Genomic DNA, 115,343 nt, shown 5'->3' with positions numbered 1-115,343 from the left:
TGGCTGACCCAAGCATAATCATTAAACATCAAAATATTTGGACGGGATAATGTTCCACAATGTGGACATAGTGGAAGTTGTCCTAACCATTGACAATTTTGATGATTAATCTCAGGCGTTAATTCATTTGCTGACCATGTTGTGAGTTGGCAAGGTTCTGAGCATTGAAGATGGTGGATCGAGCCATGACACTCATAAATTTGGTTTGGATTAAAACCTGCTTTTTGAAACTGCCCATCAACATTTGAAGTAAATACAAAATAGGGAAGCTTTAATGTTTCAGCCAGTTGTTTGAGTAAATTAAAACCTTGATGCGGCATGGTTTGACGATATAGTGCCAAACGATGTCCATAAAAACCCCATGCTAAATGTGGCTGACATTTAAATGCTGCTGGATTGGCAATTTCAGTAAAGTCGATACGTTGTTTACCCAATTCTGGATAAGCTCGCCACATGCCTTGATTGCCTCGAAAGTCGGGCAGACCTGAGTCAACGCCCATGCCTGCACCCGCACTGATGATCAGACAATCTGCTTTTGAGAATAAACTTTTGATTCTTTCAATTTCGATTGAGCTGAGCTGCTGCATGATCCGTATTCTTATCCTCTGTCATCGTGGTGTATTGAGATTATCTCAGCATAATTTACCCTAAAAATTGAGAAATTTTGAGCAAATCATGACTTGCCGATGATGATTGATTTAACGGTGATTGATGACTTCTTGAGTTCTATAGATGAGATGATCTTGATTTAGAAAAAGATCACGTTTACGTATTTAAATGAAAGTGGGTTGAATTACATCATTCATTAAAAAAAGAGTGACGTCTCTGATTTAACTGTCTCAGCCTTCCCATATTTTTATTAAAATAGTTGTTTATAAAATAATAATTATAAATTTCATTTACTTATGTTTATTTTAATGTAAGGTAAATAAATTTAATAAAACCTTAATTTTTTTATGGATTTAAGGTTGTAAAAATTGTAAGATCTAATTCCATATTTTTTTTATGGTTTTAATCTAAGTAATAAAATCATAAGAAATATGCCAATAAGTACAAGTGATTTAACAGGAAAATTCACAGGGGAAATAAAATGGAATGGCAAGAAAGCTTTAATATCGGTATTGATGTGATTGATCATCAGCATCGTCAAATATTGGATTATATCAATAGATTAGAAGAAATTCGGGTGAGTGGTCATCGCTCTAAAATCCAAGAAGTATTGGAAGATCTGATTGATTACACGCAATCACATTTTAGCTTTGAAGAAAATTTATTAATGCAGGTCAATTATCAATATTTACCTTCGCATAAAGGTATACATGATTTATTTGTCAAAAGACTAAATGAGTATCGTCAGCGCTTTGAAAAAGGCGAGGCAGTTGAAAATGACCTATATCGACTTCTGTCCAAGTGGTTGATTAATCATATACAGCACGATGATCAGGATTATGTCGATGCTGTGCGTGACAATATGATTCGATATTTACGCACCCAAGAAGAAACCAAAGGAAAGAGCTGGTTCTCTCGTATATTTAGCTAACTCATTGATGCTTAAGGTCAGTTATTCTTAATTGCTTATGAATATTTAAAGTCGATATTAAAAAATGGGGGAGAAATTCTACTCCCCCATTTTTTACAAAATTATAAAAACACTTATAAAAATCATTAGTTTATTTAATTTTAAAAATCAAAATTTTATTTTTCTCAATAGAAGTAAGCAGAATAAACAACATATAGCTTTAGAACTAAAAAGAAATTTGAATATTGACTTTACTTTTATCAACATTGGCAGCTTTCGCAATTTTGTTACGGGCTTCGTTGATAATATCAGCAAGAGAGAGATTTATTTCTTCTTCGGCTGGTTGCATTTTTTGCCATTTAAATTCAGGGTTATCTAGATTCAGCTTAATTTTCTCTAGCACTTCACTAGAGTTTTTATAGGTAATAGGATTGCGTTGTCCTGATGTTAATTTCGTCCAGGCATTTTTAAATGATTCTTGATGTGGAAGTTGGATAAATTCTGAAATTTGAATAATTTTCCGATCTGATGTTGCTTTAGGTTTAATCGCCTGAAACTTACCTAGAATAAATGCTTGACCATGTTCATATCCATCTGACTTATCAGCAAGTTCATTTTTTAAATTACGAATAATCAATACATATTCGACATTTATAAAATTATTAGTATTTAAAATCCAATCACCCGTGCCACCTTGTTGTCTAATCGTTTCTAAGTTTTCTCCTGAAAATATGATAACAATATTTTTAGGTAACGATGAGCTGGTTGACATTGATCTTCTCTAAAGGATATCGGCATGAATGATATGGTAACTTATTCTACGCTTAAAATTGTTAAATGTTTCTTTAATTTTAATGTGACTTGATTTTATGTTAAAAGTATTTGTGTTTAAATTAAAAACTATATTTAAAGTATTTAATTTTAATATTGAAACTATTTTGACATTTAAGTATGATAGCTTCATAAGGCAAATTTACTCCTGCATTAAAGGTCTGATGTAACTTTGCTATTAATAAGCAGGAATGAGCCACTGGAGAAAAACTATGTTAAATCAATTTATAAAAACGAGTTTTGTGTATGCCTTTAGTAGTTGCTTATTGATTACTTGTGCTTATGCAGAAACAGCTGAAGAAAAAATGATGCGTAATGGTAAGGCATTATTTGAAGGTTTGGAAAATGTGAGAGTGGAAAGGAGTAAAGCTTTTACTCAAAGTGGCGGTGACGCGCAGGGTGCAAGCCGTGCTGTGAATAATGAAATCAAGAAATATAACATCATGCGAAATAATGGTGCATCTCTGGTGGACTTATGTTTGCAATCGTCAATGATCAGTGAAATGTTCCTGAATGAAGGACATGAGCAAGGATATAGATCATGGAATAGAGCAGCAGTAATGAATTGTCAAACTGCAAAAAATCCTCCACGCTTATAGAGTCGCGGTTACTAATGTTTTTAATTTATTAAATTTTGGAGATTTATACATGAACAATGAACGTACTTGGAAAATTGTCAAAGATATTGAAGATGGAAAATATGATCACAAAGCACTTGAAGTATTATATAAGAATGCTGAAACAGAAATGAAAAAACGGGATATTAGTGAGGAACGTATGCAGAATTGTAAAGTTATACAGTTATCGGCTAAAGATGGTTTGCGTACTTTGGGAAATAAGGCATATAAAATACGTTTTATAAAACCTATTCGTGAAAAAGTCGAAGAACTTATGCACCAAATTACTATTGAAAATAACTGGATGAGATTTGAGAATAATCATGTTAAAAATGGGGTGAAAATAGGTGGTGATATGATACGAGGTGATGTTGTTGCTCAATATTATATTTCATACCGTAAATTAGGTTGGAAAAGATCGATTTATTTATCAGCAACTCAAGAGAGTGAAAATGAGAGTTCAGGGGTTTATTACAGAATCGCTTTCCCTGATTTGGATGAAGAAGTCAGAACGTTTAATAAAGATGAAGCCGTACAATTGTTCAAAGACTATGTGGAACAATAGCGATGAAAATGCTAATTGAAAAAACTCGACTTGAATTATTATCTTTAGCTCAAAATCCTAACTTAACCATAGCTGAGCAATTTCAATTAGCAACTTATCAAGACGGTTGGCGAAATCGGGCGGTACGTGAACCAAGTATTGCCATGATTTTGGCAAAAAATCCAAATTTAGATGAACAAGTTCAACAATTGTTATTAAAGCAGAATATGGTTGTACGTCGAAATTTAGCGGAGAATTTAGGTGTTATTGAAAATATCCAACTGCAATTAATTGATTATGCTATCGAACACGGTGGTATAGAAATTATGGTGATTTGGGCATTAGTTAAAAATCCTAGTATCTCAGAAATCGTACAACGGAAGTTATTAACATACCCAATTCAAGATACATTTGATGAAACGTATTTGTATAAAATGTTAGCTAAAAATCCAAGTACCTCATCAGATATTTTTAGCGAAATAGAAAATTATTTACCGCGTAATTTTCTGCGGCACAGAACAACAATAGATAATATCGAGGAAGAAGAGTGTGGCGTTGAATCAGCTACTCTATTTGATTCCGATGTTCTATTGAGCGAGGAAGAACAATGGCAGCTCTTTCTATCTCAGACTTTGAGTTCTCATATTAAATTAGCAAGACAGCCTAATTTACAAGAAGAAATACAATATGCATTACTTGATCAGGATGATAAATTAATTATCTCTTTTTTGGCAGATAATCCTTATTTATGTGATGATGTAAAAGATAGAGTTTTTCAGTTGCGTTTGATTTATTTATAATTTTAAAGATTCTGGAATTAGTTTATGCCACACTTGATTAAACATATAGATAAAATTGCAAGAGAAAAACAAAGAGATGTTTTATATGTGCAGTTTGATAGTAAATTTTACTCCAGTGATAATTATGAAAAATGGAAAGCAAGAACGAGATTTATTCATTGGCTTCAGCAAAATAGTATTTTCTATGAAGAATGTGGGGGTTTTGCAAGTGAGAATTCAATAGAATCCTATCGAGGTCAGCTTTATATTGATATTGCTTATGATGAATCCTTAACCGAATATCAAAAATTAAGTGAATATTTAGAATATGCAGATGGTCGTATGAAAATTAAAGGTTTACTTTTTTGTTATGTGCCTTTAGAAAAAGCTATGAAGAATAAACATCATGATGGAGATGGGTTTTGGGAGAAATGGGCAGAGAACTTTTAAGTTAAGAATAATCTTTTCCCGCATAATTCTCCGACCGCCTGTAGCATAAGATGCTCTGAGTTTTCTTTAGACATCCCTTTAATTGCAGCATCTATGCGTAACAATAGCTCAGGCCAAAGCAAGAATTGTCTTGGATTTAGGCGACGTAAGGCTTGTTGATATTGTGAAACTTTGGTTTTCCAAATACCAATTTGTATCGCATTGTGTGGCTGCTCAAATAACTGCATGAGGAGACGCATTTCTTTATTCAGTGTCCACAAAATTAGACTGTCAGGTTCACCTGCGGCAATCAAGTATTGATAAATCTTAATGGATTGCGCCAAGTTACCCGTGAGTAGGGCATCGCTGAGATCATAAGTCGTGTAACGAGATTGATCTTGTAAGCAGGCATAGAGTTGTTCGATCTGGATTTGTTGAATGTCAGGAAAGGTATCTGCTACACGCATCAAACTATTTTTAGCTGCGAGTAAATTATGTTCATGATGCTGCATGAGCCATTGCCAAGCATCATGATTTAGCTGAATTCCCAATTTTTCTGCTTCGATTGCCAAAATGCGTTGACGGTCTTGTGGATACGCTGCTGCAAGTTGCACAACCACACCATTTGCTTCGACGACTTGAAAAAAGGCAGATTTTAAACTACTGCTGTCTTGTTTCGGTAAAACGATCAGCAATAAGTTATGTTCATTATGTTGAATATAACTTTTAAGCAGTTTTAAGCCGTTGGCATCGGGCTTGATATTTCCATGTACTTCAATGGCGAGTTGTTGTGAAAATAGCGATAAACTATTCAGCGCATTAAAGACATTCTTCCAGTCATTAACACTGCTAATGTCATGACGCTGACGTTCAACTTCTTGTTGTTGCCAACTTTTACGGAATGCATCAAGTAGATTTTGCTCAAGCAAAGGTTCTTGCCCATGAATGATCCATGCACCACGGGCTTCATTGATACGTTTTAATGCTTGAACATAATCTAACTTCATAAAAGGTAATTATGGTTGAGCTTTGGGTAAACGATTAGCTGCAATTTGACGCGTAATTTGCTGAGCAATATCATCAATCACGATGCGATTCAAATAAGCTTCTTGTTGGTTGTCGGTGTTTACTGTTGCTACATCATATTGGTAAGTACGTGATGCGGTGAGTGTACGTGGTTCAGTAATTTTATTACCTTGGCGATCTTCGATTTGGAAAGTCACAGTTAAACGCAATAGCACTTCAGTCAATTTACCATTGAGTAACTGGCGGCGAGGAGTGTAATCTAAAATACGAAGTACATAGGCATCATTGGCATTACTGAGTTGTACGCCTGTAGCACTGAGATAGATACTTAAACGATTTTCGAGTTCATCCGTATTGTCAGGTAAAACCAAAGTGAGTTTGTTATAAACCAATGGTGTTGCCGTTGGATAGCTTCCCTTTAAATGAAAGCCACAGCCAACTAAGCCTGCACTTAGACCTAAAGTTAAAACGATAGCAGCTAAACGTTGTGCTAAGTGCATATTTATTCCTCTAATCAAATCTATTCTAATTCCTCTTTGGTAGAGGATTAAAACCTCTCTTATGTTTAAGAGAGGTTAGAAAGAATTATTAAACAACTAAATTAACAAGTTTATTTGGCACTACAATTTCTTTCTTGGTTGGACCAGTCAAGAATTGCTGAACTTCTGGTAATGCTTTTGCCAAAGCCAATAACTCATCTTTAGAGATATCGACTGCGACGTCTAACTTACCACGAAGCTTACCATTCACTTGTACAACAATCGTTTGCGTATTACGGGTTAACGCTGACTCATCCACTTGTGGGAACAGCGTCGTATTAATATCAATACTAAACTGTGCTAAAAGTGTTTGACTTAAATGTGGTGCAAATGGTGCAAGTAAAGTCAATAACGTCGTAATTGCTTCACGCGCAACAGCCGCATCATTGTCATCTTTTGCTTCGAATTTGTTGGTCGCATTCAATAATTCCATCAATGCCGCAATAGAGGTATTAAATGCATGACGACGTTCGATGTCATCACCGACTTTTTGGATGGTTTCATGGGTTTTACGACGTAAATCTTGCGCGTCTTTCGATAGGTTTGCTGTATCAATTGTCGTTGCTTGATTGCCTTTTTCTAAGAAACCAGTCGCCAAACGCCATACACGTTTCAAGAAACGGTTTGCGCCTTCAACACCTGCATCTGACCATTCTAATGATTGATCCGGTGGAGCAGCAAACATCATGAAGACACGAGCCGTATCTGCGCCGTATTGATCAATAATTGCTTGTGGGTCAATGCCGTTGTTTTTCGACTTGGACATTTTTTCTTGTCCGCCGATTACAACTTCCTGACCATCCCCTGAATATTTCGCTGAAAGGATACGACCTTTCTCATCTCGCTCTAATTCGATGTCAGCAGGGTTGAACCAAGTTTTCTTGCCATTCTCTGCTTCACGGTAGAAGGTGTCTGCCAACACCATGCCTTGAGTTAACAAGTTAGTAAATGGTTCGTTACCTTGTACCACGCCTTCATCACGCATCAATTTATGGAAGAAACGTGCATAAAGTAAGTGCAGAATTGCGTGTTCTACACCACCGATATATTGGTTCACAGGAAGCCAGCTTTGCGCCGCTTCAGGTTTCACCATACCGCCAGTAAAGTCTGGAGATGCATAACGTGCATAGTACCAAGATGATTCTACGAACGTATCCAAAGTATCGGTTTCACGACGTGCATCGCCGCCACAGCTTGGGCACTTGGTTTCATAGAATTCAGGCATCTTGTTCAATGGATTACCTGAACCATCTGGTACGACGTCAGTTGGTAATACCACTGGCAATTGATCTTCTGGAACGGTGACTTGACCACAGCTATTACAGTTGATCATTGGAATTGGACAACCCCAGTAACGTTGACGAGATACACCCCAGTCACGTAAACGGAATTGAACCTTAGCATTCGCTAAAGTTTGTGGTTCTAATTTTGCAAGGAAAGCATCAAATGCAGCTTGGAATGCCAAGCCGTCAAATTCGCCTGAATTAACCAATTTGCCTTCTTTAGAACCATACCATTCTTGCCATTCAGTTGCTGAGTATTCAGCATCATCAGCACCTTTGGCATCAATCACTTGTTTGATTGCTAAATTGAATTTATTGGCAAATTCAAAATCACGTTCGTCATGTGCAGGAACTGCCATCACAGCACCTGAACCGTATGACATCAATACATAGTTCGCAATCCAAACAGGTAAGTCTTCACCTGTGACGGGATGCTTCACGAATAAGCCTGTTGCCATGCCTTTCTTTTCAGCAGTGGCTAAATCAGCTTCAGCGACCGAACCCATGCGACATTCTTCAATGAATGCAGCAAGTTCAGGATTATTTTCAGACGCTTTGAGTGCCATAGGGTGTTCTGCTGCAACAGCAACATAAGTCACACCCATCAAAGTATCAGCACGCGTGGTATAAACGGTTAAACCATCTGCATAGATTTCAGTATTGGCAGAAGGGAAGGTAATTTCCATCCCTGTAGAACGACCAATCCAGTTACGTTGCATGGTCAAGACCTGTTGTGGCCAACCATCTTTTAATGTGTCTAAATCGTCTAATAATTCTTGTGCATAGTCAGTGATGCGGAAGTAGTACATTGGAATATCGCGTTTTTCTACCAATGCACCTGAACGCCAGCCACGACCATTTTCAACCTGTTCATTCGCAAGTACAGTCTGGTCTACAGGATCCCAGTTCACGGTTGAAAGCTTACGATAGATTAAGCCTTTCTTATAAAGTTGTACGAATAACCACTGTTCCCAGTGATAGTACTCTGGTGTACAGGTCGCAAACTCGCGATCCCAATCGACAGACAAGCCCAATTTTTTTAATTGGTCACGCATATATGCAATGTTTTCAAAAGTCCATTTTGCTGGTGCAACTTGGTGTGCAATCGCTGCATTTTCAGCAGGCAAACCAAATGCATCCCAACCCATTGGTTGTAATACGGTTTCACCTTTTAAACGATAAAAACGGCTGATCACGTCACCAATGGTGTAGTTACGCACATGCCCCATATGCAGTTTGCCACTTGGGTAGGGGAACATCGACAGGATATAGCGATGTTTGCCCTCTACAGTGTCTGCAACTTTAAAAACTTTGCGATTGTCCCAGTCTTGTTGAACTTGAGGCTCAATGGCACTTGCTTGATATTCGGAGTCAATGTGAGAAGTCGTCATAGGGATATGCGATACAACAAAAATTAAAGTTAAGATTGCCGCACAGCATAGCGCAAAATAGGGGTTAATGTCAGTTTTTAGAGCAAGATTTTATCTTCTGGTTTCGAGTATCAATAGTTATAAATTAGATACTTTTATCGATTTGATACTCTTGAATTTGCTAACTTCTCTTTTTTCTGGAGATATTCTGATTCTAAAGAGGATCTAAGATCTTGTTCCGTCAGTGAACCGAACATATCTATATAAGGATTGGTGCGTTTCTTCTTAGAGTAATCTTACATTCCTTTTCGTACTTTTGCTTCAATTTCAGCCCGTTCTTTTGCTGTAAGTTCATCTTTTGGAGCTACTGGAAATGAGGATTGAGAAGGATTTTGATGAGTTTGCTGTCGTTTAGATATTTGGCTGGGTTGACCATTTGAATTCTGATAAGTCGATATTGAACCCAGTTTTTTTACATGATTCGGAGGTGGATTGACCGTGTAATGTGTTGAGCCATTTGCATCTGTCCATTTATAGAAATCTTGCGTATGGCTTGTAGCTGGGTAAATAGATAATATTAATATGATTACAGAATAAAGCTTTGGATTTGAAATTTTCATATACATTTTATCACTTGGATATTAGATAGAAAATTGTAGCTTTCTATCGATTATTTATTGAAGGTTATCGATTCGCCATCCTTTAATGGGGGTATTTCTAAAAATCCATTTGTGGTGACGATTGTAAAAGTATCTCCAATTGTTTTTGGTTCATCTGTATTTCGAGATTGGAGATTGTTTTTTCTAGATTTCTGAGGAATATTTTCAGAATTTATTTTTTCACCATAAGTTGTAACTGTATCAATTTTTTTAGCTGAGGTGGGTGGTTGAGTGACCGTATAATGAGTTGTTCCATTTTTATCAATCCATTTATAGAAATCTTGAGCATGACTAAGGGTAATACCAAACAATAAGAAGCCACAAATAGTCAGGTAATATTGCTATAATTTTTTATTTATCATAAGAATTTTTAGGTAGTTAGTGAATAAAAGGTGACAAATCTAAAATAGTCACCTTGTTTGAACCGACTAAAACAGCTTAAAGATTTGGTTTTACTCTCACTGGCGCTGCGACAGGTGTTTGAATAGGTGGTGCAGCAGCAGGAGCTAGAGGTGTGGCATTGACAGGTGCTGGATTGGTATTTTGTGTCTGCTGAGCTACTGGTTGCTGAATTTCATTCTGCGCTTGTGGGGCTGTTGGCGGAGCTACATTTGGATGACTACTGCCATAAGTAGAAATTTTATTTAAACTTTTTGCCCCTTTAGGTGGTGGTGTGGTGGTGTAATGGGTCGAGCCATTTGCATCCATCCACTTGTAATATTGCTGTGCGTAGTTTTGGCTAGAACAAAAGAGTAGCGCTACAGTTGCGATGGTATATAAACTTGCTTTTAAATATGATGGTTTCATGATTTGATCTCCCCAAGAGAATGCTGTCTATATTCGATCAAAGTGCTTAAATCAGCAAATCACAATGCCTAGTTTTGTGTAAAAAGAAAATAGTTTTTTGATAAATGGGCATTTGATTCGACCAAATTGCTTTGGTATATGAGCTTAAAAAAACAACAGCTAAAAATTATTCTTAAAAAACCTTTTCTTTATTCTTGACTTTGTGTATGAAAGCAACAAAAATGCTTGCTTTAGTTTTATATGCGCTTATTTGATCACCCTTCGAATAAATGTCATGGCTTGCAATGGACATTCTTTCTAGCCGAGAGAATGATTTTTTGGAATATGTTTATCCCAACATGTTTTGATTCGAGATGTAATAACAGCTTATACGGCTGATGAGTCAGAAAATTTTTCCTATTGCAGCAAAAACGAGTAGAATACGCACACTTAAAAAAGTGCATAAGTTAATGAATGAAAATACAATTTATGTCTCCCATAAATTGTACTAACACTAGGGTGAATCACGTTGGAACTTTTATCTGGTGGTGAAATGCTCGTTCGTGCCCTCGCGGACGAAGGCGTAGAGCATGTTTTTGGTTATCCAGGCGGCGCAGTTTTACATATCTATGACGCGCTTTTTCAACAAGACAAAATCAATCATTACCTCGTACGTCATGAGCAAGCTGCTGGTCATATGGCAGATGCGTACTCGCGCGTAACAGGGAAAACGGGTGTTGTTCTTGTGACTTCTGGTCCAGGTGCAACAAATACTGTGACTCCAATTGCAACAGCTTATATGGACTCAATCCCAATGGTGATTTTGTCTGGTCAAGTTGCGAGTCATTTAATTGGTGAAGATGCATTCCAAGAAACGGATATGGTTGGTATTTCTCGTCCAATCGTAAAACACAGTTTCCAAGTGCGTCATGCCAGCGAAATTCCTGCAATTATTAAGAAAGCATTCTATATCGCATCTTCTGGCCGTCCAGGCCCAGTTGTAATTGATATTCCAAAGGATGCAACCAATCCAGCAGAAAAATTTGCCTACGAATATCCTGAAAAAGTGAAGATGCGTTCTTATCAACCGCCTTCACGTGGACATTCAGGTCAAATTCGCAAAGCAATTGATGAGCTGATCACTGCTAAACGCCCAATTATCTATACGGGTGGTGGTGTTGTTCAAGGTAATGCGTCTGCATTACTGACAGAACTTGCACATCTATTGGGTTATCCAGTAACCAATACATTGATGGGCTTAGGTGCTTTCCCTGGTAATGATCCACAATTTGTGGGTATGTTAGGGATGCATGGTACTTATGAAGCCAATATGACGATGCACAATGCAGACGTGATTTTGGCCATTGGTGCGCGTTTCGATGACCGTGTAACCAATAACCCTGCGAAATTCTGTTTGAATGCGAAAGTTATTCATATTGATGTAGATCCAGCGACCATTTCTAAAACGATCATGGCACACATTCCTATCGTTGGTGCGGTTGAGCCAGTTCTTCAAGAAATGTTAGCTCAGCTTAAACAGATGAATGTGTCTAAGCCAAATCCTGAAGCAATTGCTGAATGGTGGTCTCAGATTAATGAGTGGCGTAAAGTTCATGGCTTACGCTATGAAGCAGCTCAAAATGGTGAAATGAAACCACAGCAAGTGGTTGAAGCACTTGATCGTGTGACCAATGGTGAAGCGATCATTACGTCTGACGTAGGTCAGCACCAAATGTTTGGCGCAAACTACTACAAATACAAACGTCCACGCCAATGGATTAACTCGGGTGGTCTAGGCACGATGGGTGTTGGTTTGCCGTATGCAATGGCAGCGAAGCTTGCATTCCCAGATCAACAAGTGGTGTGTATTACAGGTGAAGCATCAATTCAGATGTGTATCCAAGAATTATCAACATGTAAGCAATATGGCTTAAATGTGAAAATTCTTTGCTTGAATAACCAAGCTTTAGGCATGGTGAAGCAGTGGCAAGACATGAACTATGAAGGGCGTCATTCAAGCTCTTATGTCGATTCTTTACCTGATTTTGCAAAATTGATGGAAGCTTATGGTCACGTAGGTATTCAAATCAATCATGCAGATGAATTGGAATCTAAACTTGCTGAAGCGATGGCAATTAATGATAAATGTGTGTTCATTAATGTCATGGTTGACCGTACAGAACATGTTTATCCAATGTTGATTGCAGGTCAATCAATGCAAGATATGTGGTTAGGTAAAGGGGAGCGTACATAATGAGACATATTATTTCTGTACTCGTTGAAAATGAAGCTGGTGCGCTTTCTCGTCTTGTTGGTTTATTTAGCCAACGTAATTACAACATTGAGACATTGAATGTTGCGCCAACTGAAGATGAAACCTTATCTCGTTTAACACTAACGACTTATGGTGATGATCATAAAATTGAGCAAATCACTAAACAACTCAATAAATTAGTTGAAGTTGTTAAAGTGGTTGACCTATCAGAAGGTTCACATATTGAACGTGAATTGATGTTGATTAAAGTCAAAGCGCTCGGTGCTGCTCGTGCTGAAATTAAACGTACAGCAGACATCTTCCGTGCTCAAATCGTTGATGTAACACCAACCACTTATACGATTCAGATTGCTGGTACAACAGATAAAATTGATGGTTTTATTGATGCGCTTGCTGAAAATACCATCCTAGAAGTTGTACGTTCTGGTGTATCTGGTATCGCACGTGGTGAAAAAGTTTTAAGTATTTAATCGCTTCCCCAATTCTTCATATAGAAATGTAAGAATTGGGAAGTTCCAAAGAATCTATCCTTGTATAACAAGGGAAATGACAAAAATTTTAGCGGAGAAAACAGATGCAAATTTTTTACGATAAAGACTGTGACTTATCAATCATCCAAGGCAAGAAAGTTGCAATCATTGGTTATGGTTCACAAGGTCATGCTCACGCACTTAACTTGAAAGATTCTGGCGTTGACGTAACTGTTGGTTTACGTGCAGGTTCTACTTCTTGGAAAAAAGCTGAAAATTCTGGTCTTAAAGTATCTGAAGTTCCAGCGGCTGTTGCTCAAGCTGACTTAGTGATGATTTTGACTCCAGATGAGTTCCAATCTCAACTTTATCGTGATGTGATTGAGCCGAATATTAAAGAAGGCGCGACTTTAGCATTTGCTCATGGTTTCTCAATTCTTTATAACCAAGTTGTTCCACGTAAAGACTTAGACGTAATCATGGTTGCTCCAAAAGCACCAGGTCACACTGTACGTTCTGAATATCAACGTGGTTCAGGTGTTCCTGACTTAATCGCAATTCACCAAGATGCTTCTGGTAATGCACGTAACGTTGCGCTTTCTTACGCTTCTGGTGTAGGTGGTGGTCGTACAGGTATCATCGAAACTTCTTTCCGTGAAGAAACTGAAACTGACTTATTCGGTGAGCAAGCAGTTCTTTGTGGTGGTGCGGTTGAATTGGTTAAAATGGGCTTCGAAACTTTGGTTGAAGCTGGTTATGCACCAGAAATGGCTTACTTCGAATGCTTACATGAACTTAAGTTAATCGTTGACTTAATGTTCGAAGGCGGTATCGCTGACATGAACTACTCAGTTTCTAACAACGCTGAGTACGGTGAATATGTGACTGGTACTGAAGTAATCAACGAACAGTCTCGTGAAGCAATGCGTAATGCGTTGAAACGTATCCAATCTGGTGAATATGCGAAAATGTTCATCCAAGAAGGTGCGTTAAACTACCCATCTATGACTGCTCGTCGTCGTCAAAACGCTGCTCATGGTATCGAAGTAACGGGTAACAAGTTACGTTCAATGATGCCTTGGATTCAAGCGAACAAGATCGTTGATAAAGAGAAAAACTAAGTTTTATCTCTGAATTAAAAAAACCCTTGTCATAATGACAAGGGTTTTTTTAATTCAGTTGATAACAGAGTTATAACAGTACTACATTAAGAAAAGGCTTAACATAATCATCTAATGAACACTTAATAGAGTGTTTTAATGCATGAAAAAAACAAAAAAGTTGCTGCGTACTTTAGATTGCAGTTACATTTAAAACAAACAAAAGTACACTCTTAAACACTAAAAATATCTAGGGAAAGTAAGTTGGTCTTTTGATAAAAAGATGCAATAAAAAAACAAATCTTTTCATTGGTTTGAAATGATTATATGTTTTTATTCTATTGATTTATAAAATGAAAAAGACTTGACCTTATGCTAGATGATGTTATTGTTAAGGAAAGTTTATGAATATACAATTTGTATCTTTTTTAAGTGTGAAGGATCGTTCGGGTTTTGGGCAATTCGCTCAGCAAATAAAAAAAAGTACTGAATAATCATGGAAGTCCTTTATGGTTCACGTTGATTACGATAGCACATGGGTCATCGTTTCCATTTTGGTTGCAGTAGCGACTTGTTATGCTGCAGTTTCAATGGAAGAACTCGTGTTTAAAGTTGCTTATAAAAAGTTTGAAAAAAGCATCTTAGTAACGAGTGGGTTGATCTTAGGTTTGGCGATATGGGCAATGCATTTTGTTGGAATGCTAGCGAGCCATTTACCTCAAGGTTATCATTTTGATATTAGTTTGACTGTACTGTCATATTTGATAGGTGCAGTTGCTTCTATTTTTGCTGTTTGGTTAACGACTAGGCCAACTTTACCACTTGCTCGTTTGATTCTAGGGGCTTTGTTTCTGGGATTAGGCATTTCTGGTATGCATTATACAGGGATGTTGGCACTTTCGATTGAACATCATCAGATGCGTTATGATCCATTGCTCGTGCTTTGTTCTATCCTGATTGCAGTTAGTGGTTCTGGTTTAAGTTGTTTATTTGTTTTTAAATACAAAACTGCAGTAAAACATAAAACGGCATTAAAAGCGGTTGTTGCGGTATTGATGGCTTTTAGTATTGTTGGTATGCATTATACTGGCATGGCAGTGACTTCTTTTGATGAAGGTATTGCAAAGGTTGTTGGTTCAAGTCAGACAGAACAAAGTGTTTTATTATTTACTATTATTTTTATTACTAGCTTAGTTTTTGTTGCTGGTTTTGCAGTCGCAGTATTAGAAGCACGATTAGAAGAACGTAACCAACAGTTAATCAAAATCAATAAAGAGTTGGCAACTCAATCCTTGCATGATTCTTTGACGAAGTTGCCGAATCGCTTGTATTTAACTGACTATGCTGAAGTTGTTTTTAGTCATCACCGTTTAAAAGAGGAAAAAGCTGCATTTTTATATGTCGATTTAGACCGTTTTAAATCAGTGAATGATGCTTTTGGACATCATGTTGGTGATCAGCTCTTAATCCAGATGGCAAATCGCTTGCATGATAAGTTAAGCCTAGATCATAAGTTATTTCGTATTGGTGGTGATGAGTTTGTACTGGTCTCTGAAAATACTGATCTTAATGAAGCGATGTTCCTTGCGGAACAAGTTCTGCATTTTATTCAGGAAACTTATTTGATCGCAACCAAGGAAATTAATATCTCCGCAAGTTTGGGAATTGCGATGTATCCTGAGCATGGAAGCAATGTACAGGATTTATTGATTAATGCAGATGTGGCAATGCTGGCATCTAAAGAACAGGGGCGAAATACGTTTACGGTTTTCCATTCCGTTACAGATCAGCAAGATGTCCGTAGTCAATCCAAATTGATTAATGATTTATATAAAGCGGTAGATGAGCAGCAATTTGTGTTGTTCTATCAACCTAAGTTTACTTCGAGTTATCAAGTTTGTGGCGTGGAAGCCTTGATTCGTTGGAAACATCCAACGCTAGGCTTATTAACCCCTCAAATGTTTATTGAAGGTGCTGAAAAAACAGGGTTAATTATTCCAATGGGCTATTGGGCATTAGAGAAAGCCTGTCAGCAAATCCAGAAATGGGAACGAAGTAGTAGTCCTTTTTATCCAATTGCCGTCAACTTATCTGCACTACAATTTGAAAATAAAAAGTTATTTAGTGTGTTGGAACAATTATTAAAACAATATCAAATTCAACCGCATAATCTTATTTTAGAAATCACAGAATCAACCGCAATGCATCATATCGATTCAAGTATTCGTACTTTAGAACGTTTGCGTAAGTTAGGGATTCGTATTGCGATTGATGATTTTGGTACAGGTTATTCGAGTTTCTTATATTTAAAAGATCTACCGATAGATGAACTTAAAATTGATCGTGGTTTCTTGATTGATTTACAACCTAATTCTAAAGAAGAAGCAATTTTGGAAAGTATCATTCATCTTGCCGCTAAATTGCAGCTTATTGTGACTGCTGAAGGTGTAGAAACACAACAGCAAGCAGATATTTTAACCAATTTAGGTTGTAATCAATTGCAGGGCTATCTGCTGGGTATGCCTGTCAATGTTGAGAGTTTGGTTTTAAATCGTCATCACTTTGCTTAATACATTTTGATGCAATACTTGTTTGCATCGTTTACTCAATAAAAAGGCTGTTCATATCCGTAAGTTCGAGATATGTCACAGCCAATATTGCAGTTTGAAAAATACAGTGAATTAATTTGAGCGTTGACTGAGCCATGCTGTAATCACAGGCCATACGGCTTGTGGTGCTTGGCTACCAGAGACTAAGCCCATGTGTCCACCTGATAGAATTTTAAAGGTTTTATCGGGGCTACTAATCAAATCCATCAATGGTCGTACGGCTTCAGCAGTTACAATGATGTCAGTATCTCCGCCAATCGCGAGTACTGAGCATTCAATATCTTTTAAATGCGCTGTTTGATCACCAAATTTAACGATGCCTGTTGATAGTTCATTATCAATCCAGAAGCGTAGAATAATGTCACGCATCACGCCACCAGGATAAGCAAGCATGTTGTCAACAAATGAACTTGATGTTGCGTGATTAATAACAAACTGTCGATCGTTCAAATTTTTCAGTAATTGCCAATAATTTTTAAAATTACCCACTGGATCTGTGAGCTTAAACCCAAGCGTATTTTGCCAACCGTGAATATGGAAATAGCGGCTCGGAATTTGACGGATTCGGAAATTAGTATTGGTCCGCACCCATTGTGCTGGTGTGTTTAACTTTTGATAAAGCTTGCCGATATAACCTGATTGATGAGTGTTAATTGGTGATGCCAAAATCATTAAATTCTTAATATTTTTATCTTTAAATAATGAGGTATAGCAAAGTGAGATAGCCCCACCGAGACTCCAGCCATACAGTGATAGTTGTTGTTCTCCGCTATGTTCACGAATTTTGCTGATAAAGTCGGGCATAAAGATTTTGATATATGTACCGAAATTATATTTGGCTTGTTTACGGCTTGGTGTGCCCCAGTCAATCATATACACATCAAAACCTTGACTTTGAAAGTAACGAATTAGACTACGATCAGGAAACAAATCGAACACTAAGGTATTCGCTGCTAATGGTGGAATAATGACGAGTGGTACACGGTGTTTATTTTCACCTGTTTCTACATCTGCCTTGTAAAACCGTAAGCTAATAATTTCACGTTCATAAACGACTTCAAAAGGTGTCTTTCCTGACAATGCCAGTTGATGTCCTCTCAAGAAACGATCTGCCGCATTTGAAAATACTTGTGCAGCTTGTTTACCCGCACGCGTTTTTAAGATTGATTGGGCTGTTTTAGCGTTAACAAAGGTGTCTTTAACTTTAGGCAATTGAGTCATCGAACATAAAACTCTAAGGTTGCTATTCTGTAGCGGCATATTAGAAGAAAAAGTCCCTAAGCTCAGTGACTCATTTGCTTAACTTATATTCCAAAATGATCAACTTAAGACAATAACACCTGATATCGGGGGTTAAACCCTGTTGAAAAGCTGAGAAAAATGAGTTTATCGGCTCATCTCATTTCTTTCAGTTTATTCATATATGGAATTGCATATATATGTTAATTCATATATAAAGAACCGAAAGATAGCAATAAGGACTTAATTCGATGACAACTTCATCAGATGTGACGATTTATCACAATCCAGCATGTGGAACTTCACGTAACACATTGGCTTTGATTCGTAATGCAGGCATTGAGCCAAATGTTGTTGAATACTTGATTACACCGCCTACGCGTAGTGAGTTGATTCAACTGATTCAAGATGCCAATTTAATGGTTAGAGCAGCGATTCGTAAAAATGTAGATCCTTATCGTGATCTAGAACTGGATCGTGAAGATTGGACGGATGAGCAACTAATCAGTTTTATGCTTGAGCATCCTATTTTGATTAATCGACCATTTGTGGTGACGGCGTTAGGAACTCGCTTGAGTCGTCCATCCGAAGCTGTCTTGGATATTTTGCCATTGGCACAGCAGGGTGCTTTTACTAAAGAGGATGGTGAGCAGGTGATTGATGAAAATGGAAAAAGAGTAAATTAAAAATTTAGGTTTTATATATGATGATCTGCATATTCAAATAAGCAGATGGGAAGTGAAGATGGATCGAGTTAATTTTTTTAAATGCTTATCAGATGAAACACGGCTCAATATCGTCACTTTAGTTGCCGAGCATAAAGAGTTATGCGTTTGTGATTTGACTGAGAAGTTACAACTCAGTCAACCCAAGATTTCTAGACATTTAGCTTTATTACGTTCATCAGGTTTATTGCAAGATAGGCGACAAAGCCAGTGGGTCTACTACAGTATTCATCCGCAATTGCCTGCTTGGTGTCATGAACTACTCAATATCTTGGTACGTGAACAAAGCTTCGCAAGTAACCAATCCCAGCCTCTCCAAATTAAAAGTTATTGTGAGTAATACCGCATGAAATTTATTTTCCTATGTACTGGAAATAGTTGTCGCAGCATTTTGTCCGAAGTACTTTTTAACAGTCGTGCGCCTGAAAATTGGAAAGCATATAGCGCAGGCAGTAAGCCTTCTGGACAGGTTCACCCACTGACGATTGAAACGCTGGAAAAATTAAGCCTTTCAACCGATGGTTTGTGGAGTAAAACCATTGATGATTGTGAACAATACCAAGCGGATGTGGTGATTACGGTCTGTGATTCTGCGGCTCAGGAAGCTTGCCCACTGTATTTAGGTGGTGCAATTAAAGCACATTGGGGCTTGGCTGATCCTTCACATTTAGATTTACCTAAACCAGAAAAATTACAAGCATTCCAAGTGACTGTAGATCATATCAACCGCCGTTTAGATGCTCTATTTGCATTGGATACCGCCAATATGTCTCGTCCTGAATTGATTGCTGCAATCAATCACATTTCAGATATTGAATGAGAACATCATGGCTCAGCAAAGATTGTCATTTCTAGATCGTAACTTAACCCTATGGATTTTTATTGCCATGGGATTAGGAATTGTGATCGGTGTGTTTTTACCTCAAGCTTCTGTTGCTTTAGACAAAATGAGTGTGGATTCAGTCAATATTCCAATTGCGATTGGTTTGATTTTAATGATGTATCCACCTTTGGCAAAAGTTGACTATGCGGCGTTGCCACAGGTATTTAAAGATAAAAAAACCTTAACTTTATCTTTGGTTCAGAACTGGATTATTGCGCCTGTTTTGATGTTTGCATTAGCGATTATTTTTCTACACAGCTATCCAGAATACATGACAGGTTTAATTCTGATTGGCTTAGCACGCTGTATTGCGATGGTTTTGGTGTGGAATGGCTTAGCCTGTGGTGATAACCAATATGTTGCGGCATTGGTTGCATTTAACAGTATTTTCCAGATTTTATTCTTTAGTAGTTATGCTTGGCTATTTCTCACTTTCTTGCCACCTTATTTTGGTATTGCAGGACAAGTCATTCATGTAGATTTTTGGACCATTACCCATGCGGTGCTGGTTTACTTGGGCATTCCTTTTTTTCTTGGTTTTATGACGCGATTGATTCTAGTGAAAGCCAAAGGTCTCGCGTGGTATCAAGATGTCTTTTTGCCGAAGATCAGTCCTTTAAGTTTGTTGGCATTACTGTTTACGATCGTTGCGATGTTTAGCCTAAAAGGTGCTGATGTCGTGAGCTTGCCTTTCGATGTGATTCGTATTGCGATTCCCTTGACCATCTACTTTATTGTGATGTTCTTCATCAGCTTTTTTATGAGTAAATGGATGGGCAATGATTACCCTAAAACCACCGCAATCTCTTTTACTGCCGCAGGTAATAACTTTGAATTGGCATTGGCTGTCGCTATTGCAACCTTTGGTTTAGCTTCACCTGTGGCATTTACCACAGTGATTGGTCCATTGGTTGAAGTGCCTGTGCTGATTGCTTTGGTCAGTGTGTCTTTATGGCTCAGAAAAAAGTATTTTAAGTCGGTGTAATTGTGATGACTCTTCCAAATGTAGATATGAATTTGCTTGATCAACCCACTTTAGAAAAAGTGCAAGCACAAGCCTTGAATCATGCACCACGTATTTTATTGCTGTACGGCTCTAACCGTGAGCGTTCGTATAGTCGTTTAGCCGTGATGGAAGCAGGGCGCATCTTGGAGCATTTTGGGGCGGAAGTAAAAATCTTTCACCCTAAAGGTTTACCCTTACCAGAAGATGCGGATATGGAACACCCAAAAGCCAAAGAATTACATGAGTTGTTAGCGTGGTCAGAGGGCATGGTGTGGTGTTCGCCTGAACGTCATGGTTCGATGAGTTCCATCTTCAAATCGCAAATTGATTGGATTCCACTGGCAGGTGGTGCAATTCGCGCAACGCAAGGTAAGACTTTGGCATTGATGCAAGTCAGTGGTGGCTCGCAGTCTTTTAATAGTGTCAATCAAATGCGTATTTTAGGACGTTGGATGCGCATGATTACCATCCCGAATCAGTCTTCAATTCCAAAAGCATTTTTAGAATTTGAAGAAGATGGTCGTATGAAAGCATCGTCTTACTATGATCGTATCGTGGATGTGATGGAAGAACTGTATAAATTCACGCTATTGACGCGAGGGCAGAGTCAGTATTTCACAGACCGTTATTCTGAACGAAAAGAATCGGCTGAAGCGTTATCGAAACGTGTCAATCAACGCAATTTATAATGTCTAGTATACTTTAAGTCAGAAAAAAATAGCCTCATCATGAGGCTATTTTTTCATTAAAGTCCATCGTTAAACGATGGACTTTTTAGGTTTTAGTATTTGAAGTTAATTGATAATACTGCACTACGTCCTTCTGCTTCAGTTGCATAGTGTGATGAATATGCTTTAGTGAAATAACGTTTATCAGATAAATTATTTACATTTAGCTGTAAATCAACATTTTTGTCTACGTTATAACGTGCCATAGCATCATAGCGCACATAACCTGGCACCCACTTAGTGTTGGTTGCATTACCATAGACTTTGTCCATTGCAACAGCACCAGCACCTAAGGTTAAAGCAGGTAGAACTTGATATGTTGTCCAAAGCGTCGCGCTATTTTTTGCTACGTTTTGTACTTGGTTGCCATTACTTGGATTTGCTTGATAGATTGGAGCTGCAGTAGAGCCTATATTGGTATAACCACCATCAACAAGTTCGCTATCTAAGTAAGTATAGCCAGCAGCAACTGCCCATTTTTCCGTAATGTTTCCGTTGACACCAAGCTCAATACCATCAACGCGTGTTTCGCCGATATTCTGAGTGGTACCATCTTCAGCCGTTGCGCGTGTGTTGGTTTTTTCTGTACGGAAAATTGCAGCTGTTAGGTTTAATTTTTCGTTAAGAACATTCCATTTAGTCCCTAACTCATAGGTTTTCACTTCTTCTGGTTTGAGGTTTTGAATTGCAGCAGTAATGCCTTCAGAACCATCACCACCATCGACACCTACTGGGTTTGCTGAAGTGGCATAGCTGACATAGATAGAACCATTTTCCACTGGTTTAAAGGTTAAACCAGCTTGGTAGTTGAAGAAATCTTTATTGTTCTCAACCGTAACTTGATCACCAGCTTTAGCCGTTGGTTTTGCTGCAGTAACACTGCTGTTACGTGCACCATAAGTCATGGTTTGCTGGGTTTCATATTTATCCCAACGCACGCCTAAATCTAAAAGCCATTGTGGGTTTAATTCAATATTGTCAAGGAAGTAAACAGATTGGTTTTTACTCTGAATGTTGTAACGGTCAGCCCCATTGGTACTGATCTTTCCTGTCCACGGCACATTACTTGGGTTCTGAACCGATGTACACCACCCTGAAGCGATTGCAGCAGCAGAGCAGGTATTGTTTGCACTTCCTGTTGAATCTAAACCATTCATAATATATTGCGTACGATCAGTTTTTTGATCGCTATATTCTGCACCAGCATTAAAGCGATGTTGTACCGCACCTGTATTAAACTTACCCGTTAAAGCAAGTTGATCGGTAAAGCCATCTGTATCTGCTACGCGAGAGTTGGTACGTCTCCATACAGAACCATCTAAAGCACCTGTGGTTTTGTTATAAAAGTTGCCTTTAGAGTCATCTGGGTTAGTCCACAGATAGTCATTCTTAGATTGTGTGTAAACAGCAGTATTACTTAAGGTCAAGTTTTCTGTTAAGTCATGTTCTAATTTAAATGTACCTACTTGGTTTTCTTGTTTTTGGAAATCACGATCTTTCCAACCATAGTAACTGCCTTGTTGGACATCAATTGGTTTGCCATTGCCATTGAATTTAGCACTTGCATTTGTTGTAGCGAATGGATTGTTATATGGAATACCAGAATCTGGAATATCATCCGTTTTGAGGTAGTAATAACCTAATGTTCCACGAGTTGCAGTGTCTAGACCAAAGGTAATGCTTGGTGCAATACCTGCACGTTTATATTCAGCACCGTCTTGTTGACCTGCTTTTTCGTTTTGATGACCCATCACAACGACACGTGCTGCAACACCATTACCGAAATCTTTGTTTCCGTCTAAAGTGATACGCGCATAATTATCTGTACCCCCTGAGATCGAACCTTCTAAAGCATCGCCTTTTTTAGCAACCTTAGAAATCATGTTGATACTACCGCCTGAAGTACCTGCACCACCTAGAGCAGAAGCAGAACCTTTGGTGACTTCAACTTGTTCAACAGCAAACATTTCGCGGTTTTGAGAAGTTGCGTTGCGGACACCGTCTACATACATTGAACTTTCTGAGTTATAGCCACGAATGAATGGACGGTCACCATTTGGGTTACCACCTTCACCAGCACCTAAAGTGATCCCAGGAACGGTACGAAGCGCATCGCTTAAAGTCGTGACTTGAGTATCCGCAATCAATTGTTTTGAAATAACTGAAACTGATTTTGGAGTATCTAAAAGAGGAGCAACGAATTTACTATTGGATGATTGGTCTACTTTTAAACCTTGTTCTTGTTGTGCTTGCGTATGAATCGTTGGGAGTTGTACTGGCTGATCTTGGGCGATGGCTGGTACTGCAATCACGGAGAGTGAAGATGCAATTGCGGAAGATACTAATTTCTTACGTGATTTGATAAAAGACATAATCGTTCACTCAGATATGAGAAAAATTTTGAGAATAATAATGATTCTTAATCATCAATTCAATTCATAAGTTAACTATTTTGTCGGATTAATCCAAGTTCATAGACAAATGTTTAGGTTTGTTTTAGAAAGGTGTATAGCAATAAACTTGTTTTTAAAAATCAGTTAATACTTTCAGCTTTAGTCAGATATTTGATTCCTTTGGAGAAAAGATTCTCAGCATACAAACTCGTGTAGGTCTAGATTATTCAACTAAGTTTTTTGTATTGCGTTGATTAGGATGAAAATCTTTGGGGTATACAATTTAAGATCAGGTTATCGACATTGATTAAAACAAAACGACCCCTGATAGAGGAGCGATTGCTCACCGATGGTAAATAGAATACCAATCAGTTTTCTCATTCATTTCATGACTTAAATTAGAAAAAATAAATGCTATAAAATTGAGTGAGGTGAACTTATTTATAATTATTTGAGGGTGAGCACTTTCTTGCTATCGTTTAATCTTTGTATTTTTTATTGTGATAATAGGTCTCAGCATATGAAGACTGATCTATTCCTCAGGCATCGAAATTCCAACGCTTCTATCTAAAAAATTGTACGTCATTGAAGTATGGTACATTTTTTATTAGCTATTTTACGGTCAGTGAGAGCAACACCTATTTTGTGGATAACTTAGGACATATCAACAATCCATAAAACACAACTTATAAATCTGCTACAATTGCGCCAATTTTGAATTCTCACTTTTTCAGTTAAGGTACATATTAAGAAATGTGTACATAACTGCGTACATATTGAAGATTGTTTCTCATGTTTAAAGATGAATTAGCGGCACAAGTTGCCCAACGACGTACCTTTGCGATCATTTCCCACCCAAATATTTGATACTATTTTAAGCCCATTCAACCTGTTTCAAATATAATAATAAAATCAATGTAAGTGCTGTAAAAATATAAAAATATTGTTATTCTTTATCTGTTATGTCTTTCAACCCCGTTCAATAGATTTCAAGTCTAGTCAGTATGTTTGTGTACATATGTGTGTACATATTTTCTAGAATTTTCTATTTGAAAAAAATATGTACACAGGTGGAGTAAAATGCCTTTAACAGATACGTGGCTTAAGAAGAATCTAGATCGTGAACGTTCAGCAATACATACGGAGCCTGATCAAGATGGATTGAGCGTTCGTGTATCTCAAAAAGGAAAGCTCACTTTCCAGATGCGTTTTCGATATAACGATAAGCAAGCTCGTTTAGACTTGGGAACTTATCCAAATATGAGCCTTAAAGAAGCTCGTATTGAATTGCAGAAAATGAAAGCAATTTTAGAAAAGGGACATGACCCACGTATTCATAAAAAAGTAGAGCTTCACAAGATCACAGAGGCTATAACTTTTGAAGCGTTATTTCGTGAGTGGCATGCGAAATATACTATTCCTAATAAAAAGAATGCAGATCAATATTTGAGATCATTTGAACTTTATGTTTTCCCAAAGTTAGGTAGCATACCTGCTGAGCAAATCACATTACATATGTGGTTAGATTTACTAGAAGAGCAATTTAAACAGTCACCATCGATAACTGATCGCATTCTTACGAATACAAAGCAGTGTTTGGATTGGGGGATCAATCGAAAATTAATTGAGCAAAACCCCATAAGACATATCACTGGAAAACGTGACTTGAATATTAAGAAAAATAAAACTGTTCGAGTATTACAAGATGATGAGTTATCTTTAATTTTTAAAATTTGTGATGAGTCTAGAACATCATTAAGGAATGTTTTATTTCTCAAGTTATGTTTGTTTTATGGTAATCGATATAGTGAGTTGAGGCTTGCACGGAAATCAGATTTTGATTTTAGTAAAAATACATGGACAGTACCGTATGAAAATCATAAGACAGGAGAAAGTAAAGGGGACATTGTTCGACCTATTATTGATGAGATCAAACCGTGGCTTCAGTCGGCAATTGATTTGAGTAATTCTGAATACATTTTCCCACATGAAAATGGCAAAGAGCCAATGGGGCGTAGTGGGCCAATAGATACCCCTTATAACTTCATGCAATTTGCAAGGAAGAATTATAAAATTGAAATGGATCATTGGTCTATGCATGATTTACGGCGTACAGCTAGGACAAATTTCAGTGCATTTACGAGTAGGGATGTTGCGGAATTGATGGTTGGTCATGTAATGCCTGGGGAACAGGGGACATATGACTATTATGATTATCAAAAAGAGATGTCGAAAGCTTATAAAAAATGGTGGAAAAAGTTAAGCAATCTGTCTAGCTAGACAGATTGCTCATTTTGTTGTTATTGAAATATTTGAGTAGCCATTCATTAAACATTTCTTCATCCCAAAGACTTGAAGATCCAGCACATTTCTTAATAGGTTGCGGCATGGGTTGTTCGAACATTTTTTGATTAGGTTGTTGGTAACGCCATAATGTAGATGCAGAGCAATCTTTTAATATATGTCTTATCTCCTTTGATGTTAAATAGCTCATTGATTCACCTCATTAATAAAATTACCTACGACAAGTTTTGAATCTTCATGTAATAGATTTACTAAATTAAATTTAACTGCAATTTTAAGCTTTGCCATAAGCCCCTCTATTTTAAAAATTGATTAGATGTTGTCAGCTTAGGTATAACTTGAATGTAAATGAATACTTCTATTGAAGTTAATGAAAAAGTTGCTAGAATTTATTTATCTAATTGAAATTTATAAATATGAAAAAGATAAGTACAGAAGACTTACATATCCTGAATAATGAGCTATACCTATTAGCAATAGAGAATTTACATTTGATTGAATGGAAAGAATACATTCAACAAGCAGAGGCGACTTTAACTAATGGAGCAAAAGAGCAAATTTTAAAAAAGTTAGTGAGTCTTGGTGATAAAAGCTTTAATGATTCTTATCGGGAAAATAGTTTGTGGGATTTAAGTAACTTTAATGAGTCGGTAACAGCAAGTCGAGTTGTTGAGCAAATCGGTTTGGTTGATCAGTTGATAGGAAATTCTAATGAGCTAGCCAATTACATCGTCCAAAAAGAATATAAGAGGATTCTTGAGGGATTGATTGAAATGATAACAACTAAATCAGGCCAAACAGTACAATATGCGTTGATTAGGCAATCTGTATTAAGAAAAAAAATAGAAGGTTATGTAAAGATTAAAGCTCGATATGAAAATAAACTTTATGATAAACATAAGATTTTTTTTAATATTCTTAAGGAGCGTGCTGAAAAACAGGGTAAGTGGAAAAACCCGAATAGAGCTGTGAATGATGTATATGACGAAGTTATTGCAAAGTTTGAAGAAATGGATCGGAACTTTATAGCAGAAAGATTAATAGAGCTTGAAAATAAAAAGAAAATTCTTATTGAGAAAATAGAGGTGCAAAAGCACATTGTAGAGAATGGTAAACCTCAAAAGAGTAAAAGAGTGCAAGATCCAGAAGATGATCTTGATCGTTTCTATGCAAAGAGAAGACAAAAGAAATTAGCCAAAGAACTAAATTCCATCAATGCAAACATCTCAAAATACGCTCAGGCTTTAAAAGGAAAATACCCATTTATAAGCTTGGGACGGGAAATTTTATTTAATAGTGATATCGAGCTATCGCTAATTAATTGTCTACGAAATGAAAGGGAACTTGTAAAGCAGATCATTCTCCCAAAATCAGAGATTTAAAGAGCGTGTAAAAAATCTGATGTTAGTGAAAGTAAGTTCTAGAGTAAGCATTCAGTGAGCCCCTACTCTAGCTAAAGATTTAATGCATAAATAGGAATCCACTTATTTGTTAGTGGATTCCTATTTATGCATTTTCAGAAAGTTATAGACGACATTCCTAAATTTATTACATAGCAAAATATATTGAGATTTTTGTATTTTTTTCTGCTTGGTTATTGATGGTTAGAAGAAGTTCTGACGGTAAATTCTGAGCTAAGTTTGATGATCGCTGTAAAAGCTAAATTGGCTCTCAACCTAAGTGGATATGCCATCCCAAAGCTATATTTTAACTCAAACCTAAAATGGAATTTATGTTCAAATAACTAGGAATTTGAATAAAAAACTATGGGAATTAATGATTTACCAAGTTGGAATTAACATGATAAATTAAGTTGCTACAAGTCATTTATTATAAGGAATAAGGACAGTGGGTGAAGGACAAATAACATCTAGCAGAGCCGATGAAATTTTGAATCTTAATGATGATCTAACAAATATAGATAATCAAGCAAGCGAAGGTCTTGCTGATTCTATTATCGATAAGCTATTTGATGATGAAAGATTTAAAGCACTACTTACGGAAATCAAAGCTTCGAAAACGGAAAATAATCTCGGACTGAGCAATAGCGGAAAGAGAGAGAAGCGTATGGAACGATCATATAAACCCTTAAGAAATTTGATTGTTGAGAATAACAAGAAATTAAAGTCCAGTATCAATATGCATCAGCCATTAAGAGAATACTTAGAAATCATTGAAACCCTATATAAAGAATTTGAGGTTGAATATGATGATTTCCCTTCGACTCGGTTAAGCCGTCGACCGCGTTTTAAGAATATTGCAGATTTGTATAAGAAATATGATCCTCATGAAACTTTAATGAGGCTAGAAGTTTTTATGTTGGCTTTGTTGTTCAAGCCAGTTCCTGTTTTTATGAATGCTTCAAGTCAATCTAAGCAGCAGGCCCAAGAAACATTAAAACAATGCGAGAATCGAATAACTCAATTAGGCCGAGAGCTACTCTTTGTATTAGATAATGTTGATGATATCAAGCAATTTACTGGAAATTATTTCAGTCGGAACATCCAAATCCTTGCCGAATTTTTCAAATTTGAAGTTGAACAAAAAAGAGGTAAAAATGCACTATATGATCTGAATTATGATCTGACTGAAGATGCTTTATGTAATTTAAATAGACTTCTATGTAGGCTTAAAGCATTTGCTGAAAGTGGTAATCTTCGAACAGATAAGAATCTTTTTAGACTTAGAGATGGTGACACGGAATCCAGAATTATTAAACCAAGTCATATTGAGGTAACAAAAAAGTGGGCACAAAACTCGGAGAGATTAAAAAAAGCTGTTCAGTATTTCCATGGATACAAGAAACAAGACATAGCTCTCTATCGATTTAGATTAGAAATTGCCTATAAGAATTGTAAAGATAGGGTTCCCTATGAGCAATTTCAGAAATTCTTTACTTCTCTTAATAAGAAAGCAGCAAAGCCAGAAGGTTTTTCAGGATATCTGAACTATTTATATTTCTGGAGAGAGAACTTTGTTACAGGGCAATTAGTACAAGACATCATTATTGTCTTTAATGCAAATAGCTTGATGGAAACTAAAATTCAAGAGAGTGATGCGGAGGTACGTTTTAGAGATATCCCGACTGAGTTTCATGCTTATACTTGTGATTTGCTTAAAGCCTCTTCAGAAAGTTTTAACGGTATGGAGGTCAAGCTGAACTTCGAATCTGTGCCTATCTTGCAAAATTCAGAATGGAAGATGCCAGCAGAGCTCATCATTGAAGCAGGGGATAAAGAAAAATGGTCATTCTTTGAAAAGCGTGTTCTACCATATTTCATTTTTCTGGAAACATTTGATGTTGTTTATACCGATGATATTAAGTCAAGGTTTGGTCGTGGGCAAAAAGAGATTTAAATGGTTGAGTCTAGCTTTACTTAACTTTAGCTTGTCATTTCACTACATAGCATTACAGAAATTTGTATAGTTTTCCATTTTGCTATAGAAGAAGGGTTTTCTCCTTAGAGGAGAGGTTTGTAGACCGAATTCAAGGTATGAGTGACTAGGATATATATTTAATATCATTCAATACCCATACCTAAACAATCTTGATCATCTACTTTGATCAAAGATCAATACGAATAAATCAAAACAGATCTATTCTAATTTATAAAAATACCAAACAGACACTCCTATGGAACAAAGACCTTGGAGTGTCTCGAATGAATCAATCTCAAGCTTTACTTAGAATCGAAAACTTAATGCATGTTGTATCGAACAAAATGTATGATTGGAAATCCTTTAAAACAGAACATCAGCAAATTCTTGGATTAGCTAGCTCCGTGTATGACGGTAATTATGAATACAGTCCATTGGTCCAGACCTATTTTGACCTTATGCCTCAGAATATATATCTTGATAATTACGCTGTCTTTGATAAAGAGCAGGCATTTAAATCTTTTCAGAATCAATTACGAGAAGAGCATAAAAACTTTATTAGTAAACTTCATGTTAAGAACCAACGTAACCGACAAGTGCTATTTAAATATTTTGAAGGTTTGCTAGGGCAACATAGAAAATTATTATTAGTTCGGGTTGATTTGTCTTATCAATATGAGCGTAATGCAACGATTAGTCAATTTGATAAAGATATTAAGAAGTTAATAAATCGCATTCAAAACAAGGATACGATTTTTAGAGATCAGGTAGGTTATGCCTATCGTTTAGAGCAAGGGGGGAAAAGTAAAGGTTTCCATTGCCATTTGTTAGTGATCTATAATGGCTCTATACGGTGTCGAGATAGTTACTTAGGGCAGAATATCGGAGAGCTTTGGCACAAGCAAATTACCAAAGGTGATGGTTTATTTTTTAACTGTAATCAGCAAGATCATAAGCAGCGATATTGCGAGTTGAAGAAATTAGGTCTAGGGTTGATTGAACGTAAGGATAAACTTGCAGTCACCAATGCTTTTGAGGTAATAGGTTATCTTGCTTTGCCTGAAAAGGATGACCAATACTTGCGTGCTAGATTGAAAGGTATGAGAGTATTTAGTAAAGGACAATTCATCCAAAGCTTTGAAAAGTTTCAATCCCAAAAAATCATAGATATACATCATTAACATGAAGATTGAATGTTTTCTTTTTCCCTTACATTCAAAAACATAGGCTTGCCGATTGGTAAGCCTTTTTTCATTTAATGAGGATTATCCTATGAATATTACATGCCCATATTGTTATTCTGAAAATGTTAGCCGCTCAACATCAGCATCTAGAAGTTCTAATACTTATGGTTCTATGGCTGGTGCAGGAGTTGGTACGATGATTTCTAAAAGCTTGCCTATACCGATGTCACCATTATTGGGCGGATTAATGGGAGCAGTTGTAGGAGGGCTAATTGATAGTTTGACACAGCCCTCACAGCCACAGCAGCCTACTGCTTATTTCCACTGCAACAATTGCCAGTGCAATTTCAACTAGGGACAGGAGAAATCATCATGGCACATCAACTTGAACAAATGGCGTATGTCGGTGAAACCCCGTGGCATGGTCTGGGTGATCAACTCAGTCCACATCAACCGATTGAAGTCTGGGCACAGCAGGCAGGCATGGATTGGCGTATTGAATCTTCTAATGTCAGTTATATGGCACAGAATGAACGTGGGCAAAGTATCATCTTGCCTTATGAAGAACAGCGTGTCTTGTATCGTTCTGATACCCATGCACCTTTATCGGTGGTCAGCCAACGCTTTCAGGAAGTCCAGCCCAAAGAAATCCTTGAGTTTTATCGTGATCTGACCGAGCAATCAGGCTTTGAACTGGAAACCGCAGGCGTATTGAAAGGTGGCAAGAAATTCTGGGCATTGGCACGTACAGGACAGAGTACAGCACTCAAGGGCAAGGATGTCAGCAATGGCTATATTCTTCTCGCTACAGCCTGTGATGGTACGCTTGCCACAACGGCACAATTTACTTCAATCCGTGTGGTGTGTAATAACACTTTGGCAATCGCCTTACGCAATGGCAGTACCAGTGCAGGTGTGGTGAAAGTTCCGCACAGTACCCGATTTGATGCTGAAAAAGTGAAGCAACAACTCGGTATTTCCGTTCGTGCATGGGATGAACACATGTATGAAATGAAACAACTGAGTCAGCGTAAAGTCACCCAACAGGAAGCGGCAGCCTATTTTGATGCGGTATTTAACAATACCAGTCTCAGCATTGCTGAACAGGATGACAGCATTATCCAGTTCTACCGCAATGTGGCAAATGAAGCCAATGCAACCAATAAAACTGAACCGAATGGACGAGCCATGTCGAAAGTCATGGATATGTTTAATGGTCAGGGACGAGGTGCAGAACTCAGTTCAGCCCAAGGGACAGCCTATGGTTTGCTGTGTAGCATCACCGAGTTTGTCGATCACGAACGTCGAGCCATGAGTACTGATCACCGACTGGATTCTGCATGGTTTGGTACAGGTGCAGCCATGAAACAGCGAGGACTGGAACAGGCACTCAGAATGGTGGTCTAACTTGAATTGGATTTGAGCTAATCAAATTAGCCTAAGGAATATACCCATTGCTTAAATCCTCTATTTCCCTCTACCCAAAACTCCCTTTTGCCACATCGCCCTGATGTGGCTTTTTTTATGCCGCAATTTTAATTTTTACAGACATGGAGTATCTCATGAACCATATCGTTGAACCACAAACCAGTAAATCCATACCACATTTACCGTTAGCTAAACCTAATCCCAGTCGTGCCAAACGGCTTGCTAAAACCAAAGGCATGAGCCGTGAACAATGGCTACAAGTCAGAAAACAGGGTATTGGCAGTAGTGATGCAGCCGCAGCTTGTGGGCTTAATCCCCACATGTCGATGCTGGAACTATGGATGATTAAAACAGGTCGGATGCAGACACAGCCTGATCAACCCACCCAAAACAGTTATTCACCCTTATATTGGGGCAATCAGCTTGAACCTCTGATTGCCAATTACTACCAGCACAAGACAGGTCATAAAGTGCGTAAGGTCAATGCAGTGTTACAGCATCCTGATCCTGACAAACACTTTATGCTGGCGAATCTGGACTATGCCGTTGTAGGCTGTGATGAAGTACAGATATTGGAGTGTAAATCAGTGGGGGAATGGGGAACCAAACTGTGGCGTGATGGTGTGCCTTTATACGTGATTATTCAGGTACAGCACCAACTGGCAGTGACAGGCAAACAGGCAGCGCATATTTGTGCCTTGATCTGTGGACATGAAGCCAAGATTTTTAAGGTTGAACGCAATGAAATTGTGATAGACCAAATCATGACTTCTGAACGGATATTCTGGAGCTGTGTGGAAAATGACATACCACCGAGTGTTGATGCCAGTGAATCAGCCGCCAAAGCCCTGCAATTACTTTACCCTCAACATATCCCTTTACAGTCCGTTGATTTCTCCACATTGGAGGGTGTTGATCAACTGTTTACAGATCTGTTGCATGAGGAAAAACAACTCACCGACCATCAAACCAAGTATGACTATCTCAAGCATCGGATTCAGGCACTCATGAAAGATGCAGAGAAAGCCATCTTTTCCAATGGTACTGTGACATGGAAAAAATCAAAGGACAGTGTGGTACTGGATCAAAAGGCATTATTACAGGCACAGCCTGAACTACTGCAACAGTATCCACAATCCCGACAAGGGAGCAGACGCTTTAATATTTATTCTGCAACAACCTAAATCATCTGACTAAACAAGTTTTAGACCTATTTCCATCACACACCACATCAAACGATTTTATTTCCCTAAATTTAAAATTTGTGCAAAGCCACCCCGTTTGCCCTTTCCCTAATACTAAGGAAAGGACGGTGGAGCAGCTTTGCATTTTTTTATGTTCGCACAATGTTTTCTCCCATGACCTGTGATTGGAAGTCGTTTCTTTCAGGAGGGTTAGCAATATGGTGTAGGAGACAGTGCCTTCAATGAATTTGGGGAATCCGTAAATAAATGCAATAAAAGGATCATCACCATGATTAAAGGTTTAGCAATTACTCCACCTGTATTGGGGCGTATCAGTATCGGCAAGATCGTTGAAAAGAATGGTAAGCGACTGCCTGAAAAGGATGACCAATTTACCATTACCAGTCAGATTCAAACTAAGGATGGCTGGGTTAAACATCCACTGGATGAGCAGCTTAGAGCTAAAGCCCAAAATGGAAAACTCCGAACCATTCCAGTACGGATGATCTTTAATGAACCTGAACTGAACTTACGAGCTGAATATACCTTGTTTGACCGACAGACTGGACGACCAGTGTGTACAGGCAATGGCGAAACCTGTCAGCGACTTGGACAAAATGGGATTGAGCAACATCCATGTCCGTCGCCTGATTTATGCCCACTCGCACAGGGTGGGCTATGCAAACCCTATGGCAGACTCTACGTGAATTTAGATGAATCGGATGAGTTTGGCACATTCATTTTTAGAACCACGGGTTTTAACAGTATTCGGACACTGGCAGCACGGCTTAGTTATTATCATGCAGCATCAGGTAATTTATTATCATGTTTGCCTTTGCAACTGACCTTGCGAGGGAAAAGCACCACACAAAGCTATCGTACTCCGATCTATTACGTGGACTTAACTTTACGTGACGGTGTGAATTTACAGGATGCGATTGTTTCAGCCAAGCAGATTGATGAAGTGAGTAAGGCAGCAGGGTTTTATCAGGAAGCTCTGGATCATGTGGCACGGCAAGGCTATGGCAATGCCAGCTTTGAGGTGGGTGGTGATGAGGGGCTGGATATAGTGGAAGAGTTTTATAATGACCAGCAAAATGCTGTTGAGGTACAAGCTGATTCTATATCCTCAACTACTGATGTTACCAGTATTAAACAACGACTTAGGCAGAGTGTTAAGGCAATAAGTTGATTCAACTTATTGAAATATAAAAATAAGGGAGGCTAACTCCCTTATTTTTTGTTTAATGTTAGTAATTACAGCCTTCACTTTTATCAGGTTCATTTGAATTAAATTTAAAGCCGAAGATGGGTTTATTTGCAGATGTGGATTTTGTGCCAGTATATTCAGCATCCATCACCACATTCATTTCACCCTCTTCTCCAGCAGCAATGCTAAATGAATAATTACTATTAAATTTAGTATCAAGAATATCAAAACAACCGTATTTAAATTTCTTTACTGCCGAGTTGATTGTATCTTTACCTAACGTGATAGTTTGTCCATTCACTTTTAACTGAACATTTGATGGAACTGACTTTAATTGAGCTATGCCAAACTCTTTTACACCATATTGATCATAGCTAGCAGACATGGAGAAATTGGGTTTGTCCCAATGACTATATGTGTTATCACCTGAAGCTGGTTTTCCAAATTTTTTAATTAAAGATGTACGAGTATCTGTAGGCTCAATTGTCTTTCCTTCAAAAATAATTTTAGGAAAGTCTGCAAAAACAGAAGTTGTACAAACAGTGACTAAAGCAGCGATAATAAACTTTTTCATTTAATATTCCTTTAAAATTTGAATGCTTGCGAATGTACTATTGTGCCCAAGCACAGATTTTGTACCAATCATTAACCCAGCAGGCTTTCTGTTTTTGTGAGCGTACAAATTTTCCCCATTCAATCGCACCACCACTTACTTTTGCTACATTGACAGTAGCATGATCTTTATAATCAATCCAAACTGCGATGCTTTCAAGATCTAGTTCTTTTTCAATATTAGGATGACTAAGCCAGAAAGAGCCACCTTTCTCAGCATTAAAATTACATTTACCTTTATATAGCGTTTTGCCATCCTCTTCGAGTAAACAGGTTGCTGGTTTGGCTTGTGCCATTGCTGGAACTGCAATACTTTTAAGTATTGCCATGATTAATTTTTTCATAAGTCTTTCCTTTGAAATATATCAATGTAATTTCAGATAAGTTGATATAAGTAAAATGGAACTATTCTGGTTGTACGTTATATCCAAATTTCTTAATGCCATCTGATATATCTCCATTAAAAGAATGACAATATGCGAAATATAGATTGGCACTACTTTCCAGCACTCGGGGAACTCCGAAGCTATTTAAAGGCAACACATCTAGCTGACCGCCTATACTTATTGAGGGATGTTGATATGAGCAGGTAAGAGTGATTTTGTGAGGTTTCTTCGCCCATGAAATCTTTTTCGCTGCATTGGAAACATCTGGTGAATTACCACCTAAAATTTTCACATCTAAAATTGCCTGATTAGGGGTGTTTTGAATAATTGTGGTTGATACCGATTTTGCCCATGAGCATGACTCCATGTGACAGCTACCATAGGTAATAAAACCAGTTTTCTGGTTGATTTTAAAAGGTGTTGGAGCACCATAGGTTGTTGGGGTAAGGGCAATACTTAAAAGCATTGCTGTGATTAATTTTTTCATGAGTCTTTCCTTGAATATAAGAATTTAACAATTTGATGAAATATCAGAGCATTAGTAATTGTGAAAGTTATCCACCACATACCGATTTTTTGAAGCCTTTATAATCAGGGATAGGTTGTTTACTACATGCCTGATAGCAAGCTTCCGCTACGGATTGTTCATTGAAATTAGGATTGAGCCTGATTTGCCCCAAACCTCTTGTGATCGCCATAGACATAGAAGATTCAGGAATCACATTTTTATTGCAGTCTTCGGGATGCTGTTGTTCACAATTAGGCAATAGTTCATCATGCAACCATTTACAGTTGCTATCAGAAAGTCCTCCTTTGGCTGTCTCCAACAAGTTGGTTAATAGCTGCCCATTTTCTAAAATGATGCTTTTATTTAAGCCCTTATCGTTAATTCCCAAACCAATCGTAACGACATCACCTTTTTGTGCATAAGTAATATCGCCATTCTCGCTATAAAAATCATCCTTATTCAGCCATTTAGGTGCTTGACCTTTGAGTAGCAACAAGATTGAGTAGGATGGCAAAGTGCCTGAACCACCTGCATCTGTACTCACCAAGATTGCTTCTCCCTGAGTGAGCTTAAAGCGACGGACTAAACTGATACGATCATCATTAACATCTTTGGAAGCGAGTATAATTTTATCGCCTAGATATAAGTCAGGTCGCTCAAAATCCTCCTTGCCAATTTTCTTTAATGATAAAAGTCCCTGTGATGTTGGTAACTGGTCATTGAATTTTTCCAAATCCTCCCCTTGACCTACAGTGACGATAGGAACTTCTACTTATTTATTGCTTTCATTCTTATCAGTAGTTGATGATTTTTGATTACAACCTGCATTTAAGCTCAAGACAACAGATAACGCCCCAATACAAAATAATTTTATATTTGTCATTAAAATAGCCCCCTAATTAAAATATCAATTATTGATAAGTTATTATCAAATATGAAATGGACAGGTTGTGTCCCTTTAAAAAAAATTCTTATTAAAAGCCATAATGTGGACTGCATTTTTTATCTGCTTTATCCATTGCTTTTGAAAACTGTGGATAACGAGCTAAGTCAGGTTTAAATACCCATGTTTGTCCAATTGAACCTGTGAGTTCGTCATCTAATACATCAAAAGTACATTCACAAACTTGTTGATCATATTCATTTCGTGGTTGGCATAAATCTGACATAAAGTGGCTTTCTCTTACCTTGCTACAACCTGAAATAGTAAGTACAACAAAAGTGATGATTAAAAATCTGTTCATAAATCCCCCATAAATTAAAAATAGGTTATGCAATAAAAACTGCTTTTGTACACGATAAAAAAAGATAACTCATTGAAATAATGGCATAATACTTGTTTCCTGACGACGAATATGATGACACATTTCAATGAGTTACATCTCATCTTAAACAAATATCTAAAGTGGAACAAGTCACATGTAAAATGTTTAAACTGATTATGCTGGCATTAATTGTAAAACAGACATGTAATCTTTCTTCTGCATCTAAAGCCTTACCCATCAAGTGCTTACCACAATCATTTTATCGACGTATACAACGCTTCTTTGCAGATCAGTATTTCGATTATCGTCAAATTTCTCAGTTAATTTTCAATATATTTTCATTCGATAAAGTCCAATTAACTTTGGATAGAACCAACTGGAAATGGGGAAAACGAGATATCAATATCTTGATGTTAGCCATCGTCTATCGTGGAATAGCGATACCTATTGTTTGGACATTGCTCAATAAACGTGGAAATTCAGATACAAAAGAGCTTATTGCTTTGATTCAACGCTTTATCTCCATTTTTGGTAAAGATCGTATTGTGAATGTGTTCGCAGACAGAGAATTTATCGGTGAGAAATGGTTTACATGGTTAATTGAAAATGACATTAACTTCTGTATACGTGTTAAAAAAACTTTATTGTGACCAATCACTTAGCCAAGAATCATAAAATTAGCGATTTATTTCGTCATCTTCAAGTTGGTCAAACTGAATGTCGTAAACGACGTATTTGGGTTGGTCGAGTGAAACTGTATATTAGTGCGCTACGATTAGAAGATGGAGAACTTTTACTTGTTGTTTCTCCTATGTTTAATGCTTCTGCTATTCGTGATTATGCATTACGCTGGGAAATCGAAACCTTATTTAGTTGTCTCAAAGGACGTGGATTCAATCTTGAAAATACTCGTTTAACAGCCCCTAGACGAGTCAAGAAATTGATAGCAGTGCTAGCGATCGGTTTCTGTTGGTGCTATTTAACAGGTGAATGGCAACATGATCGAAAAAAAGCGATAAAACTAAAGAAGCATGGACGACTTTCAGTAAGTTTATTTCGCTACGGTTTGGACTATGTTCAAATGGCTATTCTACGTTTGATTGGTTTTGGAAAAAAAGAAGAATTTAAGAGAGTGCTCGCAATTTTAAGGAAGAAAAAGCCTGATAGGACAAGGGCCCTATGAAATTTGTCGTGTACAGAGGAATAAAAATTTAGATACCAATCAATTGCAAAGCTTCGGACAATTATCAGGTCAAACAGCTTTAGTCCTTGATACTCAAAAACAGTTCAATCTTTCAGATGATCAAGCAAGAAGTGTTATTACAAAATATATTCAGACCAAAGAAATTAATCCAGAAGTTATACCTGCTTTAGCAACGTTAACGCATCAGCTTGGTGAACATGTTGGGCAATATGGTTATGTAAAAGACATCCCTGAAAATGAAGTTTCAGTGATTCGTAATGACATGTACTTGAGTACGAGCGCATTTAAGCGTTTAGAAAAAGCAAAGCAATTACCAGCAATGTCAGAGAGTCAAACTAAAACGGTAAAAGAATACCGTAAAAGTTTAGATGCTTTCCTACAGTATATTCCAACATGGGTTAAAGTTGCAGTTGCACTTGCTTTAGGTCTAGGGACAATGGTGGGGTGGAAGCGTATTGTGGTCACAGTTGGTGAACGCATTGGAAAAAATCACATGACTTATGGACAAGGTATGTCTGCTGAGTTGGTTGCAATGACCACGATTGCGGCAGCAGATGGTCTTGGTATGCCAGTTTCAACGACACATGTATTAAATAGTGCAGTCGCTGGAACAATGGTCGCAAATAAGTCAGGATTAAACTTCAATACCGTTAAAATGATTCTTTCAGCTTGGATTTTTACACTACCTGCAACGATTATGTTATCAGGTTGTTTGTACTGGCTATTCTTACAGTTTGTTGCGAAATAAATGGGTATGAGTTGAATCTGTCGTGATTTTCACGATCAAAAAAGCAGAGTGAAACACGAAATGTGTTGGCTCTGCTTTTTGCTATCATTGTCATGTATAATGAGAAAATGATTATAAAATCTAATCAGTAAATATTTTCAATGAAACTGGCAAATCTATCCAATTTGAATACCATCTAGACCAATAACTTAATGCTAATCAGTCTGACTATAAACGTGTTTTTAAGACCATGGGTCATGAGTTTGTCATATACTTTATAGAAAATATAAGCTAGAAAATTTGTTTCTAATAAAGAGCAAATATAATTTTTATATACAAATAAGAGTAACCAATGACTTCATTGCATGCATTACAAAATGGTATGGAACATAGTTTAGAAACTTATATTAATCGAGAATTATCTTTACTAGAGTTTCATAAACGTGTGCTTGCACAGGCAAAAGATGTTGAACATCCTCTACTTGAACGATTGAATTTCCTAATTATTTTTTCGCGCAATTTGGATGAATTTTTTGAAATTCGAGTTGCTAGCCTAATTCAGCAAATGAATATTTCTGGAAATATGGCGACTACAGGGCCAGAAGGAATGCCTTTAGGCGAAGTGCTAGAGCAAATATCTAAGGTTGTACATGAGGCGATAGAAGAACAATATAAAATACTAAATCATTCTATTCTTCCTCAATTACAGGGTCATGGGGTTCACTACATCCAACATGCAGATATTCTTGAAAAGCATAAGGAGTGGATTAAGAACTACTTTTTTAATGAGGTGCAACCCGTCGTCACACCGATCAGTTTAGATCCAGCGCATCCATTTCCAAGACTGGCGAACAAAAGTTTGAATTTCATTGTGACTTTGGAAGGGAAAGATGCATTTGGCCGAGAAATTGATTTAGCCATTGTACCTGCGCCAAGATCTTTACCACGACTGGTAAAACTCCCAAAAGAAATTTCAGGGAATGCAGAACACTACATTTTACTATCAGCCATTATGCAAGAGCATATTTCAGATCTATTTCCTGGCATGCAAGCAACAGGATGTCATCAATTTCGAGTAACTCGAAATGCGGACTTGACGGTTTCAGAAGATGTTGAGGATTTAGCGATCGCATTAAAAGGTGAACTTTCTGCAAGACGTTTTGGACGTGCAGTCAGACTTGAAGTCAATAAAAACTGTCCTAGCCATATTGCTGATTATTTATTAGAACAATTTGAATTGGAAAAAGATAGTCTCTATTTTGTAGATGGTCCTGTTAATCTAGCTCGTTTTATTTCTAATTTTGATTTGCCAGAATTACGTTTTCAACCATACCAACAAAAAATTCCAAAAGCTTTATATAGTAAAAAACCCATCTTTGAAGTGTTAAAAGCGGGGGATGTGTTGCTACATCATCCATTTGATAGTTTTAAGCCTGTGACCAAATTGCTGAGGGATGCAGCACATGATCCTAATGTACTCGCAATTAAACAAACGCTCTATCGTAGTGGTGCAGATTCTGAGATTGTAAAGATTCTTGCTGAAGCAGCGAGAAATGGTAAGGAAGTCACGGCGGTGATTGAATTACGCGCTCGTTTTGATGAAGAGTCAAATATAGAAGTGGCGAACGTATTACAGGAAGCAGGAGCGGTCGTTGTATACGGTATAGTCGGCTATAAAACACATGCCAAAATGATCTTAGTGGTACGCCGAGAACAAGATAAAATTAAACGTTATGTGCATTTAGGAACGGGCAATTATCACGCAACCAATGCCAAAATTTATACGGATTATGGTTTACTTACCAGTGATGAGGAAATTTGTGAAGATGTGCATAAAATCTTCCAAGAATTAACAGGTATGGGAAAAATGGCGAAGTTAAAGAAACTTTTCCATGCTCCCTTTACTTTGCATTCCCAACTCATGGAACTGATACAACAGGAAATTGCACATAGTAAAGCGGGTAAAAAAGCGCATATCATGATTAAGGTCAATGCATTGACCGAACCACAATTAATAAATGCATTATATAAAGCATCACAAGCTGGTGTTCAAATTGATCTGATTATTCGTTCAATTTGTTGTCTGAGACCGCAGGTCAAAGGACTTTCAGAAAACATTCGAGTGCGTTCAATTGTAGGTCGTTATTTAGAACATACACGTGTGTATTATTTCCATAATGATGGTGACACCAAACTCTATTGTGCAAGTGCAGACTGGATGGGGCGTAATCTATTTTCTCGTATAGAAACATGTTTTCCAATTGAGGATAAGAAATTAAGAAAGCTAATTGTAGAGGATGGCTTGAATAATTATCTGAAAGACAATCGCCGAGCATGGGAACTTCAAGCTGATGGTACATGGGTGCAATGCCAGCCTAAGCAGGATCAACCTGTTCATATTGCTCAAAGATACTTAATGAATCGAGAAGCTTAACTGTGAGCATCATGTGGTCATTAAACTGTCACAAGGAATGAATAAGCTAAGATTAGAAAAACTAGAAAGTAAACATTGAAGCATAAAAATAATAACTTCATATTTTCTAGATAAAAATCAAAATGATAAACCCACGATAGTGGGTTTTTCTTTTATACACCTGAGGAGAAAGTAGTGGACGGTCGAGTTGAACAGCAAGGTAGCTTAAAAAGAAATACACGGAGCAGTTATCGATTATTAGTAGACTATAAATTGTTTCTTAAAGAAAAAAACCGTCATAATGATTACAACAGTCGGCTGATTTTTATTACAAATTACCTTGATGCAATAAATTTTGAGCTATATGGCGTAGAAGGGCGAGAGCAACTGATTGCCGCATTAGAAAAGTCTTTTGATGACAAAGCAAATGATTGAAAAGCAGCTTGATTAGGCTCACTGCTTTTCTCTATAACAATTGTTAATCTAGTTCAAGTTGATAGTCATCTTTAGTAATTTTGATTTTAATTTTTTGGTATTTCCTTTTATTGGGATCTAATGCCGAGTTTGTAACTTCCTCTGCAAAACTCGTGTTTCCCATCAAATCATAATAAGCTTTGTAACCAATAAGGATTTTTTGTGGGCTTTCTTTATGTTCTTGGATGTATGATTCGATGAGTTGGGTCAATGTATCGAAGATAGGAGAATTTGTCATAGCCATAACCAAATTTATAGTGTAAATGGATAGTAAATTTAAATTACTTGATGTATGTTAAAAATTAAAGACAATTGTTTTTAAAATTTGAATATTTAAAAGAATTTAACAATATTCACAAGTCCAATTACTTGAATGATAGTGACTTTTTCCTTAACTACTTGAGCTTCATTTCGGCAGCAGGGTTTTATCAGGAAGCTCTGGATCATGTGGCACGGCAGGGCTACGGCAATGCCAGCTTTGAGGTGGGTGGTGAGGAGGGGCTGGATATTGTTGAGGAGTTTTATAGTGATCAGCAAAATGCTGTTGAGGTGAGGTCTGATGTCGTATCAGCAGCATCGATTGCTCAAGCGGTCAATGATGCCACGGAGATAAAACAGAGTCTGAGACAAAGTGTAAGGGCTGTAAATTAGCCCAAACCAATTGGCAGAAAAATACAGAACTCGGTTTTGTAATGAGTATCAAGCTAATAATATCAATGAGATAAAATAAGAGAATTATAGTTCTCTTATTTTTTTGATTAATTACAAGTTATTATACTTGCCAGCGACATATATAGTCGTACCTATCCAAGGGTGCCTAGCTTTGTACTTTGGTAGGGGATTAAAATATAAAATAGTATATATCTTTATTTTTTTGTGTAGTACATGACTTTTCATTCGTCTTAGATGTGCTAACGTAATAAACTATTGAACATTAAGTATAAAACCACAGCGGTTGACCATTGATCGAGGATAAAGAATGAACTCATTGGAACAAAAGTTTCTAAATGACTTAGATGATAAGCTTTGGAAAGCCGCTGATAAATTACGTAGTAGCTTAGATGCTGCCAACTACAAGCATATTGTGCTTGGATTAATTTTCCTAAAATATGTATCAGATGCTTTTGATGAACGTCAGTCTGAACTCAAGGATTTATTTGCACAAGCGGATGATCACAACATCTATTACATGCCTCGTGATCAATACGACACAGAAGAAGAATATCAACAAGCAATCGCTGATGAATTAGAAATTATTGATTATTATCAAGAAAAAAATGTGTTTTGGGTGCCTAAAGCAGCACGTTGGACGACGTTACAAAATATAGCCGCTTTAGCCATTGGTTCGATTATTTGGCAAGATGAACATGGGCAAGATGTCAAACTGCGTTCTATCTCTTGGTTAGTTGATAATGCTTTTGATGAAATTGAGAAAGCCAACCCTAAATTAAAAGGTATTCTGAATCGAATCGGGCAGTATCAGCTAGATAACGACAAGCTGTTGGATTTGATCAATACATTTTCAGATACAAGTTTTACCAAGCCTGAATACAATGGTGAAAAACTCAGTCTGCACAGTAAGGATATTCTCGGGCATGTCTACGAATACTTTTTAGGGCAGTTTGCGTTAGCTGAGGGAAAACAAGGTGGGCAATATTACACACCTAAAAGTATCGTGACCTTGATTGTAGAAATGCTGCAACCTTATAAAGGTCGAGTCTATGACCCTGCAATGGGTTCAGGTGGTTTCTTTGTGTCGAGTGAAAAGTTCATTGAACAACACGCACAGGAAAAGCATTACAAAGCATCTGAACAGAAAAAGCATATTTCGATTTACGGACAAGAAAGCAATCCAACTACTTGGAAACTTGCTGCCATGAATATGGCAATTCGTGGCATTGATTTTAATTTTGGTAAAAAGAATGCCGATACATTTTTAGATGATCAGCATCCAGATTTACGTGCTGATTTCGTCATGGCAAATCCACCGTTTAATATCAAAGATTGGTGGCACGCTTCACTGGAAAGCGATGTACGTTGGAAATATGGCACACCGCCACAAGGCAATGCCAACTTTGCTTGGATGCAGCACATGCTGCACCATCTATCACCAACGGGCAGTATGGCACTTTTGCTTGCCAATGGTTCGATGAGTTCCAATACCAATAATGAGGGTGAAATCCGTAAAAACCTGATTGAAGCAGATTTGGTGGAATGTATCGTTGCATTGCCAGGGCAACTGTTTACCAATACGCAAATCCCTGCCTGTATTTGGTTTTTGACGAAAGACAAAAAGAATGGTTTATCCTTAGATAAAAAGAAAGCCAATCGTGAAGGCAAGACTTTGTTTATTGATGCTCGTAACTTGGGCTATATGAAAGATCGTGTACTGCGTGACTTTACTGATGCAGATATTGCCAAAATTACCGATGCTTTACATGCTTGGCAGCAAGGTGAAAATTTTGAGGGCGAAGCTTATCAGGATGAAAAAGGCTTTTGTTTCTCGGCTGAATTAAAAGATATTCAAAAGCATGACTATGTACTGACCCCAGGGCGTTATGTGGGCGCAGTCGAGCAGGAAGAGGATGGAGAACCTTTTGCCGAGAAGATGGCACGCTTAACAGGACAATTGAAACAGCAATTTGCTGAAAGTGCTGTACTGGAAAGTGAAATCAAAAAGAATTTAAAAGGCTTAGGTTATGAGTTCTGATCAACCGTTGCTGCTTGAAATACAAAAAGGTGAAAGTAAAACCTTAGAATTTAAACAGCAGTTACCGAAAGGACAGCAGATTGCCAAAACATTAATTGCTTTTGCAAATGGTAGTGGCGGTAAGTTGATTGTTGGTGTCACTGATGATCGGCAGTTGGTTGGGATTCAAGATGATATTTTTGAGTTGCAAGATAAAATCACCTCCATGATTTATGAGTTGTGTGCCCCACAACTTGCAGCACAAATCTATATTGAGAATATAGATGGCGTTGAGCTATTGGTTGTGGAAGTCGCACGAGGTAGTTTATTTCCGTATTACCTTAAATCTGTAGGACGTGAGCAAGGCACATATATCCGCCTAGGTGCGAGTAACCGTGTAGCATCGCCTGAGCATATTCAACAACTGGAATTGCAACGGCTGAATATCAGTTTTGATGCCTTAGCCAATTATCAATATCCTTTAGAAAAGCTCGATTTAACGGTCTTGGAAGCAGCGTTCAAAGCTGCTGATAAAACACTGACTTTAGAAAAAATGTTGAATCTGAAACTGGTGATTGAAGAGCAAGGGCAGCGTTATGCCAGTCATGGTTTATTGATCTTACTCGGTCAATATGAGCATGTGATGACCCAATGCGCCCGATTTAAAGGCACAAATATGAGTGTGTTTTTAGACCGTAAAGAATACACAGGTGACTTGTTTTCTCAAATTGAACAAACCGAAATTTTTATTAAAAATCATTTGTCTTTACGTGCTGAAATTCGTGGCTTAAAGCGTTATGACTATTTGGAAATTCCAGAAAATGCCATCCGTGAAGCCTTAGTCAATGCCTATGTACATCGGGATTACAGTAACTTTGGACGCAATATCAAAGTGGCTGTATATGATGATTTGGTCAATATTGTCTCCCCAGGTGGGTTACCAAATGGTTTAACCGAAGCGGACTTGTTACAGGGACGCTCGGAAATTCGTAATCGGGTATTGGCTCGTGTGTTTCGAGAGCTTGGTTATATTGAGCATTGGGGCAGTGGTCTGCAACGGATTAAGCAGATGTGTGAAGCGGAAAATTTACCAACGCCTGAATTTTTAGAAACCAATGATTTTTTTGATGTGAAGTTATATCGTCCTGTGATTGAGTTGGAAAGTGGTGCAATAGGTGGTGCAATTGATGATTCAAGTGGTGTAATCGAAGACTTAGGTGGTGCAATCGAAGCAAGCCAACTCACCGAACGCCAACAGGAAATTTTAGTTTTAATTCGGCGTAATCCGAAAGTTTCTTATCGCTCTTTGGCAGAACAACTTGGGATTAATCAATCTGCCTTACAAAAGCATCTGAATCATTTAAAAGATGTTGGCTGGCTTGAGCGTGTGGGTGGAACACGTGGCTATTGGGCGATTAAGAAAGAATTTGGAGGTGAGGTGTGAGTTTTGAATTAACAACTCTAGGTGAATATATTTCAATACAAGGTGGTTATGCTTATAAAAGCCAGCAGTTTATTGAAAACTCCACTTATCCTGTATTAAAAATAAAAAATATTCGGACAGGTTATGTAGATATTAATGATTGTGCTTACATTGATAAAAATTCAGCTGATGAGACAGAACGTTATATAGTCAGTGAGGGAGATGTATTAATATCATTGACTGGTTCTGGACCAAATGCACCACAATCACTTGTTGGTAGGGTTGCCCGATTTTGGGATAAGGGAAAAAGAGCTTGGATAAACCAACGAGTCGGAAGAGTTGTTCTAAAAAAAGACAAAACTGTACATAAAGATTTTATTTTTTATTTTTTAGGTACTAAAGAATCTCAAAATTATTTAGTTGCTAATTCTAGTGGCAGCGCTAATCAAGCTAATATCAATGGTGCGATTATTGAAGCACTTCCGTTTCCTCGAATAGATTATTCTACTAGTAAGAAAATTTCTAAAGTGTTACGAACTCTCGATGAAAAAATTAATCTTAATAACCAAATCAATCAAACCCTAGAATCTATTGCTCAAGCCATATTTAAAAGTTGGTTTATCGACTTTGAACCTGTGCGTGCCAAGATTGCAGCAAAACAAACAGGACAAGACCCTGAACGTGCTGCGATGTGTGCGATTAGTGGAAAAAGTGAAGCTGAGCTTAAGCAAATGGAAAAAGAAGATTTTGCAGAATTACAAGCAATGGCGGCATTGTTTCCTGATGAGTTGGTAGAAAGTGAGTTGGGAGAGGTGCCGAGGGGGTGGGAATATAAAAAATTAAAAGATATATGTAAGGTTCTAAATGGTAGAGCATATAAAAATACTGAGTTTAAAGAAGAAGGTATCCCAATTGTAAGAATTCAAAATTTAACGGGTGGTGGAAAAACAGTATTTTCGGACTTGGATCTTCCTCAGGATAAGTTAATCGAAAAGGAAGATTTTATTTATGCATGGTCTGCAACATTTGGTCCGTATATTTGGAGAGGACCGAAAAGTATCTATCATTATCATATTTGGAAAATGGATGTTGATGAAACAATTATCAGTAGATATTTTCTCTACCTAACAATGTTTAGAAAAACTGAATCCATGAAAAGTGCTGGGACAGGCTCTATTTTTACTCACCTTACTAAAGTGATTATGGAATCTCAAGATGTTTTGATTGCTGATAATGCTATCAATATGCTTTTCAAAGATAGAATTGACAAGATATTTAAATTAATTTCTTTAAAGAGTGATGAGATTAAAAATTTAGAAAATATTAGAGATACTTTATTGCCTAAATTATTATCGGGGGAAGTAGATGTAACCACGCTGGCAGACACAAAAAATAGTTCTGATAAGGAACAGATAGCGTGAATAAACCCCTAAAAATATGGAAATCCTATGCAGACCAACTGTCCTTACTCGAACAGCGTGGTCTGTATGTCGGTGACCGCAGCAAAGCAATAGATTATCTAGGACGGATTGGCTATTACAGATTGAGTGGCTACTGGTATCCGTTTCGGCAGGTAGAGTCATCTACTCAGAAAAAACTGGATCAGTTTATACAGGACTGTAGTTTTGAACAGGCTGTAAAACTTTATATTTTTGACAAAAAATTAAGACTTTTGGCGCTAGATGCTATAGAGCGTATAGAAATGGCAGTACGGGTGGATATTGCTTATTGCTTGGGCAAGTTAAACCCACTCGCTCATCTACAGGCGAAGCACTTTCATGGTAACTTTTCAATACGGTTAGCACGAGGAAAAAACCAAACTGCTCACCAGATATGGCTGGGTAAATATCAAGAATGTATCCGCCGTAATGCAAAAACCGCATTTGTTGAACATCACAGCAATGAATATGGTGGTCAGTTGCCAGTTTGGGTGGCGATCGAGTTATGGGATTTTGGCATGATGTCTACTTTATATGCTGGCATGAAAACTATCCATCAGGATGCCATCGCAAAAAAATATGGTGCAGTGAATGGTAAAACTTTTGCCAAATGGCTACGTAGCCTAAACCATATCCGCAACATTGCAGCGCATCACAGCCGTCTGTGGAATGCTAATATTGTAGACCGCTCAAATGTTCCACCTCACCTTGCAGGGTTTCAACTAGACAATGCCAAGCCATTTTTATATTTATGCTTAATGAAACAGGTACTAGATACCATTTGCCCAAATTCGGAATGGGGCAACCGCATCAAAAAATTATTTGCAGAGTTTGCATTACAGAAGCACCCTGCGGTGGGCATAAGAGATACAGGATGTGTAACAGGCTGGGAAAACTGGGAGCTATGGATGAATAAAACACAGGCAAATAAAAGCCAGCACGTACATTATTAAAACTACAATAATGAAGAGGTGCTGGGCGTATTACCCGATATTATCAGGTAAATGCCTTACCATGTCAAAGCATTTTTACACCTATATAACAAAGGTAAATTCAACATGAACGAAACACAACTCGAAAACCTTTGCCTCGATTGGTTCTTAGAAAATGGCTGGGAAGTCGTTCATGGTATTGATATTGCACCCGATAGCAGTAATCCTCTACGCAAAGACTATAAACAGATTTTAATCGAAGCTGATTTACAGGCGGGTTTTGAACGCTTAAATCCACATTTGCCTGTGAGTTGTTTTGAGCAAGTTTTACAAAAGCTGAATCAACCTGAAAGTTTAGACCTCGTCACCAACAACCGTGCTTTCCACCGTATGTTATTGGAAGGTGTACCTGTCACCTATAAGAAACAGGACGATTGGGTACATGACCATGCTTTTTTGCTCGACTTCAACCAAGTTACTAATAATCGTTTTGTGGCGATTAACCAATTTACGATTTTAGGGACAAAGCAGCCACGACGACCTGACATTATTTGTTTTATTAATGGCATACCCTTTGCTGTACTCGAACTAAAAAGCCCAACCGATGAAAATGCCGATATTTGGGATGCGTTTAATCAACTACAAACCTACAAAGAAGAAATCTCCGATCTATTTGTTTTTAATGAAGCTTTGGTGGTAAGTGATGGCATTACAGCTCGGGTGGGTTCATTAACAGCAAGCCAAGAACGTTTCTTGCCGTGGCGTACCATTAAAAATGAAAATGATAAGCCTCAGTTAGAATGGGAACTTGAAACGCTTATTCGAGGCTTTTTTGATCGTGAGTTATTCCTCGATTACATCCGTTTCTTTGTGCTATTTGAAACTGATGGTGAGCGGGTCATTAAAAAAATTGCAGGCTATCACCAGTTCCATGCAGTGCGTGAAGCTGTTCAAGCCACCATTGCCGCCGCTAATCCTACAGGCAGTAAGAAAGCAGGCGTGGTTTGGCATACCCAAGGTTCAGGTAAAAGTATCTCGATGTGTTGCTATGCAGGCAAGCTACTTCAACAACCCGCTATGCATAACCCGACATTATTGATTGTCACTGATCGTAATGACTTGGATGGACAACTATTTGAAACCTTTAGTCAAGCACAAGAATTATTAAAGCAAACGCCAGTACAAGCCAATAATCGTGATGAGCTGAGACAACTCCTTGCTGAACGTGAGTCGGGCGGAATTATTTTCACCACGGTACAAAAGTTTGCTTTGCTTGATGAAGAAACTGAGCATCCATTGCTGAATGGTCGGCACAATATTGTGGTGATGTCTGATGAAGCCCACCGTAGCCAATATGGACTCAAAGCCAAACTGTCTAATGATGGGACGTATAAATTTGGCTATGCCAAGCACATGCGTGATGCCTTAAAAAATGCGGCATTTATTGGTTTTACAGGTACGCCTATTTCCAGTGAAGACAAAGACACTCGAGCTGTCTTTGGTGATTATGTTTCGATTTATGATATTCAAGATGCGGTCGAGGACGGCGCAACTGTACCAATCTATTATGAATCCCGCTTGGCAAAATTGGATATTAATAAGGCTGAAATCGAAGAACTATCTGATCAAGTTGATGAGGTGGTGGAAGATGAGGAAGATGTCGGTAGTCGTGAAAAGACCAAAGGGGAATGGAGTCGCTTAGAAAAATTAGTGGGTGCGACCCCACGCCTGAAACAGATTGCTGCGGATTTGGTGACGCACTTTGAAGACCGTACTGAAGCCACGGCAGGCAAAGGTATGATTGTGACCATGAGCCGTGAAATCTGCGTGCATTTGTATAATGAAATTATTGCTCTGCGCCCAGATTGGCATGATGATGACCCGAAAAAAGGAAAAATCAAAATTGTGATGACGGGTTCAGCATCGGATAAGCCATTGCTACAGCCTCATATTTACAATAAGCAAGTGAAGAAAAGCTTAGAGAAACGTTTTAAAGATGTGAATGACCCTTTGCAGTTAGTGATTGTGCGTGATATGTGGCTGACAGGTTTTGATGCACCGTGTACCCATACCATGTATATCGACAAACCAATGAAAGGGCATAACCTGATGCAGGCGATTGCTCGTGTGAACCGTGTCTTTAAAGACAAGCAAGGTGGTTTGGTTGTTGATTATATTGGGATTGCCAATGAGTTAAAGCAGGCATTAAAAACCTATACAGATGCCAAAGGAAAAGGCGAGCCAACTTTACGTGCGGAAGAAGCTTATGCTGTGCTTGCTGAAAAAATGGATGCCATTCGTGGGATGTTTGCCAAGACCAATGACCAAACTGGATTAGACTTAAGTGGTTATGAAACGCAAGCACATCGTTTGATAATTCCAGCAGCCAACTATGTGCTGAGTCTAAAAGATGGCAAAAAACGCTTCTTGGATTTAGTACTTGCAGTCAATAAAGCCTTTTCATTGTGTGGTACGTTGGATGAAGCCAAAACATTGCATAAGGAAATTGCGTTTTATTCAGCCATTAAAGCAGTCATTAGTAAGCATACTTCTGTGGATCGTAAATTATCACAAGCAGAAAAGGATAGTACGCTTAAACAAATTCTGGATAATGCTGTTGTTGCTGATGGTGTGGCAGATGTATTTGCGCTATGTGGTTTAGATAAACCAAATATTGGTTTACTGTCAGATGAATTTTTAGAAGATGTTCGACAAATGCCATATCGTAACTTGGCGGTCGAATTATTAGAAAAATTATTGAATGATGGTATCAAGGCAAAAACACGGAATAATCTCGTACAGGAAAAACGTTTTTCAGATCGTTTGCAGGAAACCCTAAGAAAATATAATAACCGTGCGATTGAGACCTCTCAGGTGATTGAGGAGTTGATCCATATGGCGAAAGAGTTTCAAGCCGAAATGGAACGTGAAGCTTCGCTAGGTTTGAACCCTGATGAAATTGCTTTCTATGATGCCTTGGCAAATAATGAAAGTGCGGTGCGTGAATTAGGTGATGATACGTTGAAACAAATTGCTCGTGAAATCACTGAGAAATTGCGTAAATCGACAACTGTGGATTGGCAAGTTCGAGATAGTGTACGTGCTCAGCTTAAAATCTTGGTACGACGTACTTTACAGCGTTGGAAGTATCCACCTGACAAAGCGGCAGAGGCTATTGAGTTAGTTATGAAGCAGGCTGAAATGTTATCGAATGCTTGGACAAGTTGATATAAGGTTAAGGAGCAGGTTGTTCTGTTCCTTATTAAGGGCTTGGATTGAAAAATGATTTTTGATGTCATTTTTAGAATTCATCAGCAACTGATCAAGTCACCGTACATGATACCGATCAAGCTATCGTACAATATGGCGATCATGTTCAACGTCTTGTTTCGGCCATGGGGAAAAAAGAATATAGTTTGACAGAACTGATGTCTTTACTTGGATTGTCTCACCGTCCAACATTCCAGCAAAATTATCTTAATCCAGCGATAGAAGTGGGGCTGATTGAACGTACCATTCCAAACAAGCTAAAAAGTCCAAAGCAAAGATATAGATTGAGTGTATAAAACTAGATGGCTCAAACCCATATGAGCGACTGGATGACCCACTATGCCTATACAACGCTAAATCTGCTACAATTGCGCCAATTTTGAATTCCCACTTTTTCGGTTATGTACACATTTGGAATTGTGTACATAATTGTGTACATAATGTAGATTTTTCTCATGTTTAAAGACGAATTAACTAGACAGGTAAAGGCTCGTAGGACTTTTGCTATCATTTCCCACCCCGATGCGGGTAAAACCACCATGACAGAAAAACTATTGTTATGGGGTAAAGCGATTCAGGTTGCGGGGATGGTAAAAAGCCGTAAGTCTGATCGTGCGGCAACATCTGACTGGATGGAAATGGAAAAAGAACGTGGTATTTCGATTACAACGTCAGTGATGCAGTTTCCTTATAAAAAGCACACCATTAACCTTCTCGATACACCGGGACATGAAGATTTCTCGGAAGATACTTATCGTACTTTAACGGCGGTCGATTCTGCATTAATGGTGATTGATGGTGCAAAAGGTGTTGAAGAACGTACCATTAAATTGATGGAAGTGTGTCGTATGCGCGATACACCGATCATTTCATTCGTCAACAAAATGGACCGCGAAATTCGTGAGCCATTAGAGTTACTCGATGAAATTGAAAATGTTTTGAAGATTCGTTGTGTCCCACTGACATGGCCTCTAGGTATGGGTCGTGACTTTGCAGGCGTATATCATTTACTTGAAAATAAACTTTATGTTTATAAAGCGGGCTTCGGTTCAACCATTACCGATATTGAAGTACGTGATGGTTATGATCATGCTGATATTCGTGAAAAAGTGGGTGAATTAGCTTGGGCATCTTTTGAGGAATCACTTGAACTCGTACAAATGGCAAATGAGCCACTTGACCGTGAGTTGTTCTTACAAGGTAAACAAACGCCTGTACTGTTTGGTACGGCATTGGGTAACTTCGCCGTTGATCACGTGCTTGATGCATTTATCAACTGGGCACCAGAACCTAAAGCGCATCCAACTCAAGAACGTATCGTAGATGCCAATGAAGAAGGTTTCACAGGTTTTGTATTTAAGATTCAAGCCAATATGGATCCTAAACACCGTGACCGTATTGCCTTTATGCGTATTTGCTCAGGTAAATATGAAAAAGGTTTGAAAATGAATCATGTGCGTATTGGTAAAGATGTGCGTATTAGTGATGCATTGACTTTCCTTGCTGGCGAGCGTGAGCATCTCGAAGAAGCGTGGCCAGGCGACATCATTGGTTTGCATAACCACGGTACCATCCAGATCGGAGATACGTTCACCAGTGGTGAGAAATTACATTTCACGGGGATTCCACACTTTGCTCCTGAAATGTTCCGTCGTGTGCGTTTACGTGATCCTTTGAAATCTAAGCAATTACAAAAAGGTTTGAAAGAGTTATCTGAAGAAGGTGCAACTCAGGTATTCATGCCACAAATGAGTAACGATCTCATTGTTGGTGCGGTGGGGGTGCTACAGTTTGATGTGGTCGCTTATCGTTTGAAAGAAGAATACAAAGTCGACTGTATTTATGAGCCAGTGAGTGTGCATACTGTACGTTGGGTGCATTGTGATGATGAAAAGATTTTCAATGAATTCAAGAAAAAAGCACATGATCAATTGTCTGTTGATGGTGGTGGTCACTTAACTTATTTAGCACCAAGCCGTGTAAACTTGCAGTTGATGCAAGAACGCTGGCCAGATATTCAGTTCCGTAATACACGAGAACACTAGAATCTCCCTTGCGGAGCTTTAACGCTCCTCACCCATCCTTATAAAAGAGGGGCTTTTTCATGAGTTCTATCATTATTTAGATTCGTGATGCTCCTCCCTTTTATAAAGGGTGAGCTGCGGTTGTAGCAGCGTAAGGGAGGGATTAAAATAAAGGATGATGAGATGAATACTTTAAAACCACTTTTTGCTGTCAGTATAATGATTGGAATGTTGGCTTTAACTGCTTGTGATCATCCTAAGCAAAAGGACAATAATTCAGAAAAATCAGCAGCCGAGCAGAGCGCACACGCCGAAAAAGCAGAGGTTTTACCCTACCTCAATATGCAAGAAGCTAAGGCAGATTACGCACTACCATTCTGTGAAAAGAAGAACTGTATTGATGTAGATATTCAAACCATTAAGACCCAAGATGAGTGGCTAAATGGTTGGATTGCAAAAAATCAGGCCAACGTCATACAGCAGCAGATTGAGCAGAATAAAAATCTAACGCTTCAACAAGCCGTGAATGCCTATGTAAAAAAGTCTGATGAATGGCAAGATAAATATTCAAAAAATAAAGCGTATGAGTTGCATGTCAGTACACGCATTGCATCACAGCGCAATCAATATGTCTTGTTGCAGGTTGGTGTCGATGCCCAACAAGAAGATATTGCGGTTAAAGACCGTTTCTATTTCTTTGTAGCAGATCGTAAGTTACAGAAGAACCTTACCATGCTTGATGTCATACAAAAAAATCAGCAAAATCTCTTGAATGATATTATCCAAACGCATTATCAACAGTGGATTGAGAAGCAATCTTCGGAAGTTAAAAAACAAGTACCGAAAAAATTGTATTGGGGGCAAGCAGACTGGTTCTTTGATGGTGAAGGGATTGGCTTACATTATCGTGCCAATGAAATCAGTAAAGATGCGCCACAGCTGGATATTTATTTAACAATCGAACAAAGTAAACAAATCTTACAACCTGAAATTTATCAACAAATGTTTTAGTCTGTGTAAGGCAAAGTTTTCTGAATTTCGTATAGAAATTGCATGTGCTTGTAGCGGTTTTGCATGAAGTTCGATAGCATCTAAAAATCTTGTGTAATAACAATGTGTATAGGTTTCAGATGAAAAAAATTTATAAATATAGCATTCTTGCTTGTGCCATTTTACTTACAGCATGCCAACCGAAATCAGAACCTAAAACGCCAGAGGATAAACCACAAGATCCACCTGTTGCACAGCCAACAGAACCCACTTTACGTGGCGAAACCGTCAAATTACAAGTGACGCTGCCTGAGTGTAAGGGCAATACTTGTCCTGATTTTACCGTTGAACGTTTGCAAACCAATTTCCCATTTATTGATCAATTATTGGATCAGCAGATTCTAGATCAACTCAGTAAAATACTCGATGTGGTTGGTGCTGGTGATTCGGCTGCATCAAGCCCACAAACCAATGAACAAAAGCAAAGTTTAGATATCCAAGCTCAACGATATGCCAATTCATTTATCAAGATTGATGAAGAGCTGAAGGCTTTGAGCAGTAGTCATCAAATCAGTTTGATGATTAAGCCAAAGATTTTACAACCGAAAGGCAAGCTCGCAACTGTGGTATTGAATAGCAGTAGTTATCTCGGAGGGGCACATGGTTCAACATCGCAACGTTACTATAACTTTGATTTAGCACATCAGAAGCAAGTACAATTGCATGATCTATTGTTGCCAAAACAAAAGGCAAAATTGGATAAGTTGGCACATGACGCGTTTAAAGTCTGGATTGTTGATGCCAAGCTTGCGAATAATCCTGAAGAATATGAACAGGCATGGCCGTTCCAAGTGACCAATAACTTTTTATTGGGAGAGCAAGGTCTAATTCTGCAATATGGTGAATATGAAATAGGTCCATATGTGGTGGGCTTACCGCGGTTGGTGATTCCATTTAGTGAATTACAAGGTGTGTTAAAGTCTGAGTATTTGCCAAAAGTGGATACCGCAGCAGCTTCTACACCTGTTGCAACTGATACCCGTAAAAGTTAATGCAATTATTTGATACTCATACTCATTTTGATGTTGCCGATTTTGATGCTGATCGGCAACAATTGGCTTTACACGCCAAGCGAGTAGGGGTCGATGCGCTGGTCTTAATCGGTTTCTTGGAATCGAGATTTGATGAACTCATCCAGACGCATCAGCAATTACAAGAGTGGGAAAATGTCCCTCAGTCTTATCTTGCACCAGGTTTACATCCTTTTTATATTGAGCAGCATCAACAGGCACATTTACTGCGACTTGAACAGATTTTGCAGCAACAGGACTGTGTTGCCATTGGTGAAATCGGTTTAGATACTTTTTTAAAACAGCACAAACACCCTGAATTATTTGCCAAACAACAGCATTATTTTATTGAGCAACTGGAACTTGCCAAGCAATATCAAAAACCTGTGTTATTGCATATTCGCAAAGCACATGCAGAAAGCATTGCCATTTTAAAAGCGCAAAAGTTTAATTTAGGCGGCATCGCCCATGCATTTAGTGGTGGCGTAGAAGAAGCCAAAGCACTGATCAAGCTAGGTTTTAAAATTGGGGTCACAGGACAAATCACCAATCCGAATGCGAAAAAACTGCATCAAGTGGTACAAGTCATCGGTAGCGAACATTTGGTGATTGAAACCGATTGTCCTGATATGACGCCGTTGTGCTGTCAAACGTCAACGGAGCATCGCACCCGTAATACCCCTGTGAATTTACCTTATGTTTTGGAGGGGTTGAGCCAAGTTCTTAATATAGAATCTGAAAACTTGGCTCAAAAATTATGGGAAAATAGTATTCAAGCCTTAAGTTTATTCGTTAATCATAGGGATATTTAAGATGAGTTGCTAAATCCTCGGCATTAAAAATAGTCTCTAATAGATCCATTCTTTGTTTAAAATTTAGGATTTCATTTTGATAACGAGTATTTTTCCATAGTGGGAATTGCTTTTTCAAATTGTTCGCAACACAGTAATCACCTACCATGTTTAAAGCCAGACTGATAAATAAATTGCGTATATCAATTGCTTTTTGCGTAAAATCATCCAGCACTAAATAGTTCAATGCCTGATGACGCATTTCATCAATCATATGAATCAACCATTCTTTGGCTTCTCTAGATGTTTGAGATTGTATTTCTGGAATGCGAATAAAATTTTGATTTAAATCTGAAATAAATCCTTGATTGGCAATAACTTGTCTATATTGTGCTTCGATATTTAAAAATTCTGGGCTTTTGGATTCAGGAATGAAAAATTTGGCAATATTTTCACATGGCGTTTGCAGAATTTTATTCAGTTCATCAAATTTTTCGGGGTGGGCTGCAAAATAAATTTCATTTCCGCCCCAACCCTCATTATCACCAAGACTATAAATAACCTTATTTGTTATATTAAAATATTGTAATATTTGATGAAATACAGCCATGATGGATGGTTGATTCACCCAATCTCTGCCCATAAAAGCATAAATAAAAAAATGATAATATTTTTCATTATATTGGAAATAGAAATCTTTAATACTTTGCCATTCTAATTGAGGGTTAACTTGATTGAAGTGAATAATTTGGTCGTTTGGAATATTCGATATATCTTCATCATTCCAAAACCATTTAACTTTATACGGGAAAAAGTTATTGAATAATGCTATATAGAATGGTTCATCACCTCTAGGATTGTACATTAAAAAATTTTCAGCTTCATTGTCTGGAAATAAAGCATTAGGAAGGACAGGATAATCAGGGTTGAATACTTTATTTGAAGGAATGGCTTCGGCATCAATCAACATTTGAAAGATTTGTTCTGGTGTTAAACCTTGTTTTTGCCATTTTAAAGCACATTTTTCCCATTTGCCTAATAAATCAAAATATGAGTCAGGTACATTAAAATCTAATGAATGAATTATCTCAGTAAGTTCTTTATGCAGATGTTTTTGTTCGCTAAAGTGGTCTATACATTGTTCTAAACCATCCAATAATGTGTGTTCTAATTGTTGGTGTTGGAGTGAGTTTAAATCATAAAATTTTAATATATGAGCTAAATATCCAATTGGAGCCGCATTGACATAATCATTAGCATCAACTTTAAGCATCCGTTGAATCATTGCAGCAATTGCATCAATGACAGAGTTAATAATCTTTTGTTGTATTGCAATATCTTTACTATAATTATGTAAAGGTTTACAGGCTTCGTAGCACCATTGAGTGCTTTGTAATGCCAATAAAGTTTCATCTAAACTAAAAAAATCGGTTTGTTTAAATAAATCATAACTATAGACGAAACCGTTATTACTAGAACAACTGCCCCAACGTTGATTTAATGGTAGCGTGAGTAAATTATGGGTGAGCTCTTGCTTGAGAGAATGCTGTTGTTGGAAAGTTAAGAAATATACTAAAATTGATTCAAAGCGAATCGCAATATGTAAATTTTGATTTTCAATAATCTGATTTAAAAGCTCTTTGGTTTTTGTATTTGGTAAATAACGTAAAAAATCAATATAACCTTCGATTGTATTGGCTTGATGATTTTGTAGTGCATGAAGATAAGTTTCAGTAAAATAGGGCGTTGGTTCTTTTAATAAATCACTCAGTATAAGCTGCATAATCGTAGCAATTTTTTCTCTAATGTCGAAATTTTCGCTGCGTTCTGCCCAATTTTTTAGATCATGATAAATATTATAACGATAACCTTTTTTAGTAAACTCTAGTAATTTATCCAAAACTCCATAATCTTGATTATGCCAATAACTACATTGGATAAGTTGTTGGATCAGCTTGGTACTCTCTATAGTGACGTATTGACAAAGATAAGTTGGGATTTTTTGAAAACTAAAATAAAATAAGCAACAGGCATTAAATAAAGATTCAAATTCTAAAAAATAACTAGGAATATCTTGATATTTTAGATGTTGAAGTAAAACCTCTTCAAATTTCTCTAAATCCAAAATATCAGGATATTTTTTCTGAGGTTCTTTGATGTAACTGATAAATGCACTGCGATGATCAGGTTCTTGTAAAAGTAAAAAATTTAAAATTTTGCTAATGTCTTGTTGTTGATGATGGTAGTTTTTGACTAATAAGCTATAAAATTGAAAATAAGCATAAGGAGCTTGATTATGCTCAATCCAGACTAAAAAATCAGGGTCATCAATATCAAACTCAGAAAGAAATTGATTAAATTCTTCAAGCTCAAATTCATTTTTCCAGTCAGTAAATCTTAAAAAAGATGGTTGTGATGACATTCTAAATTAATCCCGTAAGTTTTTGTTTTGTAAATTATTAATTCTGAAAATTAGCATAATAAAAATATGTAAACAAGAGATGAGTAAGCTTCTAATCGTTCCATTAAAAATAAGATAACCAAAAGGGAACACACTCTTTTCTAAACAGGCTTACATTAAAGGAAGAACATCATAATAAATAAACTCGCCAATACTGGGAGGGTAACCGAATGGCCAGATATAGCAAAATCAATAGTTTCAATGCATTACAAATGCTCAGGGTGGGTACAAAATCCTATCAAATTTTTAATCTCCCTCAAGCCGCTCAAACACTAGGAAATATTGATCGACTCCCAAAATCATTAAAAGTTTTACTCGAAAATTTACTTCGTTTTGAAGATCAAAAAAGTGTAAAAGTAGAGCATATTCAAGCCTTAGTCGATTGGCAAAAAAATAGAAGCTCAGATCAGGAAATTCAATATCGACCTGCACGTGTATTGATGCAGGATTTCACAGGTGTTCCTGCGGTGGTTGACCTTGCTGCTATGCGTGCTGCAATGGCTCAAGCGGGTGGTGATCCAAACCGTATCAATCCCTTATCGCCAGTCGATTTGGTGATAGATCATTCTGTGATGGTCGATCATTTTGCCGATGATAATGCCTTTGTTGAAAATGTCGAAATTGAAATGCAGCGTAATGGTGAGCGCTATCAATTTTTACGTTGGGGACAATCAGCATTTGATAACTTTAGTGTTGTTCCCCCAGGTACGGGAATTTGCCACCAAGTCAATTTAGAGTATCTGGCTCAAGCGGTATGGCTAGGCGAAGATGAGGGGCAAACTTTTGCTTTCCCTGATACTTTGGTGGGAACAGACTCACACACCACCATGATCAATGGATTGGGTGTATTGGGCTGGGGTGTCGGAGGAATTGAGGCTGAAGCAGCAATGCTAGGGCAGCCTGTATCCATGTTGATTCCAGAAGTGATCGGATTCAAGCTCACAGGGAAACTGCATGAAGGGATTACCGCAACAGATCTAGTGTTAACCATTACCCAAATGCTGCGCCAGAAAGGAGTGGTGGGTAAATTTGTCGAATTCTACGGCGATGGTTTGGCGGATTTACCTTTAGCGGATCGTGCCACCATCGCCAATATGGCACCAGAATACGGTGCAACCTGTGGTTTCTTCCCGATTGATGAAGTGACTTTGGCGTATTTGGTACTGACAGGTCGCCAACAAGATCGAATTGATTTGGTCGAAGCCTATAGTAAAGCGCAGGGCTTATGGCGCAATGTAGGCGATGAACCCGTTTTTACCGATACACTGAGCTTGGATATGACGACTGTTCAGGCAAGTTTGGCAGGCCCTAAACGTCCACAAGATCGTGTTTTGTTGTCAGATGTACCGAAAACTTTTCACGCACTGATGGAACTAACGCTAAAGCCCGCCAAAGAGGCGAAAGAGCGTTTGGAAAATGAAGGCGGCGGTACAGCGGTCGAAGTCAAAACTGCAAATCTATCCAATCCAAGCCCTTCTTGTATGATTAATGGAAAATCTTATCCACTCCATGATGGTGATGTGGTGATTTCTGCGATTACCTCATGTACCAATACGTCTAACCCGAGTGTCATGTTAGCCGCAGGACTCCTCGCTAAGAAAGCGATTGAAAAGGGTCTACAGCGTAAACCGTGGGTGAAAAGTTCGCTTGCCCCTGGTTCTAAAGTGGTGACTGACTATTTGGCTGCGGCAGGTTTAACGCCGTATTTGGATGAGTTGGGTTATAACCTTGTCGGTTATGGCTGTACCACATGTATTGGTAACTCTGGGCCTCTGCCTGAACCGATTGAAGAAGCGATTCAGTGCCATGACCTGAATGTCGCTTCAGTTCTTTCAGGTAATCGTAATTTTGAAGGGCGTGTTCATCCTTTAGTGAAAACTAACTGGTTGGCTTCACCACCTTTGGTGGTGGCTTATGGTTTGACAGGCAATATCCGTACAGATTTAACGACGCAACCGATTGGTCTAGGGAAGGATGGGCAAGCGGTCTATTTGAAAGAGATTTGGCCAAGTCAGGCTGAAATTGATCATGCGCTACACAGTGTAAATACAGCGATGTTCCATAAAGAGTATGCAGCCGTATTTGCTGGTGATGCAGCATGGCAGGCGATTCAGATTCCTCAAAGTCAGACCTATGCTTGGCAAGATCATTCGACCTATATTCGTCATCCTCCGTTTTTTGAAAAAATTAGCCAGCCACCGAAACCGATTCGCAATATTGAACAAGCCCGTATTTTGGCTGTGCTCGGAGACTCAGTGACCACCGATCATATTTCTCCAGCGGGTAATATCAAGAAAGATAGCCCCGCTGGACGCTATTTACAAGAACAAGGCGTGGAAGCCAAAGATTTCAACTCTTATGGATCTCGACGTGGCAACCATGAAGTGATGATGCGAGGAACTTTTGCCAATATCCGCATTAAGAATGAAATGTTGGGTGGCGACGAAGGTGGAAACACGATCTATATTCCAACAGGAGAAAAGTTGCCGATTTATGATGCTTCTATGCTTTATCAGCAGCAACAAACGCCATTAATTATTATTGCGGGTAAGGAATATGGCACTGGGTCATCCCGTGATTGGGCGGCCAAAGGCACGAATTTATTGGGTGTAAAAGCAGTGATTGCCGAAAGTTTTGAACGAATTCACCGTTCCAATCTGGTTGGTATGGGGGTATTGCCATTGCAGTTTGTGGATGGACAAAGTCGCCAATCCTTAAATTTAACAGGTCGTGAAGTGCTCTCAATTCATGGATTGTCCGATGATATTCAACCGCATCAAAGTTTGAATATTGACGTATTGCGAGAAGATGGTAGACAAGATCAGTTTAAAGTGTTGTGCCGAATTGATACTTTGAACGAGGTCGAATATTTTAAAGCGGGTGGTATTTTGCATTATGTACTGCGCCATTTAATTGCGGCTTGATATAAATCGAATAAAGCTCTGTAGGTAGCAGGGCTCTATTCTTATTGGGATGAAATCTCTCTGCCTACATTCAATCCAAGGTCATATTCAGGTAAAATAAACACGATTTTACCAATTTTAGATGTACGCATGACTGATCTCCAAAATGATGAATATGACCGCCGTTTTGCAGGTGTTGCCAAAATTTATGGAGAAACTTCATTTGCACATTATGAGCAAAGTCATGTCATGGTCATCGGGATTGGTGGTGTTGGAAGCTGGGCAGTTGAAGCATTAGCACGTACAGGCATCGGTGAATTAACACTGGTTGATATGGATGTGGTGGCTGCATCGAATATTAATCGTCAATTGCCTGCGATGAGTTCGACACTTGGACAAGAAAAAATCGAAGTCATGGCGGAGCGTTGCCGTCAGATCAATCCAAGAATGAAAGTGAATGTGATTGATGACTATCTCACCCCTGAAAATGTCAAAGAAATCTTAAATCCAGTTCCAACGATTATTCTCGATTGTATTGATGACGTTAAAGCTAAATTTGCTTTGATGCTGCATTGTCGTTTTAACAAAATCCCGTTGATTGTTTCGGGAGGGGCGGGTGGCAAACTTGACCCATTGAAAATCCGTGTCGCAGATCTATCTAAAACTGAACAAGACCCGATGTTGGCAAAGCTACGTACACAGCTACGCTCCAAAGGTATTTGTAAAAAACCAAAAGAAAAGTTTGGGATTACCTGCGTGTATTCGATTGATAACCCATTTTCTAGTGCTGAGGTTTGCCCTAGTGCTGGATTACGTTGTGGTGGCTATGGTTCAGCCGTAGTGGTTACTTCAAGTTTCGCGATGGTGGCTGTAGCCGAAGTACTGAAAAAGATAGATAAAATAGGGCTTAAATCCTAACTTAATTTATTAAGCCTGTGAAGATTGCGGTGCTAAACGGTAGTAGCTATAAGTCACATTTTGGTCATTATAAACATCATAGCTCGTTTGCTTAAAATCAGAAACCCATTGCGAGCCTGTAAAGCCAGCGATATGCCCATAACGGTGTTTCTTGGTACGATGAATAATATAGATGTCGCCAGGTTTGGGGTTATTAAAATCAGGGGTAATTTGCTGATAACCGATCTGTTGTAAGGTGCGCCCCCAGTCTGATGCAGCAATAGGATGCTGAACAATATTTGCCCCTGCAGATTGCAAGGCAATTCTGACAAATTTAGCGCATTGTGATGAGCTACGATAAGATGCTCTACGTGTAAGTTTTTGCGAAAATTTACTGACATCAATTGAGCTTGATATTGGTAATTTGGGTGTATTTCTCGATGCCACAACCAGTTGTTGAGAAGGCATATGAATCATGCTGTGATCAATTGGGGGGACGTCGTAAATCATCTAAAATCTCTATTACATCTTAAAAATAACCAAATTCATGCCAGATTCTTGGCGACGGACATGGTAAGCGATAAATCTTAAAAAAACTTAATCGCAATGTAATAACATAACTTTTAGCGAGCCACAGATATAACTTAGCGCACAATTCACATAAAGAATCTTTTTTATTTTCAAAAGCTTGAGGTTTATTTAGTTTTGATAAAATGAATTGTAAGATTATATTTCTTTTTAAGATGAAAAGTGGTCATTCTAATGAGTTTGCTTTATCGGATGTTTCTGTTATAAATTATTGTTTATTAATGTGATAACGAAGAAATAAGTAAAAATGATACGTTCTGCCAAGCCTTCTGATATTGATGAAATTGTTGCATTAATTCAGCCATATATCATCGATTTTGCAATAAGTATTGAAGGTGAAGAAAAATTTAATCGCACAATGATCGAAAAATTACTCGAAATGCCAAGTATGCAATATTTTGTTTTTGAGAAAAATGCGCAGTTGATTGGTGTCATTGCTTATAGGCAACCAGCCCATTTAATTCACTTCTTTGTGCATAAAAATTTTCAACGACAAGGAGTGGGTAAGCAGATGTGGCAATTTGTGGAAAATAAAATCAAAGAAAATAATTCAAGTGTCACGGTCAATTCAAGTTGTTATGCTCAAGCAATCTATGAAAAATTTGGATTTACCACCATCTCATCGGTCATTGAAAATGGTGGACTACGTTATATTCCGATGCAGAAAAGCGATCTTTAAAACATCAACTTAGTGTTGATGTTCTCTCACATAATCTTCTGTTCGTTGCATCGCCACTTGGATGTTTTGAATTGAATGTTCAATATCAGAGATGGTTTTTGCATTCCCGCCACTGAGCGCTTGACGCCATTTACGTGCGCCTGGTAAGTTTTGGAATAAACCAAGAATATGGCGCGTAATAATTGAAAGTGGGGCACCTTCCGCAACACGCTGATGAATATAGGGCAGCATTTGTTGCATAATATCAAAACGATTAGGTGCTTCTAAATTCCATAATTGCCCCATTTCCGCCAATAAATAGGGATTGTGATACGCTTCACGACCAATCATCACACCATCGACATGTTGTAGATGTTGCTGTGTTTTATCAAAGGTCTTGATTCCACCATTAATCTCAATCGTGAGCTGAGGGCGTTCTTGTTTCAAACGATAGACATCCTCATAACGTAAAGGTGGAACTTCACGATTCTCTTTTGGCGATAAGCCTTGCAAGATGGCAATACGCGCATGCACGATAAAGTGTGTGCAGCCTGTCGTTGCCACCGTATCAACAAAATGCAGCATTTCTTCATAAGACTGCATGTCATCAATGCCGATACGATGCTTCACTGTCACAGGAATAGAGACTACTTTTTGCATACTGTGAATACATTCAGCAACTAAATTAGGTTCTGCCATGAGGCATGCACCAATCTTATTATTTTGAACACGATCACTTGGGCAGCCTACATTTAAATTGACTTCGTTATAGCCCCAGTCTTCAGCCATTTTTGTACAGGTGGCTAATTCTTCTGGATTTGAGCCACCTAGCTGTAAAACAATCGGGTGTTCTTGTTGATTAAAATCTAAATGGCGATTTGCACCACCATAAATAATCGCACCTGTAGTCACCATTTCGGTGTACAACACAACATTGGGATTAAATAGGCGAGCAAAAAAACGGTAGTCTTTTGTTGTCCAATCCATCATCGGGGCAACACTGATGCGAGGTTCTTTAGTGTTATCAATGGTTTTTTCAGTAATCATATTAAAAAACATACCTTTACAGTGTTGCTGATTTTGATCTATTTCGATTTTTTACGCCTCATTTCGCACCATTAATTTTGAAATTTACACCAAATTACGCCATTATGATCTTTAGAAAGAGATAAGGCGTAAATTATGGGAACAATTTCACAACGCAAATTGGCGGATGGAACAATACGCTTTCGTGCTGAAATTAGAATAAGCCGTAAAGGCCTTGCAAATTTCAAAGAGAGTAAAACGTTTAATTCAATGCGACTTGCCCAAAAATGGTTAGCAATGCGTGAAGAGGAAATCGAAGAAAATCCAGAGATTTTATTAGGCAGATCGGATGTGACCAACATCACTTTAGCCAATGCCATAGAGAAATATCTTGATGAAGTTGGCAATGAGTATGGTCGTACTAAAACCTATTGTCTTCGCCTAATTCAGAAATTTCCAATAGCGCAATATATTATCACAAAAATAAGGCCAGCCGATATCTCGGAGCATGTTGCTTTGCGTAAGGGTGGTTATGCAAAACTGGATTTAAAGCCAATAGCGACAAGTACGTTGCAACATGAGTTATTGCATATTCGTGGCGTATTGTCTCATGCCTCAGTCATGTGGGATGTAAATGTTGATTTGGCAGGATTTGATAAAGCAACGGCACAATTGCGCAAGACTCGACAAATATCTTCAAGTGGTAAGCGTGATCGCTTACCTACAACGGCAGAGTTAAAAAAACTGACAGAATACTTTTATCGAAAATGGCAAAAACCTGTTTACAGCTATCCCATGCATTTGATTATGTGGTTTGCAATATTTTCATGTCGTCGTGAGTCAGAAATTACTGAAATGTTATTGGCTGATTACGACGAGGATAATGAAGTGTGGAAAGTACGGGATTTAAAAAATCCGAATGGCTCAAAGGGTAATCATAAAGAATTTAATGTATTAGAACCTTGCCGAAAAATGATTGAACTTATACAAGTGAAGAGTGTAAGAAAACGTATGCTGAATCGAGGATATGATAAAGATCTTTTCATTCCGCTCAGTCCTAAAACGATTGGTAGTGAATTTAGAAATGCTTGTAAAATCTTGGGAATCGATGATTTACGTTTTCATGATTTAAGGCATGAGGGCTGTACCCGCCTTGCTGAGGAAGGTTTTACAATTCCTCAAATTCAGCAAGTGAGTCTACATGATTCTTGGGGGAGTTTGGAAAGATATGTATCTGTGAAAAAAAGGAAAAAGACAATAGAGTTAGATGAAGTGTTACCCCTCATTGGTGAAGAGTAACATGATCTTGAGCAGCATATTTATACTGTTGATCTAGGACATTGGCTAGATCCTTTACATGAACAAAGTACGGGGCTTTTTGGCTTTTATCTAATCGGAAGCAAGAAAATGGGAAATCCTGATTTCTTGCTTTTTCTAACATTTTTACTTTACTGAGATGAGGGTAGTAATCCTTGACTACATCATCTAGTTTTACTGTCGTGCTGCGATAGCGCATAAATAAGTAGTCAGATGTGGAAAGTTGAAGAGCACTATTCATGAATTGATTCCTGTCATTTCGGTTGATGTGCTCACTGTAAATTTACTTAGTATTAGAAAGTAGAGCAGTACTTATGTGTAAAAAAATATTAGCATTATCCTGTTGTAATATTTTGTAATATAAGGAATTAAATAATTATGGATTCGAAAGTAATTTCAGATTTAGCATTGCTTGAACAGAACATTCTTGAGAATTTTTGTTACTACTATCAGTGTAATTTGGTGGCAGAATTTGGAAATCCATTATATGCAGCAATCAAAGAAAAAATCATGCTCCGAATGAAAGAAAATGATTTTCGACTCAGTGAGCAAGCATTAAGTCTGATAGAGGCGAGTGGTGATATTAAATCAATTCCTTTTAAGCCTGACCAAGTTTTCGAACTTCTATTGCAGATTAATAGCTTAAGAGAAGATATGGAGCAGTTGAAAAAGACGCTCCAAAAAAAACGTTACTCAAATATTTTAATGGCGTATGTCGATGTATTGGGGGGGAGGTTATATTTAATTTACAATACGACGCTTGTAAGGCAAGCTAAAGCAACAAAAGCAGCGATGGCAAGTCATACAAAAAACTTGTACCCAAGACGAGAAATAATATGCAGAGTTTTACGTGAGCAGGTAGCTCAACGTGGCCGTAAATGGGAAAATCCAAATGAGGCTGTTACTTCAATTATTCCTATATTGCTCAAAGAGTTTGAGGAATATGATGTCATTTGGATTGAGTCTGAAATCACCCGTATGCAGGATGAGCTTAAAAAACTTGAACAATATGATGCACTTATGTTTGAACCACGGTCAGATAATTCAATAAAACGTAAAAAAGTATCATCAGTTGTAAAAGCTAAAAAAGTAAAAAAACTTCAAGATGAACTTAAAAAACTAGACAGTATCCTTCACTCTAAAAATCCTTCAGTTATGCTGAAGGATCAAGAATACAACGTGCCATATAACAACACTGCCTATTTGGATGAAACGATCATCCATTGGTTGAGGGGGCAGCCTGAAATATTGGAGGAAATTGTGTTGAGTAAAAATCAGCATATTTTTAATTTAACTGTTACCAATAAAAATGGGTAACGGTCAGATTAGGTCTGAGTTAGTACATATAAGTAAAGATAATCATATTTCATTGATCACCGAAGGTTTCGAATGAAATTTGATTGAGGGATGTGTATTTGATTTGCTCCAGTTGAATATCCTTTTGTATTTCCTTTAAAAATTTGAGTTTTAATTTCTGAATTTCACTAGCGTCCTGAAGAGGGGTATTGGTTAATTCATTAATGGTAATTTTACTGTTGATTAATTCATTAATGAGATGGTTTTGGATGACCTCATCCTGTTTTCGTACCTGAAGCTGTTTAATATAAAGCATTTTATCTAGGGCTTTGATGCGTTGGTTTAATTCCTCAATAATTATGTCTTTTTCATATAATTTTTGCTTATAGGGCGGTGGGAGCGTTTGCTTTGCCTCATACGTATTCATTAGGAATTCTAGACATTCTGCCTCAGTTTTAAGTTTGAGTTTTTCAGTCAATGTCTCCATTCTTTTGGCTGTATATGAGGTTAGATAAAATTGCTTTCTGACATTGCTGTAATTTTTTCTAGAATACTTGAAATTTCTAAATCTATTTTTCAAATCAACAAAATATTCTTCATTGATTAAAAGCACCCATTGATTCGTTATTTCTGCTACGAGTAAAGGGTGGGTCATGGTTTCGATGGGCTGAATTTGCAATCGTCCATCAGGAAGCTTGGCTATCTGTAGTAGTGCCTGCTCTTTGTTACATTCGTGCTCTAGAAACAAGGATTTTAGTGTTTGATCTTTCTCAAGCCATTGCTGCAATGTCAGTTGTTTTCTTGCCATTTTGATGTTTTATGATGTTAGAAATTCTAATGCAATTATAGTTTTTAATTATTATAAAATAAACATTTTCCAATAAATTTAGTAAACGTTTATTGGTTGTAAAATTATTTTATAGTAAATATTTGTGCCTATCTAAAAATAATTCTAAAATTTACTGATGGGAATATTGAATGAATAAAAATGTATGGATGAAATGACAGAAGAGCATAACCAGCTCATTTTTAATTTTAATGAGTTATCACCTCATGGATTAAGTTCCTACGCTAGACTGGTGCTGATTAAATTTATTAGTCTCTTTGGTGCACAAAAAACCAATGATTCATTGTTGGAATTGTCTAAAAAGATAGGTATACAACATAAAAAATTAAAATTGGTATTGGAGGAGTTATCAGGCTTTGGGATATTGGAGTTTTCATATCCAGAATCAGGTCGGCGAGCAAGAGTCAGAACCATACAGCTGAATTTAGATTATTTAAATCAGTTATTGAATAAAGTTAATCAACATGAAACATCACGTCATAGATATGTCCGCCTTAAGAAGGCGATTAAGCAGTTTGACCTTTTAATGATCATTTTTATCAGCTTATCACAGGTTAAAGTGACTAATAAAATGCTTGAGTTACAACCATGGCAAAGTTTGGACTTTAGAGTATTACTCACATTACTACATCTTACCCGCTCATGTGATGCTTATGGGGTGATACGTAATATAGGTACAACACAATTGGTTGCTAAAACAGGGTTAAATAAGCAAGCAATATTTGATTCGATCTGCTTTTTGAAAAAGATAGGTCTGCTTCGGGTACATGTGCATGGGACGATCAATAACAAATTTATAAAAAATATAACGCCAATCTACGTGTTGAATTTATCTCATACCTTTTGGGGCAATCATGCTCGGTATGGTCGGTTTTATATATTGGAAGCCAGTGAAAGACATCATTTTGAAATAAAAATGATTGCTAATATTTTTACGGTAATTTCTGAGCAGGTGCAGCCGTTGGATTCTGACAACTCACGCGATCTCAATCATCTTACGAAATTGGTTCTTAAGCGTCTTGATTCAGATAAAATCAATATTATTACTGGAATAATGATTGAGCGTATCCAGTCTTCATCACAAGTTCAGGAGTCGATTTCTAGTTTCATTAAAGAATGCCTAATTCATTATTTACAATTACAACAATGCCATCAGGAACAAGGAGATTTGACAGTATTTGCAAAAGTGTTCAAACAAGCATCAATCAATAAAAAGAAACAACATATCAAATTGAATGATTTGGATTCAAATTTGACAATGATGCAATGTTATTTTGAATCATGGTGTTGCAAACTGCTTGATCAGCGAGGTTTACGTCAGCAGATCATACAAGGTTCACTCTTATATGGTGTGGATATTTTAAATCGAACTACAATTGAAAAAGATATTTATCCTTTTGTCTTTCAGGAAGAATACAGTTTGGAATTGATTACAAATCCTGACTTAATCAAAAACTACGACCCAGATGTGGACATTCAGATACAGATTCAGAAGCTAGAGAAGCAGGAGCAACGGTTCATCCTAGAATTCTTATTATTTTGTTTGAATTTGATTGCTAAAAATCAGATTTTACCATTTTTAAAAAGTACACGAAGATTCAGTCATGTAGCAGGCAAATTTTTTCAAATTATACCAAAAGTCGAGTCGCAGAAAATGTATAGTTGTATCTATGTGCCCGATTCAACACTCAATAAAGATGAGTTTTTTCTGATCGATATCCCTCATCCAATTCGTGAGAAAGAGGAGGAATATTCAAACGAGGACTATTTGCTGAAATTCACTGAACCTAGTATTGATGACATGAAAAAATATGGATTGCTGGATCAGTTTTATACAGCAGGAACTGAATTGCTGAACAGGAAAAGTAGCGTAACTTTAGCCTAAGCAAAACTCCCATAGATCGCTTGTTGTTAGTGGACTCATCTACGAATCTATCGGAACTACATGATAGACCTCTTAACAGGTAAATTATATTATTAACTACAAGTAATATATATTAATAATATAAACAATATCTTATCTAGCTGCTTAAGTACAGTGAGTTACTTAGTTCAGTATAGCCCATACCCAAATGGGCTATAGACAATATATAAATTACAATGAGTTAAAACATTCTAAATTATCCCTATAGTATGTTTCAAAGTATATGAGCATATTTAGTTGAGCAGGATGACCACAACATCCTGCTACAGAATCTTGATCAGTAAAATTTTACATCTCACTCTTAGATATGAAGCTTATATTTCAAGAGAAAACCAATGTCCCAGAATAGTCCATTAGTCAATGAATCCTCCATTCTTATTTCAATTGAAGATTTTTTAATTAGTATCAGTCATGAGCAATTCGTTGATGATCATAATGAGTTCAAACGAGAATTATTAGAAGCGGTAGTATTGTTTAAGCAGATTTATAGATTCGATCTTAGCTACTCTAGAATTATCAATGTTTTCAAACGAGTGATTATCCTTGTGGATTACATCATGGAAAAACTAGATTTTCATATTTATGCAGACATCCTACGGTTTGAACTCAATCACATTTTTTATATCCAAGGCATGATTGAGCATGAAATGAAAAGTGCTGTTCAAGATATTCATAAATTTAAATATCAAGAACGAAAAAATCAAATCAAATTAGAAGGATACTTAAATAAAATACTCAATCATTATTCTAGGTTGCTTTTTGTACGAGTGGATGTGGGAATATTTCAAGAGCATCAATCGAATTGGGATGTTGAAGACGTTCATCGGGCTTTGGAAATACTACGAAATAGAATGTCGAACAAAGATACTTGCTTTCGTGGTTTACAAGGGTGTGTTTGGGCCTTCGAACAAGGCGTAAAGAAAGGCTACCACTGCCATTTATTGCTTATTTATGATGGTAATATGCGTGACGGCGATGAATGGTTAGGAGAGGAGGTAGGTCTGTACTGGCAACAGTGCATCACTAATCACCAAGGGAGCTATTACAACTGTAACCGAACAGAGAATAAAGAAAAGTTTGAGGTCAATGATTTACTTGGTATAGGAATGATTCATCGAAATCAGCCAAAACAAGTCGAGAATGCATTTCGAGCAGGTATGTATTTGGTGAATCCGAATAAAGTAGAGCAACGTTTACGTGCCAAGACATCTCCTAACATGAAGTCATTTGGAATCAGTCAGTTTGATGTGGAATGGCGTCGAGGCATTTAAAAATAAGTCATTATTATATTGAGAATAGAGAACACTATAGATTGTCGTGTTCTCTATATCGTGCAGACTGATATCAAAATGTAAGACTTAAACTCCCTTGATCTGTAATGATTTCAGCTTCAAGCACTTGATCACCCTTACATTTCAGTAAATATTTTACTGTACCGCTATAATTCAAAGTCACAGGCAGTTTGCTATAAAAATCACCTGTACTAAAGCCACAGCGACCATGGTTAATCTTTAAACTTTGTAAGGTAAACGGTTGCTCATTGGTGGATTGAATTTCCAAAAAGTAATCTATTGCACCAGGCACATTGAATGCAGATTGAGACTCCTGAGCGGTAATACGACCACGGGCACTGATTGATGCAACATCATCAATAGCAGCCTCTTCCTCGTCAAGCGGAATATCAGGAAGTTCCTGAGTAATGTTTGGATCAAGCTCGGAGTTCATCATGGCTTTTAAAACATCAGGATGGTCTTGCCAATGATCAAGATAGGTCTGTGCCTCTTTTTCATAAGCAGGCAAATACAAATGACCTGAATCTACAATGGCTTGCATATCATTCAATCTAGCTTTGACTGCTTCCTCGGTGTAGGGTGCATAAATAGACTCAGATTTAGTATGCTGTGCAGCAGTACTGGCAGACTCACTCGAAGTATCAGTCTTTGCAGATTGATTACCTTGACTGCATGCCATCAATAGGGAACACAGGGCAATGGTTGAAAGTAGAGATTTCATGATTGCGCTCCCTTATAATTTTGGACGAATAACAACGAACCAGATAAATAACAGGATCAGAATACCCCCTACAATTTTACCGACGACTGGAAACATTACCGCAGGCCAAACAAAGCCCTGTCCAATATTGTAGGCAAAAGACTTGTAGTTATACTGCCCCCAAAAGTGTTGATAGATTGCAAAGAAAAAGCCAATCACTAGATAGACGCTAATCAGACCTGTTTTAATATTTGAATTCATTTACTTTCCCCCAGTTGCAAATTTTGCCAATGCAATAAAAATTCCCATCACGATCATAAAACCAATGAAGGGCAGACCCAGTACACAAACCACAGCGATGATGCAGATAATGCCTGCTAGTGTTCTCATCGCTACTCCTTCATGCACTGATAGGACACGTTGACCATATCCATCTGGAAGGATTCAGTTTGTTGCAAGGTATAGATATTTTCTTTCAGTCCATCCTCACCATATTTTTTTTCAAGTTTGTCGTAGATGCATGAACAGGTACTGCCATCAATACCTCCTGTTTTGCAGCCACTAATAAATTGGCGTTCTGTTTTACTGGCACAGCCTGCTGTCATCATGACAAGTGAGATGAGTGCAAACGAAGTAAGTGTTTTCATCGATTCCCCGAATTATTATTTTGATATTTGAAGTGTTATTTATTCCATAGCATCTGACTGAATAACAGACAGGACAAAGCAACTGACATCGCCTGAGCTTTCAGATCAATCAAAAATATGGAATGTGTGATGAATGCCTATGGCAAGGGGAGTTGTCTGAATGGCTTCAGGGAAAACAACAAAGATAGATAAAACTGAGTCATGGCGACTACTCCTGTATGTATTAAGAAGCTCTACCAACTTACTGCTAAATAATGGTGGCAGAACGAAAAGGGGTTAGCAGACTGGACATACAGAACCAGCACGCGCGGACGCGTCCCCCTCCCGTTCTACCGCAAAGGGGGACGAGAAGGTTTTACGCATGTGAGGAATACTCAGAAGAATATGCCCTGATGCGCTGTATGAAACGGTCTGCTAAAACCGACTGACAATGTAGGTCAGCAGTTGAATGATAAAATTACTGTAACAGTTAGTCAATTCAGGAATTTAAAACAGCCGAATTAATGTGATAAATTCGGCTAATAACGGAAAGTTAAATAAGTGATAGTTTAAATTAATTTAGAAAAAAGAGCTTTCCATGTACTAATAGTATCCTCAGAAATTTTGTCTCGTGAAATTTTGAGTAAATGATTTTTTACAAGTTTAGCGAACTCAACTTTCCACCCTTTTTCAAGCGTAATCTCATTGGTAACAGCAAATTCTTCCAATTGTTTAAGAATGGGTGAATCTTTAACATAACAATCTTCAAAATCGGAATCTGGGTTGTTGGAACGTAATTGGTATCTTGAAAGTTTTTTCATTATTGAAGGTGGGATTAAATCTTCAATTTCAGCTTGATCCATTCCTATAATTTCTGAAACTATTAGAATTGAATTAGGTGTGTCTTGGTACAAATCTTTTCTCAGAGCTTCTGCCATTTTTGAACCTTGAGAATCACCATCTAATAAAACAATTGGCAATTCATCATTTTTCCCCGTTAAAAGACTTACAATGGGTTTAACTCCTCGTGTTCCTCCAGATGGAATGAAAATGATATCCTTTTTAGGAGTTAACTCTCCAAAAGAAATTAATAATGTTTTAATTGCTGATAAATAAATCTGATCTGATGGGCCTTCTACTAACACAGGGGTACAATTATTGAATAACATTTCTGACACGCTTAGACCCAATGCAGCATGTACTGGATAAATTGATTTTGTTTGAGAAGGGTTACCTTCATTTGCTCTAAGATTAGAAGAAATATTTGTGGTACCATCGTCCTGAATGTACACGGCTTTTACCTGATTAAGATGGTTGGAATCAACTAAAAATGGAGAATGCGTGGTATATAAAATTTGATTAGTTTTAGATAAGTTACCAAAAAATAATGATAAATCTTTCTGTGCTAAAGGATGAAGGGATAGACCAGGTTCATCCAATAATAATATTGAATTTTTATGGGCATCTTTACTTTCAACTAAAAAGGTTAAGTAAAAGCTCAAAAACCATTGTAATCCCGTACTTCTTCCTTCTAATTCAATATCTTCAGGGCGTTTGTCATCGGAAACCCATATTCTGAAATGATTACCATCTGCTTCGAATCTAAATCTATATTCACCTTGCTTCCACCAATCTCTGAATTTTGAAGTTAGTTCTGTGGATGCAGATTGCAATAAGACGCTACGTTCTTTTTTTTCAGCTGCTTTGATTTCTATCTCATCTGTTGATAAATCGATATCTGCTTTAGATTCAGTTCTTCCTAGATCTAAAATATCCTTGGGCTCTAATTTTACGTAATCAAATAACACCTTAAGTGTTTTCACTTTAGCTGACTCTTTAGCACCTAAATCTGTTCTTTCAAGATTTTCTATAACGTGAGGAAGATAGATTTCAGAATCTAAATTTCCATAGTTTGAGTAGTAAACAAAATTAGGAAGTTGTTCAATAATATAGTTTCTTGATTTTTGTAATTCTTCAGAAGTAGGTTTTTCGACATTGGATAAATGTGAAGAAATAAATTCATGTGTATCATTATAGACTTTTGTAAGTTCACTTGTTTTTGGAGCTTTTTCATCAAAAATATCCTCTAATAGAGAAAGACACTTTTCAAGACGGGCTTTATCCACTATTGGAGATTGAAATTCTAAGTCAATTATTTCAAAAGTATTAAGAAATTTCTCTCTTTTTTCTTCATTTTCACTTTTAAGTAATTGTAAATTTTTAATAATTTCTATTTTGGATGTGATTAGGTTTTGAAAGATTAATGAAGATAGATTGGATAATTTTTCATCAGGAAAATCTACAGTGTATCCGCTATTATATTTTCTACAAACAGTCGTAAATTTTAAGCCTTCGATTGGCGTTCTTCTTAATTTTGAAATATGCTGTACTTCATTTTCATTAAGTTCAAATTTACAACGAATAAAAATTGTTGATTTATCGCTTGCCCTTAATTGGCTATAAAGTTTTCGGGGAGCATCAGATAAAAGATTAATTTTGCCATCATTACTTACAGGATTAAGTTTCCATAAAGCACTAAGTAAATTTGTTTTTCCAGATTCGTTAGTTCCGATGAGCGCTGTGACATCATCAATATTTATCCATTCGCTTTGGTCGATTGATCTAAAGTTTTCTACTTGAAATGCTTTTAACTCCATATGAAACCTTCAAAATATTTGTTTTAAAAAGATATTAAACATCTATCACACTTTAATTAATCATCCTATATTAATTTATCTAAATCTAAAAAAAATCAAAACCATAACATCCTAATGAGAATCATGAAGCTCTTTTGAGTACACATGAAAATATGAAATTAAAGCCTGCCATCGTGCAGGTTTTTTTATGCCCTGAATTTAGGAGTCGAGTCATGAGCTTGAATTGCCCCTTTTGTCATTCAACCGACATCATGATTGTTGAAGCAAACATACAACAAGCAAATTCAACATTATCAAATCTTGCATCACCCACAGCATTAGGTGCCTTAGGCACAACTGTTGCGAAGTCTTTGAACCTTCCTCCCATCGTTGGAGGAATTGCAGGAACTGTACTCGGTGGTTTGTTTAATTCATTTACAGAGCAAAGCACACCTCCGCAGCAAAGCTTGTGCTTCTGTCATAACTGCTACCAAAAGTTCCCCATCCAATATCTGAATTAAGAACAGATCCAATTTTTAACATTATTTTAAAAAGGAATAAAACTATGGCACATCAACTTGAACAAATGGCTTATGTCGGTGAAACCCCTTGGCATGGACTAGGGAATCAACTAAGTCAAAACCAACCGATTGAAATCTGGGCACAACAGGCAGGTATGGACTGGCGTATTGAGTCATCCAATGTCAGTTATATGGCACAGAATGAACGTGGGCAAAGCATCATCATGCCGTATGAAGAACAGCGCGTACTGTACCGTTCTGATACCCATGCGCCCTTGTCAGTCGTCAGTCAACGTTTTCAGGAAGTCCAACCCCGAGAGATTTTAGAATTCTATCGTGATCTGACGGAACAATCAGGCTTTGAGCTGGAAACCGCAGGAGTACTTAAAGGCGGCAAGAAATTTTGGGCATTGGCACGGACAGGGCAAAGTTCAGCACTCAAAGGAAAGGATGTCAGTAATGGCTATATTCTTCTTGCAACTGCATGTGACGGTACGCTTGCGACAACCGCACAATTCACTTCCATCCGTGTCGTCTGTAACAATACTTTAGCGATTGCTTTACGTGGACAGAACAGTAGTGCAGGTGTAGTGAAAGTTCCGCATAGCACCAAGTTTGATGCAGATAAGGTCAAACAGCAATTGGGTATTTCAGTTCGTGCATGGGATGAACACATGTATGAGATGAAGCAGCTCAGTCAGCGTAAAGTCACCCAGTCTGAAGCCGCAGCCTATTTTGATGCGGTATTTAATAACACCACAATGAGCATTGCAGATCAGGAAGAAAATATTATTCAGTTCTACCGTGATGTTGCAACTCAGACAGCACAGGCAAATGCCAAGGAAAAAGCTGAGCCAAATGCCAAGGCGATGACTAAAGCAATGGACATGTTTAACGGTCAGGGACGTGGTGCAACACTTTCATCGTCTAAGGACACGGCTTACGGATTACTCTGTTCGATTACGGAATTTATTGACCACGAGCGTCGTGCAATGAGTACAGATCATCGACTCGATTCAGCTTGGTTTGGTGCAGGAGCAGCGATCAAGCAACGTGGACTAGAACAGGCTTTACGCATGGTGTCATAGTGTAAAAGGTTAAGTTTTTTCAATGGAGAGTTAGACTTATCCTTTGGATTCTAAAGATAAATTTACATTTTAAAAATAATTAAACCACATCTTCGGGTGTGGTTTTTTTATGCCCTTTATTTGCCATCACCCATATAAAAATGAGGAAGCAAGATATGAATACAGCAATATTAAACCCATCCATTCAACAAGCCAGCAAACCCTTTATTGCCCCAAAGCTGTTTACAGCAAAACGCTTGGTCAATACCAAAAATATGACTCAATCTGACTGGCTTGAAGTCAGACGACAAGGCATTGGCAGTAGTGATTGTGCAGCAGCCTGTGGATTGAATCCCTATATGTCGATGCTCGAACTTTGGATGATCAAGACAGGGCGAGTCAAACAATCGATTGAAGATGAAAGTTCAGGTGTCGCTCCACTATATTGGGGTAAGCAGCTAGAGCCATTGGTCGCTGAGTACTACAGCATGCATACCAATAACAAGGTACGCAGAATCAATGCAGTGCTTCAGCATCCAGATCCTGATAAACATTTTATGCTTGCCAATCTGGACTACTCCGTTGTGGGTAGCAATGAAGTCCAAATTCTGGAATGCAAAACAGCAGGTGAGTACGGCGCAAAACTTTGGCGAGATGGTGTGCCTTTATATGTCTTGTGTCAGGTACAACATCAATTGGCAGTGACAGGCAAACAAGCAGCACATGTTTGTGTGCTGATCTGTGGACATGAAACCAAAATCTTCAAAGTGACGCGCTCCGAATCTGTGATCAAACATATCATCAATGCAGAACGTTACTTCTGGGAGTGTGTGGAAAAAGACACACCACCTGATGTCGATGCCAGTGAATCGGCAGCTAAAGCCATACAGCAGCTTTATCCACAACATATTCCGTTGACTGTTGAAGACTTGAGTCATAACGAACAAGCCAATCAATTGTTTACTCAACTGATCCAAGAAAAGCATCACATTGAAAAACATCAAAACAACTTTGATGAAACTAAGCATCAAATCCAGATGTTGATGAGGGATGCTGAACGAGCAACCTTTGCCAATGGATCAGTGACGTGGAAGAAATCCAAAGATTCAATCAGTTTAGACAGTAAAGCCTTACTCAAACTTCATCCTGAAATGCTTGAACAGTTTCCACAAAGTAAAGTAGGGACGCGACGTTTTCAGATCTATACCGATGACTGAATTCATCACATCGATATTTCCAATCTTCCAAAAAGCGCAAAAAACCACCCCGATCCACCGACTCCCGAAGGAGCGGTGGACTAATAATGGCGGTCTTTGCATTTCATCTGATCTTTAAACGGTTTTGTATTTGCTTACATAACAAAGGGTCAACAGTAAAATTTTATTTAGAGGAAAACTAACATGATTAAAGGCTTAGCGATTACACCACCGATCCTTGGACGTATCAGTATCGGTAAAGTCGTTGAAAAGAACGGTAAACGTCTGCCTGAAAAGGACGATCAATTTACCATTACCAGTCAAATTCAAAGCAAGGAGGGATGGGTCAAACATCCGCTCGATGAGCAATTACGCAGTAAAGCACCGAATCAAAAACTCCGTACCATTCCAGTACGGATGATCTTCAATGATCCAGAGCTAAACCTAAGGGCAGAGTACACCTTATTTGATCGACAAACAGGACGACCTGTTTGTGTAGGCAATGGTGAAACCTGTCAGCGACTCACCAATCAAGGCGTAGAACAACATTCCTGCCCATCCCCTGATTTATGTCCTTTAGCTCAAGGAGGGAACTGTAAGCCTTATGGGCGTTTGCATGTCAATTTAGATGAGTCGGATGAACTGGGAACATTTATCTTTAGAACCACTGGCTTTAACAGTATCCGTACCTTAGCTGCACGACTCAGCTATTACCATGCATCATCCAATGGTTTACTGTCATGCTTACCTCTACAACTGACATTGAGAGGAAAGTCCACTACGCAAAGCTATCGCACCCCTGTCTATTACGTGGATTTAACACTCAGAGATGGCACTCATTTACAGGATGCGATTCAAACAGCACTTGAGATGGATCAGCAGATTAAGCAGGCAGGGTTTAATCAGGAAGGACTAGATCAAATTGCAAGGCAGGGTTTTGCCAATGCACAGTTTGAGATGAATGCTGAAGAGGGCTTGGATTTAGTTGAAGAATTTTATACGAATGAAAATTCTGAGGTCGAACAAGTACAACCTAAATCGAAAGCCAAAACCAAGCCTAAGTTTAATCAAGGGCAGGATTTTGTGCAGGATATCCAGCAGAGTTTGCAAGGTAGCGTTAGGGTGGTGAATTGATACTGTTTAATTACAGAATCGATAAACTTGGGAGCTTCGGTTCCCTTTTATTTTTTATATCTGTCCGAGGCTTAATGAATGAGTGGATAATCAAGTCTAATTGTTGATTTATCTTGTATTTGAATATTAACTTATAGGTTAATATTCGTTTTAACTTTGATTCTTATTTTTTTTACAGGATTTGTAAATGACCAGTACCCAACAACGCGCAGCACTGCAACGCCAAATCTGGCAGATCGCCAACGATGTCCGTGGCGCAGTTGATGGTTGGGACTTTAAACAATATGTCTTGGGTACGCTGTTTTATCGCTTTATTAGTGAAAATTTTGCCAGTTATATCGAAGGTGGTGATGACAGCATCAAATACGCCGAACTTTCTGACCAAGTTATTACGGTAGAGATCAAAGATGATGCGATTAAAACCAAGGGTTACTTTATTTACCCAAGTCAATTGTTCGGCAATATTGCTAAAAATGCGAATAATAACGAGAGTCTGAATACCGACTTAGCTGCCATCTTCGCTAGTATTGAAAGTTCAGCCAATGGCTACCCATCGGAGCAGGATATTAAAGGCCTATTTGCTGACTTTGATACCACTAGTAACCGTTTGGGTAATACTGTCAAAGATAAAAATATCCGATTGGCTGCTGTTCTCAAGGGCGTAGCAGGGTTAGATTTTGGGGATTTTCAAGGCAGTCATATCGACCTGTTTGGTGATGCCTATGAGTTTCTGATTTCTAACTATGCTGCCAATGCAGGAAAATCAGGAGGAGAATTTTTCACTCCGCAGCATGTATCCAAGTTGATTGCCCAGCTTGCCATGCATAAACAAACAACTGTCAATAAAATTTATGACCCTGCTTGCGGTTCGGGTTCTTTGCTTTTACAAGCCAAAAAACACTTTGATGCTCACATTATCGAAGACGGTTTTTGGGGACAAGAGCTGAATCATACCACCTATAACCTTGCACGTATGAACATGTTTTTGCATAACATTAACTACGACAAGTTTAATATCCAGTTAGGCGATACCTTAAAAGAACCGCACTTTGGCGATGACAAACCTTTTGACGCGATTGTGTCTAATCCACCGTATTCGGTGAAATGGATTGGTTCGGATGACCCAACTTTAATCAATGATGAACGTTTTGCTCCAGCAGGTGTACTAGCTCCTAAATCTAAAGCTGACTTTGCCTTTGTGTTGCATGCGTTAAGTTATTTATCTGCTAAAGGTCGTGCAGCGATTGTTTGCTTCCCTGGCATTTTTTATCGTGGTGGTGCAGAGCAGAAAATTCGGCAATATTTGGTCGATAACAACTATGTTGAAACGGTCATTTCACTTGCACCGAACTTGTTTTATGGCACAACCATTGCTGTGAATATTTTGGTGTTGTCTAAGCATAAAACCGAAAATACCACTCAGTTTATTGATGCGAGTGGCTTATTTAAAAAAGAAACCAATAACAATATTTTGACCGATGCACACATTGAACAGATTATGCAGGTGTTTGATAGCAAAGCCGATGTTGAACATTTCGCTCAATCTGTGTCGTTCGATACGATTCAATCCAACGACTACAACCTGTCTGTCAGTGGTTACGTGGAAGCAGAGGACACCCGTGAACAGATAGATATTGTCCAACTGAATGCCGAGCTAAAAACCACGGTGGCTAAAATTGACCAACTTCGTAAAGAGATTGATGCGATAGTAGCGGAGATTGAAGGGAAGGATGTAGCATGAAATTTATGGAAAAACTATTAAATGGTGCAGTCGTAGAATGGCACCCATTAGACTCAGTTGCAAAAATAAAACATGGAAAAGATTGGAAAGGCTTAAATGAGGGAGATGTTCCTGTTTATGGATCAGGTGGGATTATGGGATATGTCGATACATACTCATATAACAAGCCGACTGTTTTAATTCCACGGAAAGGCTCTATAACCAATATTTTTTACGTTGATACACCATTTTGGAACGTTGATACCATTTATTATACTGAAATTGATACTCAAGTGATTGTTCCAAAATATTTTTATTATTTTGTTAAAACCATTGATTTACTATCTCTAGATACTGGTTCAGGAAGACCTAGTCTGACTCAATCAATTTTGAATAAAATTCCAGTACCTATCCCATGCCCAGAAAACCCGAAAAAATCCCTTGAAATTCAAGCTGAAATCGTCCGAATTTTGGATGCATTTACCGCTATGACTGCGGAGCTGACTGCGGAGCTGACTGCGGAGCTTAAACTAAGAAATCAACAATATCAATATTTTAGGGATAAATTGTTGACATTTGATATGAGCGAATCATCCTCGTCTTCGGACGAGATCGGACGGCGGATAGAGGTTGAGTGGAAAATGTTGGCAGAAATGGGTGAATTAGTTCGTGGTAATGGTTTACCTAAAGCGGATTTCACAGAGTCAGGCGTTCCAGCTATCCATTATGGTCAAATTTATACCTATTATGGGCTTTCGACAGTAAAGACAAAATCATTTGTATCTTTGGAAACGGCAAAAAAACTCAAGAAAGTAGATACAGGCGATGTTGTAATTACTAATACTAGTGAAAATTTAGAAGATGTTGGCAAAGCACTGGTTTACTTAGGGAAACAGCAAGCTGTAACAGGTGGTCACGCTACAATATTTAAACCTAACCCTTATATTCTAGGAAAATATTTTGCTTATTACACCCAAACAACTAGCTTTTCGGAGCAAAAAAGGAGATATGCAAAAGGGACAAAAGTGATTGATGTATCGGCAACGGATATGGCGAAAATATTAATTCCTGTGCCTCCTGTAGGAGAGCAAACACGCATTGTCGATATCCTTGATAAATTCGATGCATTAACAAGTTCTATCAGCGAAGGCTTACCACGTGAAATTGAGCTACGCCAAAAGCAGTACGAGTATTATCGTGATTTATTGTTAAGTTTTCCTCAATCATCAGCCCAAGTGCATTGACATCTGCGGAGTAAAGCATGGATAAAATTAGTCAAGTTAAACAACTCATCGGTGAAATCAATCGCTTGCATCATCATTTTTCCAAGGATTATTTTGAACAAGGAAAAATTGAGAAAATTAACTTGTCTAAAACCATTCGACATGTGCCTGCTGCGCATATCTATAAATATCGGTTAACCTTGCACGAAAGCATTAATGACTACTTGATGACCGCAGATATTGACATCAAATATTTTTATCGCGTCAAAACCCGTGAAAGTATTGATGATAAAATCCAGCGCTATTCTGCTCGTGAAGACCAATACCCTGTAAACAATTGGCTGAATGATATTTTTGGTGCACGGATTATTTTAACGACTGAAGAAATTGACAGCGTGATGGATTTGCTGGATGACTGGCAAGATGAGCTGAACCTTAAAAACTGGTATTTGCGGGACAAAGAAGGCTATCGCGGTTTACATATTTACTTTAAAAACAGAAGTAATTTTTATTTTCCTTGGGAATTGCAAATCTGGAATCACGATGATATTCAAAGCAATATTGAAAATCATGAAAAATTTAAACGAAACTTTATCTAAAAAAACTAACAATCACTTTGAACCATTTTACTTGATAAAAAATCTGTGGAATCAAAACCATGACCAACTATAAACCGATTGCCGAAACCAATAATTTTATTGTCTTAGACAAATATTGCAAAGAATGGCAAGCGGTGGACAGCTACCAAAGCGAAGGGGATCTAGAGCGAGAGCTGATTCAAGACTTGGTCAATCAAGGTTATGAATATCTACCTGCTTTAAACAATGCTCAAGCAATGCTGGTCAATGTACGTGAGCAACTGCAAGTATTGAATAGCGTACAGTTTTTAGATGGTGAATGGTTGCGTTTTGTTGAAACCTATTTGGATAGACTAAGCGACAGTATTGTCGACAAAACCCGCAAAATTCATGATGATTATATTCATGATTTTGTCTTTGATGATGGGCGTATTCAAAACATCTACCTTTTAGATAAGAAGAACGTTGCCCGTAATAAAGTACAGGTGATTAAACAGTTTGAACAAAAAGGCAGTCATGCAAACCGTTACGATGTCACCATTTTGGTCAATGGCTTACCCTTAGTACAGATCGAACTCAAAAAACGGGGCATTGCCATTCGTGAAGCCTTTAATCAGGTACACCGTTACAGTAAGGAAAGCTTTAATAGTGAAAACTCCTTGTATAAGTACTTACAGTTGTTTGTGATTTCCAATGGCACCGATAGCCGTTATTTTGCCAATACTACTGCACGTAATAAAAACACATTTGATTTCACTATGAACTGGGCGAAAGCAGATAACAGTTTGATTAAAGATTTAAAAGATTTTACTGCGACTTTCTTTCAAAAAAATACTTTACTGAATGTGCTGTTGCATTACTCCGTGTTTGATGTCAGTAATACTTTATTGGTGATGCGCCCTTACCAAATTGCTGCAACTGAACGCATTTTGTGGAAAGTCAAAAGTTCGTATCAGGCCAAAAACTGGAGCAGTCCCTCTAACCAAAATCAGGAAAGTGGTGGCTTTATTTGGCATACCACAGGTTCAGGCAAAACCTTGACCAGTTTCAAAGCTGCACGGTTGGCGACTGAGCTGGATTTTATTGAAAAAGTATTCTTTGTGGTAGATCGTAAAGACCTCGATTATCAGACCATGAAAGAATACCAACGTTTTTCGCCTGATAGCGTCAATGGTTCGGACAGTACCGCAGGTTTAAAAGCAAATTTGGATAAAGATGATAATAAAATTATTGTCACTACCATCCAAAAGCTAAACAATCTGATGAAAAGTGAAGCTGACTTGCCAATTTATAATAAGCAAGTGGTGTTTATTTTTGATGAATGTCACCGTAGCCAGTTTGGTGAAGCGCAGAAGAATCTGAAAAAGAAGTTTAAAAAGTACTATCAGTTTGGTTTTACAGGCACGCCCATTTTTCCGCAAAATGCGCTGAGTGCTGAAACCACGGCGAGCGTGTTTGGTCGTGAACTACATGCTTATGTCATCACTGATGCAATCCGTGATGAAAAAGTGCTGAAGTTTAAAGTGGATTACAACGATGTACGTCCACAATTTAAAGCGATTGAAACTGAACAGGATGAGAAAAAGCTCACAGCAGCGGAAAACAAACAAGCCTTATTGCATCCTGATCGTATTCGTCAGATTAGCCAGTACATCCTGAATAATTTCCGCCAGAAAACTCACCGCCTGCAAGCAAGCAGTAAAGGTTTTAATGCGATGTTTGCCGTTAGCAGTGTAGAGGCAGCAAAGCTGTATTATGAGTCTTTGAACGACTTGCAAAAAAATAGTGATAAACCGTTAAAAATTGCCACGATATTTTCCTTTGCAGCCAATGAAGAACAAGATGCTGTAGGTGATATTCAAGATGAAAGTTTTGATGTCTCAGCCATGAACAGCAGCGCAAAAGAGTTTTTAAATGCGGCAATTGCTGACTATAACAGTTTGTTTAAAACTAACTTTAATGTGGATAGTAAGGGTTTTCAAAACTATTATCGTGACCTAGCCAAACAAGTCAAAGCTAAAGAAATTGACTTGCTCATTGTGGTCGGTATGTTCTTAACTGGTTTTGATGCGCCAACATTGAATACATTGTTTGTTGATAAAAACTTACGTTATCACGGTTTGATGCAGGCTTATTCACGTACCAACCGTATTTATAATGCGACTAAAACCTTTGGCAATATCGTTACCTTCCGTGATTTAGAGCAAGCAACCATTGATGCGATTACCTTGTTTGGTGATACAAATACTAAAAACGTGGTGCTCGAAAAAAGTTACACGGAATACATGCAAGGCTTTACAGATGTTGTTACAGGTGAAGCACGTCGGGGCTTTGTAGATGTGGTAACAGAATTAGAGCAGCGCTTTCCAAATCCAGATGCAATTTTCAAAGAATCAGACAAGAAAGCTTTTGCGAAACTCTTTGGTGAATATTTGCGTGTCGAAAATGTGCTGCAAAACTATGATGAATACGCCAGCTTAAAAGAACTACAAACCGTGGATATGAATGACTCTGAGGCAGTGGAAGCATTCAAGAATAAGCATTACTTAAGTGATGAGAGTCTGACTGCGCTACAAAGCATCCAAATGCCTGCTGAGCGAAAAATTCAAGATTACCGATCTACTTATAACGATATCCGTGACTGGATACGTCGGGAGAAGTCGGCAGAACAAAAAGAAAAATCAAGCATTGATTGGAATGATGTGGTTTTTGAAGTGGACTTGCTCAAATCACAAGAAATCAATTTAGATTACATTCTAGAGCTAATTTTTGATAATAATAAAAAAGTGAAGGATAAAGCCTCACTGGTTGAAGATGTACGTCGCGTGATCCGTGCCAGCATTGGCAACCGTGCCAAAGAAAGTTTGTTGGTCGATTTTATTAATCAAACTGATTTAGATCAGATTGGTGATAAGGCCAATGTGATAGATGCTTTTTTCACTTTTGCTCAAGTAGAGCAACAGCGTGAAGTAAAAGAGTTGATCGATGATGAGAAACTGAATGAAGATGCAGCGAGACGTTATATTTCAACATCGTTAAAGCGGGAGTTTGCGAGTGAAAATGGTACGGAACTCAATGCAATACTGCCTAAAATGAGTCCATTAAACCCGCAGTATTTGACAAAGAAGCAAAGCATTTTTCAAAAAATAGCAGCATTGGTTGAAAAGTTTAAAGGGGTAGGGGGCAAAATTTAAAATGAAATATCAACCACCTTATACCATCACCTCTAAAATCATTCATCTGATTGCGCAGATCAGTGAGAATATAGGGCGCTTGACTGTTTTAGAGGAAATTCAGGATAGTCTGAAGTTAAGGAAAGCCAATCGTATTCGTACCATTCAAGGGTCTCTTGCGATTGAAGGAAACACTTTAAGTACAGAACAGATCACGGCGATCCTAAATGGTAAGACTGTAATTGCACCTCAATTGCACCTCCGAAAGAAGTGCAAGAAGTGCGTAATGCCATTAAAGCTTATGAAGCATTTCAGCAATGGCAGCCAAGCCAAGAAGTAGACTTATTACAAGCACACCAAATTTTAATGACAGGCTTGATTGATGAAGTCGGTCAATATCGCCATGGTGGTGTCGGTGTGATGTCAGGTGATCGGGTATGCATATGACTCCACCTGCCAATCAGATCAATCGACTGATGGTTGATTTACTCGATTGGTTGAATGACAGTGAAGTACACCCACTGATTCAAAGTTCAGTATTTCATTATGAGTTTGAATTTATTCATTCATTTGCAGATGGTAATGGAAGAATGGGAAGGCTTTGGCAAACGTTAATTTTGAGTAGATGGAATCCAATCTTTGCAAACATTCCAGTTGAAAGTCTAATCTATCAAAATCAAAAAGCCTATTATGAGGCATTACAAGCAAGTACAGATCGTACTGATTCAGCACCATTTATTGAATTCATTTTGCAGATGATTCTAGATGCAATCCTCAGTTCAAATGAAACCGCTCAAGATAGCGATCATGTTACCGCTCAAGATAGCGATCATGCTACCGCTCAAGTGAGCGACCAAGTTCAGCGTTTAATTTCGGCAATGAAGCAAGAAGAATATACTTTGGCTGAATTGATGCAATTGATTGGATTAACTCATCGAGCAACGTTCCAAAAGAATTACTTGAATCCTGCCATAGAAGCAGATTTGATTGAGCATACTATTCCAGATAAGCCGAAAAGCCCTAAGCAAAGGTATCGTCTTAAATCATGATTTAGTATGAAAAATATTTTGTTACATTTTTGCTTAAATAGTTAGACATGAATAAGAATTAAAAAGCGTAAAGTAAGTTTTTAAATAAATAATTTTCTATTAATCAATAAGTTGTGTTAAATTTTTCTTGATTGTGTTGTTGGAATTTGGTAAAAATGAAATCACTGCCAAGTGAGAGATCGATGTGATAAGTACTTTTGAAATGCAAGGTCTAACATGGAAGGCAAGGTCAAAGTACCAACAAGATGCCATATTGATTGAAAATAAAGTTATTCAACATAATGGACTCATCACTAAACTATATAGCCATTCTGAAAAAGAACAGTGGTGTGTTGCTGTAGCGGATGGGATTAGCAATAGTCCAGCAGCTGAGCAAGCATCCTATACGGTCTTAAAAGCTTTAATGCAAAATAAAAAGATAGAACCTTGTCAAGCATTTACCATTCAGCAGTATCTTGTTGATCAATTAGCACATCAGAAAAAAAGTTTTGGCGCAAGTTCAACACTCGCATTCATTCAAAATGATGGCGATCAAGGTTTTGTGACCATTCAACATCTTGGCGATAGTCGAGTTTATTTGTTTAGCCAACATGATCAAAAGTGGCATTGTCTGACCAGAGATCACAATTATCTTGAACAGTTAAGAGAAAGTGGCGAGCTAAGAGCAGGAGAAAACTACGCCAGTATTTATGGTGCATTATTACAATACTTTTGTGCTGATCTCTTGCATGAAGTGATGGATTTTACAAGAACAGAAGAATATTTGACTGAGAATGACGCCTTATTGGTTTGTACAGATGGTGTGCATGATGTGATGGAGTGTGGGGAATGGCTTCCTTTAAAAGCAGATGTGGAGCTTCGAACATGGTTACTCAATATGAAAGCGTCATTAAATTCAAAACAGGCGTATGACAATGTCAGCATGGTCTTAGTACGAGCAAAAATTTAATTCATTGAGAATGGGGAAATTATGCAATCAGATGATCTCTTTGAACGTGCCAAATTATTCACAGAGCAAGTGGGTGTCGTTTCTGTATCGAGTTTACAACGCCATTTTTTAATTGGGTATTCTCATGCAGAACAACTACTTAACCAGTTAATTGAAGCAAGTATTTGTGAATCTACAAAAACTTTTGTTCTAGATTATGGGTATGGCTATAAATTGCATCAAGGTATGAGATAACAACTTTAACAATTAAAAATTTTATTTTTAGGATAATTTTTTATGGCTCAGCATCAAGTTGATCAATTTAAGACAGGGATTTGGTCAGTAAAAGAATTACTCTTAATTTTAGATCAACTCAGAATTCCTGATTATCAGCGTCCTTACAAATGGACAGAAAAAAATTTAAATGTCCTCGTCAATGATATACAGGAACATAAAGATAAATCTGCATATCGATTGGGTACTATCGTATTACACCGTGATAAAAATAATACGAGCCTTAAAAATATAAATATTGTGGATGGACAACAACGAACTTTAACTTTAATACTCCTTGTTTGGGCGGTTATTCAGAAGCAAGAATTAGATTTAGAACGAGAGGATCTGAAAACAGTTTTGAATGAAATATCGAATCAAATTAATGTCTTTATGGATGTGCAAGAATTTAATAGTGATATTAGCCATTACAATATTTATCAGAACTTTAATGCCGCTAAACGGATCGTTTCGGTAAACTTTTCGGAACAAGATATTGATTTTTTACTCAATAATTGTCAGGTTGCGGTTTTTATTTTAGATGATATTTCAGAGGCATTTCAGTTTTTTGATTCACAAAATGCACGTGGCCGTGATTTAGAACCGCATGATCTTTTAAAAGCTTATCATCTACGAGAATTTTTTGCACAGGAGCAACATTTAAAAGCCCAAACTGTTGCTCATTGGGAAAGTTTAGACTCGGCTCATTTGGCAAAGTTATTTTCGAACTATCTATTCCGTATTCGTCTTTGGTCAAGAGGAAAGTCCGCAAGATTTTTCAATAAAGATCATGTGCATCTTTTTAAAGGTATTCATCTTGGGCAATCAGACCATCATCCATATTTAGAACCATTACGCATAGCGCATTATTTTATTGATGACTATAACGCACAATATCAACGGCAAATAGATCGACAAGAAATGAGTTTCCCATTTCAGCTTGATCAAATGATCATTAATGGTCGTCGATTTTTTGAAATGGTTGAGCACTATGAAAAACAGATTAGTAAAGTGGTGGATCATCAAGAACAGTCTGAGAAGGTCTATATATTTGGTGCGGCACTACAGGATCGAGCAAATAGAATTATCAAAATATTGAATTCATATGATGCAAGAAATAGGGATGGGGATCGTTATGTGCGAACCTTGTTTGATTCTGCATTGATTTTTTATATCGATAAATTTGCTATAGATCGGTTATCAGAAGCGATTGAAAAGATTTTTATTTGGGCATATCGCTGTCGTATTAGTCAATATTCGGTGCAATTAGCAACGATAGATAATTATGTCTTAGAAAAGAACATATTCAGTTTACTGAAATATGCTCAATCACCAAGTGAACTAATCGGATGGTCACTCCCGATAGTCGATAAACAGGAAGGCACTAAAGTTGAGCCTTTGATCACTTTATTTAAAGAACTAAATTATCTCTAACAGGAACATCAGAATGAAAGCAGAGTCAATCCAAGCGCTTAAGGTTCAAGCCCTGTTCGAGAATAAACAGACTTATATTATCCCGATGTATCAGCGTAATTATGCTTGGGGTGAGAAAGAAATTGATCAGTTAATTTTGGATATTCAAGATTATCAAAAGCAACCTGATCAGTTAAATCAAGGGCAGACTCAAGGAAGTAAAAAATATTATATTGGAACGTTGGTTGTTTTTGAGCGTAGCGATGGCACTTATGAAATTATCGATGGTCAGCAACGATTTACCACTTTAACCTTGTTAGCGATTTGCCTGAAGCGATTATCCAAAGAAGAAAAAATTGTTCTTGATATGTCTTGGTTTAATCAATTCAATCTTGACTTTGAAAGTCGTCCAAAGTCTTCTTTAACCTTTCAGGCTTTACTTAGAGGCGATCATCTACAACATTTAAAATTATCCGAATATAACGCCGATTTAGTTCAGGGGTTTGAGTTGCTGCAACGAGCAATCGAAAAAATGATCAATCAAGGCGGTTTGAGTGGTTTTTGCAAATATTTATTTGAAAATGTAGTCATCGCACAAGTTTTAGTTCCGAAAGATACTGATCTCAATCATTATTTTGAGGTTATGAATAACCGTGGTGAACAATTAGAAAAGCATGAAATTTTAAAAGCGAAATTGATGAGCGTATTGAATCAAATCAAAGATGAAGCAGATAAAACATCAAGCATGACACTATTTACGAGTATTTGGAACGCGACTGCCAATATGGAGCGTTACGTTCAATATGGTTTTTCCACAACACAGCGTGATGTGATTTTTGGAAAGGATTGGGGGGATTTTGTTCCTGAAAACGCTTCTAGCTTGCTCGAAATTTTTAGAAGAAATGTAGAATCACAAGAACAAACAAGTTCGAAAAGCAATTTTCAATCTATTTCTGAAATGTTAAAAAAAGTGCCTGTGCGTATTAAAAATAAAGATACTAAAGAAGAAAAGCCTGAACGATTCAATAGCATTATTAATTTTCCGAATTTTTTATTGCAGGTTTTACAAATTTGGATAAGTCAAAGGAATGGTGATGAAAAAGTAGCACTAGATGATAAGCAACTGATTGATCAATTTCAAAAATATATTCTGTTAAAAGGGCAGGAAAACCAAGAGCATGAAAGGATAATTGAGAATGTAAAAGGTTTTATTTTTACGCTACTTAAGTGTAAATTTCTATTTGATCAATATATTATTAAACGGGATTATTCTACGGATAACGATGATTGGAGTATAAAGAGACTTAAACTATATGAAAAAAATAGTTCGTATGTGAATACTTTTGATGGAAATAGCACGGATATTGCTCAAAGAATTCTACTATTGATGACAGCATTTCATGTATCCACTCCCACCTTGTCTTATAAATATTGGTTAAATGGTGCACTGTATTGGCTTTATCATAATACTGATCGCACTGAGTCTGACTATTTTAATGCATTACAACATTTAGCGAGAAAGTTTATTTTTCAGAGATATTTAAGTTCAGAACAGATTGATTATTTTGATTTGCTTTATGGCACTTCCGCAATCGATGATTTAAAAATCAATCAATTAATGCGAAAAATAAGTTTTGGCAATATTGAAAATAATTTTGTCTTTAACTATTTGGATTTCTTGATTTATTGTGATGCGGAAAATAGCAATGATAAGGTAATCAAAAACTTTAAATTTACGCAACGGAGTTCGGTTGAGCATTTTTATGCACAACAGATAGAGGGAGAGCGTGATAAATTAGATCATGAAAATTTACATCGCTTTGGGAACTTGTGTCTCATTAGTTCAAGTAAAAATTCAAGCATAGGGAATCGCTTGCCAAGTGCTAAACGTGATTATTTTATGCCTGAGATAAGGAAGGGTAAAATTGATACCCTTAAATTGTATTTGATGATTCAAACGCTTGAAGAAGAAAAAGTTTGGAAAAAAGAACAAATCCTAGATCATGAGAAAAAGATGCTTGATTTGTTTGAGTTAGATTACCAAGACTTTGTGAAATGAGTGTCGGTTAGTCTATTCAATGTTAAAATGAATGTATATAGAAACACCTGATAGGAAGAGGACTATGACTAAACGTTTAAGTGATTTTAAAATTGAAAATAGAAAGCCACGTTCAGCGATGGCTGGTCAACCATTATCAATTCCTTTTGATGACAACGAGGCAACAAAGCGTGTTGTAATGCATAGTGCAAAACGTGTCATTCAACAGCATAAGAAAGAAATTCAAGAGTTAGCTTATAAATGAGTACCATCAATTCTACATTTGTAATTGCTGTTCATGATGAAATTTTGAGACAAACAGGAGTTGGTCGAGAGGGGTGTCATCTTGATAAATTAGAAAGTGTGGGTACTGTTCTAAATTGTATGCTCATTAAATCTGTCAATAGAAAAATTAAAAATAATTAAGCTAAATTCACTGTATTTTCAACGCTCTTTGATATTTGTGTTCTGAGTGAAATATGATCAGCATACTTTTTGAAACACCACCGAAAGTGTGTTAAGTAGAATTGATCAACAAATGTATTACAATCAGGTCGATGATCTTTATGAAATAGCTGCTTGGTACGGTATTGCGATATCAAAAGGACATGCATTTGTAGATGGTAATAAACGGACAGGTCTTGCCGTTATGCTTACTTTTCTTGAAATTCAAGGCGTTAGTATTCAAGATAATACAGGGCTTGATGATTTAATGGTGGATATTGTTTAAAGTCAGGATGATCATGAAATTCTTGCACAGAAAGTTTCAGATTTCTTATATGAACTCTCAGGAATATAGTAAATTAAAGCCTTTTTGGTTAAATAACAATCAAACAAAATTAAAATAATAGAACAGCAAAATTGGACAAAATGTGGACGTTATTTGCGCCTATTTTACGCCTAAAATTTTTAAAATTTTAAGTAAGTTTTTGATTTAAATTACAAATAAAATTTTACTTGTCCAATCCATCATCGGTGCAACACTGATTCGCGGAGATTGAGTGTTTTCAATGTTTTTGTTAATAGTCATTAAAAATCATACCTTTGTTCAGTGTAAAGCAATCTATGTGGATCTATTTAAATCCATGTTTAGATGAGTTAAGCAGTTAAAATGGCAAAAAATGGGCTTAAAAAGAGAAGTTCACATTCAAAAAATCCAAATACTTGATGAGGCAGATGATGATAGCTCTAATGTACTTGAAATGCCTTTGATAAATATTTAGAAGAAGTGAGCGTGTAAAGACGAAACGCTATTTTCTACTTCTAATTACGAAATTTCTGATAGCACGTAATATTACCATAAAAATAAAATCAGTACATTTATCTGATCATATCAATTTTGGGCAGTTGGCATTCTCTAGATAGATTTTGAACTTACATAATGTGCCAAATATATTCTATTTTTGATATATTTATTTAGTTGCTACTATATGAAATAGAGGAAGGTGGTATAATGACTATCTAATAAAGTTAAAATTTATGTTTTGGATTTTATTCAATAAAGTTCAGTATTAAATTCAAATGAAAATGAGTAGGGCGTATAACTTAAGTCGGAATTAATAAATATTAAATCGAAATTAAGTTGTTTGATTAATTGATTTAACGCTCTTTCTACTTCAATGGACATTGGTTTAATTTCAATTAGAATAATTAAATTCTGAGGGTCGATAGTAAATTTCAATAAAATTTTTGAATTTAATTTTTCTAATAAAACCTCATTATTCAGTCCTATATTGGTTTGTTCTTTGAATTGATTTATTTGGTTTTGCTCTTCGGGAGTTGGAATATAATTTGAAGCTTGTTCTATAATATTAGAGAATCTTTCCAATTTTTCTGAATCATTAATAATTTCAATTTTATACAAATGATTTAGATTGTCTGGTGTTAATATATCACTAGTATATTGTTCTTCCATCTGATCAATTGGTTTTTCATCCAATTTTTTTATACTTTTCTTATGAGTATTAGCAATAAGTTTAGCATCAGCAATTGCTTTTTTTGCTCGGTTTTTAGCATCAAGTAATGGATTATAAACACTTTCACTCAATGGTCTACTTTTTTCTAATTCAAAGAAGTCAGGTACATTATCTTGCATAACTCTCTCTTCATTCTTAGTTTCATTCGACTTAGTTTGTATGGCCGATTGCTCTATTTTAGTTGAGTGCATATTATTTTTTGGCTTTGTGAGTGTAGTTGGAGTGGAAACTAATATTACCTCCATTTTATAATCTGAATTATGCTGGTGTTCTATTTCAAAATTAAAAATGAATATAAAAATTAAAATATGAAAAATAAAACTAAAAATCAAGGCGCTATGTGCAATTGGAGTTTTTTTTTGAATCCACATAGCATTTCCCCTTTTAGGCTTTTAATATCTGTTTAGAAAATGTAGCGTAATGTGACTTTTAAATTTCTTCCTTCAGTAGGATGAATATGCCTATCATAAATTCCTTCACGTTCTGATGAGTTAGGTGAGCATGTAGGCTCACTGAGATCTTGAGGAGCACATGATGCATAGTAGTATTCGATATCATTCGTTTTTTGATCGAATACATTAAAGAGTTCAACTTGTGCTAGAAAGTTTTTATTAAATTGATAGTTGCCTTGTAAGTTAACTAAAGTTGATGAATCGGAACGAACTGAGTTATCCTCAATCAAAGGGCGAGAACCAAAGTAACGTAAACGTCCTCCAAAATTAATTTGGTCATTCAGTTTATAAGTAAATCCAGCAGCTATAGTCTTTTCTATTGCCCCAGGAATATGATTTCCTTCCGAAATTTCATTTTTAAATCTTGCTTTTGACCAAGCCAGATCTAGATCGATAATCCAAGCATCTGTTGGTTGATAGAATTGTGAAATTTCGATACCTTGTCTTTTACTTGGCCGACTTGCTTCAGTCGTACCAGCATCGCCGATGAATACCAGTTCTGAATCTGAATCAAGTTGCCACAGAGCTATTGTTGAAGTGAGTTCTGGTATAATTTTTGCTCTTAATCCTAGTTCTGAGTTTATTATTCTTACTAATGGGGAAACGGGAAGAGTAGGTTTCAAATAGTTACTATCACGAGGGTCAATGTTTAAGTGAGTTGTAGTTCCTCTTGCATCATTGCTATGAAAGCCATATGCATAATTAATGTAATACTCAATATTCTCCCACGGACCTAAAATTATGCTCATTTTAGGGCTGAAAATATGATCAGTTTTATGACCACTATTTTCTTCTTGATCAGAATTTACATCAAAAGAATAAAAATCACCACGAACGCCTAAAATGGTTTTTAGCCAAGGTTGCCATGTCGTTTGATTTTGTCCCCATAGACCGAGAGACCATTGATTAACATCATCATTTCTTATCGTGTTGAAACGCTGCCGATTTTGTGTCTGGTAAAGACCTAAGTTGTTAATATAATCATACCTAAGAGATGATCCAAACGAGTTTAAAAGCTCTTTGCTTGACCATTCACTTAATAAACCTTTTTGAAATTTAAATCCAAGTGTTGTCCGTTCTTCAGCCTGCTCAAACTGGTCTCCATGGACTGGATCATTTAAAAAATAACTAAAGTCAGAAAATAGATTCAGTTTATTATATACGGCATAAGAGGAGATTGTTGAGTATTTCGTTTTCTCATAATTTTTAGCATTATACCAAATAGCAGTCCGAGCAGACTTACCACCATCACTGTTATTTAAGCTATCAAAGCGATTAAGTTCACCGCTTTCAATCAGTCGCTCTGGAATTTGATCAGTGGCATCCCATCGTGCTTGATAATGTTGGAAGCTGATTGCTTGATTTTTATCATGGTCACCAGTGAAATATTTTAAGAATAGATTTTGTTTTGAAAGATTTTCAGGATTAACCCAAGGTCCGTCACTGTTGATGTTTTCAACTGCACCGATTAATTCCCCGTCATTAAGAACTAAGTTTCCAACGGCTAAAAATCTAAGTAAATTGTGATTACCTAACGTTATTTGTGCATAAGGATTATCTAGAGAATGGATACTCGAAATTTTTGCTGTGCCTGCTGATGCAAAATCACCATCATCAATCGATACTGCTCCTTTGTGATATTGAATCGATTCAATCAGTTCGGGGATTAGAAAATTTAAGTCTGTGTAACCTTGACCATGAGCATGACTCACCATGTTAATTGGCTGTTCATCAAATGATGTTGCAAAGTCAGTTCCATGATCTAAGTTAAAACCTCTCAGAAAATATTGATTTGCCTTACCACTGCCACTGTGTTGAGTCACAATGACCCCAGGAATAGTCTCTAGAACTTCTGCTGGACGTGATAAAGGTCGAGTTTCAATTTGTTCTTTTGATATTGTTCCTTGAGATGAAGTAAATGCGACTCCAAATGCACTATCAGAATTTGATGATGCTGTTATTTTAATTGTAGGGAGTGTTGTTGTAAGTTCGCCTCCCGCATGGGTTATCTGACCTAAATAGAAATGGCTACTTCCTATCAACAAACAATACAAAAGTCTTTTTTTCATTTTTATTCCATCTATTTTATAAATTATCTTGATTTCTTAACCATGAAGTCACTATTAAGCTCATGTTTTCAGTTGTTCATCGAATTTAGACTTATAGTTGCTTTAACATTTGTTTCAGTTTTTGAATGTAGGTCGGGTTTTGATAGCCAGTCTCATTACTCCAATTTAATAATTTTTCTGTGCTTTCACGATTCTTACTATCAAGTGCAAGGGCAGCATAGACCTCAAAATCATCATTTTCTCTTTGCATATTCCAGTTTTTGGCAGCTATGCGTAAACCATCATCATATTTTTTTGAAACCCATAGGAATTGAGCTTGTTCTCTGAGATGGATGTGATCTTTATGGTCGAGTAGGTTTTGTACTCTTTGGGTTAGTTCATTTAGGTCTTTTTCTGCAAGAGGATCGTTTAGTTTCTGTTTGCTTAAAATAATTCGATATAACGCGCCATCATGATAACGATATGGGGTGAGAATTTTGATTGCATTTGAATATTCTTGTTGAGAAATATACCAATTGGATTTAGCAAGAGCGTTGGGTAAATTATCTACATTAAGTAATGGAATAGATTGGCTCGCAAGAGTTGGATCATTAAATCTGGTCGCTATTTCCAGCATAATATTACCTAGCCATTGCTGATCATTTTTATTTAGCCTTGTGGCCATTTGAAGAAGTTCATTTGTTCTAGGTTTTATTTCAGAAATATTTTTTGTCATTGCATCCACTTGCAAAACACACCCAACTTGATAAAGTTTCACACTCTGTTGATCTAATTGATCGCATAATTTAAGTGACTGATTAAATTGACCTTGTAATCTATATATATTTGCGAGTTGTAAAATTGCATCATAATTTTTAGAGTCTTTTTTTAAAACGTCATTAAGTATTGTTTCTGCTTTACTGAAATTATGATTTGCTTGAGCGAGTCGAGTTTCTAACAATTTATTTTCGGTGTCTGATGAGTTGAAGCTTGATTTCATTAAATCTTCAGCTTGTTCTAAAAACTCACCATCGCCTTTTGAATACGCTTTTTCAAGTAAGACATTAACGATTTGATTTCTAAGTTCATCATTATGATTGTTTTTTAACATTGCTGAATAATTTGGATGTTCAGAACTCGATGAAGATTCTTCATGATGATGTTTTGGGTGAGCTGAAGCTGTGCTTAAGTAGAGTGATACTACAATTGAAACAGTTAACTGGCGGATTAACATTTAAAACTCCCAAAAAGCTCTTAGAGTAAATGATTAAACTAAGAGCTTTTTTCTTAAAATTTCACTGCAACTGGTTCTGATTTGTTATCTATAGTAGATTCTGAAATCTCAGTAAGACTTTTAGGTTCAGACTGTTCGTAGTTACTTTGAGGTTGATTGGTTAATGACAACGTTTCTTTAAGAACGGGATCATTTTGAGATTGGTTGTTATTATTCGGTTTTGAATTATTGTCATTACCACCGCATCCACTTAATCCAATACCAACCATGAACAGCAAAATTAATTTTCTCATGGTGACTACTCCTAATTATTTGCTAGCTGTATTAGATGGAGAGCCTGCTACTGGAGTGTTTAAGTATGGGAAAGCAGTACCGAATTGTTGAGGTGATTGTAGAGCTCCATCAGTAAAGCCTATTCCTCCTGCTTTCGCATCACTCGCTTTACAGCCAACCGCAGTATTTACACCATCAATCGTACACAGTAAGCCCATTGCAACGCGGAGTTCGATATCAACGACATCATCACCGGGACGACGTCCATTCGGAAAGCCAGCAGTATCTCCACCAATCACACCTAAACGGTTTTGTTTGTCTTTGGCTGCTGGAGCAATTGCCGTATTTAAGCGGAGCATTTCAGATGCTTTGACACTTTTGGGTTGATTCAATCCTGGAATACCTAACAGAAAAGCATTAACTAAATCAGTGCGTGGAAAGTTTGTTGGTGCAACAACGGCTCCACCTGTGGCATCTTTAAATAAAACTTCGATGAGAGTTGGTAGGGCAGGGTTGGTGACGTAGTCTGCAAATTGCCCATCATTTAGGGGTTTGCTCGCATTGAATTTATCTTTATCTTTTAAACCAATCACGACTTCATTAACGAGTGGCATACCTAAACGTGAAACTTGAGTCCAAGCACCTCCTACTTTCGTGGCGCTGTTTAAATTGCTGTCAGGATTAGGATTGAGTAAGGTGGCTTGGGGTAAGCTAGCTGTTGTCCAGCCACCAATGACATTTTCATTTGTAGACACTAAACAGGATTGGGGAACTTCCAAAGCAATTGTAGTGACATTTTTGTCTGCAATTGTATTTAAGCCTTGATCTTCAGCATTTACTCCAGATGGTGCAAGTTGAGTAGCAGGGATTTTAATATTCACTAGATCAAATACTTCACCGAGATTGACTGCGAAAGGATCTTGGCGCTGGCCCACAAAAACTTTACCAATGCCACAACTGCCAAAATTCACATTTTGGACAAAACTATCAGCATATGATTGATAGTTGGGAATAGATTTGTTGCCAACATTATCGAAGGGTTTTTTAAACGTACCTAGAACACTTCTCTCACCTTTACGTCGATCACCTTTAATCATGGTAACTGTAAATGTTTCAGCTGTATTTTGTGCTGAACTACTATCGTTTGTGATTTTACCGATGTTGGACAAAGGAACAGAAATATTTTTTCCGCCAACGGGTACTTGTAGGTCTTTTAACTCCTGATTAAATTTAAACTGGAAGGTAATATCTTCTTGCGCATCACCATTATTATCGATGTGGATTTCATAAAGTGCTTTGGGATCTAGAGAAAAGTAATTGGGACCGCCATAAGCATCTTGTAGAGGTTGATAGTTAGCAAGTAGCGTTACAAAATTACTGCGGCTAGATTCATAACTTTTAAACATATAAAAATCAGTAGCATCCACCTTGGGCATTTTAGTGATTGAGGGAGCTTCGCGATGGCTTGAAGCAAATGTTGTTACACTAAAACTACTTAGCATGATTGCAATAAGTAGACGAGAGTCCATTTTGTATCTCCTTGACCATGATGGTCTCAGGTTTTGATTCTTTTGGTTAATTTTTATTAGTCTTATCGTTTTCTGCAGTGAAGAGAGATCAATATAAGACAGTACTATTTATACTGATTGGGAAGTGAATTTTTTGTGATGGCATCGACATATTATGTTCTGAAGCTATTTTTGAATTATTGATGAAATCGTATGTTGGTATACTTTTTATCTAAATAATAGCTCACCCAATAATCCAGACTGGTATAGCGTCCACCACCCAAGACAATCAAAGCCAACAGCATCACCAAATAGGTCACTGCAAATTCAATTCCATTATTTAGAATCACAAATGATCCGCTTGAGGTCAGCCAATCATAGTTTCCATAATTTTCTAAAATTTCACGTGCTTTTTCTAATTTTTCAGCCGAAGCGAGGACTTGTGCATTTGCAAATGGTGCATTTGGATCAGCAATTGCTTGCCAACCATTGGGAAGGTGTACCGTTACAATCGCAACGACCATCGTTATGATGAGTGGAATACTGATCAGACGTGTCATTAGACCCAACCCTAATAAAACTGCGCCAACGAGTTCAGTTGATGTTGCTAATGCAGCCATGAGGGTTGGGAATGGTAAGCCTAATCCCCAATCACTATTGCCAAACCACGCTACGGTATCTTGAAAATGCATCAGCTTATTTGTGCCAGCCATCCAGAATATAGGGACTAAAAAGAGTCTGAGCGCAAGTGCAGCAATTCCATCGAAATGTTTTATTGCTGTACATATTTTTTGATAATGTTGTGCGAAGGAATAAATGATCTTCTTCATGATAATTTCACGCGAGTTGCTATTGAATAGTTATTAGTCGGGTGAATGTCCAGTTTCTTACATAAATTTTTTTTATTTGAACTGTAATAAATCGTGATTTAGTCCGTCTAACAATATGTACCTCAGTACAAATCTCGAAATGACCTTAAAAGGAATAGAAAAATGAATAAGTTAAACTCAATGACATCAGTTGCAGCATTATTGGCTCTATCTGTAGTGAGTGCAACACAGGTGTCTGCTGCAGCTACGACAACAACAACTGAAGCGCATGCCACCAAAGCAACAGATGGCAAATGTGGTGAAGCCAAGTGTGGTGCAAATAAGGCTAAGAAACAACAGAAGTCTGCAGAAGCAAAATGCGGTGCTGAGAAAAAAGCAGCAGAGGGTAAATGTGGAGCAGCAAAAAAAGCGACTGATGCAAAATGTGGAGCAGACAAAAAAGTCGCTGATGGGAAATGTGGCGCCAAGTAATCAATATCGTAATGAATGATGTCGATCAAGCTTAACTTGTCGACATCATTTCAATAAGGAAGAGCAACATGGTTCCACTGGCTGGAGTTGGTCTAGGCTTAAGGCGTGACTTTATCGATACGTTTTTAAGAGCAGAAACTCATCCTGATTTTATTGAGATTGCTCCCGAAAACTGGATGGGCTTTGGTGGTCGACATGCGAAGTTATTGGCACAATGTGTTGAGAAAGCCCCTTTATTATGCCATGGACTTTCCTTGTCTATTGGTGGTCCTCATCCACTCAATATTGAATTTATCAAACAGGTCAAAATATTCTTACAGCAATATCAAGTTCCCATTTATTCAGAACATTTAAGTTATACCCATGATGGTGGTTACTTATATGATTTGCTTCCGATTCCAATGACCGAAGCGGCTGTCAAATACGTGGCTGAGCGTATTTTGCGTGTTCAAGATATTTTAGGGCAGCGATTGGTGATTGAGAATGTTTCAACTTATCTGATGCCAAACGCAGAAATGACGGAAGCTGAATTTGTACGAGAAGTGATTGAACAGGCAGACTGTGAATTACTTCTCGATGTAAATAATGTCTATGTGAATAGTATGAATCATGGGAGTGATGGATATGCATTTATTCAAGCTATGCCTAAAGAGCGGATTCGTTATTTACATATCGCGGGTCATGAACAAATAAGTGAAAACTTGTTGATAGATACCCACGGAGCAGAAATCTGTGATCCTGTTTGGGAATTATTACAATACACGTATCAAGTTTGCGGAGTAAAGCCGACTTTGCTTGAAAGGGATTTTAATATTCCATCATGGCAACAGTTAGAATATGAACTTGCCACTATCAGAAAAATTCAACAGCAGGAGCGAGGTTATGACGGTAAAGAAAAGCACGTTCCAAATGACTCAGCAGCAGTTTTGTCGTTGGATTCGTGAGCCAGATATAGAGCAAATACCAACATTTCCTCTTGAACGAATGCAGATCTATCGAGATTTGCTCTTCAATAATGTTTGCTCATTTATAAATTTGGTTTATCCAGTGGCTCGTTCTATTTTACCCGAAGCTCAGTGGCAATCGTTATTGCAAGCGTTTTTCCAAAAAGCAAAATGTCAGTCACCTTTATATAATGATATTTCTCTGCAATTTAGAGAATATTTAGCAGATCATCAGCATCCTATTTTACAAGAATATCCTTGGTTAGAAGAGCTATTGCAATTTGAATGGCTTGAGTTGTATTTAGATACGGTGGAAATCGAAGAGATTAGATTGATACAAAGTACAACATGGCAGCTAACACGGAAAGTTTGGGTATTAGTTTATCGATATCCCGTTTATCGTTGGACAACTGCGACCACATTTGCCCAAATTGAACCAACACCAAGTGCTATTATGGTTTGGAGGGATGATCAGGATAAAGTCTGTATAGAAAGTTTATCGCCTTTATTTGCCATGTTGATTGAGCAACTCAGTTTTAAACCGTACTCAGAAATAGAGCTTTATGACTTAATACAATCGGTCGTTCCTGATTTATCTGAACAGGAAACACGTGTGCAGCTCGATGAGTTAATAATGTTATTAACCCAGTTGCGATTATTAAATAACCTTGAATTACCATAATAAGGAATGGCAATGTCGCAAGCTCCATTGAATGATAATGATGAGATCTTTCATCAGCTTCAAAATCCTGTGTTTTTGATGGATTTGAGACAACAGATGGTGAAATTTGCGGTGTTACAACTTTCTTCATTTCAGCAAGCAGAAGATGTGGTTCAGGAAGCTTTAGTGAGTGCGTTTCAACATCTTGATTCATTTACAGGGAAAGCAGCCTTTAAAACGTGGGTATTTGCGATTTTAAAAAATAAGATTATCGATCTGATTCGGCAAAAATCTCGTTTGGTGTGTATGAGTGAATTGTTTAAGGATGCGGAAAGTGAGTTAAGTATTGATGAATTATTTGATGCTTCTGGACATTGGCATAAATATGAAGCACCCCAAGCATGGCAAAGCCCCGAAGAAATGATGGAGCAGCAAGATTTCTGGAATATTTTTGATGCCTGTTTAAACCACTTGCCTGCTAAATATGCACAAGTCTTTATGCTACGAGAAATGATTGAATTAAGTTCTGATGAGATTTGTGAAAAGCTAGAACTCACGGTTTCTCATTTGAATGTATTGATGTATCGAAGTCGAACACGATTACGAGAATGTTTGGAAAATAAATGGCTACTTAAGGAAGATTGTTCATGTTAACTTGCCGACAAGCAACACAATTACTTTCTGAAAAACAAGATAGACAGCTCGTATTGAGAGAGCAGAGCAATCTACAGCTGCATTTGTTGGTTTGTCGCTCATGTCGTCGTTATGGAAAACAGATTAAAACACTTAGTCAGCTTTCTAAAACATTTATAAAATATGATGATTGATGTTTAGAATATTGGAGAAGCTTTGACTTCTCTGTCAAAATTATAAGATGTAAATTAAAATTATTTTAAGCTATTGAAAATTAATGTTTTTATTTATTGTCTTTAAAGTGCTACTGTACTCATGAATAGCACTTTCTTCTCTATATATCCAAGAGAATATCCATAAATTTTTAAAAATAAATAATATAAATATTAAGAAATTGTAATTTATTCATTTATTTTTGTACTGTAATTGATAATAATAATGATTCTTATTTATGCAATGTCATGTTATGAAAATTCAGCGTACACAAACTGTTTTAAATATTGCCATAAAATCGATTTTTATTTATGGGGCAATCTCACATAGTGCCTTTGCACAAGAGGAAAATCTGCATGAAGTAAGCAAGTCCTCTGTACTCCCAACGATTACAATTACAGCCGATGCTGAAGATGGGAAAACTGAAGGAAGTGAAAGCTATCAGGCTAAATCATCTAGAACATCATCTAAACTAAAGCTCTCCTTGAAAGAGACTCCACAATCGGTCAGTGTGATTACTCGAGAACAAATCGAACAACGTAATTTAAATATTATTGATGATGTACTTGCGGCGACGCCAGGCGTGACCGTAACTAAAAATGATAGCGAACGCTCAAATTATTCAGCCAGAGGCTATGGGATTACAAGTCGTCAAATTGACGGTATGCCAATTGGTGACAATAGTCCGCGAGTCGACAGTTTTTTCTTTGATCGAATTGAAGTTGTAAAAGGGGCAACAGGCTTAACAGGAGCAACTGGAAATCCTTCAGCAACAATTAATATGATCCGAAAGCGTCCAGCAAAAGAGTTATCTGGTTCAGTTGCAACGTCTTTTAGCCGTTGGGACACGATTCGAAATGAAGCAGATATTTCGATTCCGCTCACTGCGGATGGACGTGTCAGAAGTCGTGTCATGGCAGCCCGTCGAGAGGGTGATTCTTATATGGATTACTACTCACTTGAAACATTAGCAGCAATGGCAATGGTTGAAGCTGATATCACTGACAAACTGACAGGAAGTATTGGTTTTCAATACCAAGATAATCAGCCTAGAGGTTCAACGTGGGGTACTGTACCTTACTGGAATCAAGATGGTTCGCTTGCAAATTTACCTCGTAATTTTAGTTTAGCAAACCGTTGGAACACTATCAGTCAAAGTGATAAAACTGCATTTGCAGACTTAACCTATAAACTTGACAATGATTGGATTATTAAAGCAGCAGGATCGTATTCATTATCGAAAAGTTTTTGGTTAATGTCATATGGCGGTTCAGGTTTTCCAAATCAGAATGATGGAACTGGGGTTGGGGTTTGGTCAACCAGTTATCCAACTTCAGAGTCAAAGAAAACCAGTTTAGAGCTCTATGCAAGTGGTCCTTTCCAATTATTTAATCGTGAACATGAGCTTGTGATTGGTGGAAATGGTTTTAGTCGCTCTACCGATAGCCCTACGGGAGTGATTGATGGTATTGCAAGTAATCAACTCACCTGTACTAAAAAAGTCAATGGTGTAACGGTGCCTTCCAATAATCTTGGAGATACCTGTGTGATCAATGATTGGCGGACATGGGATGGTAATGCCACGATTAAACCTAACTATATAGTTAGCCCATCAACCAAAGATGCAGAGCAACGTAACTATGGTATTTATAGTACGTTAAAGCTTAATGTTACTGATGATTTAAAACTAATCGTGGGCGGTCGTTATAGTGATTATAAAGCGACTAATGGGACGAAGAGCGATGTAAAAACAGATGCTTTCACTCCTTATTTTGGTGCTACTTATGACATCAATAAGGTCTTTACTGCGTATGCAAGCTATACCGATATATTTAATCCGAGTAGTAATAAAGATCGAAATAATAGTTTTTTAGATCCTGAAACAGGTAAAAGTTATGAAGCTGGTATAAAAGCAAGTTTGCTTGATGATCAGTTATTAGCAACAGCTGCTGCATTTTGGTCCAAAAAAGAAAATGTTGCCATAAAAGATGACGATGCAATAAAAGCAGGTCTAAAGACCGATGATGGTGGAGATCCGATGATTGCATCTGGTGAAGGTCTTAAAATTGAGGGATTTGAGATTGAAGCAATTGGACGTATCACTCCAACTTGGAATATCACAGCTGGTTATACTTATGTAAATAGTATAAGTTCAGAGCTCGTTAAAGCTTCAACTACTCTTCCGCAAAACTTAGTTAAAGTTTACACAAGTTTCAAATTACCTGAACAATTGTGGGATGGGGCAAATAAACTAAACTTCGGATTTGGTGTTAATTGGCAAAGTGAAGTAAATAGTAAGTCCACAAGCGCACCTAAGAATTCAGATGGTTATGTTCGACAAGATTCTTATTTTTTAGCAAGTGCAAATATGGGATATACCTTTAATGAGTCATTTAGCGCAAACTTACAAGTGAATAACCTATTTGATGAAAAATATTATCAACAGGTTGGATTTTATAATGGTGTTTATTGGGGTGAACCACGTAATGTAACTTTATCGTTACGTGCAAAATTTTAAGTTAATGTTTGGGCGTGCTTAAATGCACTTGCATCAGAAACAGTGATCAAAATACTGTTTTTGATGCAAAAATCGAAAATTGCTTTTCTACAATTTAGATTTATATAGAGATGTTTGGTTCTATACTTGCTTATAAGCTGTGCTCGAACCAATCATTTGATACTTATGAGTAATTCCAAGCTATTTAATTGAAAGAATGATCGGTTATTTTGACTCAGTTTCATGATTTTTAATTGAATATTTAGTGGGGCACGACTTCATTTTTTTTTTGATCAAAAAATTATCTAATACACTAAAAAAGATGCAGGCAAACACAAGGCTAATTCCAGCGAGGCAAGTCATCGTCCATCCGCCGTGATTCCATGAAAAAATCCCAAGTGCTGAACCACATGCACCTCCTGTAAAATAAGCGGTCATATAAATGGCATTAATACGAGATTTTGCATCAGGACGTAAACGGAAAATAATACTTTGATTACTGGTATGAACGAGCGCTAGTGCTAATTGGATGAGTGCAAATCCGAAGATATAACTAAATAAAAATGTTTGACCATAATAAAAACAAATCCAACTGAGGATGAATAAGCCACAGCCCATCCAAGTCAATTGTTTTGTATAACCTTGATCGGCATATCGGCCAATATATTGTGTTGATAATGCCCCAAAGATGCCCACTAAACTGACCATTCCGATCACGAGGTCTGGTAGGTGATGTGCAGCTGTCAACAGTAGTGCAATTGTAGAATATAGAATACTGACCGCAGCAAAGGCGAAACCACCAGTCAATGCACGTAATAATAAACGTTTTTCTTGTTTTAATAGCTCAGCCATAGAAACAAAAATTTGCCCATAATTCATTTTCATGCGCATGACATAAGGTAGGCGGCTTTTTAGTGCATACGCTAAAATCAGCATTAGGACGCCACTAATGACATAAATGACTTTCCAGTGGAATAAATTAGAAAATAGTCCTGCAAGACTGGTCGAAAGTAAGATGCCCACCAATAAACCACTCATGAGAAAGCCGACAATTTCACCAGTTTTTTCAGGTTCAACAGTCATGGTTGCGAGGGGAATCAAGACCTGAGCAGCAACAGAAAATAACCCAACCAGAATGGTTCCAACCCAGAGCATTGGTAAATTCACTGAAAAAGCACACAGGAATAAGCCGACTGCACATAAAGCCATTAATAAAGGAATAAATTTGGTTTTATTGACGACATCGCCTAAGGGCACAATAAACAGTAAGCCGAGTGCATAAGAAACTTGAGCAAAAGTAACGGTAAGCGCAGCTTGACCTTCCGTTACCGCAAAAAACTGCTGAATAGAATGAATGAGTGGTTGGCTATAATAGTTCGCACCTGCGCATAAACCGCATGCTGCCGCCATAAACCAAAGTAAGGCTTTATTTTGACTAATATTTTGTTGAGGGGCTGACATAATTCTCTCTTATCTGATCTATGCAGTATATGCGGTCGCTTCAATTTCAATTTGCATGTCTGATAATGCTAAGCCTGTGACAGGAATGAGTGTACAGACAGGAAAAACGTGATCTTTCCATAGGTTTTGTATGTGTCTAATCAGAATCTGATGTTTTTCAGGATGATGATGAACAATAAGAATGCGTAAAACAGCAATATCTGAAAGCTGTGCTTGAGCTGAGGCTAAAGCTTGTTGAATATTATAAAAGACTTGTTGTACCTGTTGGTCAAAAAAAGGTGAAATTTCACCATTTTTATTTTCTCCTCCTTGTCCTGCGATATGAATCACTCGCATATTCGGTGGTACAACAGCGATATGGCTATATCCGTTAGAGTGAGGATTATAGAGTTCGTGTGGATTGATGATTTGAAAGGCTTGCGCACTCATTTTGTTCATTACTGCACTTCTTTCATGAGATTTGAGATGTGCTAGTATCAAAGCTCAAGTTAACTAGAGGTCAAGTGAATTTTGAAACAAGAATATTCGGAAGTTTGGCTTACGATTGGAGAACTTGCAAAACGTAGTGGGGTCAGTGTTGCGACTATTCGGTTTTATGAAGAAAAAGATCTCATTTGGAGTACGAGAACCGCTGGTAATCAACGGAGATACCAAAGAGCGATGCTTCGGCGAATCGCGATTATTAAAGCCGCCCAACAAGTAGGCATTAGCCTGAAACAAATCAAAGAGACCTTGAGCACTTTACCAAAACAGCAAGTGGCGACTAAAAAAGATTGGCAGATCATGTCTCAGAAATGGCAGGGGCAGCTTGATCAGCAAATTATGATGTTATTGCAGTTACGGCAACAATTGGATCAATGTATTGGTTGTGGATGCTTATCTTTAGAGCAATGTCCTTTGCGGAATCCTGAGGATTGTCTAGCTGAGAAGGCTATGGGGGCACATTTTCAGGAAATTTTATTTTTATTAAATCAAAAAAATGAGTGATTTTTTCAATAAGTTCTCAATTTGCACTATTTTTGTGCGTATTGTGGTGCGTAATTGGGTGGAATCACACGAATATCACTTGAAAAAATGCCAATTTAAATTTTTACATTTATTTTTGATAATCATCTTTTCTAGGTCTAAACCTTAATGATCTTTGATTGAAGCAAATCAATTTCGTTTCATGATTGCTAAAGTTGTATTTAAAAATAAATGAGCAAAAAGTCGCCGTAAAAACTGATAAAAGTTAAAACAAGCCAATCCTTCAAGTGAATTGCACGATTATGATGCCGATTCAATCGGTTGATTGGTGGAAATACAGTCACGATATTCATCAATATAACGCAACTGTTGCGATCGACTAGGACTGAAGCATAAACCTAATTTTATTGATTAAGTCTCATTTTTGTGGATTGTGGTAGTCAATAGAGATTGGAATGAACAGATTGATATGAAATATGTTCAAATTTTCAGATGGGACGTGTATGCGTTAAATATTTTACTGTATGAGCAGACAAACATGCTGATCATACAAGGTCTAAATATAAATCTGAATCATTAGTTCAAAATATAGGTATTTATTAAATAAATAGTGGGTGGAATTTTAAAAAAGTTCCATTAGAATCCAAAATTCAACAAAGAATACTCCTGGGGGAAACATTGCTACTCGCGATGTTTACTTAAGAAAAACTAGCTTGAGGAACGCTCATGCAGATCGGAATCCCAACCGAAACTGTTGCAGGTGAAAGTCGTGTAGCGGCAACACCAGAAACAGTGAAGAAGTTGATTAACGCAGGTCATCGTATTGTCATTCAACGTGGCGCTGGTGTTAAAGCAGCCTATATTGACAGTGCTTATGAACAAGTTGGCGCAACCATTACAGATGATGCTTATACAGGCAGCCAAATTATTTTGAAAGTACGTGCCCCAAGTGGTGACGAAATTCAAAAACTTGCGGCGAATACGACTGTAGTGGCAATGTTTGACCCTTACCGCAATACAGAATTAGACCAGTTTGCTACTCAGCAAGTGTCTGCTTTTGCGCTTGAGTTACTTCCACGTACACTTTCACGTGCACAAAATATGGATGTACTTTCGTCTCAAGCAAACTTGGCAGGTTATAAGTCTGTATTGTTAGCTGCGGCTGAATATCAACGTATGTTCCCAATGTTAATGACAGCTGCGGGTACAGTAAAACCTGCACGTATTGTGATTATGGGGGTTGGTGTTGCTGGTCTTCAAGCGATTGCAACTGCAAAACGTTTGGGTGCAGTTGTAGAAGCAACTGACTTACGTCCAACTGCTAAAGAACAAGTTGAGTCTTTAGGTGGTAAATGGTTAGACGTTCCAATGTCAGATGAAGAAAAACAACGTGCTGCTGAAGCTGCGAAAAGCGGTTATGGCTGGCAGCCTGGTGAGCAATATATTAAAGACCAAGCTGCGATTGTAGATAAAGCTGTATCAAATGCTGACATCGTCATTACGACAGCATTGATCCCTGGTCGTAATGCACCACGTCTGATCAAAGCTGAAACCGTTGCCAAAATGAAACCAGGTTCTGTCATTTTAGATATGGCGGTTGAAACTGGCGGTAACGTTGAAGGTTCTAAAGAAGGCGAAACAGTGACAACTGAAAATGGCGTGAAAATTTTGGGTATCCCAAATATTCCAGGCACAGTTGCAACTGAAGCATCTGCATTGTATGCACGTAACGTTTTTAACTTCCTTGAAACATTATTCGACAAAGACAAAGCTTTTGCGATTAATCCAGAAGAAGAAATCCAAAAAGCGTTACTCGTGACTCATGGCGGTCAAGTACTGCTCAAGCGCGGTTAAGGAGAGTTCTCATGGTTGAAACGATTACAATTTTCGTCCTTGCCATCTTCGTAGGTTATTACGTGGTTTGGGGTGTAACGCCTGCGTTACATACACCACTTATGGCGGTAACGAATGCGTTGTCTTCAATTATTGTGGTTGGAGCAATGATCCAAACAGTTGGTATGCCAGCGATTGGTGTCGATGCCAATGTTGCATTTCAAAGCGTAAACGTTGTCAGTATCCTTGGTGCTGTTGCTGTGTTCTTGGCAAGTATCAATATTTTTGGTGGCTTTGCTGTAACGGCTCGTATGCTTGAAATGTTCAAACCGAAGCAAAAGAAAAAAGAGGGCTAATCGATGGAATTTATTCGAGACTATGCGGATTGGTTCTACCTCATTGGTGCCGTCCTTTTTATCTTAACGTTACGTGGTTTGTCAGGTCCTAAGACGGCAATTTCTGGTAACCGTTACGGTATGATTGCTATGGCAATTGCTGTAGTGACAACGTTCTTTGTTGCTGAACATCCAGTCATTTGGATGATTGGTGGTGCGATGGTACTGGGTGCAGTTGTTGGTATCGCTCGTGCGAAAACAGTACCAATGACTCAAATGCCTGAAACTGTTGCTTTAATGCACTCTTTGGTAGGTTTGGCTGCGGTACTGATTGCAATTGCTGCGATTCTACATAATAACCAACTTACTGTGTTATTTGAACAAAACGAAGCTGCTTTAACTGCGGCTGGTGTTCAACATGCGCATATGAGTTCAGTTCATTTATTTGAATTGTTTGTGGGTTGTTTCGTTGGTGCAATCACATTTACAGCTTCTGTATTCGCTTACGGTAAATTGGCTGCAAAGAAATGGGCGAAAACAATCTCTGGCGCATGGGTTAAACCAGTTCAAGCAACGATCTTTATTGCAATGCTTGCATGTGGTTTCACGTTCTTTACCACAGGTAATATGACTGCGTTCTGGGCAATGACTGCACTTGCTTTAGTTCTTGGTTGGGTATGGATTGCACCTGTTGGTGGCGGTGATATGCCTGTAGTGGTGTCACTTTTGAACTCATTCTCTGGTTGGGCTGCAGCAGGTATTGGTTTCACACTTGAAAACAATATGTTGATCGTTGCAGGTTCACTTGTAGGTTCTTCTGGTGCGATTCTTTCTTACATCATGTGTAAGGCAATGAACCGTTCGATCATCAACGTATTGTTTGGTGGTGCGATGGGCGGTACAGCAGTTGCTTCAGCAAATAAAGGTGAACAAGTTCAACGTAACCACCGTTCTGGTTCAGCAGATGACGCAGGTTTCTTGATGTCAAATGCGGACAGCGTTGTGATTGTACCGGGTTATGGTATGGCGCAAGGTCGTGCACAGAATGCGGTTAAAGAATTGTGTGAAATCTTGAAAGAGCAGGGCGTAAAAGTTCGCTTCGCGATTCACCCAGTTGCAGGTCGTATGCCTGGTCACATGAACGTATTACTTGCAGAAGCAGATGTTGCTTATGAAGACATCTTAGAGATGGATGAGATCAACTCAGACTTCCCTGCAACGGATGTCGTACTGGTAATTGGTGCAAACGACGTGGTTAACCCTGCGGCGAAAGACGATCCGACATCACCAATCTATGGTATGCCGATTCTTGAAGCACACAAAGCACGTACCATCATGGTGATCAAGCGTTCTATGGCAACAGGTTATGCTGGCTTAGACAACGATTTGTTCTACAATGAAAAAACAATGATGATCTTCGGTGATGCCAAGAAAGTTGTTGAAGATATGACTAAAGCAATCAATGGTGGTGGTCACTAAGCTGACCCCATTAGGATTGAAGAAGCCACCCTTGGGTGGCTTTTTTTATTGGTGTCTATTTAGTTAAAGATATTTTTCTACCAGATCCATAGACTGTGCATAAAGATCACGGGCAAGTTGCTGATTTTTAGCATGAGGTGATTTCCAGTCTGGCATGTGCGCACTGACATATTCACCATTGCGCTTTGACCATTCATCTCCAGTTGCCATTTGTGTAATCAACTTTGCAGGGACGGAAGTGGGTACTAAACCTAATTTCATGGCAGCGTAGACAGGTTTTGGTAGATCGCGATAAATATCTGAAGCGACGCCCCCTGGGTGTAGCGCATTATTGGTAATAGAGCTATCCGCCAGCTGTTCTGCCAATGCATTGCTGAGCAGTAAATTCGCGAGTTTAGATTGTCCATAATAAAATAGCGGATTATAAAAACCTTCTGCACGGAATTTATTGGGTTTGATTGAGCCTGCCCAATGTGCAATAGAGGCAAGATGTACAATACGAGCCTTAGGCGCTTTTTGTAAAACAGGAAGTAGTTTTTGAGTCAGTAGAAAATGACCTAAATAGTTGACACCAAACTGTTGCTCAAAACCATCAGTAGTGAGTTGTTTTGTTTTGGCAAATAAGCCTGCATTGTTGATCAACACATCTAGATTGCCATAACGATCTGCAATTTCATCAGCTGCTTTTTGGGTGAGTTCAAGGCTGTTGAGGTCGAGGGAGATAAGATCAACTTGTCCTTGATTAAGTGCACGTAATTTGTTTTGTGCGTCTTGTGCTTTTTGCGGATTTCGGCACGCCAGAATCACGTGTTGCCCTTGTTTAACTAGCTGCTCTGCCGTGGCAAAACCAATGCCTGTATTGGCACCTGTGATCAGTATTTTCACTTCCTGTACTCCAGTTATGCTATTTCTTAGTGAGATTTCAAGAATCTGTATAGTGCTGCAATTTTGACAATTTGTCATGTCAAATTTAAAGGTGGTAGATGATTGGTATTTGATAATGCATTCAAGGGAGAACTGTATTTTTCCATATGCCTCTAGATTAGATGCTAGTCAAAGTCATAAGTATTTTTGTTGGAATCTTTATAGTGATTCGAAAAATTAATAAGCCTATTCTTAGATGGCATGACGGTCGTTGTGATAAGTGGTTTTTATTCTAATGAGATGCTCAAAGTAGTCATATTCTATTGAGATATTGAAATCATTTTAAAGTATTAGGGAATCTAAAAAATATTTTTCACAATCTCATTTGCTAGTTTTCTCTTTGATGCGAGCTTCTGATATAAAAAATCGAAGGTAAAAAATTATAAGTGAGGTACGACAAAAGCTGTTTGATCAGATGATCAAGGGTATAGTAGAAACAATGAGGAAAGAGATTTCCGAAACAATGCTTAAACTTATTCGAGCAGAGCGAAACGGTGCAATTACACAATAAAAATCGAGATTTAAAAAGAAGATTAGATCTGTAAATGAAAATCTAAGAAATTAAAAAAGCGACCTATTCGGTCGCTTTTTTTGAGAGCTTTAAGCTACAGATTCGGGCGCACGCCATAAGCTTTCTAAGTCATAGAACTTACGAGCAGTAGGTAACATAACGTGTACAACAACGAAACCTAGGTCAATTAAGATCCATTCAGCGTCTCGTTCACCCTCGACACCAATTGGTCGAAAGCCTGCTTTACGTGCTTCATCAGCAACATTATCAGCAAGCGCTTTGACATGGCGAGTCGATGTGCCGCTTGCAATCACAATCGCATCGGCAACATTGCTAATAGAACTCACATCAAGTTCTAGAATATCTTTGGCTTTTACATCAGTAAGGGCTTCATGTACAACTCTTAGGCAAGCATGTACATCTTTGTTAGCTGTTTTGATTTTTAGGTCGTGAGAATTAGAAGCGCTGGGCGATGGTTCTAAATTCATAGAGGGTATATTTTCCTGACAATTACTCATCGTCAAATATACCGTTTTTCTCTAGAAAATTCAAATTTTAGCAGTAACAGTTTATGTATTGACATCATTGGAAAAATATTTATCTTTCCATGCAAAAGATTGATCTGATTGATTTTTTGGTCTGTATTCTGCACCAATATAACCTTGATAGTCACTTTGACGTAACCAATCAAAAATTTGCTTAAATGGGACATTTCCTGTGTCAGGTTCGTGGCGGTTTGGGTAATCGGCAAACTGAATATGTCCAATTTGATGCAGATTCTCTTGTAATCCTGCTAAAACTTCTTCACCCATCATTGCCATATGGTAACAGTCATATTGCATTTTTAGAGCAGGATGATGAATCACTTCAAGCATTTCCTGTGCTTGAGCGATATTCTGAATGAGAAAGCGTGGCATATCTGTGCCATTAATCATTTCAAAAACAGGCTCGATACCTTGCTCGGTCAGCATGTGACAAGCGAGTTTTAGATTGCTTGCAAGGGTATTTAGACAAGGCAGTAGATCAGCATCTAGGGGTTGTTTGCCTGCCAGAATATTGACACGAGGAACATTGAGTGCATTTGCATAGGTGATGGCTAACATGAGCGCATGATGAAATTCGATTTCTTTGCCTGGGATACCCGCAAGTCCATTACCACCTTGCATTAAATCTCCAGCAGGGACATTAATGAGGCAAAGGGAAAGATCATATTGTTCAAGTTGAGTTTGAATATCGATAACATCTAATTCATATGGAAACTGAATTTCAATATGTTGGAAACCATGTGCATGAGCTAAAGCAAAACGTTCAATTAAAGGAACTTCCGTAAAAATCATCGACAAATTGACTGCAAGATGGCTCATATTCAATCTCCTTGAATCAATTATTATTGCTCTATATATTGAATGATAGTCGCTAAATCATTCTCAGCAAAGCCATTTTCTTGGTGAGCTTGTAACTGTAGTAAGGCTTTTTGTGCAACAGGTATCTTTAAATCAAAACTCTGTGCAAGTTTTAATGCATTATTAAGGTCTTTTGATAAGGTTTGCACTTTCCATTGTACTGGCTCAAAAGTGTGTGTTGCCATACGGGGAGCAAGAATTTGGAAGGGTTTAGAGTCTGCAAAGCCACCTGCGAGTGCAGGGGCAAGTAAGCGGGTATCTACACCAGCTTGGTCTGCTAGTGCAACGGCTTCAGCAATCAGTGTACTATTTGCTGCAACAATCAATTGATTACAAATCTTGGTGGCTTGTCCCGTACCTGTTTCACCCATACGGGTGACACGTTGTGATAAGACCTCATAAATAGGTTTAAGCGCTTCAATTGTTTGCGCATCACCGCCTGCAAAAATGACTAATGTGCCTTGCTCAGCCCCCATCGTTCCACCTGAAACA

The 115,343-nt window shown here is 37.6% G+C and carries 101 protein-coding genes and 8 pseudogenes (2 of these 109 cut by a window edge); 70 read left to right on the top strand and 39 right to left on the bottom strand.

What is annotated here, in order from left to right:
* On the bottom strand, positions 1-587 hold the 5' portion of the coding sequence (locus C502_RS0104460; protein ID WP_018677650.1) for an SIR2 family NAD-dependent protein deacylase. It extends 241 nt beyond the left edge of the window; the window shows 587 of its 828 coding nt (coding positions 1-587); its start codon is at positions 585-587; its stop codon lies beyond the left edge, outside the window.
* A 503-nt stretch (positions 588-1,090) separates the two neighbouring features.
* Here C502_RS0104460 and C502_RS0104455 point away from each other — a divergent pair.
* Entirely contained in the window at positions 1,091-1,540 is a 450-nt protein-coding gene (locus C502_RS0104455; protein WP_018677649.1) for a bacteriohemerythrin, read from the top strand.
* Positions 1,541-1,745: 205 nt separating this feature from the next.
* On the opposite strand, the gene C502_RS0104450 is transcribed toward C502_RS0104455, so the two are convergent.
* Positions 1,746-2,291, bottom strand: a complete 546-nt coding sequence (locus tag C502_RS0104450; protein WP_018677648.1) for a hypothetical protein — start codon at positions 2,289-2,291, stop codon at positions 1,746-1,748.
* A gap of 271 nt (positions 2,292-2,562) precedes the next feature.
* Between C502_RS0104450 and C502_RS0104445 the strand changes: the two genes are divergently transcribed.
* The 4 genes from C502_RS0104445 to C502_RS0104430 are packed head-to-tail and all read left to right on the top strand — an operon-like array spanning position 2,563 to position 4,740.
* Positions 2,563-2,949 (top strand): hypothetical protein, encoded by a 387-nt coding sequence (locus tag C502_RS0104445; RefSeq protein WP_018677647.1) that lies wholly within the window; start codon positions 2,563-2,565, stop codon positions 2,947-2,949.
* 49 nt (positions 2,950-2,998) lie between these two features.
* Positions 2,999-3,532: a hypothetical protein gene (locus C502_RS0104440; protein WP_018677646.1), complete on the top strand. Its 534-nt coding sequence runs from the start codon at positions 2,999-3,001 to the stop codon at positions 3,530-3,532.
* Between the two features lie 2 nt (positions 3,533-3,534).
* Positions 3,535-4,311, top strand: a complete 777-nt coding sequence (locus C502_RS0104435) for a hypothetical protein (RefSeq protein WP_018677645.1) — start codon at positions 3,535-3,537, stop codon at positions 4,309-4,311.
* Positions 4,312-4,335: 24 nt separating this feature from the next.
* Positions 4,336-4,740, top strand: a complete 405-nt coding sequence (locus C502_RS0104430; protein ID WP_018677644.1) for a hypothetical protein — start codon at positions 4,336-4,338, stop codon at positions 4,738-4,740.
* On the opposite strand, the gene holA is transcribed toward C502_RS0104430, so the two are convergent.
* The 6 genes from holA to C502_RS0104400 all read right to left on the bottom strand — a co-directional run bounded on the left by holA (position 4,737) and on the right by C502_RS0104400 (position 10,403).
* Positions 4,737-5,726, bottom strand: coding sequence for a DNA polymerase III subunit delta (gene holA / locus C502_RS0104425; RefSeq protein ID WP_018677643.1), 990 nt, complete (start codon positions 5,724-5,726; stop codon positions 4,737-4,739). The genes C502_RS0104430 and holA overlap by 4 nt on opposite strands.
* Positions 5,727-5,735: 9 nt before the next feature.
* Positions 5,736-6,245: an LPS-assembly lipoprotein LptE gene (locus C502_RS0104420; protein ID WP_018677642.1), complete on the bottom strand. Its 510-nt coding sequence runs from the start codon at positions 6,243-6,245 to the stop codon at positions 5,736-5,738.
* Positions 6,246-6,333: 88 nt separating this feature from the next.
* Positions 6,334-8,958, bottom strand: a complete 2,625-nt coding sequence (gene leuS, locus C502_RS0104415) for a leucine--tRNA ligase (RefSeq protein WP_018677641.1) — start codon at positions 8,956-8,958, stop codon at positions 6,334-6,336.
* Between the two features lie 275 nt (positions 8,959-9,233).
* A complete protein-coding gene (locus C502_RS18595) occupies positions 9,234-9,557 on the bottom strand; it encodes a DUF4124 domain-containing protein (RefSeq protein WP_018677640.1) in 324 nt (107 codons plus the stop codon).
* 50 nt (positions 9,558-9,607) lie between these two features.
* On the bottom strand, positions 9,608-9,907 hold the full coding sequence (locus C502_RS0104405; protein WP_018677639.1) for a DUF4124 domain-containing protein: 300 nt from the start codon (positions 9,905-9,907) through the stop codon (positions 9,608-9,610).
* Between the two features lie 127 nt (positions 9,908-10,034).
* Positions 10,035-10,403, bottom strand: coding sequence for a DUF4124 domain-containing protein (locus C502_RS0104400; RefSeq protein WP_018677638.1), 369 nt, complete (start codon positions 10,401-10,403; stop codon positions 10,035-10,037).
* A 508-nt stretch (positions 10,404-10,911) separates the two neighbouring features.
* Here C502_RS0104400 and C502_RS0104395 point away from each other — a divergent pair.
* The 4 genes from C502_RS0104395 (at position 10,912) to C502_RS0104380 (ending at position 16,797) form a co-directional block, all read left to right on the top strand.
* Positions 10,912-12,636 (top strand): acetolactate synthase 3 large subunit, encoded by a 1,725-nt coding sequence (locus C502_RS0104395; RefSeq protein ID WP_018677637.1) that lies wholly within the window; start codon positions 10,912-10,914, stop codon positions 12,634-12,636.
* A complete protein-coding gene (ilvN, locus tag C502_RS0104390; protein ID WP_018677636.1) occupies positions 12,636-13,127 on the top strand; it encodes an acetolactate synthase small subunit in 492 nt (163 codons plus the stop codon). Before C502_RS0104395 ends, ilvN begins: the two co-directional genes overlap by 1 nt.
* Positions 13,128-13,231: 104 nt before the next feature.
* Entirely contained in the window at positions 13,232-14,248 is a 1,017-nt protein-coding gene (gene ilvC, locus C502_RS0104385; RefSeq protein WP_017402344.1) for a ketol-acid reductoisomerase, read from the top strand.
* 488 nt (positions 14,249-14,736) lie between these two features.
* Positions 14,737-16,797, top strand: a complete 2,061-nt coding sequence (locus tag C502_RS0104380) for a putative bifunctional diguanylate cyclase/phosphodiesterase (RefSeq protein WP_018677634.1) — start codon at positions 14,737-14,739, stop codon at positions 16,795-16,797.
* Between the two features lie 111 nt (positions 16,798-16,908).
* Here C502_RS0104380 and C502_RS0104375 read toward each other — a convergent pair whose 3' ends face one another.
* Complete coding sequence (locus C502_RS0104375; protein ID WP_018677633.1) at positions 16,909-18,057, bottom strand: alpha/beta fold hydrolase; 1,149 nt, start codon at positions 18,055-18,057, stop codon at positions 16,909-16,911.
* 269 nt (positions 18,058-18,326) lie between these two features.
* Between C502_RS0104375 and arsC the strand changes: the two genes are divergently transcribed.
* The 5 genes from arsC to arsH are packed head-to-tail and all read left to right on the top strand — an operon-like array spanning position 18,327 to position 21,378.
* A complete protein-coding gene (gene arsC / locus C502_RS0104370; RefSeq protein ID WP_018677632.1) occupies positions 18,327-18,761 on the top strand; it encodes an arsenate reductase (glutaredoxin) in 435 nt (144 codons plus the stop codon).
* A gap of 58 nt (positions 18,762-18,819) precedes the next feature.
* Positions 18,820-19,140, top strand: a complete 321-nt coding sequence (locus C502_RS0104365; protein WP_018677631.1) for a metalloregulator ArsR/SmtB family transcription factor — start codon at positions 18,820-18,822, stop codon at positions 19,138-19,140.
* A 6-nt stretch (positions 19,141-19,146) separates the two neighbouring features.
* Positions 19,147-19,620, top strand: coding sequence for an arsenate reductase ArsC (locus C502_RS0104360; protein WP_018677630.1), 474 nt, complete (start codon positions 19,147-19,149; stop codon positions 19,618-19,620).
* 7 nt (positions 19,621-19,627) lie between these two features.
* A complete protein-coding gene (gene arsB / locus C502_RS0104355) occupies positions 19,628-20,668 on the top strand; it encodes an ACR3 family arsenite efflux transporter (RefSeq protein ID WP_018677629.1) in 1,041 nt (346 codons plus the stop codon).
* A gap of 5 nt (positions 20,669-20,673) precedes the next feature.
* A complete protein-coding gene (gene arsH / locus C502_RS0104350) occupies positions 20,674-21,378 on the top strand; it encodes an arsenical resistance protein ArsH (RefSeq protein WP_018677628.1) in 705 nt (234 codons plus the stop codon).
* A 92-nt stretch (positions 21,379-21,470) separates the two neighbouring features.
* On the opposite strand, the gene C502_RS0104345 is transcribed toward arsH, so the two are convergent.
* Positions 21,471-23,789 carry a TonB-dependent receptor gene (locus tag C502_RS0104345; RefSeq protein ID WP_018677627.1) on the bottom strand — a complete coding sequence of 773 codons (2,319 nt, stop codon included), beginning with the start codon at positions 23,787-23,789 and terminating at the stop codon, positions 21,471-21,473.
* Positions 23,790-24,602: 813 nt separating this feature from the next.
* On the opposite strand from C502_RS0104345, the pseudogene C502_RS19725 reads away from it, so the two are divergent.
* Together C502_RS19725 and C502_RS0104340 are read left to right on the top strand one after the other, a co-directional pair.
* A pseudogene (locus tag C502_RS19725) lies at positions 24,603-24,671 on the top strand (hypothetical protein); the annotation flags it as partial.
* A 219-nt stretch (positions 24,672-24,890) separates the two neighbouring features.
* Positions 24,891-26,090, top strand: coding sequence for a tyrosine-type recombinase/integrase (locus C502_RS0104340; RefSeq protein ID WP_018677626.1), 1,200 nt, complete (start codon positions 24,891-24,893; stop codon positions 26,088-26,090).
* Here the strand turns inward: C502_RS0104340 and C502_RS0104335 are convergent.
* Positions 26,083-26,304 (bottom strand): hypothetical protein, encoded by a 222-nt coding sequence (locus C502_RS0104335; RefSeq protein ID WP_018677625.1) that lies wholly within the window; start codon positions 26,302-26,304, stop codon positions 26,083-26,085. The genes C502_RS0104340 and C502_RS0104335 overlap by 8 nt on opposite strands.
* A 226-nt stretch (positions 26,305-26,530) precedes the next feature.
* Between C502_RS0104335 and C502_RS0104325 the strand changes: the two genes are divergently transcribed.
* The 7 genes and pseudogenes from C502_RS0104325 to C502_RS0104300 form a co-directional block, all read left to right on the top strand.
* Complete coding sequence (locus tag C502_RS0104325; RefSeq protein ID WP_018677623.1) at positions 26,531-27,496, top strand: hypothetical protein; 966 nt, start codon at positions 26,531-26,533, stop codon at positions 27,494-27,496.
* A 466-nt stretch (positions 27,497-27,962) separates the two neighbouring features.
* Positions 27,963-29,471 carry a hypothetical protein gene (locus C502_RS0104320; RefSeq protein ID WP_018677622.1) on the top strand — a complete coding sequence of 503 codons (1,509 nt, stop codon included), beginning with the start codon at positions 27,963-27,965 and terminating at the stop codon, positions 29,469-29,471.
* A gap of 305 nt (positions 29,472-29,776) precedes the next feature.
* Entirely contained in the window at positions 29,777-30,673 is an 897-nt protein-coding gene (locus tag C502_RS0104315) for a YagK/YfjJ domain-containing protein (RefSeq protein WP_018677621.1), read from the top strand.
* A 91-nt stretch (positions 30,674-30,764) separates the two neighbouring features.
* A complete protein-coding gene (locus tag C502_RS18750; RefSeq protein WP_023274714.1) occupies positions 30,765-31,031 on the top strand; it encodes a hypothetical protein in 267 nt (88 codons plus the stop codon).
* 17 nt (positions 31,032-31,048) lie between these two features.
* Positions 31,049-32,083, top strand: coding sequence for a DUF932 domain-containing protein (locus C502_RS0104310; protein WP_018677620.1), 1,035 nt, complete (start codon positions 31,049-31,051; stop codon positions 32,081-32,083).
* Between the two features lie 155 nt (positions 32,084-32,238).
* On the top strand, positions 32,239-33,288 hold the full coding sequence (locus C502_RS0104305; RefSeq protein WP_004677583.1) for a YqaJ viral recombinase family nuclease: 1,050 nt from the start codon (positions 32,239-32,241) through the stop codon (positions 33,286-33,288).
* A gap of 289 nt (positions 33,289-33,577) precedes the next feature.
* Positions 33,578-34,376, top strand: a pseudogene (locus C502_RS0104300) (recombination directionality factor); the annotation flags it as partial.
* A gap of 162 nt (positions 34,377-34,538) precedes the next feature.
* On the opposite strand, the gene C502_RS0104295 reads toward C502_RS0104300, so the two are convergent.
* The 5 genes from C502_RS0104295 to C502_RS0104270 all read right to left on the bottom strand — a co-directional run bounded on the left by C502_RS0104295 (position 34,539) and on the right by C502_RS0104270 (position 37,248).
* Positions 34,539-35,072: a hypothetical protein gene (locus tag C502_RS0104295; RefSeq protein ID WP_018677618.1), complete on the bottom strand. Its 534-nt coding sequence runs from the start codon at positions 35,070-35,072 to the stop codon at positions 34,539-34,541.
* 37 nt (positions 35,073-35,109) lie between these two features.
* Positions 35,110-35,454, bottom strand: coding sequence for a hypothetical protein (locus C502_RS0104290; protein ID WP_018677617.1), 345 nt, complete (start codon positions 35,452-35,454; stop codon positions 35,110-35,112).
* A 61-nt stretch (positions 35,455-35,515) separates the two neighbouring features.
* Entirely contained in the window at positions 35,516-35,983 is a 468-nt protein-coding gene (locus tag C502_RS18065) for a hypothetical protein (RefSeq protein WP_018677616.1), read from the bottom strand.
* A 67-nt stretch (positions 35,984-36,050) separates the two neighbouring features.
* The gene (locus tag C502_RS0104280; RefSeq protein WP_018677615.1) at positions 36,051-36,737 is read right to left on the bottom strand and encodes a hypothetical protein; all 687 of its coding nucleotides are present in this window, start codon (positions 36,735-36,737) and stop codon (positions 36,051-36,053) included.
* A 241-nt stretch (positions 36,738-36,978) separates the two neighbouring features.
* Positions 36,979-37,248 carry a hypothetical protein gene (locus C502_RS0104270; protein ID WP_154650402.1) on the bottom strand — a complete coding sequence of 90 codons (270 nt, stop codon included), beginning with the start codon at positions 37,246-37,248 and terminating at the stop codon, positions 36,979-36,981.
* Positions 37,249-37,362: 114 nt separating this feature from the next.
* Between C502_RS0104270 and C502_RS18745 the strand changes: the two are divergent.
* The 4 genes and pseudogenes from C502_RS18745 to C502_RS0104245 all read left to right on the top strand — a co-directional run bounded on the left by C502_RS18745 (position 37,363) and on the right by C502_RS0104245 (position 42,048).
* Positions 37,363-38,452 (top strand): annotated as a pseudogene (locus C502_RS18745) (IS4 family transposase).
* A gap of 19 nt (positions 38,453-38,471) precedes the next feature.
* Positions 38,472-39,221, top strand: a pseudogene (locus tag C502_RS18060) (inorganic phosphate transporter); the annotation flags it as partial.
* Between the two features lie 331 nt (positions 39,222-39,552).
* Positions 39,553-41,634 carry a polyphosphate kinase 1 gene (gene ppk1, locus C502_RS0104250; protein ID WP_018677609.1) on the top strand — a complete coding sequence of 694 codons (2,082 nt, stop codon included), beginning with the start codon at positions 39,553-39,555 and terminating at the stop codon, positions 41,632-41,634.
* 174 nt (positions 41,635-41,808) lie between these two features.
* Complete coding sequence (locus C502_RS0104245; protein WP_018677608.1) at positions 41,809-42,048, top strand: hypothetical protein; 240 nt, start codon at positions 41,809-41,811, stop codon at positions 42,046-42,048.
* Between the two features lie 43 nt (positions 42,049-42,091).
* On the opposite strand, the gene C502_RS19350 is transcribed toward C502_RS0104245, so the two are convergent.
* Positions 42,092-42,325: a hypothetical protein gene (locus tag C502_RS19350; protein WP_018677607.1), complete on the bottom strand. Its 234-nt coding sequence runs from the start codon at positions 42,323-42,325 to the stop codon at positions 42,092-42,094.
* A 176-nt stretch (positions 42,326-42,501) separates the two neighbouring features.
* Here C502_RS19350 and C502_RS18055 point away from each other — a divergent pair.
* The 11 genes and pseudogenes from C502_RS18055 to C502_RS0104190 form a co-directional block, all read left to right on the top strand.
* Positions 42,502-42,738: pseudogene (locus C502_RS18055) on the top strand (hydrolase or metal-binding protein); the annotation flags it as partial.
* 328 nt (positions 42,739-43,066) lie between these two features.
* Complete coding sequence (locus C502_RS0104230) at positions 43,067-44,797, top strand: class I SAM-dependent DNA methyltransferase (protein ID WP_018677605.1); 1,731 nt, start codon at positions 43,067-43,069, stop codon at positions 44,795-44,797.
* Positions 44,787-46,220, top strand: a complete 1,434-nt coding sequence (locus C502_RS0104225) for an AlbA family DNA-binding domain-containing protein (RefSeq protein WP_018677604.1) — start codon at positions 44,787-44,789, stop codon at positions 46,218-46,220. The genes C502_RS0104230 and C502_RS0104225 overlap by 11 nt, the downstream gene beginning before the upstream one ends.
* Positions 46,217-47,620 (top strand): restriction endonuclease subunit S, encoded by a 1,404-nt coding sequence (locus C502_RS0104220; protein ID WP_018677603.1) that lies wholly within the window; start codon positions 46,217-46,219, stop codon positions 47,618-47,620. Before C502_RS0104225 ends, C502_RS0104220 begins: the two co-directional genes overlap by 4 nt.
* On the top strand, positions 47,617-48,591 hold the full coding sequence (locus tag C502_RS0104215) for an Abi family protein (RefSeq protein ID WP_018677602.1): 975 nt from the start codon (positions 47,617-47,619) through the stop codon (positions 48,589-48,591). The genes C502_RS0104220 and C502_RS0104215 overlap by 4 nt, the downstream gene beginning before the upstream one ends.
* 105 nt (positions 48,592-48,696) lie before the next feature.
* Positions 48,697-51,798, top strand: coding sequence for a type I restriction endonuclease subunit R (locus C502_RS0104210; protein WP_023274534.1), 3,102 nt, complete (start codon positions 48,697-48,699; stop codon positions 51,796-51,798).
* Positions 51,799-51,875: 77 nt separating this feature from the next.
* Positions 51,876-52,136 (top strand): annotated as a pseudogene (locus tag C502_RS18740) (Fic family protein); the annotation flags it as partial.
* A 159-nt stretch (positions 52,137-52,295) separates the two neighbouring features.
* Complete coding sequence (locus tag C502_RS0104205; RefSeq protein ID WP_023274533.1) at positions 52,296-53,885, top strand: peptide chain release factor 3; 1,590 nt, start codon at positions 52,296-52,298, stop codon at positions 53,883-53,885.
* A 162-nt stretch (positions 53,886-54,047) separates the two neighbouring features.
* Positions 54,048-54,875, top strand: coding sequence for a hypothetical protein (locus tag C502_RS0104200; protein ID WP_018677599.1), 828 nt, complete (start codon positions 54,048-54,050; stop codon positions 54,873-54,875).
* Between the two features lie 119 nt (positions 54,876-54,994).
* On the top strand, positions 54,995-55,906 hold the full coding sequence (locus tag C502_RS0104195; RefSeq protein WP_018677598.1) for an RsiV family protein: 912 nt from the start codon (positions 54,995-54,997) through the stop codon (positions 55,904-55,906).
* Positions 55,906-56,736 (top strand): TatD family hydrolase, encoded by an 831-nt coding sequence (locus C502_RS0104190; RefSeq protein WP_018677597.1) that lies wholly within the window; start codon positions 55,906-55,908, stop codon positions 56,734-56,736. The genes C502_RS0104195 and C502_RS0104190 overlap by 1 nt, the downstream gene beginning before the upstream one ends.
* Here the strand turns inward: C502_RS0104190 and C502_RS0104185 are convergent.
* A complete protein-coding gene (locus C502_RS0104185; protein WP_018677596.1) occupies positions 56,717-59,137 on the bottom strand; it encodes a hypothetical protein in 2,421 nt (806 codons plus the stop codon). The two genes, C502_RS0104190 and C502_RS0104185, sit on opposite strands and share 20 nt — an antisense overlap.
* A 209-nt stretch (positions 59,138-59,346) precedes the next feature.
* Here C502_RS0104185 and acnA point away from each other — a divergent pair, with 209 nt between their 5' ends.
* Together acnA and C502_RS0104170 are read left to right on the top strand one after the other, a co-directional pair.
* Entirely contained in the window at positions 59,347-62,100 is a 2,754-nt protein-coding gene (gene acnA / locus C502_RS0104180) for an aconitate hydratase AcnA (RefSeq protein ID WP_018677595.1), read from the top strand.
* A 129-nt stretch (positions 62,101-62,229) separates the two neighbouring features.
* Complete coding sequence (locus C502_RS0104170) at positions 62,230-62,997, top strand: tRNA threonylcarbamoyladenosine dehydratase (protein WP_018677593.1); 768 nt, start codon at positions 62,230-62,232, stop codon at positions 62,995-62,997.
* A gap of 9 nt (positions 62,998-63,006) precedes the next feature.
* On the opposite strand, the gene C502_RS0104165 is transcribed toward C502_RS0104170, so the two are convergent.
* Complete coding sequence (locus C502_RS0104165; protein WP_023274532.1) at positions 63,007-63,486, bottom strand: CHAP domain-containing protein; 480 nt, start codon at positions 63,484-63,486, stop codon at positions 63,007-63,009.
* A 325-nt stretch (positions 63,487-63,811) separates the two neighbouring features.
* Here C502_RS0104165 and C502_RS0104160 point away from each other — a divergent pair, with 325 nt between their 5' ends.
* Entirely contained in the window at positions 63,812-64,243 is a 432-nt protein-coding gene (locus tag C502_RS0104160; protein WP_018677590.1) for a GNAT family N-acetyltransferase, read from the top strand.
* Positions 64,244-64,252: 9 nt separating this feature from the next.
* Here the strand turns inward: C502_RS0104160 and dusA are convergent, their stop codons facing one another.
* Positions 64,253-65,269, bottom strand: a complete 1,017-nt coding sequence (gene dusA / locus C502_RS0104155; protein ID WP_018677589.1) for a tRNA dihydrouridine(20/20a) synthase DusA — start codon at positions 65,267-65,269, stop codon at positions 64,253-64,255.
* 135 nt (positions 65,270-65,404) lie between these two features.
* Between dusA and C502_RS0104150 the strand changes: the two genes are divergently transcribed.
* Positions 65,405-66,547 (top strand): site-specific integrase, encoded by a 1,143-nt coding sequence (locus C502_RS0104150; protein WP_004818947.1) that lies wholly within the window; start codon positions 65,405-65,407, stop codon positions 66,545-66,547.
* Here C502_RS0104150 and C502_RS0104145 read toward each other — a convergent pair.
* Positions 66,531-66,806 (bottom strand): pyocin activator PrtN family protein, encoded by a 276-nt coding sequence (locus tag C502_RS0104145; protein WP_004818949.1) that lies wholly within the window; start codon positions 66,804-66,806, stop codon positions 66,531-66,533. The two genes, C502_RS0104150 and C502_RS0104145, sit on opposite strands and share 17 nt — an antisense overlap.
* Positions 66,807-66,943: 137 nt before the next feature.
* On the opposite strand from C502_RS0104145, the gene C502_RS0104140 reads away from it, so the two are divergent.
* Complete coding sequence (locus C502_RS0104140) at positions 66,944-67,882, top strand: hypothetical protein (RefSeq protein ID WP_004818951.1); 939 nt, start codon at positions 66,944-66,946, stop codon at positions 67,880-67,882.
* A gap of 49 nt (positions 67,883-67,931) precedes the next feature.
* Here the strand turns inward: C502_RS0104140 and C502_RS0104135 are convergent, their stop codons facing one another.
* Positions 67,932-68,669, bottom strand: coding sequence for a hypothetical protein (locus C502_RS0104135; protein WP_004818953.1), 738 nt, complete (start codon positions 68,667-68,669; stop codon positions 67,932-67,934).
* Between the two features lie 184 nt (positions 68,670-68,853).
* On the opposite strand from C502_RS0104135, the gene C502_RS0104130 reads away from it, so the two are divergent.
* Positions 68,854-70,593 carry a hypothetical protein gene (locus tag C502_RS0104130; protein ID WP_004818954.1) on the top strand — a complete coding sequence of 580 codons (1,740 nt, stop codon included), beginning with the start codon at positions 68,854-68,856 and terminating at the stop codon, positions 70,591-70,593.
* A 374-nt stretch (positions 70,594-70,967) separates the two neighbouring features.
* Positions 70,968-71,903: a YagK/YfjJ domain-containing protein gene (locus C502_RS0104125; RefSeq protein ID WP_004818955.1), complete on the top strand. Its 936-nt coding sequence runs from the start codon at positions 70,968-70,970 to the stop codon at positions 71,901-71,903.
* A gap of 73 nt (positions 71,904-71,976) precedes the next feature.
* On the opposite strand, the gene C502_RS0104120 is transcribed toward C502_RS0104125, so the two are convergent.
* The 5 genes from C502_RS0104120 to C502_RS0104100 form a co-directional block, all read right to left on the bottom strand.
* Entirely contained in the window at positions 71,977-72,645 is a 669-nt protein-coding gene (locus C502_RS0104120; RefSeq protein ID WP_018677588.1) for a hypothetical protein, read from the bottom strand.
* Positions 72,646-72,657: 12 nt separating this feature from the next.
* Positions 72,658-72,885, bottom strand: coding sequence for a hypothetical protein (locus tag C502_RS0104115; protein WP_004818957.1), 228 nt, complete (start codon positions 72,883-72,885; stop codon positions 72,658-72,660).
* The gene (locus tag C502_RS19630; protein WP_018677587.1) at positions 72,886-73,014 is read right to left on the bottom strand and encodes a hypothetical protein; all 129 of its coding nucleotides are present in this window, start codon (positions 73,012-73,014) and stop codon (positions 72,886-72,888) included.
* Between the two features lie 2 nt (positions 73,015-73,016).
* A complete protein-coding gene (locus C502_RS0104105; protein ID WP_004818958.1) occupies positions 73,017-73,271 on the bottom strand; it encodes a hypothetical protein in 255 nt (84 codons plus the stop codon).
* Positions 73,272-73,819: 548 nt separating this feature from the next.
* Positions 73,820-75,907: an AAA family ATPase gene (locus tag C502_RS0104100; RefSeq protein ID WP_004818959.1), complete on the bottom strand. Its 2,088-nt coding sequence runs from the start codon at positions 75,905-75,907 to the stop codon at positions 73,820-73,822.
* A gap of 212 nt (positions 75,908-76,119) precedes the next feature.
* Here C502_RS0104100 and C502_RS0104095 point away from each other — a divergent pair, with 212 nt between their 5' ends.
* The 15 genes and pseudogenes from C502_RS0104095 to C502_RS19445 all read left to right on the top strand — a co-directional run.
* Positions 76,120-76,407, top strand: a complete 288-nt coding sequence (locus C502_RS0104095; protein WP_018677586.1) for a hypothetical protein — start codon at positions 76,120-76,122, stop codon at positions 76,405-76,407.
* 44 nt (positions 76,408-76,451) lie between these two features.
* Positions 76,452-77,495: a DUF932 domain-containing protein gene (locus tag C502_RS0104090; RefSeq protein WP_018677585.1), complete on the top strand. Its 1,044-nt coding sequence runs from the start codon at positions 76,452-76,454 to the stop codon at positions 77,493-77,495.
* Positions 77,496-77,650: 155 nt separating this feature from the next.
* A complete protein-coding gene (locus C502_RS0104085) occupies positions 77,651-78,691 on the top strand; it encodes a YqaJ viral recombinase family nuclease (RefSeq protein ID WP_018677584.1) in 1,041 nt (346 codons plus the stop codon).
* Between the two features lie 183 nt (positions 78,692-78,874).
* Positions 78,875-79,804, top strand: coding sequence for a recombination directionality factor (locus tag C502_RS0104080; RefSeq protein ID WP_004818963.1), 930 nt, complete (start codon positions 78,875-78,877; stop codon positions 79,802-79,804).
* A gap of 187 nt (positions 79,805-79,991) precedes the next feature.
* Positions 79,992-81,545: a type I restriction-modification system subunit M gene (locus tag C502_RS0104075; protein WP_004818964.1), complete on the top strand. Its 1,554-nt coding sequence runs from the start codon at positions 79,992-79,994 to the stop codon at positions 81,543-81,545.
* The gene (locus C502_RS0104070; RefSeq protein ID WP_018677583.1) at positions 81,542-82,768 is read left to right on the top strand and encodes a restriction endonuclease subunit S; all 1,227 of its coding nucleotides are present in this window, start codon (positions 81,542-81,544) and stop codon (positions 82,766-82,768) included. Before C502_RS0104075 ends, C502_RS0104070 begins: the two co-directional genes overlap by 4 nt.
* A gap of 17 nt (positions 82,769-82,785) precedes the next feature.
* Positions 82,786-83,346 (top strand): nucleotidyltransferase family protein, encoded by a 561-nt coding sequence (locus tag C502_RS0104065; RefSeq protein WP_004818966.1) that lies wholly within the window; start codon positions 82,786-82,788, stop codon positions 83,344-83,346.
* A gap of 59 nt (positions 83,347-83,405) precedes the next feature.
* Complete coding sequence (locus C502_RS0104060) at positions 83,406-86,519, top strand: HsdR family type I site-specific deoxyribonuclease (protein ID WP_004818967.1); 3,114 nt, start codon at positions 83,406-83,408, stop codon at positions 86,517-86,519.
* Position 86,520: 1 nt separating this feature from the next.
* Positions 86,521-87,547, top strand: a pseudogene (locus tag C502_RS18050) (Fic family protein).
* A gap of 187 nt (positions 87,548-87,734) precedes the next feature.
* Positions 87,735-88,496 (top strand): PP2C family protein-serine/threonine phosphatase, encoded by a 762-nt coding sequence (locus tag C502_RS0104050; RefSeq protein ID WP_026315735.1) that lies wholly within the window; start codon positions 87,735-87,737, stop codon positions 88,494-88,496.
* 21 nt (positions 88,497-88,517) lie between these two features.
* The gene (locus C502_RS0104045; RefSeq protein WP_018677581.1) at positions 88,518-88,730 is read left to right on the top strand and encodes a DNA translocase FtsK; all 213 of its coding nucleotides are present in this window, start codon (positions 88,518-88,520) and stop codon (positions 88,728-88,730) included.
* A gap of 42 nt (positions 88,731-88,772) precedes the next feature.
* A complete protein-coding gene (locus C502_RS0104040; RefSeq protein WP_018677580.1) occupies positions 88,773-90,182 on the top strand; it encodes a DUF262 domain-containing protein in 1,410 nt (469 codons plus the stop codon).
* Between the two features lie 13 nt (positions 90,183-90,195).
* On the top strand, positions 90,196-92,220 hold the full coding sequence (locus tag C502_RS0104035; RefSeq protein ID WP_018677579.1) for a GmrSD restriction endonuclease domain-containing protein: 2,025 nt from the start codon (positions 90,196-90,198) through the stop codon (positions 92,218-92,220).
* Between the two features lie 64 nt (positions 92,221-92,284).
* Positions 92,285-92,464: a hypothetical protein gene (locus C502_RS0104030; RefSeq protein WP_018677578.1), complete on the top strand. Its 180-nt coding sequence runs from the start codon at positions 92,285-92,287 to the stop codon at positions 92,462-92,464.
* A 243-nt stretch (positions 92,465-92,707) separates the two neighbouring features.
* Positions 92,708-92,998: pseudogene (locus tag C502_RS19445) on the top strand (type II toxin-antitoxin system death-on-curing family toxin); the annotation flags it as partial.
* A gap of 696 nt (positions 92,999-93,694) precedes the next feature.
* On the opposite strand, the gene C502_RS0104010 reads toward C502_RS19445, so the two are convergent.
* From C502_RS0104010 to C502_RS0103985, 6 genes are all read right to left on the bottom strand, one after another.
* Positions 93,695-94,546, bottom strand: a complete 852-nt coding sequence (locus C502_RS0104010) for a hypothetical protein (protein WP_018677575.1) — start codon at positions 94,544-94,546, stop codon at positions 93,695-93,697.
* A gap of 32 nt (positions 94,547-94,578) precedes the next feature.
* Positions 94,579-96,696, bottom strand: coding sequence for a TonB-dependent receptor (locus C502_RS0104005; RefSeq protein WP_018677574.1), 2,118 nt, complete (start codon positions 96,694-96,696; stop codon positions 94,579-94,581).
* 91 nt (positions 96,697-96,787) lie between these two features.
* Complete coding sequence (locus tag C502_RS0104000; RefSeq protein ID WP_018677573.1) at positions 96,788-97,909, bottom strand: tetratricopeptide repeat protein; 1,122 nt, start codon at positions 97,907-97,909, stop codon at positions 96,788-96,790.
* 53 nt (positions 97,910-97,962) lie between these two features.
* Positions 97,963-98,202: a hypothetical protein gene (locus C502_RS0103995; protein WP_018677572.1), complete on the bottom strand. Its 240-nt coding sequence runs from the start codon at positions 98,200-98,202 to the stop codon at positions 97,963-97,965.
* A 15-nt stretch (positions 98,203-98,217) separates the two neighbouring features.
* On the bottom strand, positions 98,218-99,711 hold the full coding sequence (locus C502_RS0103990) for a DUF4331 domain-containing protein (RefSeq protein ID WP_018677571.1): 1,494 nt from the start codon (positions 99,709-99,711) through the stop codon (positions 98,218-98,220).
* 176 nt (positions 99,712-99,887) lie between these two features.
* Positions 99,888-100,520: an HvfX family Cu-binding RiPP maturation protein gene (locus C502_RS0103985; RefSeq protein WP_018677570.1), complete on the bottom strand. Its 633-nt coding sequence runs from the start codon at positions 100,518-100,520 to the stop codon at positions 99,888-99,890.
* Between the two features lie 162 nt (positions 100,521-100,682).
* On the opposite strand from C502_RS0103985, the gene C502_RS0103980 reads away from it, so the two are divergent.
* The 6 genes from C502_RS0103980 to C502_RS0103955 all read left to right on the top strand — a co-directional run bounded on the left by C502_RS0103980 (position 100,683) and on the right by C502_RS0103955 (position 105,960).
* Positions 100,683-100,991, top strand: a complete 309-nt coding sequence (locus C502_RS0103980) for an HvfA family oxazolone/thioamide-modified RiPP metallophore (protein WP_018677569.1) — start codon at positions 100,683-100,685, stop codon at positions 100,989-100,991.
* 68 nt (positions 100,992-101,059) lie between these two features.
* Complete coding sequence (locus tag C502_RS0103975) at positions 101,060-101,935, top strand: HvfB family MNIO-type RiPP peptide maturase (RefSeq protein WP_018677568.1); 876 nt, start codon at positions 101,060-101,062, stop codon at positions 101,933-101,935.
* The gene (locus C502_RS0103970) at positions 101,874-102,617 is read left to right on the top strand and encodes an HvfC family RiPP maturation protein (RefSeq protein ID WP_023274527.1); all 744 of its coding nucleotides are present in this window, start codon (positions 101,874-101,876) and stop codon (positions 102,615-102,617) included. The genes C502_RS0103975 and C502_RS0103970 overlap by 62 nt, the downstream gene beginning before the upstream one ends.
* A 12-nt stretch (positions 102,618-102,629) precedes the next feature.
* Positions 102,630-103,250: an RNA polymerase factor sigma-70 gene (locus C502_RS0103965; RefSeq protein WP_018677566.1), complete on the top strand. Its 621-nt coding sequence runs from the start codon at positions 102,630-102,632 to the stop codon at positions 103,248-103,250.
* Entirely contained in the window at positions 103,244-103,423 is a 180-nt protein-coding gene (locus C502_RS0103960; protein WP_018677565.1) for a zf-HC2 domain-containing protein, read from the top strand. Before C502_RS0103965 ends, C502_RS0103960 begins: the two co-directional genes overlap by 7 nt.
* A 272-nt stretch (positions 103,424-103,695) precedes the next feature.
* Complete coding sequence (locus tag C502_RS0103955) at positions 103,696-105,960, top strand: TonB-dependent siderophore receptor (RefSeq protein ID WP_026315734.1); 2,265 nt, start codon at positions 103,696-103,698, stop codon at positions 105,958-105,960.
* 204 nt (positions 105,961-106,164) lie between these two features.
* Here C502_RS0103955 and C502_RS0103950 read toward each other — a convergent pair whose 3' ends face one another.
* The gene (locus tag C502_RS0103950) at positions 106,165-107,400 is read right to left on the bottom strand and encodes an MFS transporter (protein ID WP_018677563.1); all 1,236 of its coding nucleotides are present in this window, start codon (positions 107,398-107,400) and stop codon (positions 106,165-106,167) included.
* Between the two features lie 18 nt (positions 107,401-107,418).
* The gene (locus C502_RS0103945) at positions 107,419-107,838 is read right to left on the bottom strand and encodes a Rid family hydrolase (protein WP_023274526.1); all 420 of its coding nucleotides are present in this window, start codon (positions 107,836-107,838) and stop codon (positions 107,419-107,421) included.
* A 72-nt stretch (positions 107,839-107,910) separates the two neighbouring features.
* On the opposite strand from C502_RS0103945, the gene soxR reads away from it, so the two are divergent.
* From soxR to C502_RS0103925, 4 genes are all read left to right on the top strand, one after another.
* Complete coding sequence (soxR, locus tag C502_RS0103940; RefSeq protein ID WP_018677561.1) at positions 107,911-108,387, top strand: redox-sensitive transcriptional activator SoxR; 477 nt, start codon at positions 107,911-107,913, stop codon at positions 108,385-108,387.
* Between the two features lie 705 nt (positions 108,388-109,092).
* Positions 109,093-110,220: a Re/Si-specific NAD(P)(+) transhydrogenase subunit alpha gene (locus C502_RS0103935; RefSeq protein ID WP_018677560.1), complete on the top strand. Its 1,128-nt coding sequence runs from the start codon at positions 109,093-109,095 to the stop codon at positions 110,218-110,220.
* 11 nt (positions 110,221-110,231) lie between these two features.
* Complete coding sequence (locus tag C502_RS0103930; RefSeq protein WP_004664154.1) at positions 110,232-110,555, top strand: proton-translocating transhydrogenase family protein; 324 nt, start codon at positions 110,232-110,234, stop codon at positions 110,553-110,555.
* A gap of 3 nt (positions 110,556-110,558) precedes the next feature.
* Positions 110,559-112,013: an NAD(P)(+) transhydrogenase (Re/Si-specific) subunit beta gene (locus C502_RS0103925; RefSeq protein ID WP_018677559.1), complete on the top strand. Its 1,455-nt coding sequence runs from the start codon at positions 110,559-110,561 to the stop codon at positions 112,011-112,013.
* A 63-nt stretch (positions 112,014-112,076) separates the two neighbouring features.
* Here C502_RS0103925 and C502_RS0103920 read toward each other — a convergent pair whose 3' ends face one another.
* The 4 genes from C502_RS0103920 to C502_RS0103905 all read right to left on the bottom strand — a co-directional run.
* Entirely contained in the window at positions 112,077-112,898 is an 822-nt protein-coding gene (locus C502_RS0103920) for an SDR family NAD(P)-dependent oxidoreductase (RefSeq protein WP_018677558.1), read from the bottom strand.
* Positions 112,899-113,537: 639 nt separating this feature from the next.
* The gene (rsfS, locus tag C502_RS0103915; RefSeq protein ID WP_018677557.1) at positions 113,538-113,936 is read right to left on the bottom strand and encodes a ribosome silencing factor; all 399 of its coding nucleotides are present in this window, start codon (positions 113,934-113,936) and stop codon (positions 113,538-113,540) included.
* A gap of 81 nt (positions 113,937-114,017) precedes the next feature.
* Positions 114,018-114,812 carry a hydroxypyruvate isomerase family protein gene (locus C502_RS0103910; protein WP_018677556.1) on the bottom strand — a complete coding sequence of 265 codons (795 nt, stop codon included), beginning with the start codon at positions 114,810-114,812 and terminating at the stop codon, positions 114,018-114,020.
* 23 nt (positions 114,813-114,835) lie between these two features.
* Positions 114,836-115,343 carry the 3' portion of an NAD(P)-dependent oxidoreductase gene (locus C502_RS0103905; protein ID WP_369346759.1) on the bottom strand. The gene runs 374 nt beyond the window's last position, so 508 of the gene's 882 nt are visible here — the last part of the coding sequence; the start codon falls outside the window, past its right edge — the gene reads right to left on this strand; the stop codon is at positions 114,836-114,838.

It is taken from the genome of Acinetobacter tjernbergiae DSM 14971 = CIP 107465, from assembly GCF_000374425.1.
GTDB lineage: Bacteria > Pseudomonadota > Gammaproteobacteria > Pseudomonadales > Moraxellaceae > Acinetobacter > Acinetobacter tjernbergiae.
This window is presented reverse-complemented; position numbering and strand designations above follow the sequence as displayed.

Excerpts from the sequence above, each read along its gene's own strand:
- C502_RS0104455 (WP_018677649.1), top strand. The coding sequence starts at position 1,091 with ATGGAATGGCAAGAAAGCTTTAATATCGGTATTGATGTGATTGATCAT.
- C502_RS0104450 (WP_018677648.1), bottom strand. The coding sequence starts at position 2,291 with ATGTCAACCAGCTCATCGTTACCTAAAAATATTGTTATCATATTTTCA.
- C502_RS0104445 (WP_018677647.1), top strand. The coding sequence starts at position 2,563 with ATGTTAAATCAATTTATAAAAACGAGTTTTGTGTATGCCTTTAGTAGT.
- C502_RS0104440 (WP_018677646.1), top strand. The coding sequence starts at position 2,999 with ATGAACAATGAACGTACTTGGAAAATTGTCAAAGATATTGAAGATGGA.
- C502_RS0104435 (WP_018677645.1), top strand. The coding sequence starts at position 3,535 with ATGAAAATGCTAATTGAAAAAACTCGACTTGAATTATTATCTTTAGCT.
- C502_RS0104430 (WP_018677644.1), top strand. The coding sequence starts at position 4,336 with ATGCCACACTTGATTAAACATATAGATAAAATTGCAAGAGAAAAACAA.
- holA (WP_018677643.1), bottom strand. The coding sequence starts at position 5,726 with ATGAAGTTAGATTATGTTCAAGCATTAAAACGTATCAATGAAGCCCGT.
- C502_RS0104420 (WP_018677642.1), bottom strand. The coding sequence starts at position 6,245 with ATGCACTTAGCACAACGTTTAGCTGCTATCGTTTTAACTTTAGGTCTA.
- leuS (WP_018677641.1), bottom strand. The coding sequence starts at position 8,958 with ATGACGACTTCTCACATTGACTCCGAATATCAAGCAAGTGCCATTGAG.
- C502_RS18595 (WP_018677640.1), bottom strand. The coding sequence starts at position 9,557 with ATGAAAATTTCAAATCCAAAGCTTTATTCTGTAATCATATTAATATTA.
- C502_RS0104400 (WP_018677638.1), bottom strand. The coding sequence starts at position 10,403 with ATGAAACCATCATATTTAAAAGCAAGTTTATATACCATCGCAACTGTA.
- ilvN (WP_018677636.1), top strand. The coding sequence starts at position 12,636 with ATGAGACATATTATTTCTGTACTCGTTGAAAATGAAGCTGGTGCGCTT.
- ilvC (WP_017402344.1), top strand. The coding sequence starts at position 13,232 with ATGCAAATTTTTTACGATAAAGACTGTGACTTATCAATCATCCAAGGC.
- C502_RS0104380 (WP_018677634.1), top strand. The coding sequence starts at position 14,737 with ATGGTTCACGTTGATTACGATAGCACATGGGTCATCGTTTCCATTTTG.
- C502_RS0104375 (WP_018677633.1), bottom strand. The coding sequence starts at position 18,057 with ATGACTCAATTGCCTAAAGTTAAAGACACCTTTGTTAACGCTAAAACA.
- arsC (WP_018677632.1), top strand. The coding sequence starts at position 18,327 with ATGACAACTTCATCAGATGTGACGATTTATCACAATCCAGCATGTGGA.
- C502_RS0104365 (WP_018677631.1), top strand. The coding sequence starts at position 18,820 with ATGGATCGAGTTAATTTTTTTAAATGCTTATCAGATGAAACACGGCTC.
- C502_RS0104360 (WP_018677630.1), top strand. The coding sequence starts at position 19,147 with ATGAAATTTATTTTCCTATGTACTGGAAATAGTTGTCGCAGCATTTTG.
- arsB (WP_018677629.1), top strand. The coding sequence starts at position 19,628 with ATGGCTCAGCAAAGATTGTCATTTCTAGATCGTAACTTAACCCTATGG.
- arsH (WP_018677628.1), top strand. The coding sequence starts at position 20,674 with ATGACTCTTCCAAATGTAGATATGAATTTGCTTGATCAACCCACTTTA.
- C502_RS0104345 (WP_018677627.1), bottom strand. The coding sequence starts at position 23,789 with ATGTCTTTTATCAAATCACGTAAGAAATTAGTATCTTCCGCAATTGCA.
- C502_RS0104340 (WP_018677626.1), top strand. The coding sequence starts at position 24,891 with ATGCCTTTAACAGATACGTGGCTTAAGAAGAATCTAGATCGTGAACGT.
- C502_RS0104335 (WP_018677625.1), bottom strand. The coding sequence starts at position 26,304 with ATGAGCTATTTAACATCAAAGGAGATAAGACATATATTAAAAGATTGC.
- C502_RS0104325 (WP_018677623.1), top strand. The coding sequence starts at position 26,531 with ATGAAAAAGATAAGTACAGAAGACTTACATATCCTGAATAATGAGCTA.
- C502_RS0104315 (WP_018677621.1), top strand. The coding sequence starts at position 29,777 with ATGAATCAATCTCAAGCTTTACTTAGAATCGAAAACTTAATGCATGTT.
- C502_RS18750 (WP_023274714.1), top strand. The coding sequence starts at position 30,765 with ATGAATATTACATGCCCATATTGTTATTCTGAAAATGTTAGCCGCTCA.
- C502_RS0104310 (WP_018677620.1), top strand. The coding sequence starts at position 31,049 with ATGGCACATCAACTTGAACAAATGGCGTATGTCGGTGAAACCCCGTGG.
- C502_RS0104305 (WP_004677583.1), top strand. The coding sequence starts at position 32,239 with ATGAACCATATCGTTGAACCACAAACCAGTAAATCCATACCACATTTA.
- C502_RS0104295 (WP_018677618.1), bottom strand. The coding sequence starts at position 35,072 with ATGAAAAAGTTTATTATCGCTGCTTTAGTCACTGTTTGTACAACTTCT.
- C502_RS0104290 (WP_018677617.1), bottom strand. The coding sequence starts at position 35,454 with ATGAAAAAATTAATCATGGCAATACTTAAAAGTATTGCAGTTCCAGCA.
- C502_RS18065 (WP_018677616.1), bottom strand. The coding sequence starts at position 35,983 with ATGAAAAAATTAATCACAGCAATGCTTTTAAGTATTGCCCTTACCCCA.
- C502_RS0104270 (WP_154650402.1), bottom strand. The coding sequence starts at position 37,248 with ATGAACAGATTTTTAATCATCACTTTTGTTGTACTTACTATTTCAGGT.
- ppk1 (WP_018677609.1), top strand. The coding sequence starts at position 39,553 with ATGACTTCATTGCATGCATTACAAAATGGTATGGAACATAGTTTAGAA.
- C502_RS19350 (WP_018677607.1), bottom strand. The coding sequence starts at position 42,325 with ATGACAAATTCTCCTATCTTCGATACATTGACCCAACTCATCGAATCA.
- C502_RS0104230 (WP_018677605.1), top strand. The coding sequence starts at position 43,067 with ATGAACTCATTGGAACAAAAGTTTCTAAATGACTTAGATGATAAGCTT.
- C502_RS0104225 (WP_018677604.1), top strand. The coding sequence starts at position 44,787 with ATGAGTTCTGATCAACCGTTGCTGCTTGAAATACAAAAAGGTGAAAGT.
- C502_RS0104210 (WP_023274534.1), top strand. The coding sequence starts at position 48,697 with ATGAACGAAACACAACTCGAAAACCTTTGCCTCGATTGGTTCTTAGAA.
- C502_RS0104205 (WP_023274533.1), top strand. The coding sequence starts at position 52,296 with ATGTTTAAAGACGAATTAACTAGACAGGTAAAGGCTCGTAGGACTTTT.
- C502_RS0104200 (WP_018677599.1), top strand. The coding sequence starts at position 54,048 with ATGAATACTTTAAAACCACTTTTTGCTGTCAGTATAATGATTGGAATG.
- C502_RS0104195 (WP_018677598.1), top strand. The coding sequence starts at position 54,995 with ATGAAAAAAATTTATAAATATAGCATTCTTGCTTGTGCCATTTTACTT.
- C502_RS0104190 (WP_018677597.1), top strand. The coding sequence starts at position 55,906 with ATGCAATTATTTGATACTCATACTCATTTTGATGTTGCCGATTTTGAT.
- C502_RS0104185 (WP_018677596.1), bottom strand. The coding sequence starts at position 59,137 with ATGTCATCACAACCATCTTTTTTAAGATTTACTGACTGGAAAAATGAA.
- acnA (WP_018677595.1), top strand. The coding sequence starts at position 59,347 with ATGGCCAGATATAGCAAAATCAATAGTTTCAATGCATTACAAATGCTC.
- C502_RS0104170 (WP_018677593.1), top strand. The coding sequence starts at position 62,230 with ATGACTGATCTCCAAAATGATGAATATGACCGCCGTTTTGCAGGTGTT.
- C502_RS0104165 (WP_023274532.1), bottom strand. The coding sequence starts at position 63,486 with ATGATTTACGACGTCCCCCCAATTGATCACAGCATGATTCATATGCCT.
- C502_RS0104160 (WP_018677590.1), top strand. The coding sequence starts at position 63,812 with ATGATACGTTCTGCCAAGCCTTCTGATATTGATGAAATTGTTGCATTA.
- dusA (WP_018677589.1), bottom strand. The coding sequence starts at position 65,269 with ATGATTACTGAAAAAACCATTGATAACACTAAAGAACCTCGCATCAGT.
- C502_RS0104150 (WP_004818947.1), top strand. The coding sequence starts at position 65,405 with ATGGGAACAATTTCACAACGCAAATTGGCGGATGGAACAATACGCTTT.
- C502_RS0104145 (WP_004818949.1), bottom strand. The coding sequence starts at position 66,806 with ATGAATAGTGCTCTTCAACTTTCCACATCTGACTACTTATTTATGCGC.
- C502_RS0104140 (WP_004818951.1), top strand. The coding sequence starts at position 66,944 with ATGGATTCGAAAGTAATTTCAGATTTAGCATTGCTTGAACAGAACATT.
- C502_RS0104135 (WP_004818953.1), bottom strand. The coding sequence starts at position 68,669 with ATGGCAAGAAAACAACTGACATTGCAGCAATGGCTTGAGAAAGATCAA.
- C502_RS0104130 (WP_004818954.1), top strand. The coding sequence starts at position 68,854 with ATGGATGAAATGACAGAAGAGCATAACCAGCTCATTTTTAATTTTAAT.
- C502_RS0104125 (WP_004818955.1), top strand. The coding sequence starts at position 70,968 with ATGTCCCAGAATAGTCCATTAGTCAATGAATCCTCCATTCTTATTTCA.
- C502_RS0104120 (WP_018677588.1), bottom strand. The coding sequence starts at position 72,645 with ATGAAATCTCTACTTTCAACCATTGCCCTGTGTTCCCTATTGATGGCA.
- C502_RS0104115 (WP_004818957.1), bottom strand. The coding sequence starts at position 72,885 with ATGAATTCAAATATTAAAACAGGTCTGATTAGCGTCTATCTAGTGATT.
- C502_RS19630 (WP_018677587.1), bottom strand. The coding sequence starts at position 73,014 with ATGAGAACACTAGCAGGCATTATCTGCATCATCGCTGTGGTTTGTGTA.
- C502_RS0104105 (WP_004818958.1), bottom strand. The coding sequence starts at position 73,271 with ATGAAAACACTTACTTCGTTTGCACTCATCTCACTTGTCATGATGACA.
- C502_RS0104100 (WP_004818959.1), bottom strand. The coding sequence starts at position 75,907 with ATGGAGTTAAAAGCATTTCAAGTAGAAAACTTTAGATCAATCGACCAA.
- C502_RS0104095 (WP_018677586.1), top strand. The coding sequence starts at position 76,120 with ATGAGCTTGAATTGCCCCTTTTGTCATTCAACCGACATCATGATTGTT.
- C502_RS0104090 (WP_018677585.1), top strand. The coding sequence starts at position 76,452 with ATGGCACATCAACTTGAACAAATGGCTTATGTCGGTGAAACCCCTTGG.
- C502_RS0104085 (WP_018677584.1), top strand. The coding sequence starts at position 77,651 with ATGAATACAGCAATATTAAACCCATCCATTCAACAAGCCAGCAAACCC.
- C502_RS0104080 (WP_004818963.1), top strand. The coding sequence starts at position 78,875 with ATGATTAAAGGCTTAGCGATTACACCACCGATCCTTGGACGTATCAGT.
- C502_RS0104075 (WP_004818964.1), top strand. The coding sequence starts at position 79,992 with ATGACCAGTACCCAACAACGCGCAGCACTGCAACGCCAAATCTGGCAG.
- C502_RS0104070 (WP_018677583.1), top strand. The coding sequence starts at position 81,542 with ATGAAATTTATGGAAAAACTATTAAATGGTGCAGTCGTAGAATGGCAC.
- C502_RS0104065 (WP_004818966.1), top strand. The coding sequence starts at position 82,786 with ATGGATAAAATTAGTCAAGTTAAACAACTCATCGGTGAAATCAATCGC.
- C502_RS0104060 (WP_004818967.1), top strand. The coding sequence starts at position 83,406 with ATGACCAACTATAAACCGATTGCCGAAACCAATAATTTTATTGTCTTA.
- C502_RS0104045 (WP_018677581.1), top strand. The coding sequence starts at position 88,518 with ATGCAATCAGATGATCTCTTTGAACGTGCCAAATTATTCACAGAGCAA.
- C502_RS0104040 (WP_018677580.1), top strand. The coding sequence starts at position 88,773 with ATGGCTCAGCATCAAGTTGATCAATTTAAGACAGGGATTTGGTCAGTA.
- C502_RS0104035 (WP_018677579.1), top strand. The coding sequence starts at position 90,196 with ATGAAAGCAGAGTCAATCCAAGCGCTTAAGGTTCAAGCCCTGTTCGAG.
- C502_RS0104030 (WP_018677578.1), top strand. The coding sequence starts at position 92,285 with ATGACTAAACGTTTAAGTGATTTTAAAATTGAAAATAGAAAGCCACGT.
- C502_RS0104010 (WP_018677575.1), bottom strand. The coding sequence starts at position 94,546 with ATGTGGATTCAAAAAAAAACTCCAATTGCACATAGCGCCTTGATTTTT.
- C502_RS0104005 (WP_018677574.1), bottom strand. The coding sequence starts at position 96,696 with ATGAAAAAAAGACTTTTGTATTGTTTGTTGATAGGAAGTAGCCATTTC.
- C502_RS0104000 (WP_018677573.1), bottom strand. The coding sequence starts at position 97,909 with ATGTTAATCCGCCAGTTAACTGTTTCAATTGTAGTATCACTCTACTTA.
- C502_RS0103995 (WP_018677572.1), bottom strand. The coding sequence starts at position 98,202 with ATGAGAAAATTAATTTTGCTGTTCATGGTTGGTATTGGATTAAGTGGA.
- C502_RS0103990 (WP_018677571.1), bottom strand. The coding sequence starts at position 99,711 with ATGGACTCTCGTCTACTTATTGCAATCATGCTAAGTAGTTTTAGTGTA.
- C502_RS0103985 (WP_018677570.1), bottom strand. The coding sequence starts at position 100,520 with ATGAAGAAGATCATTTATTCCTTCGCACAACATTATCAAAAAATATGT.
- C502_RS0103980 (WP_018677569.1), top strand. The coding sequence starts at position 100,683 with ATGAATAAGTTAAACTCAATGACATCAGTTGCAGCATTATTGGCTCTA.
- C502_RS0103975 (WP_018677568.1), top strand. The coding sequence starts at position 101,060 with ATGGTTCCACTGGCTGGAGTTGGTCTAGGCTTAAGGCGTGACTTTATC.
- C502_RS0103970 (WP_023274527.1), top strand. The coding sequence starts at position 101,874 with ATGACGGTAAAGAAAAGCACGTTCCAAATGACTCAGCAGCAGTTTTGT.
- C502_RS0103965 (WP_018677566.1), top strand. The coding sequence starts at position 102,630 with ATGTCGCAAGCTCCATTGAATGATAATGATGAGATCTTTCATCAGCTT.
- C502_RS0103960 (WP_018677565.1), top strand. The coding sequence starts at position 103,244 with ATGTTAACTTGCCGACAAGCAACACAATTACTTTCTGAAAAACAAGAT.
- C502_RS0103955 (WP_026315734.1), top strand. The coding sequence starts at position 103,696 with ATGAAAATTCAGCGTACACAAACTGTTTTAAATATTGCCATAAAATCG.
- C502_RS0103950 (WP_018677563.1), bottom strand. The coding sequence starts at position 107,400 with ATGTCAGCCCCTCAACAAAATATTAGTCAAAATAAAGCCTTACTTTGG.
- C502_RS0103945 (WP_023274526.1), bottom strand. The coding sequence starts at position 107,838 with ATGAACAAAATGAGTGCGCAAGCCTTTCAAATCATCAATCCACACGAA.
- C502_RS0103935 (WP_018677560.1), top strand. The coding sequence starts at position 109,093 with ATGCAGATCGGAATCCCAACCGAAACTGTTGCAGGTGAAAGTCGTGTA.
- C502_RS0103930 (WP_004664154.1), top strand. The coding sequence starts at position 110,232 with ATGGTTGAAACGATTACAATTTTCGTCCTTGCCATCTTCGTAGGTTAT.
- C502_RS0103925 (WP_018677559.1), top strand. The coding sequence starts at position 110,559 with ATGGAATTTATTCGAGACTATGCGGATTGGTTCTACCTCATTGGTGCC.
- rsfS (WP_018677557.1), bottom strand. The coding sequence starts at position 113,936 with ATGAATTTAGAACCATCGCCCAGCGCTTCTAATTCTCACGACCTAAAA.
- C502_RS0103910 (WP_018677556.1), bottom strand. The coding sequence starts at position 114,812 with ATGAGCCATCTTGCAGTCAATTTGTCGATGATTTTTACGGAAGTTCCT.